Raw genomic sequence first — 115343 nt, 5'->3', positions numbered from 1 at the left:
GCTCTTGCTGCTGCTTCCCATTCTTGTGGTGTTGGTAAGCGGTAGGTAAAGCCTGTGTTGTCAGATAACCAACGCGTGTATGCCTTGGCATCGTTTTGGCTCACACAAACCACTGGAGCGTTATTCGCTTGCTTAAAGCCAGGGCTCTGCCAGTCGGTGTCAGAAACAGTCGTGATCTCGGCATTGACGAAGGTGTCGCAGGTGTTCATCAGTTCTGCGTCTGTCTGGTAGCCAGTGCTTTCGACGAATGCTTTAAAATCTTGAACACGAGTCGGAGTAGCGGCCAATGCGAAAGGTTGTTTGATGGTCACTTGCTTGGCATTGTTTTCACCAAGTAGGTCGCGACCCGATCCAACCACAATCATTTCGGGGCTCTGAATGTCGTTACCCATAGGGTCGGCAAACTTAGTACCGACATTCAGTGAATTCTGTTTGGCTTGTAGTACGGCTCTAAGGTTGTGATCGCGAGCGATTTTTAGCTCTTGGTGGAAAGAAAGATAGCCTTCTTTCTCGATCGTCACCATGTGTTGGCCGGTTGGCAGCATGATTTCAACTGGCGTGCTGCCATAGTTCACGCCGTTAATCGACACCTTATCGTTGTACTGGTTTGAACGAACCACCAAGTTAACCCAAGCGACTTCTTTCTGCTGGTCGTTGGCTTGTTGATCGCTCTGCGTAAAACAGTTTGATGACTGAATACCCAACAGGCGACAAGGCGTGTTTTTATTTGGACGAGTTTCTAGATTTGCAGCAATCACCGCTCGGTAACGGTTATCTTCAGAGAAGCCTGAGGATTTCACCTTGTGCTGCAGAACGTGAATGTTCAGTGAAGCAGACGCCAAGTGCTCTTTCACTGTTTTCGATTCAGTCGCGTTGTCGACAAGGCTGTGTTGGAACTGTTTTACCGCCTTTTGCAGTGCCAAGGTCACTGTTTGATCAGAACACTGCGCCAGTGTCATGTCGTTGCTACAACGGTTAGTGAAGCTGACGGTTTGTTCTTCCGTCTGAGTGATCTCGTTTCTTAGTCGCTCGGCTCTTGCTCTTAGCTTATCTTGATTCAGGTTTGCGATTGAAGCTTCTGCGGCTGCTTTCTCCGCTTGAATCGCTTCTAGCTCCATCATCAAGCCTTGTTGCTTCTGCTCAGAGTCTGAAATTGCAAGCTTGCCCTCTTTGACTACCTTCCAAGCGTCTTGAAAGCGGTTTTGAGCTGGCGAGATATCGAAATCGGGCTCATCAATCATGCGCGTATAGTCTTGCTCTAGGTTTGCTTTCGCCGTCGCGAGTTTTTGTTCTGCTTCCGCAGATTGTTTAGCTAGACGGGTAGTTTGCTGTGCTTGATTGTCGACTTGGTTTTGCTTGTCCGCCAGTTTTTTCTCAACAGCCGTTAGGTCGGCGTGTTTCTCGAAAAGTGAGCTTTCAATATCGGTGACAGATGACGCTATCGCTGGTGGCGTTGCCTCAGCAAAAACAGCTGGCGTCATTAAGCAGGGAGCAAGTGCAAATAATAGAGTAGGAAGACCTTGGCGCATGATGGGCTACTTCAATCGTAATTTAGGTTAATCGAATATTCTAAACGAGAACGCCATTTCATCTGCTGCTGTTGTTTACAACGACTTTACAAGGTTATAAAGACCATACAGTTTATAACTATCAACAAAATGGCGAGTGTTCATTCAGCTTTGCGAAATAGGCACGGCTATCTGATATAGAGCTAAGTGTTTATATCGGCTTAGCTCTATATAGAAAGGGTGTTTAGCTTTCTTTGCTAGGAAGAAGCTTAACCCAAATAGTGTCGCTGCCGTTGACGGTAACTGTGCGGTTGTAAGACTCGTAACCTTGTTTTGAAATGGTTACTTGGTGACGACCGCTTGGTAGCGCAACCTCAAGAGGCGTGCTGCCGTACTTGATGCCGTTGATAGTCACTGAATCATTGTATTGATCAGAACGTACCGTCACGTTAGCCCACTGTTTGTCACTCTTTTTAACAACCGCTGCGTTGCTGCCTGTTAAACAGTAGCGCGTTGAAACGTTCAATAGGTTACACGCTGCAACCGCTTCTGGTTTTGCTTGAAGCTGAGCTTGCATCTGCATGAAGTAAGAGTTATTACCAGAGAAGCCGCTCTTGATTGCTTGGCTGTCTTGAACGTGGATGTTCAGTTGAACGCCTTGTAAGTTTTGCTTCGCTAGTGTGCTTTCTGTGAGCTGCTCAAGTAATTGGCTCTTGAACGTTTGTACGGCTTTTTGGTTGGTCAGGTGTTTACCCTGCGCAGTACACTCACCCAGTGTCATTGTTGATGAACATGTGGTGGTGTAGCTGGTTTCAAGAACCGCACTTTCACGCAGTTCCGTTGCAATACGTTTTACGCGAGCTTCAACTTTTGACTCTCTCAAGTTTGCCAGCTCATTATTCAGGCGAGCTTGCTTTTGCTTGATTTGAGAAAGGTGAATTTCACCCTCGTTCATCGCTTGTTGATTGTCTAGTTGAGCAGATTGATTTTCTTTAACCGCAGCCCACGCATCTTGGTAACTTTTCTGGAAAGAGACCAGATCCGTTTCTGGATCTTCAAGTAAGCGACTGTACTGTTTGTCTAGTACAGACTTGGCTCTGTTACGTTTTGCCTTAAGTTCTTCACCTTCGCGCAACAACTTACTGTTTTTGTTTTGTAGTTGTTTTAGGTTCTCAGTCGCGGATACTTTGGTTGCTGAAATACGCTCAATATCTGAGTTTTTCTCTGTTAGCTTTGCATCGATAGCTGAAACGGGATCGACTTGATTCAGTTCTTCAGCGGATACCGATGCAGATACCCAAAGTGGGGATAGCGCGAGTAAAAGCGCTGAAATTCGAAAGTTAGTCATAGGTCCCTGCAACTTGTAGATTGAAATTGGCTCGTTAATAAAGTGTCTACTTCCTAGTTGTGAGTCACTAGTTATTAGCAATTAACACAGTACCCGTCTTTATACCGTTTTATTGCTATCCAATCTACTCAAAAGCCAAGTTTCGGTACTTCGGATACACTTTTTACAGGTTTAAAGCAAAATATTTGAGCTAAATAAGAAAATATTACCGTTATTGTGCGGTGATTACGTTCTCATTTATGAGTCACTTTGACGTGTTGGTATGAGTGGGCGTGAAGCCTCTAAACTCACCGGAACGATTGATTTTACAATGCCCGTAGTTTATACACTCTTGATCATCTTTCCGGAGGCATGATCAAGACGATCGCAGTGATGATCTTTCCTTTGAGGTTAGGAAATGACTCTCATGATCATTTACAAATTCATCTTGTGCAGATTTCAGAGTATTATTCTTACTATGTTGACCTGAGTACTTTGCTGTCATGCCAAAACCTTTACCCTTTCCAAACCTAGACTTGTCTCCGCTAGGCCTTACTGGCCCTCGTCCCGCAGAGATCATTACTTTGCCATCACATATGGATTGCCACGAGCACCATTATTCGCAGGTGGTGATTGGTCTAAAAGGTCAGGCGGAATTTGAAGTCAGCGGTAAGGGCAATCTTGTCGGCCCCGGCCAAGGATGTGTGGTGACCGCAAGCTCTGATCATGCTTTCGGTGGCGTGGTTGGTCAGTCGGATATTCTGGTGCTTAACATGCCTGTACCGAGTGACGACGACCCGCTGATGTTAGAGAAGATTAACCAGCTTGAGTCATCAAACGTCTATTTCCAATTAGACGCGCAAATTCAAAAGCTTATCCATATGTTGGTGCAAGAGATGCAGGCAAGCCCTGATGATCTACTATTAAGCCGTGCCTGTAATGATACGGTGATCGCACTGATGCAAAGGCACATCTCGGCTTTTGAAACCTCAATCAAAGATTCGCGTTTCGATCTTGAAGCGCTGGATCGCTACATTGAGCAACACCTCGCGAATAAGATCTCAGTCGCGCAGCTAGCTGGCAGTGTGTTCTTGGGTGAAAGCCAGTTCCACATGCTATTCAAAGAGCAAATGGGTATTACCCCTCACCAGTATGTATTAGGTAAGCGTATCGACCGCTCTCGTCGCTTGATCGAACAAGGTAATCTGAGCCTTGGTCAGGTTGCAGAACTTGCTGGTTTCTCCGGTCAATCCTCCTTTACTCACACCTTTTCACGCCTTCAAGGCATGTCACCATCCCAATACAAAAAGAAAATTTCTGTTAAATAGTGAAACAAAACGGCATATTATTTTAAAGTTTCATATGTGACGTTGTGTTTGTTTTGTTAATAAAGCGAGTTTTTAGCAAAAAACTCGGAGTTTTTGACAAGTAATCCTTATATACTCTAAATACACTGCAGCCATTGTAGAGATCCCCGGGCTAATTCCGGGTGTGAGATTAAGGAAAACGCATGTTTACAGCTACTGATGTGTTAAAGCCAGAATTCAACGAGCAGCCGCTTGCTGATCTATGGTCGCTTATCTCACCATTATATATGGTGGATGAAACCCAATGGCTAGAGCAACTTCTGCCACTAGCTACCCCTTCTGAGTCTGAAAAGCAGCAAATCACAGAGAAAACGACATCATTGATCGAGGCTATCCGTGCGGATAAGACTTCTATCCAGATGATCGATGCACTGTTGCTTGAATACAGCTTAGATACTCAAGAGGGCATCTTGCTGATGTGTCTGGCGGAAGCCTTGATGCGTATTCCTGATTCAGCAACGGCTGATGCGCTGATTCGCGACAAACTAAGCGTTGCGGATTGGAAGTCTCACCTTAAGAATTCTGATTCGGTGTTTGTTAACGCATCCACTTGGGGCCTAATGCTAACGGGCAAGGTGGTTGGACTTTCATCTAAAGAACAGAGTGCAGGTCAAGCGGTTAACCGTTTAGTAAACAAGCTTTCTGAGCCAGTGATTCGTAAAGCGATGCACCAAGCAATGAAGGTGATGGGTCACCAATTCGTTCTTGGCCGCAGTATTGCTGAAGCGCAAAAGAACGGTAAGTCTATGCGTGATAAAGGTTTTACCTACTCATATGACATGCTAGGTGAAGCGGCGCTGACTACGGCAGACGCAAACAAATACTTCAAAGATTACCTAATGGCGATTGAAGCCGTAGGTCGAGACACATACGTCTCTTCAAAATCGAGCCCAGCACCGTCTGTTTCTATCAAGCTTTCTGCACTTCACCCACGTTATGAAGTGGCGAATGAAGACCGTGTTCTAAATGAACTGTGCGACACGCTAGAGCAACTATTGCGTCGCGCTGTCGAGCTTGATGTTGCGATTACGATTGATGCTGAAGAAGCGGATCGCCTAGAGCTATCTCTTAAACTATTCGAAAAACTGTACCGCACTGACCTTGTGAAAGGTTGGGGTAAATTTGGTCTGGTTATTCAAGCTTACTCAAAACGTGCGCTTCCGGTTCTAGTATGGCTAAACCGCCTAGCGAAAGAGCAGGGTGATTTAATCCCGCTTCGCTTGGTGAAAGGCGCGTACTGGGACAGCGAGATCAAATGGTCACAACAGGCTGGTTTCACTGATTACCCAGTTTACACACGTAAAGAAGCGACAGACGTAGCTTACCTTGCTTGTGCGCGTTACCTATTGAGCCCAAGTGTTCGTGGCAATATCTTCCCGCAGTTTGCGAGCCACAATGCTCACACCGTTTCTGCAATTGCAGTGATGACTGACCATAAAGACTTTGAATTCCAACGCTTACACGGCATGGGTGATTCTCTTTACAACCATGCGATGGAAGCTTACCAGCAGTCGGTACGTATTTACGCGCCAGTTGGTAGCCACAAAGATCTACTGCCATACCTAGTACGTCGCTTACTCGAGAACGGCGCAAACAGCTCGTTTGTACACCGTTTGGTTGATGCTCGCTGCCCAGTGGCAGAGCTAACACAGCATCCAGTCGATATGCTTCTGGCGTTCGATACGCTGAACAACACTAAGATTCCTCTGCCTCCAGCGGTATTCCCTGAGCGTAAGAACTCTTACGGTGTGAACATTGATATCGAAAGTGAAGCGCATCAATTTGAAGAGCAGGTTAAGTCTTTCCTTAACAATCAATGGACTGCAGGACCTGTGATCAACGGCGAATCTCTTGCTGAAAGCATGATCAAGGTAGATCAGAACGTTGAACAAGTCACGGCACCTTACGATCGTCGTATTAATGTCGGTCAGGTGGCTTTCGCTAACCTTGATCATGTTTCCGCAGCGATCACTGGCGCAGACGCGGCATTCGCTGATTGGAACGCAACTTCGGTTGAAACCAAAGCGGCTGCGCTTGAGAAGCTGGCTGATCTGATGGAAGACAACCTTGCTGAGTTGGTGGCGATTTGTCATCAAGAAGCGGGTAAGACGATTCACGATAGTGTTGATGAAGTGCGTGAAGCGGTCGACTTCTGTCGTTACTACGCAAAACAAGCGGACAACCTACAAGGTTTCGAACTAAAAGGTTTTGACGGTCAAACTCGAATCGCTTCACGACAAGGTCGTGGTGTGTTCGTTTGTATCAGCCCTTGGAACTTCCCTCTCGCTATCTTCCTTGGCCAAATTACAGCGGCACTAGTCGCGGGTAACACGGTTGTAGCGAAACCTGCTGAGCAAACAAGTTTGATTGCAGCTCGCGCGGTGGAACTGATGAACGAAGCGGGTTTCCCTGCTGGCACCATTCAGTTGCTTCCAGGTCGTGGTGCTGAGATCGGCAGTGCGCTAACCAGCCACGATGCAATTGCGGGCGTTGCCTTTACGGGTTCAACACCAACAGCGCAACGTATCAACGTGTCACTGGCAAGTCGCAATGCTAAACCTGTTCCGTTTATCGCGGAAACCGGTGGCCAAAATGCAATGATCGTCGACAGTACCGCACTGCCTGAGCAGGTGGTTCGTGACGTGATTCGTTCTGCATTCGCTTCTGCAGGTCAACGTTGTTCTGCACTGCGTGTGCTTTACATCCAAGAAGACATTGCAGACCGCGTAATTGCATTGATTCACGGTGCAATGGACGAGCTAAGTGTTGGTATTCCACATCTACACAAAACCGATGTTGGTCCTGTTATCGATGAAAATGCGAAACAGAAGTTGATGACGCACTTAGAAAACATGACCAATACCCAGAAGAAGGTGGCTCAACTTTCTCTAGGTACGGATTGTGAATATGGTGACTTTGTTCCACCAAGTGCTTTTGAAATTGATGACATCAGCTGTTTGAAAGAAGAACAGTTTGGCCCAGTGCTGCACATTGTTCGCTTCAAGGCGAGTGAGTTAGCACAAGTCGTAGACCAAATTAACCAAACCGGTTTTGGCTTAACCATGGGTATCCACAGCCGTAACGAAACAACTTACCGTTGGATCGAAAAACACGTTCGTGTGGGTAACTGCTACATCAACCGTGACCAAGTAGGCGCTGTTGTTGGTGTTCAACCATTTGGTGGTCAAGGCTTGTCGGGTACAGGCCCTAAAGCGGGTGGTCCTCACTACCTATATCGCTTTACTGATGTTCAGTTTTCTCAATCACAAGACAAGGCATAAGGAGCAGTATCATGGTTCATCAAGTGACAGGTTTTTCTGATGCTTTGCTAGCGTGGGAACAATGGAATCTTACCGACTTTGATCATAAGAGTGCTCAGGTACTTTCATTCAAATCAGAGATCGAAAGTCAGTCTGCACCTTTAGCAGCAGTGGCGACTTATCATCTAGAGCAAGCGTCTGCACTGCTTTCTGAACATCACCTAATGGCGGGTCCTACGGGCGAAACCAATGAGCTGTATGCTGCAGGTCGTGGTGTGGCTTTGGTAATTGTTGATGATTGCGAAGAGAAAGTGCCCGCACTGCAAACCGCAACGGCAATGATTACTGCTGCACTATTGGCAGGTAACAGCGTTCAATTGTGCAGTGATGACGTGCAGTTCAATACCTTAATTGCTGACGCCGCGAAACAAGCGAATCTGCCAACTAACTTGGTACAGGTTGCCTCGTATGACGCTGCTCAACAGCTGCTGTCTTGCGATGTACGAAGTGCGGGTTATGTGGGTAATTCACAAACGGCTCAAGCTATCAATTTACAACTTGCTAAGCGTGACGGTGCAATCGTCGGTTTAGTAGCTGAAACGGATCTAACGGCAATGAATGTTGCTAATGATCCACACCTATCGCTGCGCTTCATTACCGAGCGTACGCGAACTATAAATATAACAGCCGTGGGCGGTAACGCGACCTTGCTCGAACTTGGAAGCGAAGCTCACTAACCTTCAGTAATAATGGCTCTAAACACTTTTGGGTTTGTCCATTTTGGTTTTCTCCATCTTTGGATTTAATTCATAGTGCTTTGGAGCCTGAATACCTAACTCAATGCACTTGCTTGCCTTTACGGTGAGTGCTTTGCATTGAATTAGGCATGGAAGGCTTTCTACAAAATGAGGACTATCAAATGATAGAAAACAGTTTTGCAATAACGACGACGTTCATTGCGTATCTAATTATGATGCTGGCAATCGGTGTTATTGCTTACAAACGTACATCTAACTCAACTGACTACTTCCTAGGTGGTCGTTCGTTAGGTCCATGGCCTGCTGCACTTTCTGCTGGTGCATCAGACATGAGTGGTTGGTTGCTACTTGGCCTACCAGGTTACGCTTACGCTGCTGGCTTTGAAGCATTCTGGCTTGCTGGTGGCCTGCTTGTTGGTACTTGGGCTAACTGGTTAATCAGTGCTAAGCGTCTGCGTACTTACAGTATTACAACTGAATCACTGACGTTGCCTGAGTTCCTATCTCGTCGCTTCAATGATAACTCTAAGCTGATCCAAACAATTTCTGCTTTCTTTATCCTTTTATTCTTCCTTTTCTACACAAGTTCAGGCTTGGTAGCGGGTGGTAAATTGTTTGAAACGGTATTTGGCCTAGATTACACAACAGCGGTAATTATCGGTACAGTATGTGTGGTTTCGTACACCCTGTTTGGTGGTTTCCTTGCAGTATCTTGGACTGACTTGGTTCAAGGTCTGTTGATGTCGGCTGCGCTATTGATTGTACCAATCGCAGCAATGAACGGTGGCCTTGGCCAACTATCTACTGACCTACACAACATCAACCCAGAGCTTCTAACGCTATGGAATGATGCGAAAGGTGAGCCACTTTCTGCTATCGCGATCATCTCGCTAGCGGCATGGGGTCTAGGTTACTTCGGTCAGCCACACATCCTTGCTCGTTTCAAAGCAACACGTAGCAACAAAGACCTAACAACAGCGCGTCGTATCGCGGTGGTATGGTCTGCACTGTCTATGGTTGGTGCAATGCTAGTGGGTCTTGTAGGTCTAATCTACGTGACTAATTCTGGTGCTCCTAAGCTAGACGATGGCGAGAAGATCTTCATGCTTCTTGTGAACGCGATGTTCCACCCAGTAATCGCAGGTATCCTACTTGCTGCAATCCTAGCGGCAATCATGAGTACTGCGGATTCACAGCTATTAGTATCTTCATCTGCACTAGCAGAAGATCTGTACAAGCAAGTACTTAAGAAAGATGCGACGTCTGAAGAGATCGTTCGTGTAGGCCGTTTCGCGGTAATCCTAATCTCTCTCATTGCACTTGTGTTAGCGATGACGCCAGACAGTTCAGTACTTGGCCTTGTGTCTTACGCATGGGCAGGTTTCGGTGCGGCATTTGGTCCAGCTATCGTATTGAGCCTGTACTGGTCTCGTATGAACCGTAACGGCGCTCTAGCGGGCATCGTGGTTGGTGGTGTGACTATCGTACTTTGGAAACAGTTCACGGGCGGTTGGTTCGATGTTTACGAAATCGTACCGGGAATCATCCTATCGACTATCTCTATCGTTATCGTGAGCCTAATCACTGGCGAGCCAGAAGACGAAGTTAAGAAGCAACACGCTGAGTTCGAGAAGAACCTTGTTGAGCTAGACTAATTTACATTGTAAACATACCAATGAATTAGCAAAAGAGTTGAACAAAGAACAATAGAGTCACTTCGGTGGCTCTATTTTTTTGACCACTCCCTAATGCTTTTGACCTCTTCTTGGTCGATATTCAAAGACTCTAAAAACTCTTGGTGAGCGGTTGGCTCCATCTTCTCAAACTGCTTGTGCCAGTTCTTCATGTCTTCTTCGTTGAACCCTGCGTTCTCCATCACACGTACCCAGCGGTCTTTGGTAAGCCGCTTCTGCTCTAACAATTCTGGTTGCTCCAATAGCATCACAATCGCTTTTTGTTGTTGGCGAAGGTTTTGAATCTCTTTTTCCAACGCGTTGAACTGATTGACTAAGGTCTGTTCTTGTTTCCCATCGTCTTTGCGATCAAGCAGCGCTGTGATCTCTTGGATAGATAGGCCAAACGATCGGTAAGAGATAATACTCTCTAAACGAGCCTGTTCTTTGTCGCCATACCAACGATAACCATTGTCTGAACGGCTGTGAGGCAGAAGCAACCCTGCACGCTCATAATAGAGAATGGTGGTGCGAGAGATGTTGTAGGCCTTGGCAATTTGAGTGACAGTGAGCATGTTCAACCTCATTGGTGGAGAGAGCTTTGATTCATAAGAATGTCAGATAGCCGAATATTCTAATCGCGCTTGTTTGGAGTGTATAGAACACATTCCAATACGCCTGACAGCGTGAATCTCAAGTCAAACTTCTAAGTCTTAGAGATTTCCGTTTTCGAAGGGATACATTACAGTTGCTAGAGTAAAGCAGTAAACGAACAGGAAGAGAGAAGTGCCCCAAGCGATCCCGAACATTGGCTTTAATCATGAAAAAACGGCGCAGGCAGAGTTGGAGCTGATCCCACTGTCTCGACTCTATTCTGATGGCAATATCGACCACGATCCTCAATTGCCACATCGTGTTAGCTTCTTCTTGATTCTGTTTATTGAGCAAGGCTCAGGGACTCACATGGTCGACTTCCAAGACTATCCTTTCAGCCAAGGGAGCGTGTTGTTCATTCAAAGAGAGCAAGTACACGCCTTTGATTTTAGTAATAAGCCGCAAGGAACGGCGGTTATTTTTACTCAAACGTTCTTAGACAGCGTTCACGCGAATATGAAGCTGCCGAACTACACACCAACCCATTTGAACAAGGCGCACTCGGCATTATTATCACTAGACGAACTTCATCAAGATCGCACCCAGAGCCTACTACAACAAATTACGCTGGAACTGAATCAACCAGAACCCGATCCCTTGATTGTGATGTATTTGTTCTCGGCATTGGCGTTGATTCTTCATCGTCTGCGACCAGAAGTGAAGCAAGATGCCTTGAGCTTGCAGCAGAACATTAAGTTTGCCCGTTACTTCGAATTGCTTCAAAACAACTACCTGCGTGTTCGTGATGCAAACTGGTACGCCAATCAAATTAGCACCACCTACAAGACACTGAATCAGGTGTGCAAGGTTGCAACTGGGCTAACAGCAAAGCAGATCATCGATTCTTTCACTGTATTAGAGATGAAGCGCCAGCTGGTGGTGAGCAACATTACCTCACAAAAGATGGCATTGGATTTTGGGTTTGAAGACGCGAGTAATTTCGTCAAATACTTTAAAAATCATACCCAAATGACACCGAGTGAGTTTCAAAAGAAATATTCAAAGCCGTCACTCTCTGAGTAGTGAGTGAGTCGACACCAATCATCTAGGGTTCGATATCTACCATTTTTCCGCCTAAATACACTCTGCCGTGAGTCGCTCTCGTTGACTAATATAGTTTCCAAGCAAACGAGAGGACTTAAAAATGAAAACAATAACTAAATCTACATTACTAGCGGCAAGCGTACTTAGCGCTGCTACTTTCGCAACCACTGCGACTGCTCAAGAGCTTTCTATTCAAGAGAAAGGCGTTGCGGTGATTTCAAGCATTGAAACAGGCGATGCGAAAGCAGTGAGTTACATCAACCCTGAAAAATACATTCAACATAACCTAGCGGTCGGCGATGGCTTAGCGGGCTTTGGTGAAGTGCTACACATGCTGCCAGAAGGTTCAGCGAAAGCACAAGTTAAGCGCTCATTTCAAGACGGTGATTTCGTCGTAACGCATACTGAATACAACTTTTTCGGCCCTAAAGTCGGCTTCGATGTGTTCCGTTTTGAAGATGGATTGATCGTCGAACACTGGGATAACCTACAAGACATTGCCAAGCCAAACGCAAGTGGACGTACTCAATTAGATGGCACGACTAAAGTCGTAGACCTTGAGAAAACGGGTCAAAATAAACAGCTAGTCAGTGGTTTCGTCAAAGACATTTTGATTAGCGGCGATATGTCGAAGATTAATCAATATATCGACAACGAAGACAACGCTTACTTACAGCACAACCCAGGCGTGGCCGATGGTCTAAGCGGTTTGGGCGAGGCATTGGGTGCGCTAGCTGAAGCGGGTATGCCAATGGTTTATACCGCCAACCACAAGATCTTAGGTCAAGGTAACTTTGTACTGTCGATCAGCGAAGGCCAGTTCATGAATAATCACGTTGCTTTTTATGATCTATTCCGTGTTGATGACGGAAAAATCGTAGAGCACTGGGACACCATTGAAACCATTCCTGCTCGTTCAGAGTGGAAAAATGACAATGGTAAATTTGGCTTTTAAGTTTGAGTTAAATTGAACCAGAAATGACGTTATAAAGCGGTGCTTTCATTGTGGAGGTGCCGTTTTTTTGCTGGTGGATCGAGCTGAAGAGGTGTCTTTATGGGGTTTTACAATGTAAATCGACAGCGAAGGATCTTGAGCGAGAAATGAAAGATCTGCCTTGTTGATGGCGTTTGATGTCAAAAAATAAAATAGAAAAGTGGCTATTTTTTGAACTTGGCGCTCACTTTTGTCATTAGCTCGGTGAATTGTGGAACCGAATTGGACATGATGTGTCAATTGTCAGTAACCACTAAAGACCTATAGGACAAAGGTATGCCTGATCTCTATTGCAAAGGATGTAAAAAAACAACACTACATAAGTCTATAATGAAACGTTGTGAATCAGAGCCCGAGACAGCGTCTGGCCGTATGATGCAATGGACGTCAAAGCTATTTAGTGGAAACCTGTACTACGATATGGAAACTCAGCACTTCTGCCGCACGTGCAATTGCCGTTGCGAAACAGGAAGTACTGTTCCCCAAGTTGGCTTAGCCTAACTCATAGTAAGTGCTTACTAACTTGATTCAAAAAACCTCCGTGTTAGGAGGTTTTTGCGTTTCTATGCGGCTTTGAGTGTTAGCTCAGCGTCAATGGCGTCGCCATCAATCTTCACTTCCCATCCATAGTTTGAGTATTCACTTGCTAGTGCTTGAGCAACATCTTTTGATACCGTTACGTGTGTCCATGAACCAATACCGTAAGGCTTATATGCGAGTTCTTGCGTTTTCATAATAGAGTCATCCTTTCTCTTTGATAATTCTATTATTCACTTTGCCATATATCCTTTCTTTCGTTTCTGGCTCAACTTATTTGTTTATCGGGTCATTTCTATAATAATTTGTTAATAACCAGAGTTTGATTTATAAGGGTTGTTATCGATTTGTATGAATTTATATTTGGCGTGAATATCACTTGTGCATTTAGTTTTTAAATGTGTGAGCGGGGTTTTCTTCGATTGCTCTTAGTATGGAATATACTGAGCCGAATTTAGAATGTTTAAGGAATGTTATGTCTCAGCATCAACTCGATCGTATCGATAAAGAGATACTAAGAATTCTGCACATGAAAGGGCGTTTACCCGTGGTTGAGTTGGCCAAGCAGGTTAACCTAACGACGTCTCCTTGCTCTGATAGACTCAAGCGACTGGAAAAAGAGGGCTACATAACGGGCTACCATGCTGAGCTGTGTTCAGAAAAGTTGGGACTCGATGTTCAAGTCTTTATCCACATTCGTCTCGATCAGACCAGCTTTTCGATTTTTGATAAGTTTGCCCAAGCCGTTGAGATGATGCCCGAGGTGGAAGAGTGTTATTCGCTGTCGGGAGACTTCGACACCATGATTAAGGTTCGAGTGAAGGACATGAAGGCATACCAAGCGTTTATGGCCACCAAGTTGGGTACGCTGCCTGGCGTGATTCAGACCCGCAGTGAAGTGGTCATTGAGGAACACAAGAAGGGCTTTGGTGTTAACCCTGAGTTGTTGGCTACCTTAAAATAGGGCACAGGTTTACTTCAAACGTGTTTGTTTAGATATAAAAAATGGAAGCTAATGAGCTTCCATTTTTTGTGAGTGCCAGGAAAGGCAATCAGATAAGTTGGTTGTCGGTAAACCGATTACAGGGTAATTGCCGCAGAGATTAAGCCAATCACACCACCGAATACACCACCCCAAACCACAAGCCAGCCAAGGTGCTTCTTGATCATGGTTTGAACCATCTCTTTCACAAGCTTTGGTGTCAGTTCATTCAAGCGCTGATCGATGATCGCTTCAATGTTCTCTTTGATTTCGTCCATCATCGCTGGAGATTCTAGCTCTTCTTTGATGGCATTTTTTACCGAATCGCTCTTGCTGATTTCAATCACAGACTCTTGCATCTTCTCAACAAACGGCGCTTTCATTGGCTCTAGCGCTTCAGTACCGCCAAACATTGCCAACATGCCACCAAATTGAGAGTTCTCGATGACGTGGACCAGTGAATCGAATGCAGGGTTAAAGTCGATCTTCTTAATCACAGGCTCTAGGTTCAGTGATTGACCGCCAGACATCTCGCTGCTTAGGAAGCGGTCGATGTTACTTTCAGTAAAGAACTGTTCCATCATCAGTTGCTTGATGGCTGCTTTGAACTCTTCAAATCGTGCTGGAATAACGCCTGAACCGTATAAGCCGGGTACTTTCTCGAACAACATGTGAATCGCAAGCCAGTTGGTGATGGCACCAGAAAATGCGAATAGGCCTGCATAAAGCAAGTATTGGTTTGCTGTCGCATAGCCGCCAGCAAGCAGCGCTAACGCGATAACGTTAGTTAAGACACTTTTGTTCATGGTTGATCTCTAGAAAGAATACTGCGCGCATTTTAAGAAAAAAACGCCAAGAAAAAAACAAAAGGATCGATGAAGTTTACGTAACAGGTGGGAAAGATTGCTGATCTAGGGGCATAAGAAAGGCTAGCCTCCCCCCGAAGTCTAGCCTTATTCCAGAACGCGCAAGCGAGGCGTTTTTGGTGTTAACGTCATTATATAATTACGACATAACATTCTGCTACGTGTAATTTACCGTTAATTAACAAATTGGTGTGAATTACGCCGCACTTTTAAAATAGCATAAAAATTAAGCGTTCGTTGCCTGCTCAAGATCATCCGCAATGAAGCCACCAGTTTGATGATTCCACAATTGAGCGTAGATACCATTCTGGTTAATCAGCTCTTGGTGCGTTCCTTCTTCGACGATATTGCCTTCATCAAGCACGATCAGGCGATCCATCGCAGCAATGGTCGACAGACGGTGAGCAATCGCGATCACCGTTTTGCCTTCCATTAGCTCAATCAAGCTCTCTTGGATTGCCGCTTCTACCTCTGAATCGAGTGCAGACGTCGCTTCATCCAGAACCAATAGTGGCGCATTTTTCAAAAGAACACGCGAGATAGCGACACGCTGACGCTGACCACCAGAAAGCTTAACGCCTCTTTCACCTACTTGAGCATCGTAACCAACGTTGCCAAACGGGTCGGTTAGGGTTTCGATAAACTCATGCGCGTGCGCCTGCTTAGTGGCTGCGTAAACTTCTTCATCGGATGCTTCAGGTCGACCGTAAAGAATGTTGTCTTTGATCGAACGGTGCAACAGTGAAGTATCTTGGGTCACCATACCGATGTTGCTGCGCAGCGAGTCTTGCGTCACTGTTGAGATCTCTTGATCATCAATCAAGATGCGACCGCTTTCTACATCATGGAATCGCAGCAGCAGGTTAACCAAGGTTGATTTACCCGCACCTGAACGGCCCACTAAGCCCACTTTTTCACCCGGCTTAATGTTGAGGTTAAGGTTGTTGATCACGCCCTTGTTCTCGCCGTAGTTAAAGCTAACGTTGTCGAAGTTGATGCCGCCTTGTGGAACCTTAAGTGGCTCAGCGTCTTTCTTGTCTTCGATAGCGATTGGCTTAGATAGCGTTTTAATGCCATCAATTACAGTACCTAGGTTTTCAAACAGACCACCGATTTCCCACATGATCCATTTCGACATACCGTTAATACGCAGAGCCAAACTCACTGCAATCGCAATTGCACCCACGGTGATTGCGCTATCTAGCCATAGGTAGATAGAGATACCAGCAATACTGAACACCAATAGATAGTTAGCGAACTCAACGCAGATGTTGAAGCCGGTTACCAAGCGCATTTGACGGTGCACTGTATCAAGGAAGCCTTCCATGCCTTCTTCGGCATATTCGGTTTCTCTTTTACTGTGTGAGAACAATTTCACTGTCGCGATGTTGGTGTAGCTATCGACAATACGACCTGTCATTAACGAGCGCGCATCGGCTTGTTCTGATGATACGTCTTTCAGCTTTGGTACGAAGTGCAGCTGGATACCGATATAAACGAACAACCAAATCAACATTGGAGCCATTAAGCGCCAATCCGATTCGGCTAGCATGAATAGCATCGCCGTGAAGTAAACCGTCACGTAAACAAACACATCAACCATTTTGGTCACGGTTTCACGCACCGCGAGCGATGTTTGCATCACTTTAGTTGCAACACGTCCGGCAAAATCATCCTGATAGAACGACAAGCTCTGCTTCAAAAGATAGCGGTGCGCCAACCAACGAATCGACATTGGGTAGTTGCCCAACAAGGTTTGGTGAAGCAAGAGCGAGTAAACACTGATCAAGATCGGCATCACGACCAATAACAGAACACCCAGCCCCATTAGTGTGGATTGGTTATCGGCTAAGAAGGTTTCTGGGTTGCTGGTTGATAGCCAATCAACCAGTTGGCCCATGTAACCGAACAACGCGACTTCGATGATCGCGATAGTCATGCTCATTAGGCCGAGCAAGATTAACGGCTTTTCAAAACCTCGAGTGTAATGGCGGCAAAATGCCAGTATTCCAGTAGGAGGTTGTATCGGCTCTCCCTTTGGAAAGGCTTCAGTAAAGCCTTCAAATTTTTTGTACATAGATTTCCCTTTATAAACGAATGCATCTATTAGCAACTGCATCGTCTGTGTAGCTTTGTTTTTATAGGTTCGGTTTGAAATTTGCCGTCTTAGCTTGAAATTATATAAGCGCCAATTCGTTCTTATAAGCATTAAGCCATTCGATGGATTTTGGTTTAAGCGTTTGGTTGAAAAACTTGGCTCACGAGTTCGTTTAACACTAATACGTTGTTTAAGCGATGTCGCAGGAAAGGTCCAAATCGTGTCTTTCATGACGCGTATTTTAGATTGAATCGGACAGGAAAAGTTAAGCTTATTTCAAACGTAATTGATTGTTATGCAACGGTGATAATCCTAACGCTAAATGGATTAAATTGTAACCTAAACCCGCAGCAAGCTAGAGAATGAAGCTCGGATATTTATTCAGCAAATTCTGTAACTCATATGCAAACTGTTGGTTCTTTCTGATGTGCTGTTATCTTGCAGTAAAAATTACCGAATAAACTGAGTTTTGCAGGAATTGTTTGGGATAAATATTCAAATCATTATTCTTTTCAGTGAATCTTGTCGTAACAAGTTGTTTACAATTCTGAGGTAAATAAAAGATAGGGACGGTTGAGATGTTAAACCTACACAAAAAATCACTTCACATTACTAATGTTCAAAACGCCAATTGCGTTGTTATGGTGCCGCCAAAAGAATTTAAATTTAACGAAGAAACGGCACAAGATAATGAGTTTCAGAACAGAGTTAATCTGACCGAAGCTGAAGTAAAATTAGAAACCATGGCCGAATTTAAGGCGATGGTCGCTTCGTTGCGTAAAGAAGGTGTGCAAGTTGTAGAGTTTGATTACCCAGAACTTGGTGTGGAAACTCCAGATGCGGTCTTCCCTAATAACTGGTTTAGCACCTGCGGTGACGGAAGCTTATTTACGTTCCCTATGGCGTGTGAAAACCGTCAAAATGAAGTTAAGCCAAATGCTCTTATTGAAGCACTTGAAGCGTCTGGTCGCATTGTTAACCACAGTGAGTCTCTAGAATCTTATATTGCACAAGGTTCTTATCTAGAGAGCACGGGTGTGATGGTGATCGACCATATCAATAAGACTATCTACGCGGCGCTTTCTCAGCGTTGTGACCGTGAAGTGTTAGAAGATTATGCGAAGCGCATTGGTTATTCTCGCGTGGTGTCATTCCAAACTGCACTGCCGTCTGGTCAGCCGATCTACCACACCAATGTGATGATGGCGATTGGTGATAACTTCTGCGTGATCTGTGATGAAGTGATCCCAGAATTTGAACGCCGTTTTGTGGTGAAGTCGCTTGCTAAAGATAAGCAGGTTATCTCGATCTCAATCGATCAGATGAACCGATTCTGTGGCAACATCCTACAGTTGGAAACCGTGAATGGTGACAAGGTGATTGCGATGTCTCAATCGGCTTACGATGCGTTTTCTCCAGCTCAGTTAGCTCAGCTTTCGACACACGGTAAGCTGCTACCATTTAACGTGAAAACGATTGAAGATATTGGTGGTGGTTCGGTGCGATGCATGTTGGGTGAAGTATTCTTACCAACACGAGTCAATCGTCTGTAACAAGCATTCACTTTCAGATATGAATTTTTGAATACCACTCTTATCTCAGAGTGGTATTTTTGTTTTTATCTATCACAAATAATCGAACAAGAGCTCGATACAGGAGCAAATGTGTGAAAGCTAACGTAAATAAGCTATGAAGCGCTCTTGAAAGCCCTGTGTTGGATGAACTGAGTTGAGAGTGCAACCACTTCCTTAGAGTACACAAGCGCAGTGTGGTTGAGCTTGAGGGCGCAGGTGTCTGTTGCGCCTCGCAGGTTCGCGTCTTCAAGCGTAACTGTGCCATCACCTGGGTTTCTGCCCAATACAATGCGACCTACACCAGCGTCGTAGGTGCCGGTAATCACACCAATCGGCACATCAATATCATAATCACCCAAGCCATCACTTAAGATCATCTTGCTCGAACCAAATATAAATCCGAGGCCATGATTCGACAGCGTTTTAGCGATAGTCGCGCCATTGTGTGGAGTCCCCGCGGTAATGATGCAGGTGTCGGCAAAGTCGGGCTGGTAAAACTTAAAGTAGTGGCGGATCAGCAAGCCACCGAGCGAGTGACCAAAGAAGTAGACCTCATCGTGCTCATCAAAGCGTGCATTCACGAAGCGGTTGAGGCGTTTAGCGGCTGAAGGGAAACGCAGTGAGTTGTAAGCGAACTTGTGGGTTTGAAAGCCACGTTTTTTGAAGTTTCTATCCAGATATTGCATGATCAACGCAGGCATATATAGACCATGAATTAAAACTATATGTTTGTTTTTATTATTCATTTTTGTCCTCCGTCTGATGGTGTCTCCAGTATATTTAGTCGCAAATCTAAACTCAATAAAACTTGCGGCTAATGGGACACAACAGACAGAGTATTCACTGTAGAAAGAATATACGTTATAGATAAAGAATGAGTTATTCCGATCTCACTCCACCATATACATCTATGGTTAAGCCACCTTCTTTGGCATAGGTGTTGGGCGTTAGGCCAATGGTTTTCTTAAGGTATCGAATCAGGTGTGGTTGGTCGCTAAATCCAAACTGATAGGCGACATCGATCCAATCAATGTCATCAAAATTTCGCTTATAAAGGTATTCCAACATCGCTTCGAGTTTGTTCATCGATTGGCACTGTTTCAATGTTAGTCCGGTCACTTTGTTGAAGCTTCGCTCTAAGGTGCGCTGCGAGCAAAACAGTTTGTCGCCAAGCTCTGCAATGGGTGTTGTACCAAGCATCTCTAACACCTTGCGGGTGAGTTCGCTGTGTCTGTCTGTTTTAGCTGACGTTAACCAAGGTAGCAGCAATTCATCCAGCTGCTGACAACAGGCTTCAAAGTCGGTTTGAGCGAGGTTAATGAGCGACATGGCATCGGCATTTGGATTGCTTAATAAACTAACGAGATCGATAGGGTTAACGCGATCTAGGCTCGGGTGTGGGCAGTCTGGAATATTCAATGCGTACAAAGCTCCGACATGGAACTTGATGCCCAAATGAATAAACGGCTTTGAGTGATCTAGCTCAATCGCTTTATGGTGTGGCAGCAGTAAATGACAGCCAATGCTTTGATCAACCTGTTGCTCTATCGTGTAGTGATAAGGCTGGTCGCTTGGAGACAGAATCAAATGCGCTGAAGGGTCAGGGTTGAGCTTAGGAAATTGATGGGTTTGGGCGTTGGGTGTCTTCTCGATCAACCAATAGCAATCAATGTACTGAGCAACAACGGAGGATTTTGGAGACTGTAACCAATTGATCATTCGACATTCTATTTGAGGTTAGCGTTGTAATAACTATATGTGTCTATCGCTGAGGAAGATAGTTTTGTCTTTGCAATCGATAGCCACCAAAAGCTGATCCCATAACCGCTGGATGTATAGAGTCACGGATATGGGCTTAATTTAATTGGCTTCGCTTGGGCTGTGAGTAATTTGTTAAAGTAGAACCCTAATCAAAATCGAACTGTAGGATTCGGTTTTTCGATGATAACCCAGCACGAGCAATCGCTTTCTGCGCGCCAATATTGCTACCTTCTGTTGAACACATCGCTTCCAAACCTTGGCTGTTGGCGTGCTGTGTTAGAAAGTTCAGCACACGTTTTGCTAAGCCTTTACCACGTTCTGCTTGTGCGACAATCATGCCCAAGTCTGCAAACTGCGTTTGGTGCTCATCGAACTTGCGGCACTCTCCAGTTGCAAGAACGCTTTCATTTTCCCAGTAACCCCACAGCTCTTGGCGAGCAATTAAATTGCTGTAGTAGCCAGTTAGCCACTCTTTCGGTGCTCCAATCGTTGATGAAGCAAATTCCACAAGCTTATCGAGTTGCTCTTTCGTCGCGAGCGTCATTTCAATGTCTTCAATACGGCCTGAATGACGGCTAGCATCGCTTTCTTGGTTCTGGCGGTACATCATCGCATTCACTTTGAATGACTCAGTATTGTCCATACACAGCGACAAGTATTGTGGCTCTGCGGTGCTGACGAATGCACCTTTCACTTCACCAATCACAGAGCTGTTGTTTTCGATGGTTAAGGTGAACAAATCAGCAATGTTCGCGCTGGCTGTTGGTGCTAGGTAAAACTGAAGTAAGTAACCTTCACCATTTAACACGCAGTAACCCACAAGTATGTCGTTTTCGTAAAAGCCGTAGTGGTCTGACATTGGTACAAAACCAAAGTGCCACATGCCATCAAGTGGCGCTGTTGACTCAGCAAAGTAAGCCGTTTTAAGTTCGCTTAAGTCACTAAGTGTTGAGATTTTCTTGATGTCTAACATCGCTTGAATTCCTGCTGTTTTGATTCGGTAGAGTGCGTGGTCGTCATCTTGTTCTCAGGTACGTCAATTGACGATGAGATAATTGATTAGCTGAGCCACGTTTCAATAACAGCAATTGTAGGCGACGGCTTGAGGCCGGTATTGAATAAAAACGACAGTTTTGAAAGGTGTGTGGGTGTTAACAGAAGAGCTGATGTTAATTGAAAGAGGGCAAGATATTTTGCCCTCTGCTGAACTTATTGATTGGGACGTTGAATAGGGTGCATTACTTTCCTGAGTCTTCAGCTTTGATGAGTTTAGAATCGACAGTTTCACTCTTTAACTCAGGATCAACTAATACCTTAATCACGCCTTTTTGTAGGATCAGGTTATTAGGGTAGGTGATGATGTTGCCCGAACTGTGTCGAAGAATAACGTGGAACATGGTGATATCGATGATCACACCGCTGATGTCTTCGTCTTTCTCCGCGACTCTTACTCTGTCGCCAATGCGATAAGGGAATACGAAAAATATTAGTACGCTGGCTGTGAGGTTACTTAGAATCGACCATTGCGCGAATAAAGCGACACCCAGCACCGCAAATATGGATGATAAGAACAGCGAAATATCACCAAAACCCAAGTTAAGAACAATCGTAAACACAGCGATGAAAAGTAGAAAAAGAACGATATTGAAACTCTTAATCACGAACTGCTTTCGCTTCAATTCGACGCGCTTATTTTCCGCTAATGTTTCTATCCAGTTTTTCCCCAAGCGTTTTATCACCCAATACACAGTGATAAGAAGTAAACCTAAACCCACTTGTTTAAGCCACATATTGGATTGCAAAAACTCAACCATTAAATAAACCTCAATTTTTTCAAAATAATGACCTCTGCCGCTATGACCACGAGCAGCCCAACGCAAAATAGTGGGAATGCTATTGGGTTATCTGTTCCGGGTATTCCTGCAATATTGACACCCAGCAAACCGGTGAAAAACCCAGCAGGGAGGAAAATACCTGCAATGATAGAAAATAGGTACGTATTTCTATTCATTTTTTCAGCTTGTTGCTGACTTAGGCTCGCTAAAAATACATTAATTTGTTCGATGTAAAACTCAACAGACTCATTAATTCTCAGGATGGTATCAAGGCTGTTCTTTATATGACTGTTGTGCTTACTCAATGGTGCAGGCAGGTCACTCATTAAATCCTCAAAAACGTATTTCTGTGGCTTCAAATAACGCCTTAGTCTAAGTAGCCTTGAATGCAGAGCGTTAATGGATCTTATGTCGATATTGGATGTAGATTCTAACTCGTCAATTAATAGTTCGACGGGTACTAGGAAGGTTGAAATACTGTGGTTGATTCCACGTATCATGCCCAGTAATACATCAGGTAATGATGTCGGGCCTTGATTTTGTTTGAGATCAGATATCAGATTACTGACCGCTTTTGAAGGAACTTTACGTGTCGATATTAAAGTGCCTTTGTACCATAAGATGCGTAGGCTAAGCATGTCGTCAGGGTTAGCACCTTCGTTTAGATTAATACCTCGCAGAATCATCAAAAAACAGTCGTGGCCAAACTGTTCGAACCGAGGACGGGTGTCATCGGTGAGTAATGAATCGATGATGGCATTTGGAACCGTATTACTGTGGAGCCATTCTCTCAAACCGTCAGCATCTCTTTGGCAGTGATACCAAGTTGATTGCTCGAATGAGGCTGGGCTGGTGGTGTGTTCATGTGCCACACCCTCAGAAAATTGCCAGCTTGAAATTATGAAAGCGTCCATTCGTTGTCCTTAATGATATGACGTAACCATCGAGATTAGAGCACTATTAAGGTGCTATGTAGAGCCCTATTTTTTGGGAGCGAGAGCCGAGATAACGAGTGCTTCGGGCTCTCTAATAAATGTAGCTTATTGTTTAGAGGTTATAAATTAGCACTCTGGTGTCACGTTAGCGATGGAAAAAAAAAGAAAAGACCGAGGTCTTTTCTTTTTTAGAGGGATATAGAGATGAGCTTATTTAGGCAAGTTGCATTTTTCGACTACTCACTCAAGTAAGATCATTATCGACACGCAGCGAAGATATCTTGGTTCTCTCGGTATTCTTGGGTTTGAACGTCCATTAGGCCGAGCAAAGAGTCGAACAGGTTATCGTGTGAGAAGCTCTGTTCTTTTCCTGCTTTACGCAAGCACGTGTCACTGATGCCTTTCTCAGCGGCAAAGCCATCCGACATCCAAAAGATCAGTGGAACGTGGGTTTGTTCCTTTGGTGCTAGCGAGTAAGGCATGCCGTGTAAGTAGACGCCATTCTCTCCCAATGACTCGCCGTGATCGGACACATACATCAATGCCACGTTGTATTTGTCGGTGAGTTTCTCAAGCTTTTGCATCGCCTGTGATAGGAAGAAATCCGTGTACAAGATGGTGTTGTCGTAGGTGTTAACCACTTCCTCTTTGGTACAGTTTTCAATATCGGCGCGACCGCAGTCTGGTGTGAACTTCATATGTTCTTCTGGATAGCGTTCAAAGTAAGTAGGGCCATGAGATCCGGCAATATGATAGAAAATGATGCTATCTTGGCTGAGATCTTGAGTATCTTGCTCGAAGTTCTCCAGCATCGCTGTGTCGTAGCACACATCGTTATTACATAACGGGTCGCTGTCTTTAGCGACGAGCGTCATCTCTTTGATTCGGTGTGCAACCGCCTTGTCTCCACCATCATGTTCTCGCCAGATAGAGTGAATGCCCGCGCGGTTCATGATGTCGACCACGTTATCTTGATTGTAAGCCTTGTCTCGGTCGTAGTTGCTGCGATTCATGTTCGAGAACATACACGGCACAGAAACTGCAGTGGCTGTGCCACACGACTGAACATCAGAGAAAAATATCGGGTTGTAAGGCTGGGTGTAAGCGTTCGTTTCTCTCTCATAGCCATGATATTGGTAGTTATACACGCGCGCGGTTTCACCCAGCACAAACACCAGTAAGGTCGGTTTGGTTGCCGCTTTGGCTTGTGGTGTTTGTTTCGCATCTAACCCTAGTTCTTGGTAGGGGATGGGTTCTTTGATATAGGTGTTATTGATGTATTTGACTGCGGATGACACATATTCGGTTGGGATGATCATCTTTTTGATGTGAGAGTTATTGCGACCAATCGAGACATAATCTTTGTAAAACAGCCCAGCAATAATCGCGATAACAATCAATGAAGAGAGCAATCCAATCGACTTCCAGACAAAGAAATCTTTCCATGACTCTCGCTTAAGTTTGGTAAACAGTAGGATGAGTGACGGGACAATCCCCATCGCGAATAACCATAAGATTGAGTGGGTACTTACATAGCTTGCTGCTTCGCCACTATTAGTTTCGAATACGTTCTCTATCATCCCATAGTCGACATAGATGCCGTAATTGAACATGCTGTAGCTGACGAGTGTTGAGGTGATGAGCAAGAAGATAAAAAATGGCTTGGAGAATATCGGCCAGTTGAAGACTTGGAAGATAAAATTGAAGGCAGCAAGGAAGAAGATAGGGATGGATATAAGAAACGCAACGCTTTCAGACTTAGATGCCTGAACAATACTAAACAGCTCTTGGGAGAGAGGGATGTTGATGACAAGCAGATAATACACAGCCAACACAAAGGGCAGCTTGTTTATCGACATGTTTAAGCTTGGTAGATTCATAGGTTTGTTTTCCTGCGTCTCTTATCCCTTTATTTTAGTCTCGCTACCAAGAAAGCTCTAATATCAACGCATAAAGCTCAATTGGACGGTGATGAGCGATAACTGGTTAAAGTGAAATGACGCGATAGGTGTGTAGAAACAAAAAATTCACTTTACTGAGTGACCTTCATGACAAGGTGGAACAGCAAAGTGAATTAGTATGTTCAGCTTATTCTATGTGGTTCAATCACATTAGAAGTTGTATGAACCACCGAAGCTAATGCTGTTGAATGCAAGCGTATGGTCATCGCTTTTGAATGAGCCGTTACTTCCAATTGAGTAGTCATCTACGCTTACCGCATCTGCTTGCGAGATTAGGCGTAGTGTTAGGTGTTCAACCGGCGTGTATTCAACACCAACACCAAAGTGGAAGCCTGTACCGCTATCATCGTCGTATCCTGCACCGCTATTCGCATTGAGGTCGACAGAGCTTAAACCAGCCAATACGAATGGGCGGATTGTGTTGTCGAATGTGTAACCTAGGTTTGCTGACACAGAAATAGACGTTGGTGAAAGCTTGTCAGTGCTGTTTTTGTAGTTTGCGTAATCTGTGTAGCCAAGTTCCACGCCAACGATACGGTTGAATTGGTAACCGCCGTATAGGTTGTAACCCATGCCGCTAGAATCTAAGCTCGGCGCGCCATCTGTATCTGAATCTTGGTAGACGCTAAGGCCACCACCAATGTATGCGCCGCCGTCAGTGCCTGCTGCTAAAGCTGGAAGAGAAACCGCGCTGATCAAGCCCAGTGCTAATGCTGATTTCGTAATCTTGTTCATTTTTCTTACTCACTCTTTAATGTCATGTCAGTATCAATTATTTTTGTTTTGCGGCCTTTCGACCGTTGATGACCATTATTCCGTAGTCTTTTATGTATTACTGTATGGCTTTGTAAGCTGAATCATTACATAGTAGAAAACATACACATCAGATTGCGTAAGTAATCAGGCTGCCCAAAACAAGGAGTCAACATGCTAACGAAACAAAAGACAGGCTTGGTGGTTGTGGATGTTCAGGGCAAGCTCGCACGCCTTGTTGATGAGAGCGAGACACTGATTGCTAACTGTGGAAAGCTGATTGAAGGAGCGAAGCTCTTAGGTCTTCCTGTTGTTAGCTTGGAGCAGAACCCAGAGAAGTTGGGGGCAACCGTTAGTGAGCTGAATGACCTATTGAGTGACGCTAAGCCGATACCGAAATCCACGTTCAACGCGTGTAACGAGCCTAAGTTTGTTGAGGCAGTGCAAGCCAAGGATGTGGATACGTGGTTAGTGTGTGGCATTGAGGCTCATATTTGTGTCTATCAAACTGCAATGGGGTTGTTGGAACTTGGCTACAAGGTTCAGGTCGTTGGTGACTGCATTAGTTCACGAACAGCATTGAACAAGAAACTGGCCATCAGCCGATTGCGTGACGCTGGTGTCCAAATTACGGGATTAGAAATGAGCCTGTACGAGCTAGTGAAAGATTGCCGCGCACCAGAATTTAAGTCCATTCTGTCCTTGATTCGTTAACTTGGGTTTCGTTAACGTTCAATTCGTTATTTTCCCCCTTTGAAGAGGTCTATTTGAACAATCTAATCGTATTTACCGGTGGGCCGGGATCGGGCAAAACCTCGGTCATCGACGCTTTGAAAAGCAAGGGCTATCGCTGCGCACCAGAAGTCGGGCGTAAAGTCATTCAGCACCAAGTTGAGCAACAAGGTAGCGCCTTACCATGGTTAGATAAAGTGGCTTTTCGTGATGAGATGGTGCGAGAAGAGTTAGCTAATTACCAAGAATTTGAGGCAAGTGAGCAACTCGTTTTCTTTGATAGAAGCATCGTGGATTCATACGGTTACAGCCTGTTAGAAACGCTGCCTATTCCAGAATCCTTGCTGAATAGCTGTAATGAGCTCGAATACAATGCCAAGGTATTTATCTTCCCGCCATGGGATTCGATTTTCATCAATGATCAAGAGCGCAAGCAAGATTTTAAAGAGGCGGTCGCCACCTATGAAAAGATGGTGGCAGCCTATACCCAGTTTGGTTATCAACTGGTGGAAGTGCCTAAATTATCTGTTGAGGAGCGAGTCGAGTTCATTTTAACTTCAATTGACTCAGACGAGTGACTTCCGACAAAATCACAATTACAAAAACCCCGAAGTATCGACTCGATTGAGTGAATAGTGCGGGGCTTTTTAATTCAGATTCTATTTTGATTTAGCTGCGACAAGCTTGGTTTCGGTAACGTTTAGTCACCGAGAGGCTGTCGGTCACCGCCGCCTCGGTAAGAATCGAGTGCAACCTTCAAGCGACGCAGTTTATCGCGCGAACGGTTCTTGTGATTGACCGCCATGCCCATCGAAAGCACATCCACCAACGCCAACATTGCGTAGCGAGATGCTGATGGCTTGTAGATGAAGTCGGTTTCCATGTGTTTGATTGGCAAAACAATATTCGCAATCTTTGCCAGTGGCGTGTCTTGTGGGGTAATCGCGATGATCTTAAGCCCGTATTGTTTCGCTAGCTCGGCGGTTTCGGTGATCACTGGCGTAAAGCCTGTCGCGGAAATCATCACCATCACATCGTTGGCATCTGCCGTGGCAGCAACCATGCGCGACATTAAGCCATCGTTGTACGACACAACCGGATAACCCAATCGGAACAGTCGGTGTTGCAGCTCTTGAGAGGCAATGGTTGAGCCGCCACCCATGCCGATCGCAATGATCTGTCTGGCGTTGTGCAGCCAACTCACCGCGGTTTCAACGTCTTGCTCCTTGAACAAGGTGCGGTTGATGTCTAGGCTCTGCTTGATTGATTCGTAGATACCTTGATAACCCGTTTGGTTTACCGGTTCAAGAATAAAGCGTTGGCCGACGGTCAGGGTTTGAGCAAGCTTGATTTTCATATCACGCACGTTGTTACAGCCGATCGCCTTAGCAAAACGGGTTATCGTGGCTTCACTGACTTGAGCACCTTCAGCAAGCTCTGTGATGCTGGCATTGGCTGCAAAATCAATGTCGTCCATGATCAGCTTGGCGACTTTTTTCTCTGCATCACGAAGAGCGGGAAAACGCTCGGTTATCTGTGAAATGATATCTACTTCTAAACTCAAGAATCCTGATCCTTTGTTGATGGGGCTAAGCCTTAGCCCCGTTAGTATATCTGAATGCTTCGCTGATTCTAGCTTATTGAAAAATAGAGCTAGAAGCAGGTCTCAACCCAGTGGCTTACCTGATGATCGTCATCGCTGATGGCAATGTAGCGCCATTTGTCGAAGGTTAAGCATGGGTGTGAGGTTGAAAACGCAATCATGTCGCCCACTTCAATCTCAGCAGAACCGTCCGTTTCAACAAAGGTGTGCTGATCCATTACAGCGGTAGCAGTTAAGCCTTTCACTGAGATAGCTTCACCATTACGATAGCCACGCTCAGCAATAGGTAACCCAGCATCAAAGGCCACATCACGCTTACCTAGCCCAATCACCAGTTTGGTTGGCTCCGGACGAGAGATAACATACGCCCACACTTCAAGTGCCGATTCTAAGTCACCGCCCAGTTCACACGCGTAACCTTGGTTTACCTGCGCACGTTGCAACACCTTGCTTTGGGCATCGAGGTAGATCCCTGTATCGTGAATGGCATAACAACCTGGGCGGATAATCGCTAAATAATCCGTTAGGTTCGCCAAGCATTCTGCCACCACGTCATACCAAGCCGAGCCTGCGCCTGTGATGATAGGCTGGCCTGTAATTAAGCCATCTGATGCAAGGCTTTCGACCGAAGTGAGCGCTTGGTTTAAGAAGGTACGAATGTCTTGCTCGGCATTGTCGCCATGAATCACACCCTCGTATACCTCAATACCCGCTAGCGAAAGCGCAGGCGTATCTTGGATAGTTTGCGCCAGCTCTAGAACTTCTTGAGGTGAACGACAACCACAACGGCCACCCGGAACACCAAACTCGATTAGAACTTTTAGCTTCTGCTTTTTGTTGGAGAAATATTGGTTGAGTTGCTGCACGTTGACTGACGAATCCACACAGCAATAGAAATCAACGTCGAACTCACTAATAAGCTGTTCGATGATCGCCATGTTGGTTTTACCCACCAATTGGTTAGCCATGATGATTCTTTCTGCACCTGCCATTGCTGCAATTTCTGCTTGTGCAGGTGTCGCAACCGTAATTCCCCAAGCGCCATTTTCTAGCTGTTGACGGAAGAAATCAGGTGTCATCGATGTTTTGCCGTGTGGCGACAATTTAACCTGATGATGATCGGCGAATGATTGCATCCAATTCAGGTTATTGGTCAACGCTGATTGTTTGATAATTGCTACCGGAAGCGAAATGTCTTCATCAACCAATCGATAAATACCGTTCTCAGATTGTGATGTTGCTCTCCCTTTTTGGCCTTTTTCAGTCAAGATGAAACTATCTTTTTGATACTTTATAACATCTTTTTGTGCAGGGTTATGTTTCATTGCTGATTCCTAACATGATTTAAGTAGTTGTTATTTAATGTTTAAATATATATGTGATGCAGTTTGTGATAGAAACTATCACACAAATTAAAATATTATGTGTGTTTTGTCACTGAAAATAATCGGCTGGATTTCTAATATAGCTCCATCAACAAAGTGGATTGAGAGAGTGAGAAATGTTGTTCGATACGATAATTAAAAATGTAGAGGTGTTTGATGGCACCGGCGAACAATCGTTTTGTGCCGATGTAGCAATCCGAGATGGAAAAATCGCTGAAATTGGCAAAATCGATCATGAAGATTGTAGCCAGTTGGTTGAGGGAGCAGGCTTAGCATTGGCTCCTGGATTCATCGATGTACACACACACGACGATACCAATGTAATTCGTTACCCAGACTGTCTACCTAAGATTAGCCAAGGCGTGACAACCGTGATTGTTGGCAACTGTGGCATCAGCGCATCGCCAACGGTTTTGGCGGGCGATCCACCTGACCCAATGAATCTTTTGGGCGCGCAGGCTGATTTCAAATACCCAACCTTTGCCGCGTATGCACAAGCCGTAGAGCAAGCGCAACCAGCGGTGAACGTAGCAGCGTTAGTTGGTCACACCACACTGCGTAACCAAGTGATGGACGACCTACAACGCACCGCAAGCGAAGAAGAAATTGCAGCAATGCAAACCAACCTTGATTTAGCGATGGAGCAGGGTGCATTGGGTTTGAGTTCGGGTTTGGCTTACGCCAGCGCGAAACAAGCCAACGCCAATGAAGTAATGCAGTTAGCGAAAGTGCTGTCTAGCCATGGCGGCATCTATACCACGCATATGCGTACCGAGTTCGAAGAGATCTTAAGCGCGATGGAAGAAGCGTTTGAGACTGGGCTGTACGCGAAAGTACCTGTTGTTATCTCTCACCTTAAATGTGCAGGTGCTGGTAACTGGGGTAGAACCGTTGAAGTACTTGATTTGATGGACAAGGTTTCAGAGCACCAAGATGTGTCTTGCGACTGCTACCCATACTCAGCGAGCTCCTCGACATTAGATTTGAAACAGGTGACAGACGATTTCGACATCTTCATCACTTGGTCTAAAGCAAAGCCAGAACATGCAGGTAAAACGCTTAAGCAGATTGCTGACGAGATGAACCTACCGCTGATGGACGCAGCAAAAGCGCTTCAACCAGCAGGTGCAGTTTATCACTGTATGGATGAGAACGACGTAAAGCGCGTATTGAAATACAAGCTGACCATGGTTGGTTCTGATGGTTTACCCAATGACCCGCATCCGCATCCAAGATTGTGGGGCACCTTCCCGAAAGTGTTGGGTCACTACTGCCGAGATGAAAAACTGTTCGCGCTGCCAGAAGCGATTCACAAAATGACCGGAATGTCTGCGAAGCGCTACAACCTCGCGGGAAGAGGTGAGATTCGCCAAGACGCATTTGCCGATTTAGTTTTATTTGATCCAAAGAATATTAAAGACACAGCAACATTTGAAAATCCTATTTCAGTTGCTGAGGGAATCGAAAGTGTATTTGTAAATGGTGAGTTAACTTACCAAAAAGGAAAAGTAAAAAATAATCGTTCAGGCGTTTTTATTTACCGTAATTAGAATTTAATTATTTTATTAAATATACAGTGATAAAAACGACGAATTAATTTAAATATATTGGAATAGAAACTGTTTTATCTATAAACCCAATATTATCTATAAAGAAGTGGAGTTAAAAAATGACTATTAAACGTTACGGTGTTGAAGGCGGTACAGGTACAGGCGGACAACATTTACCATTTGTACGCGCAACTGAAGCGGGTGGTTTCCTGTACGTTTCTGGCCAGACACCGATGACAGATGGTGAAGTGGTAGAGGGTGGCATTGTTGACCAGTCTCGCCTAGCGATCCAAAACTGTGTCGATATCATGACTGAAGCGGGCTACGGCCTAGAAGACGTAATGCACGTAAAGGTTGTGCTAACGGATTCTCGTTACTTCCAATCTTTTAATAAGGTATTCAAAGAGTTCTTCGGTGCTAACCCACCGGCTCGTATCTGCATGGTTTGCGACCTAGTTGTAGACGTGAAGGTTGAAGTAGATGTGACTTGCTACCGCGCTGATCGCGTTTAGTAATAACCTAATCACAATTACCTACTTAGAGAGTATTAGGGGTTAGTCATCCCTGTTATTATCCTTTAATACTCTCACCCTACATTTATAAAAATTACTTTAATTAAAATAGATAAAATCAATAAAGTAATTATATGAAATATAAAAATGAATGAATCATAAATAAAGTTCAAGAATGAACTCAATATTTCACTGAGAGGTGTCAAATGAACAGCACACTTTTTCTTACAGGCTTCGGCGTGTACGTATGTTTTTTAATTTGGTTAGGCTGGTTTGTCTCGCGTAATCAAAAATCTGGCGAAGATTTCTTATTAGGCGGCCGTGGCCTGCCATTATTTTTAGTACTTGGTACAACAGTTGCGACTATGGTCGGCACGGGTTCAAGTATGGGCGCGGTTGGCTTTGGCTACGCAAATGGTTGGGCAGGTGCTCTGTACGGAATTGGCGGTGCTGTAGGCATCCTATTGCTTGCACTTTGGTTTGCTCCGGTTCGTAAACTGAACTTCATGACTATGAGTGAAGAGCTGGCTTATTACGTTGGCGCTAACCGAATCGTAAAAAACGTGGTTGGCCTACTTATCTTTATCGCGTCAATCGGTTGGTTAGGTGCGCACATTCTAGGTGGTGGCATGTATCTAGCGTGGATTGCAGACATCGACCTTAACCTTGCGAAAATCATTATTGCTGCAGCATTTACTATCTACGTCGTTATCGGTGGTTACACAGCGGTTGTATGGACCGATACGATTCAAGCAATCATCCTTTTTGCTGGCTTCATCCTAATGGCTGTAATGTCTGTTGATCACATCGGTGGCATGGACAACCTTTACGCTGCGATGGACCCTGCTGCTACAAGCTTTTTAGCAATCGATAAACTGGGCATTCTGCCTGCTGTTTCTCTGGCTGTGGTTATCGGTGTGGGCGTACTTGCAACACCTTCATTCCGTCAGCGTATCTACTCTGGTAAAGATGTTTCAACTATCCGTCGCTCATTCGTTGCTTCTGGTGTGTTGTACCTTTTCTTCTCAATTATTCCAGCAATCATTGGTATGGCTGCACACGCAATCGACCCATCATTGGATAACCCGAACTATTCGTTCCCTTACGTAGCTGCAACGGTTCTTCCAGTTGGCGTAGGTATGATTGTTCTTATCGCAGGTCTATCTGCAACCATGTCGAGCGCAAGCTCAGATGCGATTGCCGGTGTATCTATCCTACTGCGTGACGTGTACGTGATGTTCACAGGCCGCGTACCAAACAAAGAATCAATGTTGAACTACTCTCGTCTAGCTTTGGTTGTGGTGATTGGCTTCGCACTACTGTTCGCACTGACGTCAAACGACATCATTGGCTACATCACTAAGATGATTTCAACGGTTATGTCGGGCATGTTTGTGTGCGGTATGTTGGGTAAATTCTGGAAACGCTACAACTGGCAAGGTGCGCTTGCAACGCTAGCGGGTGCTTCTGTGGCTTCATTCGTAGTAATGCTAAACGCTGACTACACAGCCTTCTGGGGCAACCCAGTAATCCCATCATGTCTGTTTGCTCTAACGGCAGGTGTGGTTGTGAGCCTAGTGACTCCGGCTAACCAAGTAACACCTGAAATGGCAAAAGCGATTCTTGATGACGAGCGTGCTCTGATGGAGATGGAAATGTCTGAGACTGGCGTACTTGAAGAAGAAGCGGCACCTCAACGTCCTGCAAATCAAACAAGCTAAACCTAGTCTCCACAACTGGTTTGCTTAATTCAGGCCCTGCTTAGTGGCAGGGCCTTTTTCCCCATATATCTCTCTATTTTAGGATCGGCTATGCCTGCATCTTCTAACTTCAATATTGCTTTTTTTGGCGAATGTATGGTCGAAATCAGCGGCTCTCCATTAACCAAAAAGTTTGGCGGTGACACACTTAACACCGCACTTTACCTTTCTCGCTTAACTCAACATCAAAACCTCTCTGTGCACTATGCGACAGGCCTTGGCAGTGATGAGCTGTCTCAAAATATGATTGATAGCTGGCAGCTAGAAGGTATTCAAACCAATTTCGTAGAACGCATTGCGAACAAGCTTCCTGGACTCTACATGGTTGAAACCGACGAGACAGGCGAGCGACACTTTCACTACTGGCGCAACGACGCGGCAGTCAAATCTTACTTTCAAGCTGACGACCTGAATAAGCTTGAAATCGCCCTGACAGAGAAACAAGTCGATGCGGTTTATATCAGCGGTATCAGTATCGCGATTTTAGATGACGCCTCACGTGAGCGCTTATTCAAAGCCATTAGCGTGTTCTCAAATCAAGACGGCAAGGTGATTTTTGACAATAACTATCGCCCACAGCTTTGGACAACAGCTCAAGCACAACATTGGTATGCGAAGTTACTGCCATTGGTAGACATCGCACTGATTACCGAAGACGACGATCTGCTGGTTTGGGGTAATTCTGAGAGCGTTCAACAACGCTGCCTTCGCTTGGGTTGCCAAGAGATCGTCATCAAACGTGGCAGTGAGCCATGCAAGATTGTTCAAGTTGAACAAGGCGATGTTGTTGAGAGCTATGTATCCGCGACTCGTGTTTCTAACGTGGTAGACACCTGCGCTGCTGGTGACTCCTTTGCCGCGGGGTATCTAGCTGCGCGCCTTACAGGTGAGAGCACCACCGATGCAGCAGAACTAGGTCACCAACTAGCTTCTACCGTTATTCAATACTCTGGCGCGATCATCCCGGTAAGCGCTATGAATCACTTAATTAAAAAATAGAAAAATAAAGCGAATTTATTATGTCTCAAGAAATGATCAACACACTTAAGCAATTCAAAGTCATTCCTGTTATTCAAATCAACAAGGTGGAACATGCGATTCCACTAGCAAAAGTATTAGTCGAAAACGGCCTGCCAGTAGCAGAAGTGACGTTCCGTACCGAAGCGGCAGCAGATTCGATTCGTGCGATGCGTGATGCTTACCCAGAGATGTGTATCGGCGCGGGTACAGTACTGACACCAGAGCAGATCGACCTTGCAAAAGAAGCGGGCAGTGAGTTCATCGTTGCACCTGGCCTGAACTCAAACACGGTTAAGCGTTGCCAAGAGATCGGTATGCCAATCGTTCCTGGCGTAAACAACCCAAGCCAAGTAGAGCAAGCGTTGGAGCTAGGCCTTAACTTCTTGAAGTTCTTCCCTGCTGAAGCGTCTGGCGGCATCAACATGGTGAAATCTTTGCTAGCGCCTTACGTTGATGTGTCGCTAATGCCGACTGGCGGTATCGGCAAACACAACGTCAATGATTACCTAGCGATCGATCGCGTAGTCTGTTGCGGTGGCACGTGGATGGTTTCTCCAAAGGTGATCGAGAACGAACAGTGGGATGAGATCGCGGTGTTGGTTCGTGAAGCGGTTGAGTTGGTTAGCTAGTCATCAGTTTGTGAGCTCATTCGTTTTTAACAGGCGATAGGCTTTGAGTTTACGATAAACAACAGCAGTGGCTGAAGCTTCTGTTTTGTGAATCGCCTCCGATAAACAAAACAGAACGTCCGTTATATAGGAAAACTAATAATGAAAAAAACTATATTGTCTCTATTGATTTCAGGTTCAGTAGTGTCCCCAATGGCGTTAGCAATGGCTCCGAATACCGATCTAAATTTAATGCCGTATCCTCAGACAGTCGAGCTGCAAGCTGGGCAAGTTAAGGTCGACGGTAACTTCAAGGTTTACATCAAAGGCTTTAACTCTGATCGCGTTGAGTACACGGCGAAACGCTTTATCGATCGCCTAGAGCGCCAAACGGGTGTGCCGATTTTAAACTGGCAGGTTGATAGTGCAGACGAAGCGAACCTGATCATTGATATCGACGCGGCACCAAAGTCTGAAGTACAGAACATCGACTCTGTAGAGTCCTACAAGATTACCACTCAGGGTGAGCAAATCACGCTGAGCGCACCAAGCCCTTATGGCGCTATTCACGGCATCGAAACCCTTTTACAGCTCGTTGAAACTTCGGCGACTGGCTACCACATTCCTGCCGTTACAATCGTCGATGAACCTCGCTTCCGTTGGCGTGGTGTTTCCTACGATACCTCGCGTCACTTCATTGAATTCGACGTGCTGATTCGTCAGTTAGATGCGATGGCATCGGCGAAGATGAACGTGTTCCATTGGCACTTCTGGGACGACCAAGGTATTCGTATTCAAACGGAATCTTGGCCGCGTCTGTGGTCTGAAACTGCCGATGGTAATTACTACACCAAAGATCAAGTTCGTTACCTAGTCGAGTATGCTCGTAACCTTGGTATTCGTGTGATACCTGAAGTCTCCTTGCCGGGTCACTCTTCTGCTGTGGCGCACGCTTACCCACGCTTGATGTCGGGTGGTGAAGGTCAAAGCTACGAACAAGAACGTGGTTGGGGCGTATTTGAGCCATTGATGGATCCACTGAACCCTGAGCTATATGACATGTTGGGCGATGTGTTCGACGAAGTGACAGAACTATTCCCAGATGAGTATTTCCACATTGGCGGTGATGAACCGAACTACGCACAGTGGAAAAACAGCGAGAAGCATCAGCAATTTATCGAAGAGAACAATATCGACGGCGAACGCGGCTTGCAGTCTTATCTCAATGTAAAAGTTGAGAAGATGCTGGAAGAGCGCGGTAAGAAAATGACCGGTTGGGATGAGATTTGGCATAAAGATCTGCCAACTTCTATCGTGATTCAAAGCTGGCAAGGACACGACAGCATTGGTCGTGCAGCGAAAGAGGGCTACCCAGGTATTCTGTCTACGGGTTACTACCTAGACCAACCTCAGCCAACCAGTTACCACTATCGTAATGATCCAATGCCAAGTGGTATCACGGTTGATGATAAGCTGCACAGTGGTGAGAAGTTTGTGACTTACCAGTGGCAAAAGCCTCGTTCTAAAGGCAGCCCACGTAAGGGAACACTGACTATCATTGAAGCGAAAGACGGCACTTTCCGCGCGTTCAGTGATTACAACGGCAAGTCTCGTGAAGAGATCTACATCCTTAATTATGTGCCGGGTAAAACCTTTGTCGGCCACTTCGATAACTTCATGTCGTACACCGAGTTCAACTTGAACTTGAATCCAAATGGGTTTGCGGAAGGCAGCTATCAGTTAATTGGTAACGTGCGCTGGCCAACCACTGGTGAAGTGATTGCGAGCAGCGATGTAGAAGGTAGTGTGATTCCTGAGCCAAATGGTGGCTACCCTGCAGAGTTAACCGACAAAGAAAAAGAGCTGATTTTAGGCGGCGAGATCACCATGTGGCTAGAGAACAAAGACAGCCTCACGGTCGAAAACTACTTGTGGCCACGTAGCTATGCAATTGCAGAGCGTTTCTGGTCGGATGCAGAACTGACAGACGAACGCAGTATGTATAAGCGTATGAAAGCGATGGATACATGGTCGGAAATTTCGGTGGGGTTACGTCACCACGCCGATGCTGACATGTTGTTGAAGCGCATTGCAAAAGGCCAAGATATTCACGACCTGCGCGTGCTAGCTAAATACACCGAGCCAGCTCAATACTATGCTCGTAACTGGGAAAAGTGGAACTCAACAGAACCTAAGGGCACCTTGTACAGCCAATACGAGCGCCTAAACCGCTTTGTTGATGCTCTGCCAGTAGAAAGCTACGCGGTGTATGAGATGCAAGACTTGGTCAATGAAGTGGCGACAGGCAATCAGCAGGCGCTAGAGCAACTTGCAGAGCATTATCAGCAAGCCAAATCGGCTGCGCTGGCTGCGGAAACTATCTTTGCTGGTAACGTATCGTCGGTAGAGACTGTGGTGGTAGCTGAGAAAACTGTTGAAGTTGCAGACTTGGCGCTAACCTTGATTACTAAAGCGCAAGCAGGCGAGAAGGTAAGAGAAGCCGATGTGAAAGCCTACCAAGCGATACTGTCTGATTCTGCGAAAATCTACGATGAATCGATCATCGCGATTGTTCGCCCAACAGAACTGTTGTTGAAGCAGTTAGCTGAGTAAGTCGTTAACGGATTAGCGAATAAGTCACACGCCAATCAGTGAATCAAAGCCGCCCTCTGTGGGCGGTTTTTTAGTTCTAGCGCTTCAATAGAATGTGGCGTTCAAGGTCTATGTAAGTAATTACTCACTATCGATATTCTGTAGTGTTAACGTAAATGTCATGCCTTGGTCTGAGTTGTTCTTCGCTATTAATGTGCCTTGCATATCACGCACGTTGTTTGCCGTGATAGCTAACCCGAGCCCCAAGCCTTCGCCCATCTTCTTGTTGGTATGGAAGGGTTCAAAAATGGTTTCGAGTTGGTCTTCTGACACACCACAACCGTTATCTTGAACCTTGATGACTACGCGTTGTTGCTCGGTATGAGCACTGATAACAATGGTCGCTGGTTTCTGATTCTGCGTGGCATCGACAGCGTTTCTAAGCAGGTTACCAAGCACTTGACGAAGTCGCGCCTCTTCTCCCATTACCATCGAAATATTGGAAGCGACACGCACGCGGATATCGACGTTTTCCAATTCGGCTTGATGAATACGCAAGGTTTCTTGCAGTGCGTCTGTCAGTGAAACTGGGTAAGGCTTTTCCAATCTTTGGAAGGCGAACGACTTCAATTGGCTGGTCATGTTAGCCATTCTGTCGATTAGGCTCATGACTAAGTCCATATTCGCTTTCAGCATCTTAGTCTCGCCTCGTTCCATCAGTAACTGGTTACTTGAAAGTAGCGTTTTTAGGCCTGTAAGCGGCTGATTGAGTTCATGAGTAATCGCACTCGACATGCGTCCCAACGCGGCGAGCTTGCTTGATTCCACCAACTCTTGCTGCGCATCTTTGAGGTCTTGCGTTCGCTCCTCTACCCGCAGTTGAAGTGTCTTATTGGCTTCCTGAACTGCGATCTCTGCTTTCTTACGTTTACTGATATCAATCACGGTACACAGGTAATAGGTCGTGGCATGCCAAGGAAAGGCGCTAATAGAGAACAATACTGGGAAATAGCTGCCATCGCTGCGTCTTGCCATGGTTTCGACGCTGGTGATCTCGGCCAGTTCTTGGTGTTGATCTAGATTTTTTAGCAGCTGTAGCGTGGTTGAGTTTGGGTTGCCCGCTTCAAATAACTGCCACGCCTTAATGTTGTTGATCATCGAATCGGACAGGCAGAAGTAGTTCTTCGCCATCAGGTTAATGTCGTGGATATGACCGTGCTTATCGATCAGTACCAGCCCTACGTGGGTCTTGTTTATCATTCCTGATAGGCGCTTTTCCGACTCTTCGATGAGCTTTTGGATTCGCAGGTTGCTGAGTTTTTTCTGGCGTCTTTGATAAAGAATCACTAGCAATAGCATGACGAAAAGACAGGCCACCGCTACGCTCCAACTTATCCAACTCGTCGTTTGGTTGAGGCTGGTTAGTGGCGTTAGGTAGGTTAATCGCCAGTTGAGGTCGTCTAACTTGATCGACTGAATCAGATAGTCTTTACCTTGCAGTCGCCACACACGAATGTGGGTTTGGTCATACAGCTCGCGCTTGGTGGCTGTTGGCTGAGAATTGAAGGTGTCATTGAACCAATCGGCACTCAGTTTGTTGTCACTGGAGAGAAAGAACTGATCACGAGGGTTCTGGAACAGTATCGCTTCACCATCGGCAAACCATTGATCGGTTAACAATGACAAATCGATTTGTACCGCAACAATACCGACCACATCTGACGCTCGATAAACCGGTGCGGCAATAAAGTAATCGGGTGTCACGCCTTTATTTTTGGTCACCACCGAAATCGCACCACCTTGCTGGTGGATCTTAGAGACAATCGTGTTGGCGTTCTTTTTACTCAGTTTGCTTCTTTCAACACTCGATACCAACAAGTCCCCTTCGCCAGAAAGCAGATACCAACCCTTGGTGTTAGCCGCTTTGTCCAATTGAATCAGCTGTTTCTTGATGCGTTTTTCAAGGCGGTCTTCACCATCGATAAAACGCACCGTGGTTTCATCATTGGTGACCAGGTAGGGCAGATAATAGAAACGCTTAAGAGTTCGCCTTGCTTCGGCAATGTAACCAAGGAAGCGCTGTTCGGCATAGCGTTGGGCTTGTTCGAGTTTCCACTGGCTGATGCCATTTTTGGTGGTGACCTGCACTAAACCAATCAATGAACAGGCACATAGGAATAACCAATATCGATTGTTGTTAATCATGCTTGATTAAATCCTTTTAAAATTAGTAAGTTGCCTATCTAAATTAATGAGATGCGAAGCTTCACTGTTTTTTTCTTGGAAGGTGGAGCGTGGGACAAATCGAAGCTAACAAACATTATTAAACTGTTAAAGGAGTGTTATTCAAAGTGGGAGCTAGCTCCTTTTCGTCTGCTTCTTTTTTACATACCGTGGGCGACATTATTCAGATGTAAGCGGCGGAACCAAACTATGCAGCGTATAGCTTTGATTGAAGATGACGCGATTGTGCGTCAAGCAACCAGCCAGTGGTTACAATTAGCGGGCTTCGATGTCACTGCATTTGAAGTGGGGCAAGATGCGTTAGATGCTGTAGAGCTAGGTGATTTTCAGACCATTATCACCGATGTTCGCTTGCCTGATATTGATGGTGTTGAACTGTTAGGGCGTTTTAAAAACCTTGTGCCAGATGTGCCCGTTATCTTGATCACGGGTCATGGCGATGTCGACATGGCGGTAAAGGCGTTACAGCAAGGCGCGTATGACTTTATTGAAAAGCCATTCGACCCAGAGCGTCTGTCTCAAACGGTATCGGAAGCGGTCGATAAACATCAAAGCGGTCAAGACAGAATCAGCCGCCAAAGTTACCTAGATAACTTGAAGGGCATTGAACAGGTGTTGATTGGTCGAAGTAAGGTGATGTGCGAACTGCGCGAGCAAATCCAGAAAGTCGCTTCCATAGACACCAACGTGATCATTTACGGAGAAACCGGCTGCGGTAAGGAGCTGGTCGCCTCTTGCTTACATGAATTCAGCCAACGCAAAACCCATCCTTTTGTGCCGCTTAACTGTGGCGCGATTCCAGAAAATCTGTTTGAAAGCGAGCTGTTTGGTCACGAAGCCGGAGCCTTTACAGGAGCAGCTAAGCGACGCATCGGTAAGCTTGAGTTTGCCGACAAAGGCACCGTGTTCCTTGATGAAATAGAGAGTATGCCGCTGTCGATGCAGGTCAAAGTGCTGCGCACCTTACAAGATAACGTTGTAGAACGCGTGGGTGGTAATCAGCAACAGAACGTTGATCTGCGAGTGGTCTCCGCCTCGAAAAGCGATCTGCTTAATCATCCCGATTTTCGCCAAGACCTTTTCTATCGTTTGAACGTCGCGCAACTGCATTTGCCTCCGCTTAGTGAGCGAGAAGACGATGCTTTGATTCTTTTCGAACACTTTACTCAAGAAGCGAACAGTGAAACTCGAATCGCCAGCGAGGCGGATCGCTATGCCTTGTTGTCTTATGCGTGGCCGGGCAATGTGCGTGAACTGCGTAATGTCGCGATTCGCTTTGCACTGGATGAAAGCCTGACTGTTGGCGATATTTTGGCGTGTCGTCCTAACTCAGTAACAGAGTCAACGACATCAGGGATCCCGTTGGCGGTTCAGGTTCAGAGCTTCGAACGAAAAGTGATTCATGATGCGTTAGTCCGTTATCAAGGGCGAATCAATGATGTGATGCAAGACTTGGATTTACCTCGTCGAACATTGAATCAAAAGATGGTGCGTTATGCTTTAAACCGAAGCGATTATGTCGATTCGTAAATGATGACAAGATTTGAAGTGCGCTCTGAATCAATGAGCAAAAAATGGCTCACCTCATATTTGTCACTTTATAAATATTGATCACATAAATATGACGCAGTGTGACCTCACTACCTTTAAATAGATGTTAATCACTGCTTTGGATAAGCAAAAAATGGCTCATTCATTCGCAGTCAAATAAGCAATAAATAGCTCATATTAAGTGGGCTTTAAAATAAAGATCAATTAAAACAGTAACTTAAAAATTGGCATTGCGCTTGCTATCTAGCGATTGTTGTTAACAAAAATATAACGTGAATAACTCTACATGGAGAGTAACAATGAAATACAACAAGCTAGTTAAAACTTTAGCAATCGCAATGGCTTCTATCGGCCTTATCAGCAACGCCTCGGCTCAAGAAGAGCGCAGCTACATTTTAGCGACGGCTTCAACAGGCGGCACTTACTACCCTGTGGGTGTAGCGTTGGCGACATTGAGTAAAGTTAAGCTTGCGCCAAAGCAGCACTTCTCTTTGGCGGCGATCAGCTCAGCGGGATCGGGTGAGAACGTAAAACTGCTCAATGAAAACGAAGCACAGTTTGCCATTTTACAGGGTTTGTACGGTGCTTGGGCTTGGCAAGGTTTAGGGCCATACGAGAAGTCGGGCAGCCAAACTCAGCTGCGTTCAGTCTCTATGCTATGGCAAAACGTTGAACACTTTATTGTGCGTTCTGATCTGACAGAAACGGGCACCATGAGTGATCTAGAAAATCTAAACGGCAAAAAATTCTCTATCGGTAAGAAGAACTCAGGTACAGAGAATTCAGGACGCCAGATCATGCAGGGCCTATCGGTTAACCCAGAACAATTTAAACTCGCCTTTATGGGTTACGGTGGCAGTGCCAGTGCACTACAAAACGGCACGATTGATGGCATGAACACACCTGCTGGCGTGCCTGTTGGTGCGGTAACTCAAGCCTTTGCAGCCTTGGGTGAAGACATTCAAATCTTGTCTTTTACCGATGCGCAGATTAAACAAGCAAATGGCGATTACAACATCTGGACCAAGTACGAGATCCCAGCGAACACTTACCCAGGTGTTGATAAGCCAATCACCACTATCGCTCAACCTAACTTCCTAGCGGTTCGTGAAGACATCTCTGAAGAAGATGTTTATCAGCTGACCAAAGCTATCTATGAAAACCTGCCTTTCCTACAAGGTATCCACAAAGCAACCAAAGCAATGGCACTCGAGAAAGGGATCGCAGGTCTGCCTGTTCCACTTCACCCGGGCGCTGCACGTTACTACCAAGAAGTGGGCATCGATATCCCTTCTGAGTTGATCGTTAACTAACGGCTTTCGCCGAATGACGGTTTACGTTAGTTAAACAAAGACACCCTTCGTACTTAATTGCTTGGTGCACGTTCGCTCAAGAATGTGTGCGTGCACCTGCTTACTTTATGGATTTTCTCTTCGTGTTTGCTGCGGAGAGCAGGAGTTTTCTATGAGCGATTCGCTGCAGCAGGAACTGAAAAAATTTGAACTGCCGACCCGAACGGATTTTCCGTGGGTGGGCAAAGCGATAACAACCATGGGAGTGATTCTCTCCCTATTACATATTTGGTTTAATACCTTATCGACCTTGCCAGAGCTTTGGATCTCGGCGACCCACTTCGCCGGTTTTGCGATCATTTGTGCGCTTTGGTATCCCGCCCATATCTCACTGAAAAAGAGCAAAATTGCTCTGGCGGTCGATATCGGAATTGCCTTGGCGGCTTTGGCTTGTCTTATCTACATTCCCTTTGCAGAAGATGCTTTGTATGAGCGAGGGGTTAAGTTCATCGCCAGTGATTGGTTCTTCTCTATCTTGGCGATTACCATCGTTATTGAACTGATTCGTCGTACCATGGGTTGGTTTATTCCGGTGCTTATCTTGGTGTGTTTGAGCTATGTAGTGCTGTGGGGGCAATGGACAAGTGGTATCTTTCACTTTCCGGGTTTGAGCCTTGAAACACTGCTTTATCGAAGCTTTTATTCATCAGAAGGGATGTTCGGTTCGATCTCTAGAATCAGCTGGACCTTCGTGTTTATGTTCATCCTATTTGGCGCATTCTTAGTGCGTTCGGGTGTCGGTGATTACATCATTGATGTGTCTCGCGCAGCGGCTGGCAAAGTGATTGGTGGCCCGGGCTTTATCGCCGTAATTGGCTCAGGCTTAATGGGCTCAGTATCGGGTTCGAGCGTGGCTAACACGGTTTCGACGGGCGTTATCAGTATTCCCTTAATGCAAAAGGCAGGCTTCCCTTCGCGTTTCGCAGCAGGTGTTGAAGCGGCTGCATCGACGGGCGGGCAGTTGATGCCACCAGTGATGGGTGCGGGGGCGTTTATCATGGCGTCTTACACGCAGATCCCTTATGTCGACATCATTGCGGTTTCCTTCTTACCTGCGCTTATCTACTTTTTGTCTGTGGCATTTTTCGTGCGTATTGAAGCAAAACGCAGTGGCGTGCAAAAAGTCACTTCTGGCTGTGAACCTCTATTGAAGGTCTTGTTGTCGGGCTGGCATAACCTGATCCCATTAGCGGTGTTGGTGACTCTGTTGGTGAAGGGTTTTACGCCGACTTACGCAGCGGGTATCTCGATTCTGTCTGTCGTCGTGGCTTCATGGTTCTCTAAAAATCACAAAATGGGTCCAAAGGCGATCATTGAAGCGCTTTCTCAAGGCGCAAAAAACATGGCGACCACGGCGGTGTTGTTGGTAGGCATTGGATTAGTTATCAACGTGATCAGCACGACCGGAATTGGTAACACCTTCTCATTGATGATCAACAGTTGGGCGAACGGCGACTTGTTGGTGATGATAGCCTTAATCGCGCTGGCATCTTTGATTCTGGGCATGGGCTTACCAGTGACCGCGGCTTACATCGTGTTGGGTACTCTGTCGGCTCCAGCTTTGTACAAACTGATTGCTGAAAGCCAGTTGCTCGACTTGCTGGTTTCGGGTCAGCTACCTGAACAGGCGAAAGCCATCTTTATGTTGGCGGCGCCAGAAAAATTAGATTTACTCAATGCGCCAATGGCTCTCGAAACAGCCAAAGAGATGATTGCGTTAGTCCCTGCTGACTTTGTCGAAACCCTACTTGAGCAGAGCTTGGGCTTGGAAGCGATCAGTCTTGCACTGCTTTCTGCACACTTGATCATTTTCTGGTTATCGCAAGACAGCAACGTAACCCCGCCGGTTTGCTTAACGGCGTTTGCGGCTGCGACCATTGCTAAAACCCCACCAATGAGAACTGGTTTAATGGCGTGGAAGATCGCCAAAGGCCTGTACTTAGTGCCATTGTTGATTGCCTACACCAACTTAGTAAGTTGGGATGTGACCTCCGTTTTGGTCACGGGTGGTTTTGCTATTATTGGTACTTACGCGTTTGTTGCTGCGATTGAAGGCTATCTAGAAAATAAAATTAATCTGCTGACTCGTGCTGTGTTAATCGTGCTGGGTGTGGCATTGGTTTGGCCTGACATTTCCGTCGTGATTCGCCTAGTGTGCGTTGCACTTTTCATTGGTCTCTTTATTCACACGGCTCGTCAATACGATGCTAATCAAGTGAAAAAGGAATCGGAAGATGAGCAAGAATCGTTGCCTCAAACCGAACCTGACACTGTCGCGTCTTCCCTATAATTAAAAGGATTGAATGTAGGAATATTATGAACTCAACATACGACTATATTATCGTTGGTGGTGGCATTGTTGGCGTGTCGACGGCATGGCAATTACAGCAAACTCACCCTGATAAAAGTATCCTTTTAGTCGAAAAGGAGCGTGGCTTCGCGCAGCACCAAACGGGCCATAACAGTGGTGTGATTCACGCTGGCGTTTACTACGCTCCGGGCAGTTTAAAGGCGGATTTTTGTAAGCGTGGCGTAGAGCGCACCATCGCCTTTTGCAGCCAACACGATATCCCTGTCGAAAACTGTGGCAAGCTGTTGGTCGCGACCAATGAGCAGGAAGTGGAGCGCATGAACGCGCTCTATCAACGTTGTCATGATAACGACATTGATGTCGACCTCTTGGATCAAGCGCAACTCAAACTTGCAGAGCCGAACATCACGGGCTTGGGCGCGATTTATGTCAAAACCACCAGTATCGTCGACTACAAAAAAGTCACCGAAGTGATGGCTCAAGAGTTTGTTGAAGCGGGTGGCAAACTTAGCCTTGGTACTGAAGTGATTATGGCTGACGAGCAGGAAGATGAGGTGCAGTTAACGTGCAAAGTCGATGGTCAAACTCTACAACTGAACAGCCGATTCTTGATCACTTGTTCTGGTTTGATGGCCGATAGAATGACCAGCATGCTTGGCATTGAAACCGACTTCCAAATCGTCCCATATCGCGGTGAATATTATCAGTTGGATGCTAAACACAACCAAGTGGTGAATCACCTTATCTATCCGATCCCTGACCCAGAACTGCCTTTCTTGGGCGTGCATTTAACACGCATGATTGATGGCTCCGTAACAGTAGGGCCAAATGCAGTTCAAGGCTGGAAGCGAGAAGGGTATGGCAAGCTTAATTTTAGTTTCAAGGACACTTGGCAGATGCTGAGCTTTGCGGGCTTTTGGAAAGTGACTGCGAATAATCTGAAAACCGGTTTGATCGAGTTTAAGAACTCGTGGTGGAAACCGGGTTACCTAAAATTAGTTAACAAATATTGCCCGAGCATTACGGTGTCAGATTTCAAACCTTACCCAGCCGGTATTCGTGCCCAAGCGGTACTCAACGATGGCACCTTGGTTCATGATTTTCTGTTTGCCGAAAGTCCAAGAAGCTTGCACGTGTGCAATGCGCCATCGCCAGCAGCGACTTCGGCAATACCGATTGGTGAGTATATTTGCACTAAGGTGATGAAAAAGACGGCTTGATGATAACGGAAGTTCATTGATTGAACTTTCCTCCGAAGATAATAAGAAATCCGCGAGCTCAATCCTATTTAGGATCGAACTCGCGGATTTTTAGTTTTCGCTGTGTTTGTGCGGATTAACGTTAGTCAGTCAACTAACTTTACAGCCAATCTGGCACGAAGTTAGCGACGATAGTGACATCGTTAAAGTTACGGTAGCCGCGCACCATGATGTTGAATTCACCCGCTGGTTTGTTCAATACACACTGTTCGTTGCTGCTGTTCTGGTATGGACGGCAATCGTAGCTCGCTTTTGATACGGTGCCATTGTGTTTCACGTAAAGGTCTGCATCGCCACTTCGAGGACCTGTCAATGTTACTGTTAACTGACCTGCACTTTCCGTGGTAAAGGTGAAGTATTGTTCTTCACCGTATCCTGCAGTAAGTCCTTCAACAGGCACGTCATTTTGCAGCTCTTTAGGGCCTGCAACTGGCGAATCAAGGCTGGTTTCGACAAGGTAAGCAATGGCTAGTTTGGCGAATTTAGTCGCGTGTGTTGCGGTTGGATCTGAATTTTCCAAAGTATCGTGCTGAGTATGAATGTGTGGGTTGTAGTCGTTGAACATGCTCTCGAATGGCATGGCGGCTGGGTAGCCAACATTGTGCCAAGAGGCGTGGTCAGAACACGCATAACCACAATCATCGAAACCGTAACTGATGTCGCTAGCGTAAGTGTCGATCAGCTCGCTCAAGTAGGCGGTTAAGTTACTGTCGGTATAGTCTGTGATGAAGGTGATATCGTGTGCTGAACCGTTGTAGTTGGTCATGTCTAATTGCAGTACAGACACAACGTTTGCTTGCTCGTCTCGTAACGCGTTGGCGACATCTTGTGAACCGCGCAGCCCCACCTCTTCTGCAGCATAGCCATAGAACTTGATGGTTTTGTCTGGCTGAATACCGCTCGCTATCATCAGGCGAAGCGACTCTGTTACCGTCGCAATGCCCGAAGCATCATCATCGGCTCCCGGTGAGATGGTGCCTTCGCTTGTCCAAGATCCAACGGTCGAATCAAGGTGTCCACCAACAACGACGATCTCTTCAGGATATTTAGCGCCGAGTAGCGTCACTTCAACAGATTTTTGCGGATATTCGGCATGTGTGATTTGGCGTGCAGACGCATACGGCACATCTTTAATTTCTGTTTCCCAACGTTCCAAAAGCCAATCTGAAGCAGCGACACCAGTAGAAGTGGTATAAAAACGGTTGGTGAAGTTGGTTAGATTTTCGATGGTCGTGACCATGTTGTTTGGCTCAACCTGAGCGAGTAGGTCATTCACCGTGTCTTGATGGCTGATCTCCGGTTTTTCGAAGGTACTCATGGTCAGTGGCATCGCTGCGGCTTTGAGTGCGCTAGCTTTGTCTTCGTGCACCATGTAGCCACCACAACGGTGGGTTTCTTCGTGCATGTGGCTGGATAGTTTCGCGAGCTCTTTCGGGTTGATTTTCGCGACGATGGAATGTTTGTTTCCAGTCACGCTTGGATAAACCGTTGCACCATGCTGAGTCATTATATGCTGTGCGTCAGCATCGGTGGTGATCCAAACCTCTTCGTTCGCTGGTGGTGTGATGCCTAGGGATGCGTAAGCCGAAGTACTGTTGATTAAGGCTAGAGAACCTCCGAGTACAGCTAAAGCTAGCATGCTTTTTTGAATAGCCATTTGTCGTCCTTTTTATGGTGAGTATTGTTATCTTGATGGGTATGATTTTTGTGAAATGTGTAGATGTTTCATGCGATAAACAGACAATAGAGAAAAGGGCCCCTTACGGAGCCCTGAATTTGCTATTGATTACTGTGCTTTAATGAAACGGTAGTGCTTGGTTTCTGAACAGATATCGCTTGAGGTACACACTTGGTACTCCACATCTACTGTGCCGTTGTGACGGAACTTGTCGACGTATGAGTTGAAGTCTGTCGCACCAACATTCTTGCCGTTACGCTTAATCACGAAGTAGTCATTGGTGTCGTAATCCCATGCCAGCTTAACGCGAGCCTTGCCGTTCGGGTTTTTGTTACCAAACTTCAGTTTTAGTGGGAAGCCTTCCGCTGAATCACCTTCAATCGTGATCGACTTGCTTGTTGATGTCGCAACACCTGCATCGTCAGTCACGGTTAGGGTAACTACATAGTCGCCAGCTTCAGCATAGGTATAACGAGTCACTTCACCTGTTTGCGTGTTGCCATCGCCTAGGTTCCATTGGTAAGAGACGATCTGACCATCGCTGTCCGAACTTGTGCTGCGCAGCTCGACTTCTTTGCCTACAACCGTATGTTCGAAAGAAGAAACTGGCGGTACGTTAGCGTTGCCTGATTCGTATGATGCTTTTAGGTTTGCACCTGCGTAATCTGAGTAGCCTAGAATGTTCACTGTGTAGCGACCTGAGGTTGGGTTCTCAATCACACACACTTCGTCTGTCACGCTTTCACTCTTACAGATGTTCTCTTGAGGGCTTGGTGCGTAATCTAGGCCGACATACATATCTGGGTCACCCGTAGAAACAGCAAGATCAATCGTCAGCTTGTCTTGGCCTTCTGGTACTTCGATATCGAAGTAAGTTTTCGAACCTGTTTCACCAGCAACAGCGGCTTCAACACCATTCTCAAGGCGCTGATATTCCGGTTCTGGCGGAAGTGGTGGTTCGCCACAAGGGGATACACCTACTAAGTTGAACGCAGAAACAACATCATCGGCACTGTAGCCAAGATCGGTTGCTGAGTTCTTCACGCCACAAGCACCTTGCCAGAAATCACTGTTTTCAGACCAGTAGATTTGGTTGGCTAACACGAACAGTTCGAACGCTTTCTTGGTGTCCCAACCTTGAGTGGTTGCTAGGTGGTAGAACGCTTTGTTGAATACGCCTGAGCTGTAGTGCACGTTCAAGCCATCGTAGTATTCAGATGCGTTGTTGATTGAAGAGCCATCCCGTGATGGATCGTCCATGTAACGCAGCGCGCCTTCGCCTTTGAAGATATTGCGGCCGACCATCCAGTCGTTGGTGCCCTTCATGTAGTATTCAGCCGCTTCACCAGCCATGTCAGAGAAAGCCTCGTTCATGCCGCCCGATTGGTTTGCGTAGATCAAACCTGAGTTTTGCTCTGTGAAACCGTGGCTCACTTCGTGCGCTGATACATCTAGGCTTACAAGTGGGTAGAAGAAGCTTTCACCATCGCCAAAGGTCATTGCCTTGCCGTCCCAAAATGCATTCTCGTAGTTGTTACCGTAGTGAACACGCATCATGAGTTTGAAAGAGAGTGGCGCTGTGTCGAACCAGTTTTTATACATGTCGAACACAATGTTACCGAAGTAGTGCGCATCGTTCAGTGGGGAGAATGCGCCGTTCACGGCTTTGTGTTCGTTACGAGGACATTCATAGCTATAAGTGGTATCGCCATCTGTCGCGCCATTTAGGTCAACGGTAACGACATTTTCCGACTCCATAACACACTCTGTGCCATTTTCTTGAACATCAAGGTAGTGATAGTCGGTACCGTATTCGTACATGCCTGTTTTTTCGTTACCACCAGGGCCTGTACCGATCTGAGCGTGGGCAATACCTTCCCAGCGGTCGATAACTTCGCCTGTGTGTGCGTCTAGCATGGTGAACGGTCGAGTCGGTTGCTCACTGCCTTCTACTAGGTAAGAGACAACGTATACTAGTCGTGTTTTATCTACGCTTTGTTGCCCGATGCCTTGCTTCACTGAACCTTGATAGATAAATAGCTGATGTTGGACATTGTCTAGAGATTTGCTGGTTAAGCCTTGAGTCTTAAGATCTTTACTCGCCAGTTTAATTGCTTGAGCACTATTGATGGAGGGTTTAACAAAAGAACGCTCTAGGGTTGTTGTCTCAAGGTAGCGGCCTTGAACGGATTTAAGTGCACCACCTTGAACACTTTGGGTTGCATTTAGGTAGTGCCCCCATACTGGCGTTCCCCAGATGTTTTGCTGGATCTTCACTTTGTAGATGCCACGCTTTTTCAGGTTTACTTCTTTAACCATCTTGAAGCTAGAAGCATTGCTAACCCCTAACTGGGTGTTCAACCCAGAAAAGTTAGTAAAGTTGATCGGTTGATCAATCTGAACTGATTCATTTGCATGCACTGACAAAGACATAGCACTGGCTATAGCAACGGCAACTAAACGCTTTCTTATTTTCATTGTTATTTTCTCTTTCCATGTAAAATCAAAGAAAACGTAACAAAATTCTCACGGCGAATTTACATCATTCGATCTGATTAATTAGTAGCATGGCAATGATCTCTTTTATTCATGAAACTTATATTTATCGTATTTACAGATAGTTATCGTTTCTGTTTATTTTTGAACGCACTCATAGGTTTTATTTATAAAATCATGACACTTTTATTAAGTGTTAATTGTTCTTGGAAATTAAGATTTTTGTGCAAATTGATCTGTGCCTCAATTAACGAGTTTCGGGTTGATAGAAGGAACAACGATTTGGGAGTGTCAGTTTGAGCGAGAGGCTATTAAGCGAATTTAAGGGATATTTTGATGATAAATCGAAGATTTTCTGGCTTATTTTTCGAATTGTTAGTTATAACAAGGCAGGGTAATTCAGAAGTTCTTTGGCACAGAGCACAAAACCGGTTGGATGAAAAAAGCCAGCGACGAGGTCACTGGCTTAGATGAACTTAGTTTGTACAGGCGACGATTTAAGGCGCGTAACTTAAGTATGCAACGATAGCGAATTACTGCTTCTTACCGCCAACTTGAACGTAGTCGATACCGATAATACGGTTGATGATACCCAGAACAGAGCTTGTGTCAGAGTTTGTAGAGCGAATAGTTTCAACCGTAGCGCCTTCAGGTACCAATTCCATTGCACGATCTTGTGTGTTACCAGGAACTTGGAAACCTACGATGTTGAAGCTCTCAGCGTGCGCTGTGTAAACTTCTTCGTTGTGGCTGATACCTGAACAACCTGCTAGAGAAACAATGCCTAAAACAACTAATAACTTTTTCATAAAAATACCCTAAGAATGATTGGAACCTAGATGGCAAGGCACAAAGGCAGTGGCATGATTATCTAGATTTAATAAGTTCATGGGAGACAGCATCTCCCGACCGATGTTGAACATTATTCCAGAGGTGTTTTGTCGTTACTGTATGGGTTTGTCAGCTGAATCATTACATAGCTGAATGGTTATGGTGAATACTGCACCCTTTAAGGCATGGCTCTGACCCACTTCCACGGTTGCGTTGTGTTGAGCACAGATCTTCTCGACGATAGACAACCCTAAACCATGGCCACTCTTGGCTTTGTTACGCGCTTTATCGCCAACGTAAAACGGTTCAAACAAGCGAGCCTGATGCTCTTGAGTCACACCATCACCATCATCATGTACAGCTATCTGCAGTTGCTCTTGATGCGCGCTGGCTTCAATTAACACTTGAGAGCGTGCGAATTTCATGGCGTTGCGTACGAGGTTATCTAGAGCGCGGTTCAGCAGTATTTCATCCGCAAGAATCTCGGATGGTTGTTCTGGCAGTGATAGGTTGATGTCGAGCTCAGTATCTTTGTTCCAGCGTGTCATCGCGTGATCGAGAAAGTCATTTATCTCGACAGGTTGCTGCAAATTTTCAAGGTCGCAGCTATCTAATTTGGCGTAACACAATAGTTCGTCGACCATCTTCTCCATCTCTTCCGTATCTTCCACAATGCTTTCTACAGTCTCTTGCTGAGATTCGTTGAGCGGTGTGTCTTTAAGCATTTCAGCTTGCCATTGGATACGGAATATTGGCGTGCGCAGCTCATGGGCGACCGCATTGGTGAGCGAGCGATTACTGTCAATCAGTCGGTGAATGCGGTCAGCCATGAGGTTGAAAGACTTATTGAGTGAGCCAATTGCAATGCCGCTTGAGGTTTCGGCTCGCGAGGAGAGATCCCCTTCAGCAAAGGCTAGCGTCGCCGACTCAAGCTTCTTAACTCGGCGGAATATGATAAATAGGTGGCATACGCCGTATAAGATAAAGCTTGCTAGGAAAAACAACCAGATGAGGTCATCTTCCAATTCTATTTTTTGCCTAACGAACGCTTCACTGTTGGGTAGGTAATGATAGGTATTGTCACTGCTTGCTAAGCGAAACCAAAGGTCACGCTCACCATCGTGAAAGATGAAGGTATTTGGGTTGGTCGAGAAGAACTCTGAGACAGGGCTTGGTATTTCATCTTTTGGGTTGTACGTAATCAGTTTATTTCGAGTGGTTTCGACAAACTGATTCATGGCTTGTTGAGCCGCTTCAAGCCCCTGATTTTTTGCGATGTTTTCTATGAGTTGCTGGTGGGCTGTTGCTTCATAATCTTGCAGAACATATTCGTAGTCAGTATTGAGCTGATAGACACAGATTTCGTAAGCGACAATGCCGCCCATGAAGCAAACTAACAGCCCTAATAGGGACTCCAAAAAGATACGTCGCATAATCGCTCTCTTTCATTACGCTCGTACTGAGCGAAGTTAATGCCAGGCGGTTGAAACAAACAAGTAACCTTTACCGCGAATGGTCTGAATTTTCTCTGCTGGTGTGTGGTCGTCGCCCAAAATCTTCCTCAGACGTACAACCTTGTTGTCAATCGTCCGGTCTATTCCGTCGTACTCAATCCCGCGCAATGTTTGCGTCAAGTAGTCACGAGATAACGGCGTATCTGGGTTGCTTGCCAATAACCAAAGTAGGTCAAACTCACTGTCAGTGAGTGATAAAACCGCACCTGAAAGTTCACACTTCTTATAAGTGTTTTTCAGAACGAGTTGATCGAACTGAAGGGTGTCTGAGTCATCGACTGAAGCGGTATTGTTGTCTTGGCGGCGTAATAGCGAACGAACTCTGGCCAGCAGAACTCTTGGTTTGATTGGCTTAGTGACATAGTCATCAGCCCCTGTCTCTAAACCAGCGACGTGATCAAAGTCGTCATCGCTAGCAGTGAGCATCAAGATTTTACCTTTATAGTGCGCACGCGTCTGTCGGCAGATTGTAAGTCCATCAGTTACAGGAAGCATCAAATCCAGCAGTACGATGTCAGGTTGCTCCGCGAGGATGGTGTGTGCGGCATCACTGCCATCGTCCAACACCGTGACATCAAAATCTTGCGCGACGAAGTAGTCCTGCAACATTTTCTGAAGTTTCAAATCGTCTTCCACGATGATCATTTTAGGTTTTGTCATTCCATTATCAGCCTTGTCGTGCGTTTCACTTATTGAGATTAGGTGAGCGAGTCTTCGTCGTGATGAACCATTACGATTATGCGCTGTTGCATATAAGTTCACATGCTTCGCCAAATACCTAAAGCGAATGATTAAACACTTTATAAGTTAGTTCAATGATGAATTGGCATTTATAGGAAAATAAAAAACATTGTTCAAATAGGTTCGACATTCTCATACATTCCCACGACAGATAAATTCAGCGCTAAATAATAGAATTTTCCCATCAAACATTTTGGGAATGACGCATGAATAACTATAGAAAAACGTTACTGGCACTGCCTTTGATTATTTTAGCTGGCTGTAACTCAAGTTCGAACTCAGGTTCAAGTTCTGGTAACGCAGCGACTAAAGCACAAGTGAAACCTAAGGCGGATTACGTATTTTCGTCAGTGAAATTAGGCAAGTTGTATCAAGAACGAGAAGAGCTTCAAGAGTCTATGAAACTGACCTATGACGGTGTGCAGTATGACCAAATTCAATTTGCTGAAGACATCAGTGAGAAGCAAAAAGTAGTTAGGCTTGCGAGCCGTTTAGGTCAAAGTGTTGACCTGTACTTTCCTGATGCAGGGTTTGATAGCTGTGGTATCTACACAGAGAGCAAGGGTTTGGATGTGTTTGATTGCAGCGCGGCGCTACGCTCTGTTTCTAATGAGACGACGTTAATTCAAACAACAACGAATAATGCAAAAAAGGTCGAGCTTGAGTACCAAAATGAGTTGTCGCAATACGTGACGAGCTTGGGTTCGACGATTCTGAGTAAGACCAAAAAGGGTAATAAGGTCACCATCACCACTTCATTTGCTTTCAATGCCTTTTACCGAGATGTGCTCAAAGAGACTGGCGCTGTTGAGCGAATTCAATCGACTTTGGGTGCATCCACCTATTCTCAGCTTTTTGATATCGTAAAGTTGTACCCGGGAAGTGAGATGACGTTGAAATTCACCAATCATATCGGTGGCAGCGCTGATGACGAGATCAATATGTACACCGGGCGCATGATCCACCACAACAAGATGACGACAATCGTCACTGCTACGGGGTCGGTGTTCTCGGGTGGCACGGATCTGTTCGCTGCCGGTAACCCACGAGTTTTGCAACGCGCTGACACCACCAAAGCTATTGAGCTGAATAAACAGGTGGGTGTGCATAGTTGGGCAGAGGGCGATAAAACGGCTAAAGAATTCCCATACACCAATGAGAGTCATCGCCAACAAGCGACCTATTTTAATAAGGTGATGGGAGACAAAGGGATCGATTTCTACATCTTCACTTTAGATTGTGCCCCCGCTTCTGGTGAGCACTGGATGACGAAAGCCGACTCGGATAAGTATGGTTTTATTACCCGTATTGAGTAAGCCAAGTTAACTTAGTCGCGTTATATTCAAAGCTCCGCAAAGGTTGATAAAAGGCTGGTAATGGTTTGGCCATTATCAGCCTTTTTTGTTTCTGTTTGTCTGCACTCCATGCTGTGCTGCTGTCGAGATATTAGGCTACTGATTTTAGGAAACGAGTGCCGTGAATAGACTCAATAACTCGAGTCGCTGCTATAGTGAAGTGAGATTAGACTGCGATATTTTCACGGTGACTAAATTCTGCATTTTTTAGCGAGGTAACAAAGAATTCCCGCAGATATTGAATTTAGAAAGCGTAATCAAGGCACTTTTTGTCCGATAGAATTTAATATCCGCAAACCTTACAAGCCGTAACTTTTCATTTGGCTGTAGTAAGGAGCAATGTGAATGACTTATAAGGACGATCATTTATGCAGTTACTGGCTGGCACTCTGACACACTACGCGAACCCTCAAGCAAGCCCTAAATTGGAGTACTCAAATGAGCAACTTGAAATTTTGAGTGTTGCGAGTTCTGAGCAGGCAATTAAGGATATTTCACAATGGCCTGGCTATGCCGTTACTCCTTTACATGAGCTGAATGCGATTTCTGCTGAGATCGGTGTAAACAAATTCTGGTACAAAGATGAATCTCAACGTTTTGGTCTAAAAAGCTTTAAAGCTCTGGGCGGTGCGTATGCTGTTGCCCGTCAGCTTCAGATTGAGATCGCCAATCGCTATGGAAAGAATCCGACCATCAGTGAGTTGTTAAACGGGGAATGGAAATCAGAAGTTGCTGAGATCGTTGTCAGTTGTGCGACAGACGGAAATCATGGGCGTTCGGTAGCGTGGGGCGCACAAATGTTTGGTTGTGGCTGTGTTATCTACATTCATCGCGATGTGTCGGAAGGCCGTAAGCAAGCGATGGAAGCATTTGGTGCAGAAGTGGTTCGTATTACAGGTAACTACGATGAATCGGTTCGTTTGGCTGATTCAGAAGCGCGAGCGAAAAACCGCGTGATTGTATCGGATACTTCTTACGAAGGTTACATGGAAATCCCGAAAGACGTTGCTCTGGGCTACACCGTGATGCTGGCTGAAATTGTCGAGCAACTTGATGGTGAAATCCCAACTCATGTTTTCGTGCAGGGTGGAGTCGGTGGTTTGGCATCTGCCGTCTGCGGTTACTTCTGGGATTTGTGGGGTGTTGATCGTCCACGCTTTGTAATTGTCGAACCTGAACAGGCTAACTGTTTGCAGAAGAGCGCTCAAGCGGGTAAACCAATTGTGGTTACGGGCGATCTAGAGACGCTGATGGCGGGACTTGCCTGTGGTGAGGTTTCGAGCTTGGCATGGACGATTCTCCAAAATGGCGCTGATGATTTTATGACGCTGAGTGAAGAGGCGATCCCGCAAGCGATGCGCATGTTGGCGAGTGGCGAGAAAACGGAAGTGGCAATAGAAGGTGGCGAATCTGCAGTTCCAGGGTTTGCCGCAGCGATCATCGCTAAACAAGAACCGAATTTCGCTGAAAAACTGAATTTAACTCAAGACAGCCGAGTGCTAGTAATTGGTACTGAAGGGGCAACTGACCCGGACCTCTACCAACAAATCATCGACAACAAAATCTAATAACGAAAATCTCATAGTTAGTAGTTAATAGTTAATAGTTAGCAGTCAAGAGCTAATCGCGAACAACGAATAATAAAGTAAGCCCCAAAGTTGGCGGTATGTAAGGTTTCTTCATACCGTCTTTTTTTCTCTCTTTTTGACTTCATCTCATGACACGCCTTGCTTTCTAATCACGCTGTTCATCAATCGGAATGGTCAGCCCGACCTTGACGTTATCCATCACCACATTGGTTTGAAAGCTTTTGATATTGGCATTATCGAAGAAGGCTTCACGAGTGAAATTGTCGTACCCCTCCATATCTGCAGCCGTGACGATTAAGATAAAATCAGAGCTACCTGTGACGTAATAACATTGCTGAACAGAACGGTTTGAACTCATCTCTTTTTTGAAGTTATGCATCAAATCCACACGCTCACGTTCAAGTGTTACCTGAACGATAAACGTCATTCCGTGACCGACTGCTTTGGGATTAATCACCGATACATCAGCCTGAATCACACCTTGTGCTCTCATGCGTTTTAAACGGCGCTGAACGGCAGCGGGAGAGAGCCCGACTTTTTCTGCAATCTTGTCTGATGTTGCTCTATTTGAGTCTTGTACGATGTTGAGGATCTTCTTGTCGAAACTGTCGACCACCAATGCAGGCTGTTGTGTCATACCCATACTTCCCAGTATCAATTTGTAAATTAATTGTTTCTTTTGAACCAGTGTGTGATCGAGTTAAAGGTATTTGGCTCCAACAATTAATCACAGAGGATTGAGAACAAAAAATCACTATAACGCAATAAAAATGCGGAATTCCCGCACAATAAGGTATTCGTTTAATGATAATCCTTAAAGTTATCGGTGCATTATTAACCTTGTGAACGAAATGTAAAGTTCAAATTTACAGAGTTTGAAGTTTATATGATACATGTTGTTAACATTTGTTGAGTATTGATATTGACAGCTCAAGGAGTCGGAAAGTATGAAATCTGCAACCGCTACTTTACAGTTTGAATTAGAGAAATTGGCACCAGCAGGACGCGTCGGTGTGATTGCGTTAGCGACAGATTTCAATATTGAGCGTGATTTAAACACCTTGTTTCCAGACGATGTGCAGTCGTTCACCAGCCGAGTTCGAAACTATAATCCATTGACGATAGAGAACCTGCGGAAGATGGAGCCAGGAATCGCTGCTTGCGCTGATACCATCCTTCCGGGCACCGAATTGGATGTTGTGATTTACGCTTGTACCTCTGGCACCGTAGCGATTGGCAGCGAACGAATTACCCAGCTTATTCATCAATCTTGCCCAAATGCAGCAGTAACGAATCCGGTGACTGCGGCCTTAGCGGCGTTTGAAAGCTTCCAAGCTAAGCGTATCTCAGTATTAACGCCTTATACCGAAGCTGTGAATCAAGACGTCGCAGCATTTTTTGAATCGCAAGGCATTGAAGTGTTGAGCATTGCTGGTTTTGGCTTTGAAGATGACACCGCGATGACGTTCATTGACCCAATGGACATTAAACATGCCGCACTACAAGTGTGCGATCCTGAAGCGGATCTTCTGTTTATCTCTTGCACGGCACTGCGTGCAGCATCGGTGCTTGAATCCATTGAAGCGGAGCTAGATAAACCCGTTGTCAGCAGCAATCAAGTGTTGGCTTGGCACTCGCTTCAATTGATGAACTACCCCTCGCCCATAAAAGGTTTCGGTGCGCTGTTAGAGCACCATCTTGAACCACCCTCAGATAATTGCCGAAGGTCGCAGTCGTTGTAACGACCTTTGATTAAAGCTGCTCGCTCTGCGTTTTGCATTCAGCAGTCAAGCTAACTAAAAATTTTACGTTAATACAAAGAATTACACTTTGGGACTACTACTATGCCGTCTACTTTCTCGATCAAACCAGACCAACTGTCTTCGCAGCTTATTCAAAGCATGACTGAGTGGCGTCAACATTTACACCGTTTTCCTGAGTGTGGTTTTGATGTGAATCTGACCTCCGATTTTATCGCTGACAAGTTACACAGCTTTGGTATCGAGGTGGTGCGTAACATTGGTAAAACAGGATTAGTTGGGATACTTCGTTCAGGATCGAGTGAAGCGAGCATTGGTCTGAGAGCTGATATGGATGCGCTACACATTCATGAACAAAACAACTTCGCACACTGCTCACAACACGATGGAAAAATGCACGCTTGTGGGCACGATGGACACTCCGCAATGCTGCTCGGCGCTGCAAGCTATTTGGCCGAGAACCTAACCTTCGATGGTACTGTGTATTTCATTTTTCAACCCGATGAAGAACACGGTTGTGGCGCGCAAGCGATGATTGATGATGGCTTATTTGAGCGATTCTCGATTGATGAAGTGTATGGAGTTCATAACTTCCCCGGTTTAGCGGAGGGTGAGTTGATGGTTCGCCCCGGATCATTAATGGCCAGTGAAAGTAGCTTTGAGATCACCATCAATGGTGTGGGTGGACATGCTGCTCTGCCGCATCAAGGGGTCGATCCTCTCGTTGTTGGCTCGCAAGTTATTCTTGGTCTGCAAACCATCGTGTCTCGCAATCTCAGTGCGATTCACGACACCGCTGTAGTCTCTGCCACCGAATTTATTACCGATGGCACGGTTAACGTCATTCCTACTCAAGTGGTTATCAAGGGTGACTGCCGCTGCTTTACTGAATCTTCTCTCGATCGAATCAAGCAGAGCATGGAGCGAATTGTGGCGGGCATTTGTCAGGCAGCAGGCGCGACTTACGAATTTGAGTTTATTAATACCTTCTACCCAACCATCAACAGCGAGCAACAAACCCAGTATTCGGTTACCGCCGCGCAGAAAGTGCTTGGCGTAGAGAACGTTAATGACGCCTGTGACCCGCTGACTATTTCGGAAGATTTCTCAAGCATGCTTCGCGTTAAACCGGGCTGTTATGTGTTGTTGGGTAACGGCACGGAATCGGTCGGTGGCTGCGCATTGCATAACCCTGAATACGACTTTAACGACGGCATCTTAAAGCTCGGTGCGAGCTACTGGATTCAGTTGGTGATCGATCGTTTAGCACGATCAATTTAGAAACGACTCAATGAGAAGCAATTCAATTTGAAACAACTCAATGAGAAGTAACAAGTAGAGACACAGATTCAGCAGTGACGCATTTGGCACTGCAAGATGGCTGACTTTAAACGGAGTTTATTGTCGACACAGCCAAAACTGAAGCGCGTGAAGTGACCAAAGTCATCAACGTGTAATTAGGATAATAAAAGGAAAGACAGGATGAAACGATTAGGCGCAGCACTGCTAAGTTTGAGCATGGTTTTTGGCGTTCATGCCGAAACATGGAAGTTTGCTTCAGAAGAGGACAAAACAGACGTTCAAGATATCTATGCGCAAAAATTTGCGGAAGTGATTAAGAAGGAATCTGATGGCGACATCCGTGTTCGCATCTATTACTACGGTCAACTGGGTACAGAGAACGACATCGTAGAACTGGCTGCTAAAGGCACGATTCAGTTCGTGTCTGTAGGCGCGGGTCATTTAGGGTCTTATGTTCCTGAAGTACAAGCGGTGAGCTTGCCGTATGTACTGGGCACCAATGAAGAAATCACGCATAAGGTCTTAACGGAAAGCCCAACCATCTACAACAAGCTGGCACCTAAGTTTGAGAGCGTAAACCTCAAGCTGTTGTCGATGATGTCTGAAGGCGAAATGGTATGGGGCGGAAATAAACCAATCCGTACTCCTGAAGATTTTGCGAACCAGAAAATCCGTACTTTCACCTCAACCATCCCTGTTGAAACCTACAAAGCGTTTGGCGCAACACCTACTCCTCTTTCTTGGGGTGAAGTGTACGGTTCACTGCAACTTAAGACTATCGATAGCATGGTTAACCCTATCTACTTCATCTACAACGCGAAGTGGCATGAGGTTCAAGACTACTTGATGTTCCCAGGTCAGCAACCTTATGTGAGTACCGTTTCGACCAACAGTAAGTGGTACAACGATTTGTCTGAAGAGAAACAAGCCATGGTCGACAAAGCAATCAAAGCAGCAGACCAAGCCGCATACGACTATCAGATTCGCATCAACAAAGAGAACATGGACAAGATCTTGAAAGAGCGTCCAAACATGCAAGTGGTTGTGTTAACGGATGAAGAGCGCGAGCGTTTTAAAACGTTAAGCCAGAAACTGCACACGACATACTACGACGTAGTGGCGAATGCCTACCCAGCAGGTCAGCAAAGCGAAGCTCGTGAGGGTGCGAAAACCATTCTTGAAGAGATCCTAGATGAAGTGAAGGCTGCTTCAGCAACGCAATAGAAAGCGTTAGTAAGGATGATGGCTATCCGTTGATACGTGTCAGCGGATAGCTTATCCCAACCTTCTCCAAATAGTGGCAATGGACTCGTGTCACTGAACGAAGTATGGAGCACTGCCTGCTATGAAAGAACTGCTACATAAAATAAGTGTCGCGACAGAAAAGCTAGAGCGCTTTCTGATCATGACTGCCATTCTCGCGATGATGATCAACTCTACTGCGAATGCGATTGGTCGTTACGCCTTCAATAAAAGCCTATTTTTCTCGGAAGAGCTCAATCAGTTTCTGATTGTCTCTGTTACTTTCGTCGGCTTCGCTTATGCGGTGCGCCAAGGACGAAATATTCGTATGACCGCGGTCTACGATTCATTGAGCACTAAAGCTCAGAAAGTTCTCACAACCATCATTGCGTTATTAACCGCAATGCTGATGTTTTATCTCACCTACCACGCGTTCTTTTACGTTAAAGAGCTGAAAGACATCAATCGGTTAAGTCCAGCCTTACAGTTTCCTGTGTATTGGGTATACGCGATCATTCCAATTGGCTTTTTCATTGCCGGATTGCAATACAGCATGAGTTTCTTGATGAACTTATTGCACAAAGAGATCTACGTGTCATTTGACGTGATTGAAAATAGAAACACAAAAGTAGGTGAGTTCGAATGAGCGATGTTGCACAGTTTTTCTCGGACATTATTGCCGGCGAATTAGATATTTATGTCATCACATTTACTCTTGTCTCTGTGATGGTGATTCTGCTGTTTTTGAGCTTCCCAATGATTGTGCCGTTAGCGGTTGGGGCTTTGATTGGCTTGATTCATTTCTCTCAGGTTGAGCCGGGAGTACTGATTCAACAGATGGTTACGGGCATCTCGCCGAACGCTCTGATTGCGGTGCCGATGTTCATCTTGGCTGCGGATATCATGACGCGTGGACACACGGCTTATAACTTACTTGGCCTGATTCAAGCGTTTGTTGGACACCTGCGTGGTGGTTTGCCGATTACTACGTGTATCAGCTGTACCTTGTTTGGTTCTGTTTCCGGTTCGACCCAAGCGACCGTGGTGTCGGTTGGGCAAATCATGCGTCCGAAACTACTGCAAGCAGGCTACAAAGACAGCTTTGTGATGGCGCTGATCATCAATGCCAGTGACATCGCGTTTCTTATTCCACCGAGCATCGGCTTGATTCTTTACGGCACCTTAGCCAACGCCAGTGTAGGGGAGTTGTTTATTGCTGGTATTGGTCCGGGCTTAGTGCTCGCTAGCCTGTTCTCGTTATACAGCTATGCCTACAGTGTGAAACACAGCTACACCATCTCTTTGGTTGAAAAGGCCAACACTGCCGAGCGTATTGAAGCGCTCAAGAAAGCGATTCTTCCTCTCGGCTTCCCTGCTTTGATTATCGGTGGTATCTATTCTGGCGTGGTCACGCCGACGGAAGCGGCTTCATTTGCTGTGTTATATGCAATCATCGTTGAGTGCATTTTCTATCGCAAACTTGGCGTAAAAGACATCTGCGATGCGGCGCTAAATACCGGTTTGATTACTGCCGTTGTCTTTGTGCTGGTGGGTGTTGGACAGGCGTTTTCTTGGTACATCTCGTTTGAACAAATTCCTCAGGAGTTGCTCGCTCCTCTTAATCTAGAAGATGCCTCACCTGAATACATTCTGTTTGTTATCGCACTGACTTTCTTTGTCGGCTGTATGTTTGTGGATTCGTTAGTGGTTTTGCTGATCTTGACGCCAATTTTTATGCCGATAGTTGATGCCGCAGGTATTGATCCAATCTTGGTCGGTGTGATGGTAACGCTACAAATGGCCATTGGGTCGGCAACACCTCCATTCGGTTGTGACATCTTTACTGCGATAGCGATTTTTGAGCGACCTTACATGGAGGTCATCCGCGGGACGCTACCGTTTTTCCTTATTTTGATATTGATGTCTGCTTTGCTGATTTTTTTCCCAAGTATTGCACTGTTACCAAGAGATATTTTATTCAATTAATTCGTCGAGTTACCCTTATTCAATCAAGGATAGAGATATGAGTATATTGCCGTTAACACCTCCACAGAGAGGGTTTGAATCAGCAGAACTAGAGCAACGTACTGTCGAGTTGCAACAACGTCTACGCTCTCAAAACATCGATGCTGTGTTTTTTACTACCGAACCTGAGTTTCGCTATTTCAGTGGCTTTAAATCGCAGTTCTGGGAAAGCCCAACTCGACCTTGGTTTTTGGTGGTGCCTGCGGTTGGCAAGCCTATCGCTGTTGTGCCAGAGATTGGTATCGCTGGTTTCGACGATACATGGATTGAAGACGTGCGCAGTTGGCCGTCACCAAGACCAGAAGACGACGGTATCTCTTTGCTCGCAGCTACGTTGTCAGAAGTCTCCAAGGGCTCTCGCCGAATCGGTTCGATGATCGGCCCTGAAACACATCTGCGTATGCCTGCTACCAACTATGCGTTGTTACAACGGAAGCTGAGCCAACACAACGTGGTTGATGTGTCACTGATGATTAGAGACTTGCGCAGTGTTAAGTCTCAAGCCGAGATTGATAAAGTACGCTTCGCCTGCCAAGTGACGGCGGCAGGCTTTGAATATCTTCGTCATCATCTCATGATAGGGATGACAGAACGACAGGCGTGTAAAGCTATGCATTTGGAAATGCTACGCTTGGGTGCCGATGCTTGCCCCTATCTGATCTCGGCATCCGGGCAAGGTGGTTATGACAACATCATCATGGGGCCAACCGACCGTGTACTCGGAGACGGTGACGTGTTGATCATTGATACGGGAGCTAATTTTGATGGCTACTTCAGCGACTTTGACCGTAATTATGCCTTTAGTCACGCAGCACCTGACACCATCGCAGCTTATGATGCTGTTTATCAATCGACAGAAGCGGGGCTCGCGATTGCTGAACCGGGACGCACCACTGGTGACGTGTGGCAAGCTATGTGGTCGGTACTCGAAAAGAACGGTGCACTCGGCAACGATGTGGGGAGAATGGGGCACGGCTTAGGCATGCAGCTAACCGAGTGGCCATCACATGTGCCGAACGGAGATGTAGTCTTAAAACCGGGTATGGTATTAACACTTGAACCCGGTATGGCATTTGCGAAAAACCGCATGATGGTGCATGAAGAGAACATCGTGATTACCGAATCTGGCTGCGAAATGTTGCATCAAAGAGCATGGCAATCGATGCCGATTATAGGTAAATAAACCACAGTTAGTTACTTTGTTTATTCTCTTAATCACCCCAAATAAAGGTCGCTACTTAAATAGCGACCTTTACCTTTCAACTTCATTCTCAAAATGAGAATAACGAAGTTTTTATATATAAATTATTGTTAAATAAAAGATTAATTCCAGGCACTATCTTTGCTTTGTATCTCTTTACACGTTTAAGGCTAGTGAAGAGGGAACATAATGAGAAATTGGAATTCAATCATACTGCCTAGTTGCTTGATGCCGTGTGTTGCGTTGGCGTTGACCACTGCGGACTTAACATTTGAGTCTGGGGCGGATGCGTCAAACTATTCGGCAAAAGGTAAACCTAATAATACGTATTCGATAGCGGATTCACTCCCACAAGATGTTTTAACTAACGTTTATTCGATGCTGCCTGAAGGTAGTACGGTCAATAGTGCATTCATTGCTCCTGAGCGTTATTCAAGTATTGATATTGACGATGAACTAAATGGCGCGGAATACGCCACTGTATCTTTGACGTTCCTCAACGAAGGGGCGGGCTATCGAAATACACTCGGTTATTTCGTTTTTGATACCGACAACCCACCTGCAACTAAAGATGACATCAACGCACACGTTGTGGTGTTTCCTAATACATCCGTTGCTGATGTTGGGGAAATGCAAGAAGGGGATACCATCGATCTCAATGTCCAACTCACCGCGGGTCAAACATTGGCCTTCTTTATCATTTCGAATGGTTGGGGCTGGGAAGGATCTTATAACAACATTCCTTGGCTTGGTGGTTGGGGAACGCCTTTCTACAGCTATCCTGCTTTGAACCCAGAGGCGACCGCTGAAAATAGAAGACACAATGTTGCTTTCCTTGATACCGAGAATGAGTTCTTGGTGCTTGGTTTTGAAGATATCTACCGACCTAGCGGAGACAATGATTTCAACGACTTGATCTTCACGGTTGATGTTACTCCGTTTTCTGCGGTTGATGGGGTTAACGAAGATGGTACAACAGACTCGAAATATGAGGTGCTTGTTCAAGAGAACAATGAAGACGTGACAGTTACAACGGTTTACCCAAGCTCGAATAGCTACGCAACGATTGCTTTTGAGGATAACTGGCCACTAAAAGGTGACTACGACTTCAATGATGTGGTTTGGCGTTATCAAGTAACGGAGCAGCTTAACGGTCAACGAGAACTCAAAAACTTGACCGTAGATTATACGCTTCAAGCGATGGGTGCAGGCTACTCGAATGGTTATGCAGTGAAGTTGCCGAATGTTTTGCCTGCGAATGTAGCGTCTACCACACTGACTCGTAACGGCGTCGCTGTAGGTCACACGATTCTGCAGACGGGAGAGAGTGAAACGATATTGATGGTGTCAGAAAATCTAAGAGAAGATTTGGAAAACTTAGGTGAACTTACAGAAAGCTGTGTTTTCTACAGAACCCAAAGTGCATGTTCTGGGGTACAAAATGCTGAAGTGCTTAACTATCAATTGTATGTGGAATTTACCACGCCAGTTTCTCGAGACGACATCGGCTACCCACCTTATGACTCGTTCATTTTTGCTGCTGACGGTACGTACCATGGTGATTTTGTCGCAAGCCCGCCGGGTATGACGTGGCAAACTCACTTAAAAGAGTTTTCTGGTACCAGTGATATGAATAATGCTTTGTTTAACAGTCATGATGATAGCTCTTCGGGCTCTGAATCGTTCAAAACCAGCAATAACATGCCATGGGTTATTAATATTCGAGACGAATGGGATCACCCTGTAGAACTGGTTGATATCAGTGATGCGTATACGTCATTCCCTACATGGGTAACCAGCAGCGGTGAAACCTATGGTGAATGGTACAAAGCATCGACCACCAACAAAGTTATATCAGCGACGGACGAGTAGGAGAGCACCATGAATAAGATAAGCAAATTAATCACCATGACATCCTTCTCACTCGTAATCAGCGCTTGTGGCGGCGGTGGAGGAGGAGGCGGTGGTAATACGAGTCCATCACCTGCGCAGACTCCAGCTGCGACACCGTCTCCAACGCCAGCTCAATTGCCTGCGTCTGCAGTCCAACCTGCCGCGATCAGTACGTCTGAGATTGTGGCGCCTGTTGGTTTCTCATTTGATATCGGTGAGAAGATCAGTTTGTCGATGGACTACACGAGAACGACGGCAGGGGCTCTTCATTTGTACTCTGAGTCAGCATTTGTCATGAGTAACGGTGATGTTGTCGCTGACCCTTTGTCGAGAATCACCACGGTGTACCCCACTCAAATCGATGTTGTGGAATTAGAGGTGAATGGGAACTGGGAGCAAATTTACGCTCGTTGGGTGCCGATGAGCAGCAGTGAGCAAGAGCAAAGTTGGGTGATCTCACTGGATCAATCGAGTAATAGTTACCACTTGGCATTTTAGTTGAACTAACCACGCTTTGTTGCCTCGATATTAGTGATAAAAATGAGAGCACCTAATTTGATAAAGGTGCTCTCGTCGTATCTGATTTTCATTCCTGCTCTCGATCAATCTCGCCATCGATTCTCCCTTCTTAACCACAAATAACGATGCTTATTCTTTGCATATCACCCATTTCGATCCAGAAGATAAGTGGTTAAATTTCGTTCTTGTTGAGCGAAAACATTTGACCATTAACTATCACACCTCAAATCTTTAATTGATTTCATTAGTGCCCTAAATGATGTTTAACTGATTGTTTTTAATCGTCTTGTTGGGTTTTGAATGCTGTATTGTTACGAGTTTGTTTTAAATAATCGTTTGAACCCTAACTAAATTTCTGTCATTTTATATTTAACTGAACGTTCAATAAAAAATAAAAGGACTAAGAAATGCCGAAGGTTGGGATGCCTGACATACGTAAACCACAGCTTGTTCAAGCGACCATGACGGTGATTGATCGAGTCGGTTTGCATGCCGCGAGTATTGCGTTGATCAGCAAAGAAGCGGGAGTCTCTACCGGCATCATTAATCACTATTTTGGTGGCAAGCATGGCCTGCTCGAAGAGACCATGCGCGAAATCCTTCGCCAACTGTCCAATACCATTACCACCGCGCTCAAAGCACTCCCTGCTGACGCTCACCAGCAGAGGATTAATGCCATCATCGACGGTAACTTTGAAGGTTACCAAGCAGAAAATAAGGTGGCTAAGACGTGGTTGGCATTTTGGTCGTATTCGATGCATGACCAAAAGCTAAAAAGACTCCAGCGCGTGAATGAAAGACGTTTGCTCTCGCATTTACGCCTTGAATTGAAAGGTATTTTGAGTCATGAACCGGCAGATCTCGTTGCTCACGGAATCGCGTCTCTGATTGATGGTTTATGGCTGAGAGGCACGTTAAACCCAGATGGTATCGATGCTCAGAGGGCGCGCGCCATCATCAACGATTACCTTGATAAACAACTGACGTTCTACTCGTGCAGTATCAAATAGAACGCAGTATTAGAATTAGAACAGCACAAGAACGACCAATACTTACACCCAACATTTAAACTAGACCAGTAGAGTCTAATAACAATAATTAAGTCAGAATCTCAAATGGAAATGAACTCGTTATACATTGATGGCGTAGCGGTCAAAGCTACGTCTGGTGAAACCTTTGATAGCATCAACCCAGCAAACGGCGAACCTATCGCCACGCTAGGGCAAGCCTCTGCAGCGGATGTGGATAGTGCTATTGAATCAGCGAAGCGTGGCTTTGCGGTATGGTCAGCAATGACAGCGGTAGAGCGTAGTCGCATACTTTTGAAGGCCGTTGAAATCCTTAGGGCTCGAAACAATGACCTTGCGAACCTTGAGGTTGTTGATACGGGCAAGCCGTTGCAAGAAGCAATTGAAGTGGATGTGGCGTCTGGCGCTGATGTTATTGAATACTTTGCTGGTCTTGCTCCAACTCTACAAGGCGACCAACAACCGCTGAGCGAATCTCAATTTTTCTACACTCGCCGCGAGCCGCTAGGCATCTGTGCTGGCATTGGCGCGTGGAACTACCCTATCCAAATCGCGATGTGGAAATCGGCTCCAGCACTTGCTGCGGGCAACTCGATGATTTTCAAACCTTCAGAAGAAACGCCGCTAACCGCTCTCAAACTTGCGGAGATCTTTACCGAAGCCGGTCTTCCTGATGGCGTGTTCAACGTGGTTCAGGGTGACTACCGTGTGGGTCAAATGCTAACGGCGCACCCAGACATCGCTAAAGTCTCTTTCACGGGTGAAACAGGTACGGGTAAAGCCGTGATGGCGGACAGTGCGAAAACGTTGAAATCGGTCACTATGGAGCTAGGTGGCAAATCACCAATGATCGTGTTTGATGACGCGAAATTGGATGATGCAGTCTCCGCTTCGATGGTCGCGAACTTCTACACCCAAGGCGAAGTGTGTACCAATGGTACTCGTGTTTATGTGCACGAAAACATCTACGACGCATTCATCGACCAACTTAAAACGCGCACTGAGAAGCTGATCATTGGTAACCCAATGGACATGGAAACTCAGATCGGTGCATTGATTTCTAAAGAACACCTTTCAAAAGTCCTTGAAGCGATTGAGCTAGCTAAACAGTCGGGTGCAACTCTGCTGACGGGCGGCTATCAAGTGACAGACAACGGCCTCGAAAACGGCAACTTTGTTATCCCAACCGTGTTTGTGGATTGCGAAGACCACATGCCTCACGTTCAACAAGAGATCTTTGGCCCAGTGATGTCGGTAATGAAGTTTACGGACGAAGACGATGTGATTCGCCGTGCTAACGATACTAAATACGGACTTGCTGCTGGCGTATTCACGCAAAACCTCTCTCGTGCTCACCGCGTTATTCATCAAATGCAGGCAGGTATTTGCTGGGTGAACACGTGGGGTGATTCACCGGCAGAAATGCCTGTTGGTGGCTACAAACTTTCGGGTATTGGTCGTGAAAATGGACCAGAGACTCTACTTCACTATACGCAGACTAAGAGCATTCTTATCGAACTTGGCGACTACGCCAGCCCTTATGCCTAACGCGTAACACTCAATTTAATGGGCTAGCTTAAAGTAGCTAGCCCCACTGACTCATCTCAGGGAATAGATAACATGGAGCAACGCTACGATTATATTATCGTCGGCGCGGGTTCGGCCGGCTGTGTGTTAGCGGATAGGCTAACGGAAAGCGGTGAACATAGCGTTTTATTACTGGAAGCTGGTGGTACGGATAAGAGCATTTTTATCCAGATGCCGACCGCGCTTTCTTACCCAATGAATACTGAAAAGTACGCTTGGCAATTTGAAACAGAGAAAGAACCGGGCCTTGACGGGCGTGAACTGCATTGTCCACGCGGCAAGGTGTTGGGTGGCAGCTCATCGATCAACGGTATGGTTTACGTTCGTGGCCACGCTTGTGACTTTGACCAATGGGAAGAAGAGGGCGCAGCCGGTTGGAATTACCAAGCTTGCTTGCCTTACTTCCGCCGCGCTGAATCATGGAATAAAGGTGGTGACGAATATCGTGGCGACAGTGGCCCAGTCGGCACTTGCAACGGTAACGATATGGAGCTCAACCCGCTTTACCAAGCGTTCATCGATGCAGGTAAAGATGCCGGTTACCCAGAAACACAAGATTACAACGGCTACCAGCAAGAAGGCTTCGGTACCATGCACATGACGGTAGACAAGGGTGTTAGAGCCTCAACCTCTAACGCTTATCTACGTCGTGCATTGAAGCGTTCAAACCTTACCTTGAAAAAAGGCATCGTGGCGCGTCGTTTCTTGCTTGAAGCACAAAACTCAACAGGCCAATCAGGCTTGAAAGCCGTTGGTGTTGAGTTTGAAAAGTCAGGCAATACCCAAGTGGCGGTAGCGAACAAAGAAGTGATCTCTTCTGCGGGTTCTATTGGCTCGGTTCAACTGCTTCAATTATCTGGTATCGGCCCGAAATCGGTGCTTGAAAAAGCGGGCGTTGAACTGAAACACGAGTTGAATGGCGTAGGTGAAAACCTTCAAGACCACCTAGAAGTGTACTTCCAATACCACTGTAACGAACCTATCACGCTTAACAGCAAGCTTGGCTTGGTGAGCAAGGGCATGATTGGTGCGGAATGGATTCTGACTCGTAAAGGCTTGGGTGCAACCAATCATTTTGAATCGTGTGCGTTTATTCGTTCTCGCAAAGGATTGAAGTGGCCAAATATTCAATACCACTTCCTACCAGCAGCAATGCGTTACGACGGCCAAGCGGCCTTTGATGGCCACGGTTTCCAAGTACACGTTGGACCTAATAAGCCAGAGAGTCGCGGCACGGTTGCGATCACTTCGGCAGATCCGCATGCCAAACCAGAGATCATTTTCAATTACATTTCGACCGAGCAAGACCGCCAAGATTGGCGTGATTGTATTCGTCTGACTCGCGAAATTCTGTCGCAACCAGCGATGGATTTTTACCGTGGTGAAGAGATTCAGCCGGGCCTGGACATAACTTCCGATGAAGCGATTGATGAATGGGTTAAGCAGAACGTTGAAAGTGCTTATCACCCTTCTTGTGGCTGTAAAATGGGTTCAGATGACGACCCAATGGCGGTGCTTGATGAAGAGTGTCGTGTTCGTGGCATTGATAATCTGCGTGTCGTCGACTCGTCTGTTTTCCCTACCATTCCCAACGGAAACTTGAACGCGCCAACCATCATGGTTGCTGAACGCGCATCTGATCTGATTTTGGGTAAACCGATGCTTAAAGAACAAGACGTTCCAGTGTGGATTGCGCCGGAATGGGAAGAAAAGCAAAGAATCAATAAGCCAGTAAGAGAAGCTTAAGCCTCTGTTACTGCTTAAAAATAACAAAAATAGTAACACCAATCATAAGTCAAAAGTCAGCAGAACTGCCGCTATCCGTTTGAGATAGAGCAGAAAAAGGAAAGATCAAAAGGAACCATTATGACGACTCTAAATATTCAGAACGTGGCGACAAAAACGTTAACAACACTCGCTATCAGTTCATTTGCATTTGCGGCTAACGCTTCTGTTGAGCCACAGCAATGTGAAAACGTTCGCTTTGCTGATGTCGGTTGGACAGACATCACCGCAACGACGGCAGTCACTTCTGAGCTACTGAAAGGTCTTGGCTACAAAACCAAAACAGACCTGCTTTCAGTACCCGTAACTTACTCTTCTATGGCCAATGGCGACATTGATGTATTCCTAGGTAACTGGATGCCAACTATGGAAGGCGATATTGCTAAATATCGTGAAGCGGGCACCGTTGAAACTGTTCGTGCCAACCTTGAAGGTGCGAAATACACGCTCGCTGTACCCAAGTACGTGTACGACGCCGGTGTGAAAAGCTTCGCAGACCTAGCAAAGCATGCTGACAAATTTAAAGACCGTATCTACGGCATTGAGCCTGGTAACGATGGCAACCGCCTAATCCAATCGATGATCGACTCTGACGCTTTCGGTCTAAAAGATTTCAGCCTAGTTGAATCAAGCGAAGCAGGCATGGTGTCGCAAGTATCACGCGCAGCACGTCGTAGCCAATGGATTGTTTACCTTGGCTGGGCACCACACCCAATGAACAGCAACGTTGAGATGGAATACCTATCTGGTGGTGACGACTTCTTCGGTCCGAACTACGGTGGCGCAAATGTTTACACCAATGTTCGTTCAAACTACCTGTCTGAGTGTTCAAACGTCGGTCAGCTTCTACAGAACCTAGAGTTCACTCTAGAGATGGAAAACCAGTTGATGGAAGAGATTCTGAACCAGAATGTGAAGCCTGAAAAAGCGGCGCAACAATGGTTGAACAGCAATCCACAACAAGTGGAAGCTTGGTTAGACAACGTAAAAACGCATAAAGGTGAATCAGCGACTCAAGCGGTTACTGAATACCTAAAACAAGTTAAAGCTTAGTTCTACTTATCTCAACAGCTACATAAATAATAAAGGTGGGCTGACCAATTTATCGATTGGTTTGAAGTAGCCCACCCATAATAAAAGGCAATATTGTGAATTTTATTACGGAAAACAAAATCCCTGTCGGACAATGGATGGAAGCTGGTGTTGATTGGTTAACAATCAACGCAGCAGGCTTTTTTGACGCTATTTCTATCTTTTTAGAAACCGTTATTCTGTTTTTAGTCGATGTATTTAAATGGATGCCGCCTGCGCTCCCTATCGTGATTACCGCTGCGATTGCTTGGTATTTACACCGTAAATTGTCGTTGGTGATCTTCGTTGTCGCGGCGCTACTGACCATCCTCAACCTTGGCTACTGGCAAGAAATGCTGGAAACCTTTGTTCTCGTCTTTGCGGCGACAACGATTTCCGTATTAATTGGCGTACCGGTTGGCATCATGGCTGCGCACCGCCCTTGGCTGTATACCTTACTGCGCCCAATCCTCGATTTAATGCAGACGGTACCAACGTTTGTCTACCTTATCCCGACCTTGGTTCTATTCGGCTTAGGCATCGTTCCGGGCTTAATCTCGACCATTATTTTTGCTATCGCCGCGCCAATACGCTTGACGTACTTGGGCGTGACCAAAGTACCTGAAGAGTTGATTGAAGCAGGTAAAGCCTTTGGTGCTAGCCGTATGAAGCTGCTACTCAAAGTGGAATTACCTGCGGCTCTGCCAAGCATTATGGCAGGTGTTACTCAGTGCATCATGTTGTCGCTTTCGATGGTGGTTATCGCCGCTCTTGTCGGTGCTGACGGGCTTGGTAAACCTGTTGTTCGTGCATTGAACACAGTGAACATCTCACAAGGTTTTGAAGCCGGGCTGGCGATTGTATTGGTCGCTATCATTCTTGATCGCTTGTGCAAAACACCTAATCAGAAGGAGGCTTAATCATGTCTAGCTCTCAGGAAAAAAAGAGAATGGACGCGATTACCATTAAAAACCTTGATGTTGTTTTTGGTGATAAGTCGAAGCAAGCGCTCGAGCTACTCAACCAAGGGAAAACTCGCCAAGAGATCATTGATGAAACAGGCCAAGTCGTGGGCGTAGATGATGTCTCTCTAACGGTTGAAGAAGGCGAGATCTGTGTGTTGATGGGCTTATCGGGCTCGGGTAAATCTTCGTTGCTTCGTGCCGTAAATGGTTTGAATGAGATCAGCCGTGGTTCATTGGCAATCAAAGACGGCGATAAGCTGGTTGATTTAGGCGAACAGTGCGACGAAGCAACACTGCGTCATTTACGTACTCACCGCGTTTCTATGGTGTTTCAAAAATTCGCCTTAATGCCTTGGTTAACCGTGTTAGATAACGTGGCGTTTGGCCTTGAAATGCAAGGTGTCGTCAAAGATGTTCGTCGTGCTAAGGCGCGTGAACAGCTTGAAATGGTTGGTCTAGCTGAATGGGAAACGAAATTCCCGCATGAGCTGTCTGGCGGCATGCAGCAACGTGTCGGTTTAGCGCGTGCCTTTGCCATGGACACTGACATTCTATTGATGGATGAACCGTTCTCGGCGCTTGACCCATTGATTCGTGCTCAGCTTCAAGATGAACTGATTACACTGCAAAGCAAACTTAACAAAACGATTCTGTTCGTGAGCCACGATCTTGATGAAGCGCTGAAGATTGGTAACAACATCGCGATCATGGAGTCTGGCAAACTGATCCAACACGGTAAGCCGGAAGAGATCGTACTGACGCCGAAAACGGAATATGTGAAGGACTTTGTTGCTCACACCAACCCGTTGAATGTACTTAAAGGGCGTTCTTTGATGCAGCCTCTTGATTCACTGACTCAAGAGAATGAAAGCTGGAAGATCTGCGATTCTAAAGATCTCTGGATTGAACAGAGTGAAGGTGCTTTATCGGTAAAAGGTGAACCGACGTTGGCACTTGTTGAGTGGAGTGAGTCTGACGACTTAACGGCTATCAACGCGTCGAGTGTCGTAGTGGTAAGTCCTGAAATTGGTATGCGTGATGCGATCAAGCTCAAGCAGATCAGTAACCATCCGATTTTGCTGGTTGAAGACAATCAATTGGTTGGGATCTTGGATAACAGCGAGTTCTACAACGCGCTGACCGGTAATTTTCAACTAAACAGTGCTGCTTAATCTTTTGAACTAAAATAGTCAGATGTCGAAACATTAAATAGGTAGTGAGGCCATCACAATCTCGCTACCTATTTGACTGCTCCGCTTTTTTATTTGTTAACGACTTCTGGCTTTTTGTTACCTTGTTAGCCGATATAAGAGCGAAAATCGTGACTCATTGAGCAAAAGTGTAGCCCTGCGCAAATTCAGAGGCATAGAAAAGATTGAGAATAGTATGAACATCAGTACAATGCGGAAAAATTAATGACGTAATTTATCAATTTATAGTGTAATTCGAGCGGTCCTGACTCCGATTTCATGAGAGCTCTTCGCTTCGACGCTGTAAAACCACTCACAGTATATTAGTACAAAGGTCTGCATCTTGGACAAACATGACGAAATCCTGGTCGCTATTCGACAAATTATTCGCGCTATCGATTTACACTCGAAAAAGCTGAGTAAAGAGTATGGTTTGACTGGCCCTCAATTAATTCTAATGAGAGCAATCCAAGAAATGGGTAATGTGACGATCAAAGAATTGTCGAATCATACCAATGTAAGCCAAGCCACAACCACGACGATCATCGATCGCCTAGAGTTGAATGGTTACGTACAACGTATCCGTAGTGTTGCTGACCGTCGTAAAGTGCATGCAAACTTGACGGAAAAAGGCCAAGAGCTGCTAAACAATGCGCCACCGCCGCTGCAAGATAACTTCGTTAAAAAATTCCAAAACCTAGAACCGTGGGAGCAAAGCCTACTGCTTTCTTCGATGCAACGCGTGTCGTCAATGATGAATGCGGAAGACATCGACGCTGCACCAGTTCTACAGCTTGAAGGCATTGCCAACGTTGCTAAGAGCTAGTTAGCTAGTTGGATTAATTGTTTAAAAACAATGTATTAAAATAATATTTAATGGTCGCTTTAAGCGGCCATTTTTGATCCTGCAATTCCCCATTTCTTTGATTATATCAGGCTGATTTGTCTTCTCTTTATCCTTTTCTGCTTCCCACTTTTTCAAATTTACTATCTCTTATTTATTCAATATCTAGCCACTTCTTTCAGACAGCATTGACGATTATCTGACAAAATAAGTATAGACCGACCGGTTTGTTTTGTATTATTGTGTGCATCTCTTAACCACGAGGTGATGTATGAAACATGAATTGACGGCTACACAAATGACAGCGACGTTGAAGAGTATGCAGGAAGCTTTTGCAGATGATCCGATGCCCACTGTGGCGGTGAGAATTGAACAGTTGCTTGCGCTGAAATCTGCTCTGATCGATTACACAGACCGTTTGTGTACAGCAGTAAGTGAGGACTATGGTCACCGCAGCCGACAAGATACTTTGATGGCCGACATACTTCCTTGTTTAGGAAATATCGATCACACCATCGAGTGTTTGCCACATTGGTCAACATCTTCGATTCGCCACTCAGGGCCTTTGCTTTCAACTTCTCGCGTTGAAGTGGTTTATCAGCCTAAAGGTGTTGTGGGGATCATTGCCCCATGGAATTTCCCTATCATGTTATCCATCGGCCCGCTTATTTCAGCCTTGGCCGCGGGTAATCGCGCCATGATCAAAATGAGTGAATTTACGCCAGCAACCAATCATGTTTTAAGACAGTTATTGGATGAAGTCTTCAATGCCGATGAGGTGTGCTTGGTTGAAGGCGAGGTTGACATTGCCGCGGCGTTTTCCGCGTTGCCGTTTGATCATCTTCTGTTTACGGGTTCAACCCAAGTGGGTCGTCAAGTGATGAAATCAGCAGCTGACACGTTAACTCCCGTCACTCTTGAACTAGGTGGCAAGTCGCCAGTTATCGTGGCAGAAGACATGCCGATCGATATTGCGGTAGAGCGAATCATTTACGGCAAGAGCCTTAATAACGGCCAAGTGTGTGTCGCACCTGACTACGTATTGCTGCCGGAAGACAAACTCGAAGGTTTTATTGAGGAATACAAAAAACAATACCAACTGCTGTTTGATGAAGGGGTTTATTCCGAGAATTTGACGTCTCTAATCAACCCTCGCCAATGCGACCGCATAGTGGGTTTGTTGAATGAAGAACAACAAGCGGGAACTCGAACCGTGGCCTGCCATGACGACGCGATGGACTTAGATTGCCAACGATTGGTAACGCATCTGATTGTTGAACCAAGCTTGTCATCCAAGGTGATGAACGAAGAGATTTTCGGCCCGCTATTACCGCTGATTACGTATCGAAATATCGAAGACGCGATCCAAATCATCAATAGTAAACCAAGGCCTTTGGCGCTGTATCTGATGAGCTTTGATTTGAGTTTACAGTCTCAGGTTAAGCACCAAGTTCATTCCGGTGGAATGTGTATCAATGACTGTGTTTTCCACTTGGCGGTAGACGACGCGCCGTTTGGTGGCATTGGTGAATCAGGGCAGGGTAATTATCACGGTAAAGAAGGGTTTATCACTTTCTCCCATGCCAAAACAGTCTTGGAAACGGGCTTAGATCATCGAGTTAAGCATCTGTTTGCAAAAGAAGAAAACGAATTAAAAACAGCAGTGATGAGCATGCTTGGTCAGTAAATCACTGTTGATATGACACTGTTTATTTTGAGAGGTTATTTTTATGTTAGAACGATTTTTTGAACGAACCATGAAAGCGTATTTGATGGTTACTGGTTTCTTAACGGCTACGGCTTTCGCTACTTTTCTTGCGCCTGATTGGAGCATGCAGACCCTGTTCTCTTACAACGATACGATGTTGGACAGTAGTACGTATTTGATGGGGACATATCAGCACTGGGGTGTGATGGTTGGCTGTATTGGTGTGTTGCTGATGTTCTCGGCCAAGTACAAATCGCTGCGCACTTCGACCATGATTTACAGCGCATTTGAGAAGTCGATGTTTGTTGGGATCTTCTTATACAACGTCTGCATTAATGACTATGAGTGGTTTTATGGTTGGAGTGGTGTGTTTGCGCTCGATGCGTTTGTGACCGTCTACTCTTTGGTTTATCTCTACTACTATCTCAATCGAGACAAAACAAAGGTACCCGCTCACTTGCGTTAACCTCTGTCGTTCAGCTCGATGAATCTAATATTCCTAAGCCCGCATTTGCGGGCTTTTTTCGTTTTCGACAAATGATCCTCAACGATCTTAATTGACATATCTTTGACATTAACACTCTAGACCGACCGGTTTGTATTGGTTATTGTTTAGTCATCAAACATAAACGAGGTAAACACCATGACTACCAATAACTTTAACTTTCAACTGAAAACCATTGTTCATGCTCAAGAGAACGGCATCGAAAATATCCCTTCTCTGTTTGCTCGCTTAGGCGCAAAAAGAGTCGTGCTTTTTTCTGACAAAGGTTTGGAGTCTCTGGGCTTTGTTGAGCAATTCTCAGCGTTGTTTGCAAACCAGACTGTGAATCAAGAAGCAAATCAACAAACGACTCAGCTCGTTGGTGTGTATACCGATATTGCGCCAGACGCGACTTGCGACAACATCAACGCAGCGATTGAGTTTGCTAATAACTTGAATGCAGACGCTATTTTGTCTGTCGGTGGAGGCAGCGTGATTGATGCTTCTAAGGGCGTGAAATACGCACTTCATAAGCAGATTGATGATATCCGTACCGTAATTGCAGGCGGTGGCTTTATGGAAGTTTGGCCAAACAATGAAGACATTCGAGTGCCTCACATTGCCGTACCGACAACGGCGGGGACTGGCGCGGAAGCCTCTCCGATTGCGGTTTTTTACAACGAGCATGAAAACATCAAGGCAAGTTTAGTGGCGTCTGGTTTAGAAGCTGACATCGCGATTCTTGATCCTACAGTTACGACCAAATTACCTGCTCACCTTACTCGCTCCACTGCGATGGATGCACTTACACATGCGGTTGAAGCGATTGTTTCGCCAATGAGCAATTCTTTTACCGATGCTTACGGTATCCAAGCTGCAAAACTGATTGTTGAAAACTTACCCGTGGCACTTGAGGAACCTGAAAATCTCACAGCACGCGGCAATCTTCTTCAAGCGAGCACTATGGCGATCTCTGCGTTCTACTCTTCGTTGGGCGGAATCCCAATCCACAACTGTGCTCATGCATTTGGTGCGATTAGCCATATTCCTCATGGCGATGCCAACACGGTATTGATGCCGGTTGTGATTGAAGCCCTGCCGGAATTCTATATGCCGAACGCAATTAAATTGGCTCAAGCATTCTCGCTAGAGAGCACTGGAACGGACGAGATGATTTACCAACGAGTGTTGGATTTCTTACACAACTTCCAAACCCAAGTTGGTGCGATGAAGCGTTTCAGTAGCTGGGAATTTGATGACCAAGAGAAGCGCAATATTGCTCAAGCGATTGAGAAAGATATCTGCTTCCAGTTCTACCCAATCTCAAAACAAACGATTGAACAGATTATAGAAAAATCAATTTAGTCGTCTGATTAAGCATCCCAAAATTCACTGTAAATCGAGGAAAAGTTATGAAGATTGAAAACGTATTGCTATCGAGCTTGTGCATCATCGCGCCGTTTCTACTTTTCACCTAATTCAAGCGACAGGGACGTTGTGACCTTTATTCCTGAGGAGGAAATAAATGTTCAATAAACGTTTAACTACCGCGATTCTGACTGGTGTTTTGGCGGTTCTGTTTTTTGCCAAGGCAAGTGTTGGCAGCGAAAGCTCTGTGGCCTTATCTGAACAGCACCGAGATGTCGTTCAGGTGTTGGATGAGGCCTATGAAGGACACTCTGAAGCACAACTTACTCTCGCTTATCGGTATTTGAGCGGTGATGGTGTTGAGCAGAATGACGAGAAAGCGGCGGAGTGGTTTGAAACCGCAGCCAGTGCCGGTAGCCCTGAAGCTCAAACACAGCTTGGCCTAATGTACTTCTCTGGAAGTGGCGTTCAGGTTAGCCAAGCGGAAGCTGTCACCTGGATCGGTTTGGCAGCTGCTCAAGATTATGACCCTGCGCTCGACTTATTACATTGGATGTCCCAAGCCGCGCACTAATTCAGATTCTAACCAAAGTTAATCACAGAAAAGCTAATCACAGCTATTGGAGACGTCTTATGCAGACATTCAAGAAATCCCTAGTATTCACCGCGATGGCCGCTGCAAGTAGCGCTGCCCTCGCCGCCGAATCAGACAAGCCGAACATCGTTGTTATTGTCGGTGATGATGTTGGCTTTGCTGATACCCAGCCTTATGGTTCAGAAGTCGAAACACCGAACTTGATGGCGCTTGCTGAAGAGGGGGTTAAATTCACCAACTTTCATGCATCACCGACCTCATCAGTCACTCGCTCAATGATGTTAACTGGAGCGAACAGCCACGAGGTTGGGCTAGGTACCTTTGATTATGCTGTCTATCCGGGCGCGATTGGTAAGCCGGGCTATGAAGGTTACCTGACCAAGAAGGGCGTAACCGTGGCTACGTTGCTCAAAGAAAATGGCTACAACACGTATTTATCGGGCAAATGGCATTTAGGTCATGATGATGGTTTTTTACCAGACGACAGAGGTTTTTCGGAAAGTTACGGTATTTTAGCGGGTGGTTCGAATCACTTTAACCGCGACATGATGTTCCCAGCCAAAAATGCAGCGACAGCAGATGCGCTGCAAAAAGGTGACATTCCCGGCGTTGAAGTTGAGCCTACCTACAGAAACGGTGAAGTGGTTGAGGACAAATACAAAGGTGAGTACTCAGACCAAGTTTACACCAATGAACTCATCAAGATGATCGATGGCAAGAAAGACGACGGTAAGCCTTTCTTTGCTTATCTTCCTTTCACTGCGATACACCTTCCGCTGCAAGCACCAGAATCAGCGTATCAAGACAAGGTTGATTACTACGTCGAGCATGGTTGGGATTCGATCCGTGAAGATCGCTTTGAACGCATGAAGGAGATGGGCGTTATTCCTAAAGATGCCGATATCTCAAGTCGCAATTCATTAAGTCGTCCTTGGGACTCTTTGTCTGAGAAAGAACAAGAGTGGTATGGCAAGAAGATGGCGGTGGCAATGGGCATGATGGAGATGCAAGACCAACAAGTCGGTCAGGTTGTTGATTACCTAAAAGAGATTGGGGAATACGACAATACTTACATTATGTATCTGGCAGACAACGGCCCTGAAGCGACCGATATCACCGGTGAAAACACCAGTGATTTGATTCGAACATGGACGGCACATCACTTTGACAACTCGACGGAAAATTTGGGGAAAGTCAACTCCAGTGTTTCATTAGGTCCTGAGTGGGCGAGTGCGTCTACCGGTGGTTTGTCTTGGTATAAAGCGTACACGGCAGAAGGCGGTATTCGAGTGCCCTTTATTGTTAAGCCTGCGAAAGCGCTCTTAGAGGGCGATCAAGCACTGCAACCTGGTACCCAAACCGATGACTTGTCACAAGTAAAAGACATCGCTGCCACCATTCTTGAAATCGCCGATGTAGAACATCCAGGAACAGAATATCAAGGTCGTGAAGTGGCGCCGATGAGTGGTGTGAGCTTGTTGCCTTACTTTAAGGGAGAAACTACAGAGGTGCACAGTGCCGATAATACGATTCCATTTGAGTTGTTCGGTAGTGGCATTTTGCTCAAAGGGGATTACAAGATCATCCGAATTTCTACAGGCATGGGCGGTGACAGTGAATGGCACCTGTACAACACCAAAAAAGACCCGGCTGAGCAGCATGATTTAAGAAACCAAATGCCAGACTTGTTCCTAGAGATGGTTGCTGAGTATCAAGAGTACGAAAAAGCTCAAAACATTGTGCCAGTTGATGAAGCGTGGAACCCGTTCGAGAACGTGAAATAGAGGAAACAAACCACTCGGCTAACCTAATACCATCAGGCTTGGTTGGCCGATGAGCACCGTGTAAAGGAATTACGAATTGTTTTGGCTAATACAATAACTTTTACATCGAGGAATTCTTCATGACGACCTTATCACTATCAAACCTGAGTTCGGTTCCGCAATTTAACGGCAAGGCGCACAGCAAGCTTCAAGCGTTGGCAAAACCCATTGGTGCGGTCTGTAATATCAGCTGCACTTACTGTTATTACTTAGATAAACAGCAGTTGCTTGAATACCCAAAAGGATCTCAATATGTGATGGATGAAGCGCGGCTAGAGCTCTATATCAAGCAGTATATTGAGGGGCAGAATACGCCGGAGATTATCTTTTCTTGGCATGGTGGTGAGCCAACTCTGCTCGGCATTGAGTACTTTGAAAGGGTCGTAGCGTTACAGAAAAAATACTGTCCTAACCACAGCAAGATCAGCAACGACCTTCAAACCAATGGCACCTTGTTGAATGATGATTGGTGTGAGTTCTTCAAGAACAATGATTTTATCATCGGTGTGAGTATTGATGGCCCCGAGCATCTACATAATCATTACCGCACAAATCGCGCAGGCAAAGGCACTTTTTCTCAAACCATGCGTGGAATCGGTTATTTAAAAAAACATCACGTTGAGTTTGCGACCTTAACCTGTGTGAATGATGTGACGGGTAAATACCCGTTAGAGGTTTATCGTTTTCTGCGTGACGAAGTGGGTTCAAAGCAGCTGCAGTTCATCCCTGTGGTGGACAAGCGTGAGGCTCACTCCAACAATAAATGGTTGAGCAACCAACAAGCGATCATTCCTGTCTCTGGTGAAGTTGAGCCTTGGAGCGTCGGTTCTACGCAGTGGGGACAGTTTCTTTCGACGGTTTTTGATGAGTGGTTCGAACGCGATTTTGGCCGAGTGCTTGTGCCTTACTTTGAAAACTTCGTTGGTGTGTGGATGGGAAGAGACAGTACCATGTGCACGCTGAGTGAGATCTGTGGAAAAGGGTTAGCGGTTGAACCTAATGGCGATGTGTACTCATGCGACCATTACGTCTTTCCTGAGTTTCAGTTGGGCAATATTCATGAGAAGCCCCTATCGACGCTGGCATTTTCACCCGCTCAGCAAACCTTTGGATTCGCGAAGCAAAAGTCGTTACCCAAACAGTGCCAAACTTGTGAGTTTAAATTTGCTTGTCATGGTGAGTGCCCCAAGAACCGAATTATCAACAGTCGTGATGGTGAGGCTGGGCTAAATTACCTATGTGAAGGGTGGTTGAAGTTCTTTCGGCATATCGATCCGGTGCTCAATGCTTTGTTAAAAGCCAATAACATAGCGTCGCGGATGGGATAAGTGAACCAATGACGTGATAAGCAAAATCTTAGGTAGAAAAAGAATAAATCTAGGTAGAAAACGAACAAGCCTGAAAACAAAAGGCTCGCTATATCAAGCGAGCCTCTTAACGTGTAGGAACGGGTTAATCTTTTGAATTCATCGCAAGCAATGTTTCTTCCATGGCATTGTCCAGGATCGAACGGTTGCGCTGCATCGCTGCCATTAGCGTTGAGCCTAGCCATAAGCCATAAAGCGTGCGAGATAGTGATTCAGGATCTGCGATATTGAAATCACCCGCTTCATTGCCTTCTTCGAATAGCTTAGCCATACGTAGAATGATCTTCTCTGCACCCTCAGCCATGGTCGATTGTAACGGGTTAGCAGAGCCTGACACTTCACCCGCTAGCTTGACCACAAGACACTGGATATTGAAGTCTTCAGTCAATTTCGATGCACACCAAAACTCGAAATAGGTTTTAACGCGGTCACGACGAGACAGAGTTTCATCACTCAGAAAGTCATCAAGCTTAACTAGGTGCTCATCAAAGTAGTCGGCTAGAAGGATCTCACCAAAGTGCTCTTTGGATTTGAAGTAGTGGTAAAACGAACCTTTAGTCCCTTCGGCTTGGTTGATGATTTTCATCAGGCCAACGCCAGCAAATCCGTGTTCATTAATAAGGCTAAACCCTGCATCGAGCATAGCTTGTCGCATGTCTTTCATTGGTCTTACTCTTTATGCCGAGAATGATGATTAGTGTAGCGAGATGCATACCAACCGTCCAGTCTAGAGCGTTAGGAGGTAGTCTATAATTGACTCGTTTCGTCGAAGTGACTTTATCTTCTGTTAAGCCTTCTAAGCAGCAAAACTTTTTTCAAAATAAGCGCGTTCTAATAACAGGAAATAACATGCTTAAATCGCCCGTTTGGGGCCTTAAAATGGCTAAATTGGGGTGTTTTAACTTGCTGTTTTTATTGGTTTTTAATTTGGTGTTTTCTGAAGATCACAATGGTAGTCTTAGCTTAATTTCTTTAGGGGGCTAAATGGACACCAATAACAGCACTTATCATCAACACAGTTTTGCTCATCAAGATCTGTCTGAAATGACATTTACCGCATGCACTTTTATCCGATGCGACTTCAGGCGTTCAAACTTACGTGATGCAACGTTTATCAATTGTAAGTTCATAGAGCAAGGAGACATCGAGGGCTGCCACTTCGATGTTGCAGATTTGCGTGATGCAAGTTTTCAGAATTGTCAGCTCGCCATGGCCAATTTCAGTAACGCCAATTGCTATGGGATAGAGCTGCGTGAGTGTGATTTGAAGGGCGCCAACTTTATGCGAACAAATTTTGCTAACCAGGTGAGCAATCGCATGTATTTTTGCTCGGCGTATATTACGGGTTGTAACCTGTCTTACGCCAACTTTGAACAGGCCTGCTTAGAAAAGTGTGAGTTGTTTGAAAATCGCTGGATAGGCACTTACCTTGCTGGTGCATCACTGAAAGAATCGGATCTCAGCCGCGGTGTATTCTCGGAAGATGTATGGGGACAGTTCAGCATGCAAGGCGCAAACTTGTGCCATGCTGAATTAGACGGTTTAGACCCTCGTAAGGTCGATACATCTGGAATTAAAATTGTGGCTTGGCAGCAAGAGCAACTGCTTGAAATTATGGGCATTGTTGTGATGCCCGATTAATAGAGTGGGTGGATCTAGGAAAGCGAATAGTGAACAGTGTTGTTTTGTATGACTAACGCTTGTTACACTATGGCCTCGCGGCTGCACATGTTTATATTCAGTTCAATCCAGAGAAAAATTATGACTATAGAAAATGTGCTTCCTGAAGATTACGCAGAAATGCTTAAGGTTTGGGAAAATTCAGTCCGAGCAACTCATGACTTTATTACAGAAGAAGATATTGAGTTTTTTAAACCTATCATCATGGAACATGCATTCCCTGCGGTTTCTTTGAAATGCGTTAAAAATGAAAGTGGTTCGATTATTGGTTTCGTGGGTGTCCATGATGCAAAAGTCGAGATGCTTTTTGTTTTGAATGAAGTTCGAGGACAAGGAGTAGGTACGGTGTTGTTGCAACATGCGATTGAGCAGTTGGCAGCTACCAAAGTTGACGTCAATGAGCAAAACCCACAAGCGGTAGGTTTTTATCAGCACATGGGGTTCAAAATTGAATCACGCTCTCCACTTGATGACATGGGAAAACCATTTCCAATTCTGCATATGACGCTGTAAGCCTCGGTTGTCGTATCACTCGGTTGTAATCAACCACAGTCGCTAGAAGAAAAGCCCAAAGCTAATAACTTTGGGCTTTTCCGTAATTGGTAGCCAGCATTTTATAATGAAATTAAAAAAGACAATGCTTGGCAAATATCTGGGATTAATGCATACCTGAACGCATCTTATCGGCCATCGCAAAGAACACAAACAATACAAAGCATACAAGCGCGACACATAGTGAGGCGATGATGGTTGTGGCATCTTTGGAAATCAGTGGCACGACGATAGAAGCTAACGCTACCAACATAACAAGGACATGAACGATTCGTCCGGGAATTGGATTTTTATGACAGAATGAAGCCCATAGGTAACGCATTTTTAACACCAGTATAAAATTAGTGGGTTTATTCTATTTCTCTAGTGAGTGTTTTGTAAATAACTTTTTCACTACAGGTGACTGTAAACATGATCTAAGTCTTTATATTATAAAACTGATTAAATAACATAAAGTTATCTCTCATTGATAGAATTGGTATTATCTATATGATTATTCATAGTATTCCGTATCTTTTTGAATGATAAGTCAAAAATTGTTCGATTTTTGGTTTCTTGACTGAGGATCTCATTTATTGAGTTTTCTATTAAGAGACTTTTTGCGTATTATCATTCATGTTTTCAATGTCAATTGGGTTGGCATTTGATTTGAATCTGTAATTCGTTTTACTTTATTTATCGGAGCGATTTTTCTGAATTGGGATCACTGTAATCTTGTCTAAGATTCTGTTTGATATACTCAATATTCACTCGATAAAGATGATGGAGATGACATGTCGAAAACCGCGAAGATCATTAATGAAGATAAGCTGGTAAAAAAAGCAGTTGAAGTCGGTTTTAAGATGGCAAAACTACAAGGTTTTGATTTGCCGAATTCATCTCAACCGATCAAGGTTAAAGCGGTGTACTTGTTTCTTGTTGAAGTAAATCAGATCACGCCGTTACCAGAAAGTAAGCTTGATGGGGCAAACATTAAAAAGCGTCTGGCGCTATGGATACATAAAGCATTGCCTGACAATGATCCCTTGAAGTAAACCTTTTCCAAGCTGATATTCCTGGACTCGTTTCCTCTGAGTTCATTATTCATCGATATGTTAGATAAGAAACCTAGCGAGCTCTCGCTAGGTTTTTTGTTTTTGAGGCCGATATTTTAATAGTGGATAACGAGTCACTGCCATTCGAAGCGTTGCTATCTACTCGATAGAATGTTCAACACTGAGAGTGTTGGTGATTTATGCCGCTTGATTGGCAATCTGAGCACATAATTTACTAATGACTCTAACCTTCTTTTGACGCTTATTCGGTTAAAGACATTTTCTTAAGATCTCCATCGATCAAATACATTAGAACTCAAAGTATTATTTAATTCATGCTGACCGCCACTAAATGTGAATCATGTCACTAATTTTTGTTTTTTAAAGTTAAGGTATTGATCTTAGTAGGGAGTAAATGCTCATAATAAAAAGGAATTTAATTAGAGCTCAAAGGAATTTCTCGGTATGATTACATCAGCGCCTTGGGTGTTGTGTCCAGAAGTGATAGAAAAAACGAGTGAAGAATGGAGTTTTCGCGAGCCCAAAGCTTCGGATGGCAACGGCATTTATCGACTGATTTCAGAATGTCCGCCACTAGACACCAACTCGTCATATTGCAATTTTTTGCAATCCACTCACTTTAGTAAAACTTGTATTTTGGTTGAGAACAAAGGTGAGCTTGCGGGTTTTATCTCGAGTTATCAAAAACCGAGTGAGCCTAATGTTCTCTTTATTTGGCAAGTTGCAGTTGCCCCTCGATTTAGAGGTCACTCTTTAGCTTACAAGATGTTGAACAGCTTACTTCGTCGAGAGTGGCTGAAGAGTATAGAAGCTATTGAAACAACCATTACTAAGTCAAATCAAGCGTCTTGGGCACTCTTTAAAAAGCTAGACGCAAAAAATAGTAGCACTGGAAAAGTGACCACTTTCTTAGATGAAAATGTTCATTTTAAAGGGCTGCACGATACTGAGTATTTGTATCGAATACCCCTTAAATAATCATTAACTTATAGGAATCAAATAACGGCCTTATCATGGATATTTTTAAAAAGCAGGAATCTAACGTACGTTCATACTCGAATAGTTTTCCAGTCACTTTTGCTAAATCAAAAGGCTGCTGGCTTGAAACAAAACAAGGTGATCGTTACCTCGATTTTCTTGCTGGAGCAGGATCTCTCAATTACGGTCATAACAATCCAATACTTAAGCAAGCTTTACTTGAGTATATTGAAATGGATGGAATTACACATGGCTTGGATATGCATTCAAAAGCCAAAGCTGAATTCCTAGAAGCTCTTAGTCGCTTTATTTTGGAACCTCGAGCATTAGATTACAAAGTTCAATTTACCGGCCCGACAGGAACAAATGCGGTTGAGGCAGCGATTAAGTTGGCGAAAAAAGTAAAAAGTCGAAGCAGTATTGTTGCATTTACCAATGGTTTTCATGGTTGTACGGCGGGTGCATTGGCTGCTACAGGCAACCAACACCACAGGCAAGGTGCGGGCTCAAATCTCAACAACGTTACGCGTTTGCCATTTGAAGGTTACGCTGGAATCGATGGTTTAAAATTATTTGAAACGATGTTAACCGATAATTCCGCTGGTATGGATAAACCTGCTGCCGTTTTATTGGAAACGGTTCAGGGTGAAGGTGGGTTAAATGTCGCTTCAAATGAGTGGCTACAGAAGTTAAGCAAAATCTGTAAAGCCCACGATATCCTACTTATTGTGGATGATATTCAAGCCGGTTGTGGTCGAACAGGAACGTTTTTTAGCTTTGAACCTTCAGGTATAAAACCAGATATCGTTACGCTATCTAAGTCGATAAGTGGTTATGGCTTACCGATGGCTGTGGTTTTATTAAAGCCTGAACTAGACAAGTGGGAGCCGGGAGAACACAACGGCACCTTCCGTGGTAACAACCATGCGTTCATTACTGCTGCTAAAGCGTTAGAAATGTATTGGTCAAATGATGATTTTGAAAATCATATTCAACGTAGCTCAAGCATGGTCGATGATGTCATTCAACGCAATCTCAAGCGTTTCCCTGAGCTATTTGTTCAACGCAAGGGACGCGGAATGATGATTGGCATTGAATGTAAAGTTGGGAACACAGCTGATGAGATTGCAAAAGTGTGTTTTGACAAGGGCATGGTAATTGAGACCGCAGGTCCAAACGATGAAATCTTGAAGTTCTTTTGTCCATTAACCATTTCAGAATCGGAATTGATGCAAGGTTTAACTATTTTCGAAGACTCAGTTGAAGTGGTAGCAACCAAGCATTTCAAGAAAGCATCGTAATAGGGAGAGTAAAATGATTGTTAGAACACTTGATGAATGTCGTAATAGTGAAAGACGTATTGTATCGGATAACTGGGAAAGCACTCGCATGTTATTGAAAGATGACAATATGGGATTTTCTTTTCATATCACAACAATTTACGAAGCGACAGAAACACATATCCATTACCAAAACCACTTGGAGTCTGTGTTTTGTATGAGTGGTGAAGGGGAGATTGAAGTCGTTGGTGGTAAAACTTACCCAATCAAACCCGGTACGTTGTACATCCTAGATAAGAATGATGAGCATTATTTACGCGCATATAAAAACAAAGAAATGACAATGGCTTGTGTGTTTAACCCACCAATTACTGGCGCTGAAGTACACGATGAAAACGGCGTTTATCCACTCGTTGATTAACCCATATATTCAGGGGTGATATCTCACCCCGCTCCCTATTATTTAGTCTTTAATCTCTTCAAGAACAAAAGGTCTTTTATGACGTTTACCGTAGAAAAAATCGGCGGTACATCAATGACAGCATTTGATGCTGTGCTCGACAATATTATTCTCCGCCCTCAAAATCCTTATAACCGAATCTTTGTTGTGTCCGCTTACAGCGGTATGACGGATGCATTGTTGGAATGTAAAAAAACAGGTAAGCCTGGTGTCTATCAATTGATAGCGATGCGTGACGATTCGTGGAAGGATGCTCTATCTTATATTGAACGCCGCATGCTATTGACCAATGAGCATATTTTTGCAGATCCAATGAATCGTATGAGAGCAGATAAGTTCATCCGGTCTCGTATTTCAGAAGCCAAAAACTGTATTACTAACATTCTTGAAACGTGCCAATACGGACAGTTTTCACTGAGACATTATTTACCACAGATTAGAGAGTTTCTTTCTTCAATTGGAGAGTCACATAGTGCATACAACACGGCTCTTAAATTAAAAAACATTGGTATAAATTCGACCTTTGTTGACCTTTCTGGTTGGGACAACAAAACCCCTCAAAGTTTGGACGATACGATTAGAGAGGCTTTCTCTGACATTGATGTTACTGAGGAGCTTCCCATAGTAACTGGTTATGCGTATTGCAAAGAAGGTTTGATGCATACTTATGATCGTGGTTACAGTGAGATGACGTTTAGTCGTATCGCTACTATTACTGAGGCATCATTGGCGATCATCCATAAGGAGTATCACTTTAGTTCGGCTGACCCAAAAGTCGTTGGTGTAGGTTCGGTTAAACCGATTGGGGCAACTAATTATGATGTTGCCGATCAACTGGCTAACCTTGGTATGGAAGCTATTCACTCTAATGCGGCTGCTGGGTTACGAGAAAGTGGCATAGAACTGCAAATCAAAAACACCTTCGAGCCAGAACATGAGGGAACACTGATTTCTTCTGATTACCGACCAGACACGAATCACATTGAGATCATTGCCGGAAAACAGAAGGTATATGCGTTACATGTTTTTGACCAGGGAATGGTCGGTAAGGCGGACAATGTTAGTTATGAGTTAATGGAGATTATCGCAGATGCTAGAGTGAACCTTATTGGTAAAGAGATGAACGCCAATTCTATTACCTATTATCTAGGTGGTAGCACCGAGAGTTTAAACAAGGTGTCTTATAAGGCTGAGAAACGTTACCCTCAGGCATCTATTTCAGGTCGAATGGTCGCTATAATCTCAGCGATCGGTTCTCAAATTGATACCAATAAAACGCTCGCTAATGGTGTATTGGCTTTGATGAACCATAGTGTTACGCCTATTGCATTACATTCGTCTATGAGAAACGTAAATGTGCAATTTGTTGTGAGTGATGACAAGTATCAACAAGCGATTTGCGCGTTGCATGAAGAATTCTTTGACCAAGATAAAAGAACCGAGACATCGGTGAATGCAGCATAAAATTTAACAGTGGAGGGCTCACCCTCCACTGTTAAATTTTCATGGAAAAGCAAAACATCAACTGCAAATTAACGATCGCCTGTATCTATTTTGATCACACAGATGCGGTAAACGTTACTTGATTTTCGTGTTGATACTGTACTTTCTTGAATTAATCGGTGATTTATTAAGTATTCGGTTATCGGCTATTTCACCTTTCACCTTTCACCTTTCACCTTTCACCTTTCACATAGCAACATCAGATATGAGTATTACTACTCTTGATACTTATCGAGCTTGTTATAAAGCGTTTTGATGCTGATTCCCAAGTCTTGTGCTGTTTCCTTTTTGTTGCCTTCATTTTCTTCGAGCGTATTGATAATCGCCGCTTTCTCAATCTTCTCGAGAGAAACACCCGCCGGAATCATATCCTCAACGGTAGTCCCTGTTTCTAAAGGAGGAGTATCAAAAATTAGGTGTTCATCTTTAATCGTCTCATCTGCCAATATAAAAGCTCTTTCAATACAGTGTTTTAATTCCCTGACATTCCCTGGCCATGCATGGGCTGATATTTTTTGAAGCGCTGATGTGAAAATGGTCTTCGCAGTGGTTTCATTTGCGTTGCGATGAGCAATAAAATGTTTTGCTAAGCCGACGATGTCGTCGCCTCTTTCACGCAATGGAGGGACATGTATGGGGAAGTGAGCCAACCTGAAATAGAGATCCTCTCTCAAAAACTGTTCTTCAATAGCGACTTGTGGATCTCGGTTTGTCGCTGCAATGACTCGAGTATTAGCGATACTCGTTGCATTACTGCCTACAGGGCGATATTCACCTGTTTCTAAAACTCGTAGTAATTTGACCTGGTGTTCAAGTGGCATTTCGGTGATTTCGTCGAGAAACAATGTGCCACCTTCTGCTTGCCTAAACACCCCTTGGTGTGTGCGATTCGCCCCTGTAAAAGCGCCTTTTTCATGACCAAATAATTCACTATCAACTAACTCAGGGCTGATAGCACCGCAGTTGATCGCAATAAAAGGTTGGTTTTTACGATCACTGGCAAGGTGAATCGTTTGTGCGACTAATTCTTTACCTGCCCCACTTTCGCCGACAATCAAAACATTGGTGTCAGTCTTCGCGACTCTTCTTAAAGTTCGATACAGCTTATGCATGGGCTTAGAAGAACCGACTAACATACCGAACTGGTCTAAATCGCTGGTGGACACTTTACGCCCTTCTTCCTGCTTCTGGAGGAAGTATTGACTGAAGTCTGCAAGGGTATCTTCCAATATTTGCATGTCGACGGGCTTTCTATAATGGAAGATTGCGCCATGGTTCATCATCATGTCTAAATTTTTGTTTGGCGTACCTGTACTGATAATAATCAAGTCCATTTCGTCCAATCCAGTTGCACTCGATAAGGACTTAAAATCATCGTTAGTAAATCGAGAGACTTCAACAATAGCAGTATCTGGTTGCAGTTGTTGTAGCTTGTCAATCCAATGAACATCCATAGTACTTTGAATTATTTCAAAGCTTGATAATTCATCTAGAGAGTTTATTTTAGACCGCAATAATTCATCTTTTAACTCTATAAACAGTGTCGGTAATGACATGATTTAACTCTCTTTTTGTACGACAGAAAACGACCTTGATAATAACATGATGTCCTTCAAATACGAATCTATCATTTACTATACGCCACCTTTTAAATGTAGTTACAATATTACTGATAGTAGAAGTGGCTAATTAATAGTATTGATATTAATTATTCTAGGATCTCCATTGATGATAATTTTTACAAAATACTCGTGTAATTAATACACTTCCGATTATTTTACCAATGGTAAATTTTCAAAATTAAAGTGTAAATCCTTTATTTTCAGTCAGTTAAAAAGTTGGCATGCTGGTTGCAATTGTACAAGTGTCAGTTAACTAGAGGAGATAATTAATGAGAAATACTGCAAGTAAAATATTATTAGCTACTTTGATTGCAACTTCTTCATCAACTGTTTTTGCTAATAGCATGTGGGAAAAAGAAACTTTCGATGCGTGGATTGATGGAAAAGCAGAAACGACTTTATTACTGAATACTAATTTAAACTCATTTGACATCAACACCTACGTTAAAAATCGAGTGGTTACTTTAACTGGCTCGGTTAAAAATGAAACAGAGAAAGATTTGGCAGAAGAGTTAGTGCTAAGCCTAGATGACGTTAAGTCTGTAAAAAACGAACTTACAGTGATTGATGAAGACAAAGAAAAAACACCCGCAGCCGTACAAGCTTTGACTGATGCTCACATAAAGACACTGGTAATCACTCGTTTATTAATGAATACCAATGTTAGTGGTAGCGATATTCAAGTTAAAACCGAAAACAGTGTGGTTATCTTGAAAGGTTCAGTTTCATCAAGCAGTGAACACGACTTAGCTTTATCTATAGCAAATAATACCCCGAATGTAGAGAAAGTGGTGGATAAATTAAATATTATTTAACCTCTCTACAATTGGTAATTTATTAAAAATTGGGGAATAACGATGATTCGCTGGTCGCTAATATTTTTTATTGTCGCAATTATTGCCGCCCTATTGGGATTTAGTGGTATCGCTGGGGCTGCTGCGACAGTAGCAAAGATCATATTTTATATATTTGCAATATCACTACTGGTTTCAGTGGTAATTATGTTGCTGAATAAAAACAAACATTAGGAGTTTATATGAACATCAAATCGAACGCTTACCGTTTTTTAACTATTGTGGGTATTACATTTGCACTTGCGGCATGTAGTGATGAAGGTCCGATGGAACAAGCCGGGGAAAATGTAGATGAGGTTGTAGAGGATACTCAAAACGCAATAGAAGATAGCTGTGAAAATATTAAAGAGCATTTAGATGCGAAAGATGAAGATTGCTAGAACTGTCATCTAGAGTGCAATGAGATGCCAAAATCCTCATAAAAATAAACCAATGAAGTAGGAATTAGACATGAAAAATATATTTGATGTGCTCAAAGACAGTCATGAAAAGCAACGACTTTTGATGGATGCGTTACTCCAAACTTCGGGAGACACACAAGCTAGGCAAGAACTCTATGTTAACCTTAAGGATGAGTTAACCAAGCATGCGATTGCAGAAGAGCGCCATTTTTATGCACCTTTGATCGAGAGTGATCAATCCATTGACATGACTAGACATGGAATCGCTGAACATCATGGAATCGACAAAATACTCGCTCAACTCGATGATACAGAGATGTCTTCACCAGCTTGGCTTGTTTTAATGAAAACATTAAGAGATAAGGTTGAACATCATTTAGAAGAAGAAGAGCAGCGTTTTTTTCAAACCGCAGGTCGAGTCTTAGATACTGAACAAAAAGAAACATTAGCTCGTAAATATGAAAAAGAGGTTGCTTGAATCACGAAGTAATCAAATTCTTTAAATAAGTATAAAACTGCTTTGTTATCAAGCTAAGGGCTCATTCTTGAGCCCTTCTTTTATTTAATTTAGAGATAGATAAATTTACGGATAAATATATTTAAATTCACGGATAAATTAAGGCGTAACATGTTTATTATTAAATATTATATGCTTCTTGCTATAGCTTGTTTTTTTGCTGCTGCTCTTATACCACAGCTAATAATCCGTGGTGTTTTTGCCTGGTGTAGTTTGTCGATGTTCATCGTTAGTGTTGCCTACATCTTCGATATGCCGTCAATATTTAGGAAGACTAGCGATGGGAAAATAGTGTGGTGGATTAGATGGATCTTCATTCCATTCTTCTTAGGTGTTCGACTGTACAATGCATGGGCAATTAAAAGAGATAAAGTTGAACCAATACAGAAGGTTGGAAAAGGTTTATATGTATCTCGTCGTTTGTTCCCTTCAGATTTATCGTTCTTAGAATCTCAAAACATCCATTGTATTGTAGATGTTACAGCTGAGTTTTCTGGTTTAGAAAGTGCAATGACCGGTGATCAATTTCGCTATTTAAACACCCCGGTTCTTGATCATAAAGTCCCTAAAATGCATAAGCTTAAACATGCTATAAATTGGATCGATACCCAAATCAATCAATCTAGATCGGTTGTTGTGCATTGTGCTCTCGGTCGAGGACGTTCTGTCTTTGTCGTAGCTGCCTATCTTTTAGCAAAAAATCCGTCACTTACTGTAGAGCAGGTCTTGAAAAGTATTAACGACGTGCGAAGTACAGCCCAATTGAACCATCTACAACTGAAAACACTTCAAGCAATCAGTGATAAAGGTTTGCTCACTCTTGGCCATAAAGCTTGCCTTATTGCCAACCCTGTTGCAGGTGGTGGTAAATGGTTGGCGAATGAACAACAGGTTATTCGTGAACTTACGAGAAAGTACAGTTTAGATATTTTTCTTACTAGCCAAGAAGTATCAGCAGAAATATTAGCTAAGCAGGCCAAAGACCGGAATACTGCGCATATTATCGTTGCAGGTGGCGATGGGACGGTTAGTGAAGTCGCAAGGCAAGTTAGGAAGACTGATACACAACTCGGGATTATACCTTTGGGTACCGCGAACGCTCTATGTCATATGCTTTATGGATTGACCTCGAAAATATCGCCTGTTGAAAAAGCGTGTGAGGCTATTTTATCTGGCAACTCAAAAAGAATCGATCTGGCGTTCTGTAATCAACAACCAATATTACTGCTTCTTGGTATTGGATTTGAAGAACAGATGATCGATTACGCACATCGAGAACAAAAAAATGAAAAAGGGCAATTCGCGTATTTGACTGGGTTCTTCAATGCAGTAATCACCGACGATAATCAACATTTTCAAATTTCAATCGATGACCAACCATCACAAAGTATGAAACTACAAAGTTTGGTCGTGGCGAACTCTTCCCCTTTTAGTACTGTGCTTGCTCAAGGGGGACAGCCTCCTAGGCCGGATGATGGGAAGCTGCATATTACCTATTTGGAAAACACAAATTCACTTAGTAAACGAGCTATCGCTCTATCTGATCTGTTGTTATCGAGTCTCGGAGCGAAAGAACAAGCTAGTTACTTTACTTATGCTTCGGCACAGCTCGTTAAAATTGATTCTGACCGACCTATTTCATACGTGATTGATGGAGAGACGTATTCGGCTGATTCACTGGAGATAAGTATTGATAAGCAAGCCTTAACGGTTTGTATTGAATAATCCGCATATTGAATAAGAAGGAGACACCATGGAAATGAATCTCTCTTTTAACTTAGAGAAGTTTCAGCATCTGATAGAGGGTAAGTTAGAGCATTGGTTAGTTGAAGCAATTAAACTTATCCCTAACCTGATTGTTGCTTTTGTTACGTTTCTTATTTTTATCTTTGTTGCCAACATAAGCGGTAAGTTGTTTAAAAGATTGAGCAATAGAGTTGTCGACTCTCAAGAAGTCATTAACTTACTGGCTTCTATTGTTAAGGTTACCATTGTTACTATTGGATTTTTTGTCGCGTTAGATTTTGTTGGGCTCCAAGGTACGGTTACATCGTTGCTTGCCGGTGCCGGTATTCTAGGTTTAGCTATCGGTTTTGCTTTTCAAGATATGACTGAGAACCTCATTTCAGGTATTACAATGAGTATTCGTAAACCTTTTAAAATTGGCGATGTTGTTGGTTCCAACGATGTCATGGGTACCATAGTCAAAATAAACTTACGAAATACACTGGTTGAAACGTTCTCTGGTCAACACGTCATGATTCCCAATAAGATGGTTTTCCGAAATATTTTGACGAACTACAGTCGAAAAGGACGAAGAAGGGTCGAGATCCCTGTGGGGATTTCCTACGCAGACTGTCCCAAAAGAGCCGCTGAGGTGATAACCAAAGCGATAAACCAAAAGTCTTATGTTAGTCGGAAAGAAGATACGACGGTTTACGCTTCAAGCTTTTCTGATAGTAGCGTTAACTTATTGGTTTGGTTTTGGATTGAGTACCCAGGAGGTTTCGGTTATATGGACGCAAAGCACGACGGTATTATAGCGGTTAAAGAGTCATTATCAGAGGCTGGAATGACAATACCGTTTCCGATTAGAACACTTGATTTTGATCCCAAAGGCGGTAAAAGTCTGTCTAGAATGATGACTGGGGCTGTCGATGACGCTTCCTAGAATAACATAGCGGTCCCTCTCGTAAAAAAGCGTCAAGGCAATATGCCTCGACGCTTTTTATTTTGAGTGATGTCAGAATTAGATCAGAATTAAACCTAGATTATTCCCACTGTTTAATGATTGTGTTGTAGGCTTTGATTCTCTTCTCAAGTTAATTAATCGTATCTATTTTAGATGGGTTATATCTGTTACAAATGCTTTGCTATCTCATCATTTTCAACTTGCAACGCCGCAACCCAATAGGAGAAAAAAGCAGACATATGTTGATTGTTAAACTTTCTAATAGTGTTTTTGAGGTAAGAAATTAGGCTTAAATTACTCTGGTACATATCGTTATAACTAACAATTAACGCAGGGGGCTGACTCAATATGTCATTGTCATTAACTTCATTGTTAATGCAGAACTTGGTGTTTACTTCGTTTATTAATGAACGTTCAACTTTTATAAATCGATTTGCAGCTCTTGCAATGTTCCCATGTGCTTTCTGTTCAATTAGGTCAACACATGAGAAGTAGTGATCTTTCAATGTACATAGTATTTTTTCTATGCCTTTATAGTGAATTACCTCAAGAGGATCATTGTCCTTTTTAAACAACATATCATTACTCCTTTTTATCTCAGTAGTATTTATAATTTCAGTTGATTTATAATAATTAAAATAAGCCTTTTCTTTGATTCTGATTTCCAACTATCATTCGCTAATAACTAATTCTGACGCATGTTGTGTATTTGGTCTCGACATGATTCCATTTCATTTTTTACCACTTTTAATCTTCTTCTCCCTTCTAAATCAGGGTTAGTTTCTAGCAGTGATTCAATGTCGGAAATGATCTTTGTCTCGACACCTTCTAGGTGCTTTAAATAGAGCTCTTGATTGTTTTTACCTTTTGTATCTTCCGCTTCAATACAGCGCTCTCTGGCATTTATCGTATAACTAGCGGGTATCTGTTCTTGATGTATTTTTGAGTAGTAAGTTAAAGATTGTAACTTTAACTCTGCACATTTCTTTACCGTGTAGATATCAAAAAGATTTTTTGCCATCTTTTCACTTCTTATGTTGGATATCGCTTTTTCGTAAATAATATTTCCACTTTTTATCAGGTTAACAATAGATAATATACTTTGGTTTCTCATGAATCCTCATTTGGTTCTAAGCTGTATTTGGTTTATTGCATTTTTTATGCCAATTAATAACCCTATATTCAGCTTGTTTCGTCTAAGGTTTTACTTTGTTTTTGTAAAAAATACATTAATAGATGTTTTCTAGTGAAATTATTACATTGATTAATGCCATTTATTAATGATATGGGAGCTTATCTTCAATTATTCTGGTACTTGTGAAAGTTGGCACGATGCTAGCATTGATTATTAAAGTAGCTAGAGATTAATAGTATTAATATTATTCTCTGGCTTATGATAATCAAATAAGGAGAAAACTTATGCCAAAGTCAAACGCTAAAAATTCAGAAGCCAAACAACAAATTGAAGAAACTTATGAAAAAGCTGAAGAGGCCGCAGTAGAAGTTATCGAAAATGTGAAAGAGGCGGTCCATGAAACTCTCGAGGCCAGCTCTGAAAGTGTGAAGAACACGTCTGAGAAAGCGGAAAACATCATTAAAGAGCGTCCATTATTGAGTGTTGGCTGTGCGTTTCTCGCTGGTTGGGCTGTCTCGAAGTTAATCAAATAGCCATATATCAACATCGCAATTGAGAGAGCACCGTTATGCAGGTAAATAGTCAAAATGATCCAGTAAACTCTGCCAATGATAAATCGAGCGATCGTAAGGTGGATGATCTTAAACGTTCTGCTTCTGAGTTAAATGGATTGTGGAAAGACTTAGCTATATTACAGACACATACCCAGCAATGGTCTCAATCGACCTTAGAGCTTTTCTTATTGGAGTTTCGCAATAGTGTTGATGCATTTAAAAAGCGTCTTGTGTTTCAGCTCCTCTTTGTTGCGTTGTTACCGCTGTTTCTTTTTAGTATCGCCGTCGGTGCTGGAGTAGTGATCTACTACTTCACTTTGAATCTGTTAGCGGGTTACGGCGCGTTTATATTCACACTCGGTTTGATTCTAATATGCTTGGTACTTCGTTCTAGTTACTTAAAGCAATTTATAGGTTTTGAATGTACGAAAGAGCAATTGAAGGAGGGGTTACATGTCAGCACTCAAGAATCGACAAAGACAGATTCAAATGAAAAGACTTGAGGGGAGAAGTAGAGCTCGTCAAGTTGCACTTTGTATGGGACTTATTCGTCACAAAGGAAAAGAGTTTGTTCACAAGTACCCCTTGTATGCTCTTGGCATCACAGGCCTTGGTGTTGTAATTTTGAATCGAACTCATCGTTTTAAATCGTCTGTTTTTGGTTATAAACAGCTATCGCTAATACTTAATTTACTTAAGTAACCATCATTTTTAATTCAAGTTAGTGTTGGCTGACGGTATCGAGTGCCTGATTCAAATTGACGAAGCCTCAAAAACAAAACCTCCTACTCATAGGAATAAAATGACATCAAAAAAATACAGTATTCTTAGACAACGAAGTGTGTTGCAAACTAGTTTTATGCTCCTTGCTGTTCTCATGATGTCTATTTTTACATTACATATCGCCAAGCCATTTTTGTTGCCAATCATCTTTGGTGCTTTTATTTCTTTGCTATGTAGCCCTCTAGTTAACTACCTTACTCGCTTCGGTATCCCTCGAGTCATTAACGTAATGGCTGTACTTATTGGTTTTATTGGCTTTGTTGTGATTAGTTTGAATATGTTGAGTGAGCCCGCTCAGCAATGGTGGTCAAAATTACCAATGTTGGTTGAGAATGTATCTAATGAAGTGAGTGAGGTTACTCAAAACAGTCGCTTAACTGACGCCACCGGGTTCTCCATGAGTAGTACTGTTACCAATGATGGGCTTACCAATAACACGGCTTTTTCCATTATAGAATCAGTGCTTACGACAACACCAACCATTGTTACTCAGTTGTTGGTTGCGTTTCTTATGGCGTATTTCATGATGAATTACGGTCGAAAAATTTATTCTCAAAGCTTATCTCTTTTTGAATGCTTTTCAGAAAAGCGTAGGGCTGTTGAATTGGTTAAAGTTGTTCAAAAGGATTTGTCTCGTTACATAGGCGCCATCACCATCATTAATGTTTGCTTAGGATTCACTGTTGGCTTTGCTTTTTATATGATGGGATTGCAAGACCCTTTCCTTTGGGGCGCTTTTGCAGGCTTAATGAATTTTATCCCCTATCTTGGCCCGATGGTTTCAGTTACGTGCTTTGCTTTAGTCTCTTTTATACAGTTTGAGTCGTTTAGCTACGCATTGACGGTCGCTGCGATCTTCCTGGCGATTAATTTGATAGAAAGCCAATTGGTTACTCCTACATTACTGGGGAAAAGGTTTAGTCTCAATCCGCTGATTTTATTTGTATGGCTTGTATTTTGGGGTTGGCTATGGGGCTCTATGGGAATGCTAGTAGGGGTCCCATTACTTGTCTGTGTGAATGTATTTTTTGAACAGTTAAGACATCCAAGGTTGAATGCTCATAAAGGTCAGTAGAGCAGAAGTAAGCCTTGATAACCACTCAGCGTTTATTGCTGAAAGCGCCAAACACTAACTCACTATTACCGATTTTCCAATCAACCACGTTGTCTACTGATACAGCAGAGCCTTTCAGGTTACTCCCTTGCTAATGCTGGCCTGGTAATACGATCGCATAGTCAGCGTAGCTAGAGTTATATATGAAAATAGAGCAGAAGGTCGCTGTGGCTTTGTTTGCTCCGAGAGCAGTTAGCTATCGTCTTTGCTCAGTATTCAGATGTCGAATCAACTTAGCTGGCGTACCACCGTATAGACAGTCTGGCGGTACGTCGCTGTTGACCACAGAGTTAGCCGCGATAACAGAGCGAGCACCAATAGTGACATCTTGGTTGATGACTGAGTTTCCGCCAATCCATACATCGTCTTCAACGATAATTGGAAAGCAGAAGGTTTCCCATTTACGACGACTTAGATAGTCTAGAGAGTGAGAAGCGGTGTAAAACTGAACGCTTGGCCCCACCAAAACATTGTTACCAATTTTGATGTTCGCGCCATCAAGCATTACCACGTTCATATTGATGAAGGTATCGTCACCAATCTCGATGGTTTTACCAAACTCACAGTGGAAAGGAGGACGCACAACACTGCTGCCGATTTTGCCAAATAGATTTGCTTGAAGGCTCGGCTGTTGAGCGTCGTCGGAACATTGATTGAAATCTGTCAGAGCTTTACTTGCATGAGTGCGCATTTGGTCAATCTCATGATCGGCACCGTCAAAAACTTCGCCAGACAGCATTTTTTCGAGTTCTGTTTTCATTGTTTATATCTTCCGAATCAATATCGGTATTAGCATACGGATATACAGACATAAAAAAAGAGAAAAGCCTCAGCCTTTCTCTTCCTATTTTTTGCTTTAAGCACGAATGCTAAGTGGGCCCAGCTATTCAGCAAAAGGCGTGCTTTGCCAAATTAGATTTGCTCAACGAAACCCATTAGGTGCTTTTTCACTTCGTCTGAAGCAAAAGCGCTCTCTACAGAGTACTTGTAGATTTCAGCGTAATCTTCTTTTGTTAGGCCGAATGTTTCACAAACACGCTTCACTTCGTTAGTCATGGTTGTGTTCGACACAGTACGGTTGTCTGTGTTGATCGTTACAACGATGCCGTCTTTCTTGAATTCAGCAATTGGGTGGTCGCTGAATTGGTGAATACATTTAGTTTGAACGTTACTTGTTGGGCAAGTTTCAAGTGCAACCTGCTTCTCTTTAACGATGTTGTACGCATCTTCGTTGCCTTGGATGTGAACACCATGACCGATACGCTCAGCGTCTAGCATAGTGACTGCATCGTAAACGTTTTGACCATGCCATTGCTCACCAGCGTGAACTGTCACACGGTAGCCTTGTTCGATCGCGTATTGCGTGTATTCAGGGAATTCTGCGCAGAAGCCTGGCTTTTCACCGCCTGCGATATCAAACGCAACAACACCTTTACCAAGGTAAGGTTTACCTGCATCGATCACGTCTTTGATAGAGTCTTTAGGGAACATACGCAGTACAGACATGATGTAGTTGCCCTTGATGTCGTATTTCTCTTCAGCACGCTTCATGCCTTTTACTGCGCTTGCAATGATCGTATCAAGAGACAGACCTTTGTTTACGTGCAGGATTGGCGCAAAGCGAACTTCTAGGTACTTAACGTTTTCTAGTGCTGCGTCTTCGTAAAGCTCAAAAGAGATACGTTCAATTGCTTCTTCAGTCTGCATGACTTGCAGTGGCAGGCTGAAACAAGCTAGGTACTCATCTAGGTTTTTGCAATCTTCTGGCACAGTTAGAGATTGAACAACCGCATCGCGATCTTCAGGTAGTTCGATATTGTACTGTTTTGCTAGGTCAATAATCGTATCTGGGCGAACACTTCCGTCTAGGTGGCAGTGTAAATCAATCTTTGGTAGTGCTAGAAAATCCATGAGTATTCCTTAATTCTATTATTCTTTGAGCGTGTTAACTCACATGCGTTAAATTTACCAAGACCATGATATGATTTAAAGTGACAATTAATCATCATTAACCTGAATTTAGGGAATATCATGGTAGATGTTAAAAGCTTACTTAAATGCGATATGAATTTGCTGCTTTGCTTACACGTTCTGATTGAAGAACGAAGCGTGAGTAAAACGGCAGAACGACTCTTTTTGAGCCAGTCTGCGGTAAGTAAACAGCTCACCAAACTCAGAGCTTTGTTTGATGATCCGCTGTTTGAACGCGAATCCAAGGGGCTATTCCCAACCCCCAAAGCACTCGCGTTAGCACCTAAGATCCACCAAATCTTACTGCAGATCGAAAAGCTGACCGTTCCCGAGGTTTTCGATCCTAAAGACAGTGAACGTACCTTCACTATAGACCTTGTCGAAACTGCCTACACGGCGATTTATCCGCACTTTATGCCGACAGCGCTTGCCGATGCGCCTCACATTACCATCAACAGTTCAACGTGGAGCAGCGACAGCTTTAAACGCTTATTAAAGCGCGAAGTAGATTTTGGCATTGGTATATTCGAATTGGATGAACGTGCCTCTACCCACGTGCAATGTATCCCTGATGAGTTGGATTATGTTGAGCTGTGTTTGGATTATTCAGTGTGCTTGATGCGTAATGACCATCCGGCCTTGCAAGAAGAGTGGAACCTCGACACCTTCTTGAAGTATCGACACATACAGTTGGTGACGGGTGGAGCAGGCGACTGGCTATTGATGGAAGTATTGAACTCCAAGCAGCTTGAAATCAACAAAGCCGCTAACGTGTCTGACATCACCAGTGCCATCAAGCTGTGTAAGCAGAGCGATCTGTTGATGTGTTATCCGTATAACTCGGTACGAGATTACATTGATAGCGGCGAGTTGGTGATGAAGCCTGTCCCGGTCGATTTGGTGCCTGGAGGCTTGTTCTTATTGTGGCACAAATATTTCGATTCAGAGCCGAGCCACAAATGGTTACGTGATTTGATCATCGAACAGACTCGATAGCTGAGATGTTTCAGCTATATAAGCCCTTGAAATAAAGAACAAACGTAATTATTTGATAAAAAGTTTCACTTTATTTCGTCTTTTGGGATTAAGCTTCGTCTTATTCTGGGTGCTATTTTTATTTGTAAGATGAGATATGACAATTCCACCGTTATCACAACAGATTATTGGAGATGCATGTGAGTGGGCGATCATGCACGGCGTTGCGTTCCGCCAGTCAGATAATACCGCTAGGCATTGCCCTTTCAGTATTGCGCCAATGACAATGGAACGTGAGGTTTATGAACACTTGCGCCGAGTGACTCCGCTTATCACTAAGCTGATCAGCAACGTGTCGGAAGATCATGATTTTCTGCAGTCCTCATTGAGTGATATGGCGCAAGCCGATCCCTTTTTCGGTCGCTTGATGGCACTTCATCAACAAGCTCATGGCAGTGCGGATGAACGCTTGAACCCCGCTCGTCAGCCATTGCTATTGATGCGAACCGATTTTATGGACGATCGACAACATGGCGCAAAAGTCATTGAATTCAATGGTATTGCAGCAGGCATGGGGCCGTTTGGTCAGCGAGCAACAGAATTTCACTCGTTCATGCAAAACCAATGGCCAGAAACGTACAAGAACTGGCTGGAAGACCCGTCGGCAACACCTGCAGAGAACCAAGGTTTAACCCAGCTAGCTTATGGGATTGCAACGACCGCAAGACAAGTTAAAGCGGACTTCAATGAGCAAGGCAAACCAGTTTTCTTGATGGTGGTACAGAAGAACGAAGACAACGTGTATGACCAACATCTACTTGAAGTCGAGCTACAAAAGCAGGGTGTTCGCACGGTTCGCCGTACCTTCGAACAATTGAGCTGCCAGCTTTCAACGGGCGATAACCAACGTCTGCTGCTGCAAGATATCGGCGCAGTCGATGTTGTGTATCTAAGAGCGGGTTATCAGTATTCAGACTACTGGGCGCCCGAGCTTAATGAATCAGTTTGTTGCCACACGCTCAGTCAGACGCGTTTGTTCATCGAACAACACCATGTCGCTGTGAATGCCACCTTCAGCCAACAGCTAGCAACCAGTAAAACCATGCAAATGCTGCTGACCATGATGCCAGCGTCAGAATACGCTCGTTGGGGTTTAACGCTAGAAGAAGCCGAATTGGTGAAGAGCGTTTTAGCTGACATGAAGCCAATCACCAGTCCGTCGATTGAATGGTTTAACACGCAAGCGAATAAGCAAGAATGGGTGTTGAAAAACCAAGGTGAGGGCGGTGGCCACTGTGTGTTCGGTGATGATATCAGCGAACAACTGAGCCAACTTAAACCAGAAGAGTACGACGCATGGGCACTGATGCAACGCTTGTATCCACACGAACGTGACGTACCGACTATTGCAGTGCGTGATACTCAGCAAACACTCGTTACAGACTTAGTCAGCGAAGTCGGCTTATTCACTGCTTACTATCAAGGTAAGCCAGTAACTGAACTGGACGGTTATGCGGGCTACTTAATCCGCAGTAAACCAGCAAGCGAAAACGAAGGCGGGATCCACAGCGGCAAAGGCATTCTAGATTCGTTGGTGTTGATTGATTAACTCCTGATTTCGACAAATATCAGTAAAAGAAAGGCCAACGTGAGAACGTTGGCCTTTTTGTTGGTCGTGATTTTGTGGTTTGAGCGAATGCTTGGTCGCGTTATGCTGGAACCTTAAAGCACGAATCTTGATTGCTATATTGTGGAACGAAACACAATTTATCTGCCGACATTTTTAACCCGTTCTGCATTTGTATATGTGTCACAGCCCAGATTACGCAGCCGTGAGGCAAATTGAATAGTGAGCGAGTTTGTGTGAATAACACACCGTCATCATAGGCAGGTGTAATATTGGTAGCCTTGCCTTGCCACGATTTACGTGTGGTTTTTACATCAATATTTGGCACGATCAGTGAGAGCATTTCCGGCTCAACGTCTTTTACGACTTTCAAGCAAATTCGACATCCATCGTAGTATTGTTCTACCCAGATCTTATGCGGAATAGAATGGTCATCCCAATCCAGTTGTAAGATATGTTCCATGATTCTGTCCTTTGTATCTAAGAAGGAAAGGCAGTGATCAACACTGCCTGAATTGGTACAAATATTATTCGTAACTTAAACCATGTCCGAACGGGTAGAGCGTGTCAGCTTGGTCATACCCAGGATAGTCTGAGTCTTGGTTCTGAATGGCTTGCGCGCTATTAGCCAAAGCAAATGGCAGTTTTCCTTGAGGCGCAAAGTTACCTGAAAGTACTTCCATGAGGTTGCTATCTGACACTCCAAATGTGGCTATCACTGCACCGGCTTGTTTGAGATTACTTTGATCGTCCAGTACGAATGGTTGTCTAAAGTTGATGGACAATACGGTGTTTTCAGCCCCAACTTCGTTCATAACGGCCTTGATGTCACTCAAGCTTGGTTCGATATGCCAAGACGCAGCTGTCGCCATTTCGCTGAACGCAAGAATATCGAGTTCATCTGGGTTAGCACCGCCAAAGATAAGATCAGGATCTGAACCTTCGTTGGATACGCGAACACGAATAACCGCATAGTCCGTATCGGCTGGTACTGGTGGACGTGTTTCTCCCGCTTCGTAATCACCAGAAGTCACGGTAAAGTTGTACTTGTCGTCCCCAGCAATATCTTCATCCATTCCCATTACATACAGAGCAACAGGAGTCTGTGCGGTTGATTCAGCTAAAGGTAGAGTCTTATTGGTGTTCTGCAGTAAGACGACAGACTTTTTCTGAGCGTAATTAGCACGTTCTTGGTACTTCTCATTACCTAAGATTTCTTGGGCTTTCTTCTCGTCAACGTAAGTGTTTTCGAAAAGGCCGAGTTTGAATTGTTCTTCAAGTAAACGCGTTACGGATAGGTCGACACGCTCTTCGGTGATGAGATCTTTTTCTACCAGCTTCACTATGACTTCTTTATCGTGGAAGCCTGAAAGCACATCAACGCCGGCCTCGACTGCCATTGCAACTTGTTCATCAATCGTTTTGTGCTCCACGCCCCACGCGCGTTCTCCAATAATTCCGGTATCTGAGTTCACGTTACCTGTGTAGCCTAATTCGTCTCTCAGCAGGTCGGTGACAATCCCTTTTGAAAACGACATGCCCACATCGTTTGGCATCCACTTTTGATCTACAGGGATGCCGTAGTAAGGCATTATTGAAGAAGCACCAGCCTCAATCGCAGCAATAAACGGCTTTAGGTGGTAATCAAAATTGTTCTTTGGATAGACTTGGTTCTTACCAAAGTCATAGTGTGGGTCACCGCCGTTTTCTTGTGGACCGCCGCCAGGGAAGTGTTTGATGGTTAGCGCGATACTGTCTTGGTTAACTTCACCGCCATCCTGCAACCCTTTGATCAGTGAACGCATAATATCAGACGCTAAATCCGCATCCTCGGTAAAGGTCTCATGCACTCGGTACCAACGAGGTTCTGTTGCCAAATCCATCATGTATCCGTACATACTGCGCAGGCCAATTGAAGACCACTCGTCATTCATGATGCCAGCAAACTCAGCAATCAAATCCATGTCGCGAGTTGCTGCTAACCCCGCCTCTTTAGGCCAAGCTGAAAACGCCCCTGAAGAAACGTTGATCCCTGCTTTTGCTGATGGATCAATATGATTACGAGCATTGGATTTGAATAGAGCGGGGATACCCATTCGAGTCTGTTCACGCAGTTCTTGAACACTATTCATGAACTGGGCTGCTTCTGTAGGGCTTATCTGACAACCTGAGCGGCCTGAATCGCAATCAGGCGCATTGGTAGGTGTTTCGACTACGCTGTTACGAAAGATAAAGCGGGTCATTTGGGCATCGGCAATCATGTCTTGGCCAGTACTACTAACAAGTCCACCTTCGGCTGAATTTAAGGTATCAATGAGCATCATGCCGGCCTTCTCATCTAGCGTCATTCGGCTGACCAAATCTGCTGCTCGTTCTTCTGGAGATAAACGCCAGTCTTCAAAAGGCTCAAGTGTTCCATTGCCGTTAGAATCACGGAACTGGTAACCCCCAATGTTCAGTACATCATGAACGCGAGAGTGAACGTGTGGTTGCTGGTGGCTATTGTCGCTATCAGATGAGTTGCATCCTGCAAGAAGCAACGCGATCGCTATAGGTGTCAGGGTAAGACGCTTCATGGTCACGGTCCTATTGTTTGTATAATAATAAGTTCATGACCAATTTTAATAATTAACTGATTATTGGTTAACCAAAATAAATCAAACTAAAGATTTGGATCACCATATAAATTTAATTGGTGATTTAATTCAATTTAGCATTGGAAATATATTGACGACTTTTAAATAACGTAAACTTATTTAGGCTTATTGTTTTTAATGTCAATTATTATCCATTTTATTTTGTGGTGTATTACTTCCATATTTTAAATCGATATTTAAAATTATGTTGCCTATTTTGTATTTAACAACCTGCGTTGATGTAAACGGTAGATTGTGACTAAATTGGTGACAATAAAGGTGACTTCGACAAAAGACCCGCCAATCGAGCCAATCCAAATATTATGGCTAGCCCAACAGAAAGAATTGAATAATATTAAGGATCTCAGCGTGATACCTTGCTGAGAGAAGAGTGCCCATGTTGCGACAGAAGAGCCCACGACGGTGATGAATTCAAAGAAATGATTCATGTTGGGTAAAGTCATGCACCACATCAAGCCAATAAAGAACCACATCACTTTACGTGATTGAGTTTTTATTGATACGTAACTTCGAATGGCATTGATTATTACGCCAATGGCGGCAACCATAGCACCCATTAATATGAAATGGACACTCATGACAAGACAAAAGATCATCATCTGGTAGCGAAAATGCATATCATCTTTTTGCCAAAATGCCATCACACCGATACAGAAAGCGAGACCTCCGACTCCCTGTGTTATCCAGTCTTCCATATTTAGCCTTTATTTTTCACATGATATAGAAAGCGATTAAATATTAATTTTGAATGAATAATACTTAACCATAAAATAACCCTCCAAAAGGAGGGCTAGATATAACATTAAAGTGCTATTACATTAGGTTTAATTGACTAACTTAACGGCTTCACGAGTTAAATGAGCCAGTTCTTCCCAATTGCCTTCTTCGATCAGCTTCTTATCTACCATCCAAGTACCGCCACATGCGAGCACGCGAGGTATCGCTAGGTAGTCTTTAATGTTGCTTGGGTTAATTCCACCGGTCGGCATGATCTCAATATCTGTATAAGGAGCAAGAAGTGATTTAACCATGTTGATGCCACCCGATGCTTCAGCAGGGAAGAACTTTAATGTGGTTAAGCCCATTTCAAGCGCTGCTTCTACTGTACTTGGGTTGTTGACTCCAGGAATGATATCAGTGCCAATCTCTTGGCAGGCTCTTACCGTGTTTGGGTTAAAGCCAGGAGAGACGACGAACGTTGCGCCAGCTTCTTTGGCTGCGATAGCCTGCTCTCTGTTTAATACGGTTCCTGCGCCGATCAACATATCTGGTTGTGATTCACGAAGTAGACGAATCGCTTCAACAGCAGCTTCAGAACGGAAGGTAATTTCTGCCGCAGGTAAACCATTCTCAGCTAACACTTTACCCAGAGGGATGATGTCTTCAGCGTTGTCGATAGCGATCACAGGGATAACTTTCAGTGTTTTCAGTTGTTGTTTGATGTTAGACATTGGTATTCCTTAAATGGCTGTGACGGCCGCTTGAGTAAGTTCTTTGGCAATAATGGCACCGCGATGTTGGATAACGACGCCTGCCATGGTATTGCCGCGCTGGCATGACTTAATTAAGTCTTCGCCCGCAAGATAAGCAGATAAAAATCCGCCATTAAATGAGTCCCCTGCTGAGGTTGTATCAACAACGTTTTCAACAGGGTGAGTAGGCACCGCTCGTGGAGCCGAAGCCGTACCTAAATCTTGCTCTCTGTTACCTTGACTTGTGTCATCTTGACTTGGGACATCTTGAATAAGACAGCCATCAGCACCCAGTTTGACGATGCATCGCTTAACACCTAGCGCTGTTAGACGTTCGATGGTTTGTTCTGGTGAAGTATCTCCCCAAATCAACTGTTCATCATCGAACGTTACTAGAGCTAAATCTGTCAGCGTATACATGGCTTGGTAGCTATTCTTAACGGTTTGGTTTTCGTCCTGTGGCCAAAGTGCAGGGCGGAAGTTACTGTCGAAGGCGATCTCAACGCCTTGAGTCTTCAATTCAACCAAGATGTTCAATAACTGGATACGATCTTGCTCGGGTAGAATCGCTAATGTGATGCCACTGAGAAAGACCATATCGACGTTGCGCAGTGCCTGCTTTATCTGGCTGAAATCTGGATGTTGCAGCAGGTAGCGTGCGGCTGATTGATTACGCCAGTACAGAAAGGTACGTTCACCTGCTTCATCAAGCTGAATCAGGTATAGGCCTGGAGTTCGCTGGCTATCTTGCAGAACGAGGTCAGTCGACACTCCTTCATGTTGCCAGCGCTCTAACATTCCCTTGCTAATCGGGTCTGAGCCTAAAGCCGTAACGTAGGACACTTTGATGTCATCTTGATTGAGGTTCGCCTCGCAGCCGCGGCTTAGGTAGACCGCAGCATTGAGTGTGTCTCCGCCAAACGTTTGATGCATTGAGCCGAACGGTTTGCCGTTCAGCTCGATCATGCACTCACCAATAATGGCGATATGTTTCATGGGTTACGCCCTCTCTTCGAAGTAGCGTTTTGCGTTGCCAAAGCAGATGTCTTCGACCATTGGGCCAAGCAGTGACATGTCGTTTGGTACCTCACCGTTTTCAGCCCAGCGACCAAGCATGTCACACAAAATTCGGCGGAAGTATTCGTGGCGTGTGTACGACAAGAAGCTACGAGAGTCAGTTAGCATTCCAACAAACTGGCTAAGCAAGCCAAGCTGAGATAACTGCTCCATTTGGCGCTGCATGCCGTCTTTTTGGTCGTTGAACCACCAACCAGAACCAAACTGCACTTTGCCCGCGATGCCGCCACCTTGGAAGTTACCAATCATGGTTGCCATCATTTCGTTGTCGCGAGGGTTTAAGCAGTAAAGGATAGTGCGAGGCAGTTCATTGCTTTGATCCATCTCGTCCAACAGATGAGCTAGCTCGAAGGCAAACGTCTTATCGCTGATCGAATCAAACCCTGCATCTGCGCCTAACAGTTGGAACATACGCGTGTTGTTATTGCGTTGAGCACCAATGTGAAGCTGCATTACCCAACCCATTGCTGCGTATCGCTTGCCCAACCATACTTGAACGGCTGTTGAGAATTGTGCACATTCTAGATCGGTGAGCGTTTCGCCGTTGAGGCGTCGAGTTAACAGCGCATCCAGATCGGATTCTGATGGAATAGGTGCGTAGCGAACCACTTCGATACCATGGTCTGCTGCACGGCAACCATGATCGTTGAAATGCGCTAGGCGGCTGTCTAAAGCATTCAATAGATGATGGAAGCGCGTGATCTCAACGTCAGCAACCATGCTTAACTTTTGCAGATAATCAGCAAAGCCATCGAGTTCAATTTTGAACGCTTTATCTGGGCGCCAACTTGGCAGAACCTTCACATCGAAGGTGTTGTCTTCGGCGATCGCTTTATGGTGTTCAAGCGAATCAATAGGGTCATCAGTCGTACCAGCCATGACAACATTCATTTGCTGCATGATGCCACGAGCACTAAATTCCGGTGTCGCTAATAGTTCATTACCTTCATGCCAAATTTGATCTGCGGTTTCTGGACCAAAGAGAGTGCCAGTAATACCAAATGGGCGACGAAGTTCTAAGTGAGTCCAGTGGTAAAGTGGGTTACCCAAGGTTTGAGGGACGGTTTTAGCCCATGCCATGAACTTGTGATAATCACTCGCGCCTCCGGTGATCAGACGTTCGTCGATCCCTGCTGAACGCATGCCACGCCATTTATAGTGGTCACCTTCAAGCCAGATCTTAGACATGTTTTCAAACTGACGATCTTGAGCGACCTCTGCTGGATTCAGGTGGCAGTGATAGTCATAAATAGGTTGGTGGCTTGCGTGTTCGTGGTACAAACGTCGCGCAGTTTCATTCGACAGTAAAAAGTCTTCACATAAGAAATTCTTCATTGTTTGTACTCCTTATAATGCAGCCACGGTAGCAACGGCACCGTGTTCAATGAGTGATTGGTACGCTGAACTTACCGCATCGATGACTTGCGGGTTTTGGCCTAGCTCGGCAGGGAAAATCGCTTCAACAGCAAGTAACGCCGGAACCACTGATACATTGAGTCCATGCTGGTCACAGATCTGGCGAAGTGTATCGGCCATTGGATCGCGAACATCGATCTCATTACCTTGCTCATCAACGCCCGATACATAACGCATCCAGCCAGCGATGGCCGTTGCAAGCCATGAGAAGTCTGAGCCTTGCTCTAAATGGAATCGCAAGCTGCCACCCATACGCTGAGGGATCTTCTGGCTACCATCCATCGCTATCTGCCATGTCTTATGTTTCAAGCTTGGGTTAGTGAAGCGGTTGATGAGCAAGGTTGCGTAACCTTCTAAATCAGTCCCTTCAGGTATGGTTAACGAAGGTGCTTGGGATTTCATCATCATGTCAAAAGCGGCTTTGCGGTAGCCTGCATCTGTCATGGTGTCGGAAATATGGGCGTAGCCACCAAGGTATCCAAGGTAAGCAAGGAAAGAGTGACTGCCATTGAGCATGCGCAGTTTCATCTCTTCGTAAGGCACCACATCTTCTACGAACTCTGCACCGACAACATTCCAGTCTGGGCGGCCTGCCACAAAGTTATCTTCAATCACCCATTGGCGGAAGGGTTCACAGGCGATGCCACATGGGTCTTCACAACCAAGTAGGCCTGCAATTTCTGTCAGTGTTTCTTCGGTTGCTGCGGGTACGATGCGGTCAACCATGGTACATGGAAAGGTGACATGGGTTTCAATCCAATCACGCAGTTCAGGGTCAAGCAGTTGAGCGAATTCAATGATCGCTGCTTTTGCAACATGACCGTTCTCTTGCACGTTATCGCAAGACATGACCGTGAATGGTGGTAAGCCACGTTCGCGGCGAATTTTTAGGGCTTGGACAATGTAACCAAGCGCCGATTTTGGCTGCGTTGGATTCTCTAGATCAGCGATGACTAGGGCATTGCTTCTATCAAGCTTGCCGGTTGCAGGATCTGCACAGTAGCCTTTCTCTGTGATGGTCATCGATACGATAGCCACTTGAGGTTCGGCCATTTTTTCTAAAACAGTTTCAATGCCGTCTAGGTTTGGGTGCAGTGATTCAGTCACTGAACCGATTAATTTTACATCAGTAGATTCCGCGCCTTTTTCAGCAACCGTGTAAAGGTGGTCTTGCGCGCGAAGTGATTTAATTAGGTCTTCGCCGCCGAATAGGTTTATCTCACAAATGCCCCAATCAGTGTTGGTTTTGCTGAGCATTTCATTGGTGAATAGCGCTTGGTGAGCTCGGTGAAATGCACCAAAACCTAGGTGCACAATACGGCTTTGGAGTGCTGAACGGTCGTAGTCAGGTCGTAATACAGTGTTTGGCAGCGTAGAGTTAGCAACAGTCTTCATTATTTATTTCCTTCTCCCGCCAGCGAACCAGCGGGATTTTATTATTTGATAATACGAGTGAGTGTTTAGCAGTCTAAAAATGTATCTGTGACGAAATTACGAACCGTAACCCAGTACCAATTCAGGTAGGAACAAGCTCAGTTCAGGGATAAAAGTAACGGCCATTAGGGCAGCGATAAGCGCCGCATAGAATGGCAGCAATGGTTTGATGACCTTGTCGATGGCAATGTTAGCAACCGAACAACCGATGAATAGCGCACTACCTACTGGCGGCGTACAGATACCGATAGCAAGGTTGAAGGTCATCATGATGCCGAAGTGCACAGGGTCGATGCCTAGGTCTAGCGCGATTGGTAGGAAGATTGGTGTGAAAATCAGTACCGCTGGTGTCATATCCATGAAGATACCCACAATCAGCAGAATCACGTTGATAATCAATAGGATCATTAGCGGGTTATCAGAAACCGCCAGTAATGCATCAGCAATCATGTAAGGCACATCGGCGTTCGCCATTGCCCAAGACATCCCCATTGATGCGCCAACAAGTAATAGAACGATAGAAGTTGTTACTGCAGACTCAAGGATGATCTTTGGAATATCACGCCATTTTACTTCACGGTAGATAAGCACGGCTAAAACAAACGTGTATACCACAGCAATTGCAGAAGCTTCAGTCGCAGTAAAGATACCGCCAATGATGCCACCCATGATGATGCCGATTAGCGCTAAAGAAGGTGCCGCTTTTAAGAAGGTGTCCCATACCACAGACATTGAAGGGCGTTCTGCAAGTGGGTAGCCACGACGTTTTGCAATGATACCCGCCACAATCATGATGCTGAGTCCCATGATGATACCTGGGATGTAGCCCGCTAAGAACAGTGCAGCGATTGAAGTACCACCTGAAACCAAAGAGAAAACGATCAAGGTATTACTTGGTGGAATCAAAAGACCAGTAGGACACGAAGTGATGTTTACCGCAGCAGAGAAGTTTTCGTCGTAGCCATCTTTCTTTTGCAGAGGAGACATGGTGCCACCTACTGCAGCCGCCGATGCTACCGCTGATCCTGAGATCGAACCAAACATCATGTTTGCCATTACGTTTACGTGTGCCAATGAACCCGGTAGACGACCACCCAACACTTTCGCGAAGTTGATCAGACGCAGCGCGATGCCGCCTTGGTTCATGATGTTGCCCGCCAAAATGAAGAACGGGATTGCCAGTAGCGCAAAGTTATCAAGGCCTGCGGCCATACGTTGAGCAACCACGGCGATTGCTGGCTCGAGCGGTAAACTCATTAGAATTGTTGCTAATGACGATAAGCCAATCGCAAATGAGACCGGTACACCGATTGTAAGCAGTACAGCGAAACTACCGAATAAGGTCAGTATTACTTGCCATTCCATTGTGAAATCCTTCTATCAATCAAGTTGTGAGTCGGTGATCAAATCGTCACCTGACATTAATTGTTTAACGCGTTCGTAGGTAAATACGGCGGAGTAAAAAATCATCAACGCGCCGCTAATTGGTAAGCAGAAGTAGATGTAACCCATCTCTAAACCGAGTGCGGGAGTCAGTTGCCCCATAGCAAGCGTTTTAGCTGCAAGCTGACTTCCACCGTGTACTAGAACGATATAAGAGAAGGTTGCAATGGCGATTTGGATAACGATTTCGTTGATTAATTTGCGCTTGCCAGTCAGCTTCATTGTTAATAGGTCAATGGCAAGGTGGCGTTTCAGACCTGTTGTGTAAGCAGCACCAATTAGGGCTACCCACATAAAGAGGTAACGAGCGAGCTCGTCGGTAACAGTACTTGGTTTGCCAATAACATAGCGGGATAGAACCTGCCATATCACACAAAGCACTAAGAAAGACGATAGAGACACTGTAAAGGCGGCCAACCCTTTATTTATGTAACTGACCAATTTATTCATGTTTATTTCCTTTCAACAAAATTGCGCATCTCATAACAATTGGTTTACCAATGTAAGAAATTATTTCTATGTAGGGTAGGGATGTTCAAAAATCTGGTCGAATCATAAGCTATTCATTCTTTGGTTGGCGTGAGCAACTTCACAAATGATTTTGGTTGACCAATTTGTGGGTTTTTATTGTGATATTGGTCAATCAATTCAATTTTCAGCTTTGACGGTTGGTTTTTTGATCGCCAATATGGCCTCAGAACAATAAATACCCTACACATTGGATAACCAATCCACGGAGAATAAGAATGATGATGACGCGTAAAACTCTGATTAGTGCGGTTGTTGGTGCTACTTTCGCTTTCGGCGCAACAGCTTCTGCTTATGCAGCAACAACATTAAAACTGAGCCATAACCACCCACGCGACCATGCAGTGCATGAAGCGATGACGTTTATGGCAAAAGAAGTACGAGAAATGACAGATGGTGAAGTGCGTATTCGTATTTACCCTGATGCTCAACTGGGTACACAACGCGAATCTATGGAGCTAATGCAGAACGGCGCTTTAGATATGGTGAAAAGTAATGCTGCTGAATTAGAAGCTTTTTCTCCTGCTTATTCATCATTCAACATGCCTTACTTATTCCGCGATCAAGCGCACTACTACAGCGTGACTGATGGTGAAGTAGGCCGTGACATTCTGAACTCTTCTCGTGATAGCGGCTTTATTGGTGTGACTTACTACGACGCTGGAGCGCGCAGCTTCTACACTAATAAGCCAATTAACACGCCAGAAGACCTGAAAGGTTTGAAAGTTCGTGTTCAACCAAGTCCATCAGCAATTGCTATGGTGAAAGCGCTAGGGGGTAACCCAACGCCATTAGCTTACGGTGAGTTGTATACAGCATTGCAACAAGGCGTAGTGGATGCGGCGGAAAATAACATTCCTTCTTTCAGTTTGAGCCGTCATAGCGAAGTGTCTAAATACTTCAGTTTAGATGAGCATACGATGGTTCCGGATGTGTTGGTTATCTCAACGAAAACATACGACAAACTGACTACAGAACAACAAGATGCATTGATGAAAGCGGCAAGTGATTCATCGGAATTGATGAAGAAACTGTGGGCTGAATCGGAAGCAAAAGAGCGTGCTAAAGCTGAGGAAATGGGCGTAACGTTTGTTGAGCCAGACAAAGCTGCGTTCGCACTAGCGGTTCAACCTATGTACGACGCGCTAGATAAAGCGGACCCAGAATTGAGCGCATTGATTGACCGTATTCAGGCTGTTGAATAACGAGCAAATATAGAAAAAAGAGTAATACAAA

At 44.7% G+C, this 115343-nt stretch carries 102 protein-coding genes (1 of these 102 cut by a window edge); 64 read left to right on the top strand and 38 right to left on the bottom strand.

The genetic code is table 11. The annotated features are described in order from the left end of the window. Both L0992_21040 and L0992_21035 read right to left on the bottom strand, forming a co-directional pair. Positions 1 to 1529 carry the 5' portion of an SUMF1/EgtB/PvdO family nonheme iron enzyme gene (locus L0992_21040; GenBank protein ID XGB68889.1) on the bottom strand. 301 nt of this gene lie to the left of the window's left edge, so only the first 1529 of its 1830 coding nucleotides appear in the window; it begins with the start codon at positions 1527 to 1529; the stop codon falls past the left edge of the window. 223 nt (positions 1530 to 1752) lie between these two features. Continuing rightward, a complete protein-coding gene (locus L0992_21035; GenBank protein XGB68888.1) occupies positions 1753 to 2856 on the bottom strand; it encodes a PEGA domain-containing protein in 1104 nt (367 codons plus the stop codon). Positions 2857 to 3338: 482 nt separating this feature from the next. Between L0992_21035 and L0992_21030 the strand changes: the two genes are divergently transcribed. The 4 genes from L0992_21030 (at position 3339) to putP (ending at position 9875) form a co-directional block, all read left to right on the top strand. After that, positions 3339 to 4163, top strand: coding sequence for an AraC family transcriptional regulator (locus tag L0992_21030; GenBank protein XGB68887.1), 825 nt, complete (start codon positions 3339 to 3341; stop codon positions 4161 to 4163). 182 nt (positions 4164 to 4345) lie between these two features. Continuing rightward, the gene (putA, locus tag L0992_21025) at positions 4346 to 7483 is read left to right on the top strand and encodes a bifunctional proline dehydrogenase/L-glutamate gamma-semialdehyde dehydrogenase PutA (protein ID XGB68886.1); all 3138 of its coding nucleotides are present in this window, start codon (positions 4346 to 4348) and stop codon (positions 7481 to 7483) included. Between the two features lie 11 nt (positions 7484 to 7494). Beyond that, positions 7495 to 8199, top strand: a complete 705-nt coding sequence (locus L0992_21020; protein ID XGB68885.1) for a 1-pyrroline-5-carboxylate dehydrogenase — start codon at positions 7495 to 7497, stop codon at positions 8197 to 8199. A 149-nt stretch (positions 8200 to 8348) separates the two neighbouring features. Next, positions 8349 to 9875, top strand: coding sequence for a sodium/proline symporter PutP (gene putP, locus L0992_21015; GenBank protein ID XGB68884.1), 1527 nt, complete (start codon positions 8349 to 8351; stop codon positions 9873 to 9875). Between the two features lie 71 nt (positions 9876 to 9946). On the opposite strand, the gene L0992_21010 is transcribed toward putP, so the two are convergent. After that, positions 9947 to 10468, bottom strand: coding sequence for a MerR family transcriptional regulator (locus L0992_21010; protein ID XGB68883.1), 522 nt, complete (start codon positions 10466 to 10468; stop codon positions 9947 to 9949). A 211-nt stretch (positions 10469 to 10679) separates the two neighbouring features. Here L0992_21010 and L0992_21005 point away from each other — a divergent pair, with 211 nt between their 5' ends. The 3 genes from L0992_21005 to L0992_20995 all read left to right on the top strand — a co-directional run bounded on the left by L0992_21005 (position 10680) and on the right by L0992_20995 (position 13086). Further along, positions 10680 to 11570: a helix-turn-helix transcriptional regulator gene (locus L0992_21005; GenBank protein ID XGB68882.1), complete on the top strand. Its 891-nt coding sequence runs from the start codon at positions 10680 to 10682 to the stop codon at positions 11568 to 11570. A 121-nt stretch (positions 11571 to 11691) separates the two neighbouring features. Then, positions 11692 to 12546, top strand: a complete 855-nt coding sequence (locus L0992_21000; protein XGB68881.1) for a hypothetical protein — start codon at positions 11692 to 11694, stop codon at positions 12544 to 12546. A gap of 315 nt (positions 12547 to 12861) precedes the next feature. Beyond that, the gene (locus L0992_20995; GenBank protein XGB68880.1) at positions 12862 to 13086 is read left to right on the top strand and encodes a hypothetical protein; all 225 of its coding nucleotides are present in this window, start codon (positions 12862 to 12864) and stop codon (positions 13084 to 13086) included. A 62-nt stretch (positions 13087 to 13148) separates the two neighbouring features. Here the strand turns inward: L0992_20995 and L0992_20990 are convergent, their stop codons facing one another. Further along, positions 13149 to 13319, bottom strand: coding sequence for a hypothetical protein (locus L0992_20990; protein XGB68879.1), 171 nt, complete (start codon positions 13317 to 13319; stop codon positions 13149 to 13151). A gap of 278 nt (positions 13320 to 13597) precedes the next feature. Between L0992_20990 and L0992_20985 the strand changes: the two genes are divergently transcribed. Beyond that, positions 13598 to 14086: an Lrp/AsnC ligand binding domain-containing protein gene (locus tag L0992_20985; protein ID XGB68878.1), complete on the top strand. Its 489-nt coding sequence runs from the start codon at positions 13598 to 13600 to the stop codon at positions 14084 to 14086. Between the two features lie 116 nt (positions 14087 to 14202). Here L0992_20985 and L0992_20980 read toward each other — a convergent pair whose 3' ends face one another. Together L0992_20980 and L0992_20975 are read right to left on the bottom strand one after the other, a co-directional pair. Further along, positions 14203 to 14910, bottom strand: coding sequence for a DUF445 domain-containing protein (locus L0992_20980; protein XGB68877.1), 708 nt, complete (start codon positions 14908 to 14910; stop codon positions 14203 to 14205). Between the two features lie 286 nt (positions 14911 to 15196). Continuing rightward, positions 15197 to 17047 carry an ABC transporter ATP-binding protein/permease gene (locus tag L0992_20975; protein ID XGB68876.1) on the bottom strand — a complete coding sequence of 617 codons (1851 nt, stop codon included), beginning with the start codon at positions 17045 to 17047 and terminating at the stop codon, positions 15197 to 15199. A 599-nt stretch (positions 17048 to 17646) separates the two neighbouring features. Between L0992_20975 and L0992_20970 the strand changes: the two genes are divergently transcribed. Further along, positions 17647 to 18621 carry an arginine deiminase-related protein gene (locus L0992_20970; protein XGB68875.1) on the top strand — a complete coding sequence of 325 codons (975 nt, stop codon included), beginning with the start codon at positions 17647 to 17649 and terminating at the stop codon, positions 18619 to 18621. 134 nt (positions 18622 to 18755) lie between these two features. Here L0992_20970 and L0992_20965 read toward each other — a convergent pair whose 3' ends face one another. The 7 genes from L0992_20965 to L0992_20935 all read right to left on the bottom strand — a co-directional run bounded on the left by L0992_20965 (position 18756) and on the right by L0992_20935 (position 25869). Further along, positions 18756 to 19388: an acetyltransferase gene (locus tag L0992_20965; protein XGB68874.1), complete on the bottom strand. Its 633-nt coding sequence runs from the start codon at positions 19386 to 19388 to the stop codon at positions 18756 to 18758. 133 nt (positions 19389 to 19521) lie between these two features. Beyond that, positions 19522 to 20361, bottom strand: coding sequence for an AraC family transcriptional regulator (locus tag L0992_20960; protein ID XGB68873.1), 840 nt, complete (start codon positions 20359 to 20361; stop codon positions 19522 to 19524). A gap of 187 nt (positions 20362 to 20548) precedes the next feature. Beyond that, positions 20549 to 21376: a GNAT family N-acetyltransferase gene (locus L0992_20955; protein XGB68872.1), complete on the bottom strand. Its 828-nt coding sequence runs from the start codon at positions 21374 to 21376 to the stop codon at positions 20549 to 20551. A gap of 265 nt (positions 21377 to 21641) precedes the next feature. Next, positions 21642 to 22217, bottom strand: a complete 576-nt coding sequence (locus L0992_20950) for a mechanosensitive ion channel family protein (GenBank protein XGB68871.1) — start codon at positions 22215 to 22217, stop codon at positions 21642 to 21644. Further along, positions 22217 to 23152: a zinc transporter ZntB gene (locus L0992_20945; GenBank protein XGB68870.1), complete on the bottom strand. Its 936-nt coding sequence runs from the start codon at positions 23150 to 23152 to the stop codon at positions 22217 to 22219. The genes L0992_20950 and L0992_20945 overlap by 1 nt, the downstream gene beginning before the upstream one ends. A gap of 278 nt (positions 23153 to 23430) precedes the next feature. Beyond that, the gene (locus tag L0992_20940; protein XGB68869.1) at positions 23431 to 25053 is read right to left on the bottom strand and encodes a phosphoethanolamine--lipid A transferase; all 1623 of its coding nucleotides are present in this window, start codon (positions 25051 to 25053) and stop codon (positions 23431 to 23433) included. Between the two features lie 231 nt (positions 25054 to 25284). Then, positions 25285 to 25869 (bottom strand): porin family protein, encoded by a 585-nt coding sequence (locus tag L0992_20935; GenBank protein ID XGB68868.1) that lies wholly within the window; start codon positions 25867 to 25869, stop codon positions 25285 to 25287. 192 nt (positions 25870 to 26061) lie between these two features. Between L0992_20935 and L0992_20930 the strand changes: the two genes are divergently transcribed. Together L0992_20930 and L0992_20925 are read left to right on the top strand one after the other, a co-directional pair. Beyond that, the gene (locus L0992_20930; protein ID XGB68867.1) at positions 26062 to 26601 is read left to right on the top strand and encodes a hydrolase; all 540 of its coding nucleotides are present in this window, start codon (positions 26062 to 26064) and stop codon (positions 26599 to 26601) included. Between the two features lie 53 nt (positions 26602 to 26654). Beyond that, a complete protein-coding gene (locus tag L0992_20925) occupies positions 26655 to 27197 on the top strand; it encodes an AAA family ATPase (GenBank protein XGB68866.1) in 543 nt (180 codons plus the stop codon). 122 nt (positions 27198 to 27319) lie between these two features. Here L0992_20925 and L0992_20920 read toward each other — a convergent pair whose 3' ends face one another. Further along, positions 27320 to 28183 (bottom strand): MurR/RpiR family transcriptional regulator, encoded by an 864-nt coding sequence (locus L0992_20920; protein ID XGB68865.1) that lies wholly within the window; start codon positions 28181 to 28183, stop codon positions 27320 to 27322. An 89-nt stretch (positions 28184 to 28272) separates the two neighbouring features. Continuing rightward, a complete protein-coding gene (locus L0992_20915) occupies positions 28273 to 29547 on the bottom strand; it encodes an amino acid deaminase (GenBank protein ID XGB68864.1) in 1275 nt (424 codons plus the stop codon). 176 nt (positions 29548 to 29723) lie between these two features. Here L0992_20915 and L0992_20910 point away from each other — a divergent pair, with 176 nt between their 5' ends. The 6 genes from L0992_20910 (at position 29724) to L0992_20885 (ending at position 37670) form a co-directional block, all read left to right on the top strand. Continuing rightward, positions 29724 to 31157, top strand: a complete 1434-nt coding sequence (locus L0992_20910; protein XGB68863.1) for a D-aminoacylase — start codon at positions 29724 to 29726, stop codon at positions 31155 to 31157. A 119-nt stretch (positions 31158 to 31276) separates the two neighbouring features. Continuing rightward, complete coding sequence (locus L0992_20905) at positions 31277 to 31669, top strand: RidA family protein (GenBank protein ID XGB68862.1); 393 nt, start codon at positions 31277 to 31279, stop codon at positions 31667 to 31669. A 206-nt stretch (positions 31670 to 31875) separates the two neighbouring features. Next, entirely contained in the window at positions 31876 to 33390 is a 1515-nt protein-coding gene (locus L0992_20900; GenBank protein XGB68861.1) for a sodium:solute symporter family protein, read from the top strand. 90 nt (positions 33391 to 33480) lie between these two features. Further along, entirely contained in the window at positions 33481 to 34428 is a 948-nt protein-coding gene (locus L0992_20895; GenBank protein ID XGB68860.1) for a sugar kinase, read from the top strand. A gap of 20 nt (positions 34429 to 34448) precedes the next feature. After that, positions 34449 to 35078, top strand: a complete 630-nt coding sequence (locus L0992_20890) for a bifunctional 4-hydroxy-2-oxoglutarate aldolase/2-dehydro-3-deoxy-phosphogluconate aldolase (protein ID XGB68859.1) — start codon at positions 34449 to 34451, stop codon at positions 35076 to 35078. Positions 35079 to 35219: 141 nt separating this feature from the next. Then, positions 35220 to 37670 carry a beta-N-acetylhexosaminidase gene (locus L0992_20885; GenBank protein ID XGB68858.1) on the top strand — a complete coding sequence of 817 codons (2451 nt, stop codon included), beginning with the start codon at positions 35220 to 35222 and terminating at the stop codon, positions 37668 to 37670. A 120-nt stretch (positions 37671 to 37790) separates the two neighbouring features. Here the strand turns inward: L0992_20885 and L0992_20880 are convergent, their stop codons facing one another. Next, positions 37791 to 39854: an ATP-binding protein gene (locus L0992_20880; GenBank protein ID XGB68857.1), complete on the bottom strand. Its 2064-nt coding sequence runs from the start codon at positions 39852 to 39854 to the stop codon at positions 37791 to 37793. A 228-nt stretch (positions 39855 to 40082) separates the two neighbouring features. Here L0992_20880 and L0992_20875 point away from each other — a divergent pair, with 228 nt between their 5' ends. From L0992_20875 to lhgO, 4 genes are all read left to right on the top strand, one after another. Beyond that, the gene (locus L0992_20875; GenBank protein ID XGB68856.1) at positions 40083 to 41423 is read left to right on the top strand and encodes a sigma-54 dependent transcriptional regulator; all 1341 of its coding nucleotides are present in this window, start codon (positions 40083 to 40085) and stop codon (positions 41421 to 41423) included. 320 nt (positions 41424 to 41743) lie between these two features. Further along, positions 41744 to 42757 (top strand): TAXI family TRAP transporter solute-binding subunit, encoded by a 1014-nt coding sequence (locus L0992_20870; protein ID XGB68855.1) that lies wholly within the window; start codon positions 41744 to 41746, stop codon positions 42755 to 42757. A gap of 151 nt (positions 42758 to 42908) precedes the next feature. Further along, positions 42909 to 45086, top strand: coding sequence for a TRAP transporter permease (locus L0992_20865; GenBank protein XGB68854.1), 2178 nt, complete (start codon positions 42909 to 42911; stop codon positions 45084 to 45086). Positions 45087 to 45112: 26 nt separating this feature from the next. After that, positions 45113 to 46327: an L-2-hydroxyglutarate oxidase gene (gene lhgO / locus L0992_20860; protein XGB68853.1), complete on the top strand. Its 1215-nt coding sequence runs from the start codon at positions 45113 to 45115 to the stop codon at positions 46325 to 46327. A 139-nt stretch (positions 46328 to 46466) separates the two neighbouring features. Here lhgO and L0992_20855 read toward each other — a convergent pair whose 3' ends face one another. From L0992_20855 to L0992_20835, 5 genes are all read right to left on the bottom strand, one after another. Further along, positions 46467 to 48023, bottom strand: coding sequence for a M28 family metallopeptidase (locus tag L0992_20855; GenBank protein ID XGB68852.1), 1557 nt, complete (start codon positions 48021 to 48023; stop codon positions 46467 to 46469). Positions 48024 to 48152: 129 nt separating this feature from the next. Next, a complete protein-coding gene (locus tag L0992_20850) occupies positions 48153 to 50522 on the bottom strand; it encodes a M4 family metallopeptidase (protein XGB68851.1) in 2370 nt (789 codons plus the stop codon). 551 nt (positions 50523 to 51073) lie between these two features. Beyond that, positions 51074 to 51349: a hypothetical protein gene (locus L0992_20845; protein XGB68850.1), complete on the bottom strand. Its 276-nt coding sequence runs from the start codon at positions 51347 to 51349 to the stop codon at positions 51074 to 51076. A 135-nt stretch (positions 51350 to 51484) separates the two neighbouring features. After that, a complete protein-coding gene (locus tag L0992_20840; GenBank protein ID XGB68849.1) occupies positions 51485 to 52804 on the bottom strand; it encodes an ATP-binding protein in 1320 nt (439 codons plus the stop codon). Between the two features lie 36 nt (positions 52805 to 52840). Next, complete coding sequence (locus L0992_20835) at positions 52841 to 53545, bottom strand: response regulator (protein ID XGB68848.1); 705 nt, start codon at positions 53543 to 53545, stop codon at positions 52841 to 52843. A gap of 287 nt (positions 53546 to 53832) precedes the next feature. On the opposite strand from L0992_20835, the gene L0992_20830 reads away from it, so the two are divergent. After that, positions 53833 to 54942, top strand: a complete 1110-nt coding sequence (locus L0992_20830) for an alpha/beta hydrolase (GenBank protein XGB68847.1) — start codon at positions 53833 to 53835, stop codon at positions 54940 to 54942. Positions 54943 to 55349: 407 nt separating this feature from the next. After that, positions 55350 to 56549 carry a diaminopropionate ammonia-lyase gene (locus L0992_20825; GenBank protein XGB68846.1) on the top strand — a complete coding sequence of 400 codons (1200 nt, stop codon included), beginning with the start codon at positions 55350 to 55352 and terminating at the stop codon, positions 56547 to 56549. Positions 56550 to 56715: 166 nt separating this feature from the next. Here L0992_20825 and L0992_20820 read toward each other — a convergent pair whose 3' ends face one another. Then, positions 56716 to 57207 carry an Lrp/AsnC family transcriptional regulator gene (locus tag L0992_20820; protein ID XGB68845.1) on the bottom strand — a complete coding sequence of 164 codons (492 nt, stop codon included), beginning with the start codon at positions 57205 to 57207 and terminating at the stop codon, positions 56716 to 56718. Between the two features lie 310 nt (positions 57208 to 57517). Between L0992_20820 and L0992_20815 the strand changes: the two genes are divergently transcribed. From L0992_20815 to L0992_20715, 21 genes are all read left to right on the top strand, one after another. Next, positions 57518 to 58312 (top strand): Asp/Glu racemase, encoded by a 795-nt coding sequence (locus tag L0992_20815; GenBank protein ID XGB68844.1) that lies wholly within the window; start codon positions 57518 to 57520, stop codon positions 58310 to 58312. A 102-nt stretch (positions 58313 to 58414) separates the two neighbouring features. Further along, complete coding sequence (locus tag L0992_20810; GenBank protein XGB68843.1) at positions 58415 to 59611, top strand: M20 family metallopeptidase; 1197 nt, start codon at positions 58415 to 58417, stop codon at positions 59609 to 59611. Between the two features lie 201 nt (positions 59612 to 59812). Continuing rightward, positions 59813 to 60856, top strand: a complete 1044-nt coding sequence (gene dctP / locus L0992_20805) for a TRAP transporter substrate-binding protein DctP (GenBank protein XGB68842.1) — start codon at positions 59813 to 59815, stop codon at positions 60854 to 60856. Between the two features lie 121 nt (positions 60857 to 60977). Continuing rightward, positions 60978 to 61520, top strand: coding sequence for a TRAP transporter small permease (locus tag L0992_20800; GenBank protein XGB68841.1), 543 nt, complete (start codon positions 60978 to 60980; stop codon positions 61518 to 61520). Then, positions 61517 to 62860, top strand: a complete 1344-nt coding sequence (locus L0992_20795) for a TRAP transporter large permease (GenBank protein ID XGB68840.1) — start codon at positions 61517 to 61519, stop codon at positions 62858 to 62860. The genes L0992_20800 and L0992_20795 overlap by 4 nt, the downstream gene beginning before the upstream one ends. A gap of 37 nt (positions 62861 to 62897) precedes the next feature. After that, complete coding sequence (locus L0992_20790) at positions 62898 to 64082, top strand: Xaa-Pro peptidase family protein (protein XGB68839.1); 1185 nt, start codon at positions 62898 to 62900, stop codon at positions 64080 to 64082. A gap of 207 nt (positions 64083 to 64289) precedes the next feature. Further along, positions 64290 to 65972 (top strand): LruC domain-containing protein, encoded by a 1683-nt coding sequence (locus L0992_20785; GenBank protein XGB68838.1) that lies wholly within the window; start codon positions 64290 to 64292, stop codon positions 65970 to 65972. Between the two features lie 9 nt (positions 65973 to 65981). Beyond that, on the top strand, positions 65982 to 66491 hold the full coding sequence (locus L0992_20780; protein XGB68837.1) for a hypothetical protein: 510 nt from the start codon (positions 65982 to 65984) through the stop codon (positions 66489 to 66491). A 428-nt stretch (positions 66492 to 66919) separates the two neighbouring features. Beyond that, the gene (gene betI / locus L0992_20775) at positions 66920 to 67522 is read left to right on the top strand and encodes a transcriptional regulator BetI (GenBank protein ID XGB68836.1); all 603 of its coding nucleotides are present in this window, start codon (positions 66920 to 66922) and stop codon (positions 67520 to 67522) included. A 105-nt stretch (positions 67523 to 67627) separates the two neighbouring features. After that, positions 67628 to 69088, top strand: a complete 1461-nt coding sequence (gene betB, locus L0992_20770) for a betaine-aldehyde dehydrogenase (GenBank protein ID XGB68835.1) — start codon at positions 67628 to 67630, stop codon at positions 69086 to 69088. 72 nt (positions 69089 to 69160) lie between these two features. Beyond that, complete coding sequence (gene betA, locus L0992_20765) at positions 69161 to 70873, top strand: choline dehydrogenase (protein XGB68834.1); 1713 nt, start codon at positions 69161 to 69163, stop codon at positions 70871 to 70873. 120 nt (positions 70874 to 70993) lie between these two features. Next, entirely contained in the window at positions 70994 to 71965 is a 972-nt protein-coding gene (locus L0992_20760) for a choline ABC transporter substrate-binding protein (GenBank protein ID XGB68833.1), read from the top strand. Between the two features lie 95 nt (positions 71966 to 72060). Next, positions 72061 to 72903, top strand: a complete 843-nt coding sequence (choW, locus tag L0992_20755; GenBank protein XGB68832.1) for a choline ABC transporter permease subunit — start codon at positions 72061 to 72063, stop codon at positions 72901 to 72903. Positions 72904 to 72905: 2 nt separating this feature from the next. Beyond that, the gene (choV, locus tag L0992_20750; protein ID XGB68831.1) at positions 72906 to 74120 is read left to right on the top strand and encodes a choline ABC transporter ATP-binding protein; all 1215 of its coding nucleotides are present in this window, start codon (positions 72906 to 72908) and stop codon (positions 74118 to 74120) included. A gap of 361 nt (positions 74121 to 74481) precedes the next feature. Continuing rightward, positions 74482 to 74964, top strand: coding sequence for a MarR family transcriptional regulator (locus tag L0992_20745; GenBank protein ID XGB68830.1), 483 nt, complete (start codon positions 74482 to 74484; stop codon positions 74962 to 74964). 289 nt (positions 74965 to 75253) lie between these two features. Beyond that, positions 75254 to 76669 carry a coniferyl aldehyde dehydrogenase gene (locus L0992_20740; protein XGB68829.1) on the top strand — a complete coding sequence of 472 codons (1416 nt, stop codon included), beginning with the start codon at positions 75254 to 75256 and terminating at the stop codon, positions 76667 to 76669. A 43-nt stretch (positions 76670 to 76712) separates the two neighbouring features. Then, positions 76713 to 77156 (top strand): hypothetical protein, encoded by a 444-nt coding sequence (locus tag L0992_20735; protein ID XGB68828.1) that lies wholly within the window; start codon positions 76713 to 76715, stop codon positions 77154 to 77156. Positions 77157 to 77333: 177 nt separating this feature from the next. Continuing rightward, complete coding sequence (locus tag L0992_20730) at positions 77334 to 78539, top strand: iron-containing alcohol dehydrogenase (protein XGB68827.1); 1206 nt, start codon at positions 77334 to 77336, stop codon at positions 78537 to 78539. A 160-nt stretch (positions 78540 to 78699) separates the two neighbouring features. Beyond that, positions 78700 to 79116: a sel1 repeat family protein gene (locus L0992_20725; protein ID XGB68826.1), complete on the top strand. Its 417-nt coding sequence runs from the start codon at positions 78700 to 78702 to the stop codon at positions 79114 to 79116. Positions 79117 to 79175: 59 nt separating this feature from the next. Beyond that, positions 79176 to 80921, top strand: coding sequence for an arylsulfatase (locus tag L0992_20720; GenBank protein XGB68825.1), 1746 nt, complete (start codon positions 79176 to 79178; stop codon positions 80919 to 80921). Positions 80922 to 81040: 119 nt separating this feature from the next. Continuing rightward, on the top strand, positions 81041 to 82288 hold the full coding sequence (locus L0992_20715) for an anaerobic sulfatase maturase (GenBank protein ID XGB68824.1): 1248 nt from the start codon (positions 81041 to 81043) through the stop codon (positions 82286 to 82288). 124 nt (positions 82289 to 82412) lie between these two features. Here L0992_20715 and L0992_20710 read toward each other — a convergent pair whose 3' ends face one another. Then, positions 82413 to 82991: a TetR/AcrR family transcriptional regulator gene (locus L0992_20710; protein XGB68823.1), complete on the bottom strand. Its 579-nt coding sequence runs from the start codon at positions 82989 to 82991 to the stop codon at positions 82413 to 82415. Between the two features lie 320 nt (positions 82992 to 83311). Here L0992_20710 and L0992_20705 point away from each other — a divergent pair, with 320 nt between their 5' ends. Continuing rightward, on the top strand, positions 83312 to 83968 hold the full coding sequence (locus tag L0992_20705; protein XGB68822.1) for a QnrS family quinolone resistance pentapeptide repeat protein: 657 nt from the start codon (positions 83312 to 83314) through the stop codon (positions 83966 to 83968). A 120-nt stretch (positions 83969 to 84088) separates the two neighbouring features. Next, on the top strand, positions 84089 to 84520 hold the full coding sequence (locus tag L0992_20700) for a GNAT family N-acetyltransferase (GenBank protein XGB68821.1): 432 nt from the start codon (positions 84089 to 84091) through the stop codon (positions 84518 to 84520). A gap of 145 nt (positions 84521 to 84665) precedes the next feature. On the opposite strand, the gene L0992_20695 is transcribed toward L0992_20700, so the two are convergent. Further along, positions 84666 to 84881, bottom strand: a complete 216-nt coding sequence (locus L0992_20695; protein XGB68820.1) for a hypothetical protein — start codon at positions 84879 to 84881, stop codon at positions 84666 to 84668. 451 nt (positions 84882 to 85332) lie between these two features. Between L0992_20695 and L0992_20690 the strand changes: the two genes are divergently transcribed. From L0992_20690 to L0992_20670, 5 genes are all read left to right on the top strand, one after another. Further along, on the top strand, positions 85333 to 85593 hold the full coding sequence (locus L0992_20690; protein ID XGB68819.1) for a DUF5062 family protein: 261 nt from the start codon (positions 85333 to 85335) through the stop codon (positions 85591 to 85593). Between the two features lie 465 nt (positions 85594 to 86058). Next, the gene (gene ectA, locus L0992_20685) at positions 86059 to 86592 is read left to right on the top strand and encodes a diaminobutyrate acetyltransferase (GenBank protein ID XGB68818.1); all 534 of its coding nucleotides are present in this window, start codon (positions 86059 to 86061) and stop codon (positions 86590 to 86592) included. Positions 86593 to 86627: 35 nt separating this feature from the next. Further along, entirely contained in the window at positions 86628 to 87893 is a 1266-nt protein-coding gene (gene ectB, locus L0992_20680) for a diaminobutyrate--2-oxoglutarate transaminase (protein ID XGB68817.1), read from the top strand. 13 nt (positions 87894 to 87906) lie between these two features. Further along, complete coding sequence (locus L0992_20675) at positions 87907 to 88293, top strand: ectoine synthase (protein XGB68816.1); 387 nt, start codon at positions 87907 to 87909, stop codon at positions 88291 to 88293. Between the two features lie 78 nt (positions 88294 to 88371). After that, a complete protein-coding gene (locus L0992_20670) occupies positions 88372 to 89796 on the top strand; it encodes an aspartate kinase (protein XGB68815.1) in 1425 nt (474 codons plus the stop codon). Between the two features lie 254 nt (positions 89797 to 90050). Here the strand turns inward: L0992_20670 and L0992_20665 are convergent, their stop codons facing one another. Next, positions 90051 to 91391, bottom strand: coding sequence for a sigma-54 dependent transcriptional regulator (locus L0992_20665; protein ID XGB68814.1), 1341 nt, complete (start codon positions 91389 to 91391; stop codon positions 90051 to 90053). Between the two features lie 335 nt (positions 91392 to 91726). Here L0992_20665 and L0992_20660 point away from each other — a divergent pair, with 335 nt between their 5' ends. From L0992_20660 to L0992_20635, 6 genes are all read left to right on the top strand, one after another. After that, on the top strand, positions 91727 to 92272 hold the full coding sequence (locus tag L0992_20660) for a BON domain-containing protein (GenBank protein XGB68813.1): 546 nt from the start codon (positions 91727 to 91729) through the stop codon (positions 92270 to 92272). 42 nt (positions 92273 to 92314) lie between these two features. Beyond that, the gene (locus tag L0992_20655) at positions 92315 to 92485 is read left to right on the top strand and encodes a DUF1328 domain-containing protein (GenBank protein XGB68812.1); all 171 of its coding nucleotides are present in this window, start codon (positions 92315 to 92317) and stop codon (positions 92483 to 92485) included. Positions 92486 to 92493: 8 nt separating this feature from the next. Beyond that, the gene (locus L0992_20650; GenBank protein XGB68811.1) at positions 92494 to 92691 is read left to right on the top strand and encodes a hypothetical protein; all 198 of its coding nucleotides are present in this window, start codon (positions 92494 to 92496) and stop codon (positions 92689 to 92691) included. A 70-nt stretch (positions 92692 to 92761) separates the two neighbouring features. Next, entirely contained in the window at positions 92762 to 93190 is a 429-nt protein-coding gene (locus L0992_20645) for a hemerythrin domain-containing protein (protein ID XGB68810.1), read from the top strand. A gap of 150 nt (positions 93191 to 93340) precedes the next feature. Continuing rightward, positions 93341 to 94954, top strand: coding sequence for a dual specificity protein phosphatase family protein (locus L0992_20640; GenBank protein XGB68809.1), 1614 nt, complete (start codon positions 93341 to 93343; stop codon positions 94952 to 94954). 28 nt (positions 94955 to 94982) lie between these two features. Next, positions 94983 to 95900 (top strand): mechanosensitive ion channel family protein, encoded by a 918-nt coding sequence (locus L0992_20635; GenBank protein ID XGB68808.1) that lies wholly within the window; start codon positions 94983 to 94985, stop codon positions 95898 to 95900. A gap of 188 nt (positions 95901 to 96088) precedes the next feature. Here the strand turns inward: L0992_20635 and L0992_20630 are convergent, their stop codons facing one another. Continuing rightward, positions 96089 to 96499, bottom strand: a complete 411-nt coding sequence (locus tag L0992_20630) for a hypothetical protein (protein XGB68807.1) — start codon at positions 96497 to 96499, stop codon at positions 96089 to 96091. Positions 96500 to 96606: 107 nt separating this feature from the next. Continuing rightward, positions 96607 to 97035: a DUF2383 domain-containing protein gene (locus L0992_20625; protein XGB68806.1), complete on the bottom strand. Its 429-nt coding sequence runs from the start codon at positions 97033 to 97035 to the stop codon at positions 96607 to 96609. A gap of 305 nt (positions 97036 to 97340) precedes the next feature. Here L0992_20625 and L0992_20620 point away from each other — a divergent pair, with 305 nt between their 5' ends. From L0992_20620 to L0992_20605, 4 genes are all read left to right on the top strand, one after another. Next, positions 97341 to 97589: a hypothetical protein gene (locus tag L0992_20620; GenBank protein XGB68805.1), complete on the top strand. Its 249-nt coding sequence runs from the start codon at positions 97341 to 97343 to the stop codon at positions 97587 to 97589. 35 nt (positions 97590 to 97624) lie between these two features. Then, positions 97625 to 98113, top strand: a complete 489-nt coding sequence (locus L0992_20615) for a hypothetical protein (GenBank protein ID XGB68804.1) — start codon at positions 97625 to 97627, stop codon at positions 98111 to 98113. After that, on the top strand, positions 98100 to 98312 hold the full coding sequence (locus tag L0992_20610) for a hypothetical protein (protein XGB68803.1): 213 nt from the start codon (positions 98100 to 98102) through the stop codon (positions 98310 to 98312). Before L0992_20615 ends, L0992_20610 begins: the two co-directional genes overlap by 14 nt. A gap of 100 nt (positions 98313 to 98412) precedes the next feature. Beyond that, complete coding sequence (locus L0992_20605) at positions 98413 to 99468, top strand: AI-2E family transporter (GenBank protein ID XGB68802.1); 1056 nt, start codon at positions 98413 to 98415, stop codon at positions 99466 to 99468. Positions 99469 to 99703: 235 nt separating this feature from the next. On the opposite strand, the gene L0992_20600 is transcribed toward L0992_20605, so the two are convergent. Both L0992_20600 and L0992_20595 read right to left on the bottom strand, forming a co-directional pair. Continuing rightward, a complete protein-coding gene (locus L0992_20600) occupies positions 99704 to 100267 on the bottom strand; it encodes a sugar O-acetyltransferase (protein ID XGB68801.1) in 564 nt (187 codons plus the stop codon). A 152-nt stretch (positions 100268 to 100419) separates the two neighbouring features. Further along, positions 100420 to 101418: an adenosine deaminase gene (locus L0992_20595; protein XGB68800.1), complete on the bottom strand. Its 999-nt coding sequence runs from the start codon at positions 101416 to 101418 to the stop codon at positions 100420 to 100422. A 120-nt stretch (positions 101419 to 101538) separates the two neighbouring features. Between L0992_20595 and L0992_20590 the strand changes: the two genes are divergently transcribed. Then, entirely contained in the window at positions 101539 to 102474 is a 936-nt protein-coding gene (locus L0992_20590; GenBank protein ID XGB68799.1) for a LysR substrate-binding domain-containing protein, read from the top strand. A 136-nt stretch (positions 102475 to 102610) separates the two neighbouring features. Beyond that, positions 102611 to 104062, top strand: coding sequence for a glutathione synthetase (locus L0992_20585; GenBank protein ID XGB68798.1), 1452 nt, complete (start codon positions 102611 to 102613; stop codon positions 104060 to 104062). A gap of 100 nt (positions 104063 to 104162) precedes the next feature. Here the strand turns inward: L0992_20585 and L0992_20580 are convergent, their stop codons facing one another. From L0992_20580 to L0992_20540, 9 genes are all read right to left on the bottom strand, one after another. Then, positions 104163 to 104543: a hypothetical protein gene (locus L0992_20580; GenBank protein ID XGB68797.1), complete on the bottom strand. Its 381-nt coding sequence runs from the start codon at positions 104541 to 104543 to the stop codon at positions 104163 to 104165. Positions 104544 to 104607: 64 nt separating this feature from the next. Next, positions 104608 to 106656, bottom strand: coding sequence for a glycoside hydrolase family 3 C-terminal domain-containing protein (locus L0992_20575; protein XGB68796.1), 2049 nt, complete (start codon positions 106654 to 106656; stop codon positions 104608 to 104610). A 272-nt stretch (positions 106657 to 106928) separates the two neighbouring features. After that, a complete protein-coding gene (locus L0992_20570) occupies positions 106929 to 107432 on the bottom strand; it encodes a YgjV family protein (protein ID XGB68795.1) in 504 nt (167 codons plus the stop codon). 129 nt (positions 107433 to 107561) lie between these two features. Further along, complete coding sequence (locus tag L0992_20565; protein ID XGB68794.1) at positions 107562 to 108188, bottom strand: bifunctional 4-hydroxy-2-oxoglutarate aldolase/2-dehydro-3-deoxy-phosphogluconate aldolase; 627 nt, start codon at positions 108186 to 108188, stop codon at positions 107562 to 107564. Between the two features lie 9 nt (positions 108189 to 108197). Then, positions 108198 to 109205 (bottom strand): sugar kinase, encoded by a 1008-nt coding sequence (locus tag L0992_20560; protein ID XGB68793.1) that lies wholly within the window; start codon positions 109203 to 109205, stop codon positions 108198 to 108200. Positions 109206 to 109208: 3 nt separating this feature from the next. Continuing rightward, on the bottom strand, positions 109209 to 110621 hold the full coding sequence (uxaC, locus tag L0992_20555) for a glucuronate isomerase (protein ID XGB68792.1): 1413 nt from the start codon (positions 110619 to 110621) through the stop codon (positions 109209 to 109211). 12 nt (positions 110622 to 110633) lie between these two features. Further along, complete coding sequence (locus L0992_20550; GenBank protein ID XGB68791.1) at positions 110634 to 112097, bottom strand: fructuronate reductase; 1464 nt, start codon at positions 112095 to 112097, stop codon at positions 110634 to 110636. 96 nt (positions 112098 to 112193) lie between these two features. Then, complete coding sequence (locus L0992_20545; GenBank protein XGB68790.1) at positions 112194 to 113501, bottom strand: TRAP transporter large permease; 1308 nt, start codon at positions 113499 to 113501, stop codon at positions 112194 to 112196. Between the two features lie 15 nt (positions 113502 to 113516). Continuing rightward, positions 113517 to 114029 carry a TRAP transporter small permease gene (locus L0992_20540; GenBank protein ID XGB68789.1) on the bottom strand — a complete coding sequence of 171 codons (513 nt, stop codon included), beginning with the start codon at positions 114027 to 114029 and terminating at the stop codon, positions 113517 to 113519. Positions 114030 to 114328: 299 nt separating this feature from the next. Here L0992_20540 and L0992_20535 point away from each other — a divergent pair, with 299 nt between their 5' ends. Next, positions 114329 to 115312 (top strand): TRAP transporter substrate-binding protein, encoded by a 984-nt coding sequence (locus tag L0992_20535; GenBank protein ID XGB70395.1) that lies wholly within the window; start codon positions 114329 to 114331, stop codon positions 115310 to 115312. Positions 115313 to 115343: the final 31 nt, after the last annotated feature.

This window comes from Vibrio pomeroyi (assembly GCA_041879425.1).
Lineage (GTDB): Bacteria > Pseudomonadota > Gammaproteobacteria > Enterobacterales > Vibrionaceae > Vibrio > Vibrio pomeroyi_A.
Note: the sequence above shows the minus strand (reverse complement) of the source record. Positions and strands in the feature narration are given on the sequence as shown.

Bases quoted from the DNA above. Each gene is read 5' to 3' on its own strand.
- L0992_21035 (XGB68888.1), bottom strand. From the start codon at position 2,856: ATGACTAACTTTCGAATTTCAGCGCTTTTACTCGCGCTATCCCCACTT.
- L0992_21030 (XGB68887.1), top strand. From the start codon at position 3,339: ATGCCAAAACCTTTACCCTTTCCAAACCTAGACTTGTCTCCGCTAGGC.
- putA (XGB68886.1), top strand. From the start codon at position 4,346: ATGTTTACAGCTACTGATGTGTTAAAGCCAGAATTCAACGAGCAGCCG.
- L0992_21020 (XGB68885.1), top strand. From the start codon at position 7,495: ATGGTTCATCAAGTGACAGGTTTTTCTGATGCTTTGCTAGCGTGGGAA.
- putP (XGB68884.1), top strand. From the start codon at position 8,349: ATGGAAGGCTTTCTACAAAATGAGGACTATCAAATGATAGAAAACAGT.
- L0992_21010 (XGB68883.1), bottom strand. From the start codon at position 10,468: ATGCTCACTGTCACTCAAATTGCCAAGGCCTACAACATCTCTCGCACC.
- L0992_21000 (XGB68881.1), top strand. From the start codon at position 11,692: ATGAAAACAATAACTAAATCTACATTACTAGCGGCAAGCGTACTTAGC.
- L0992_20995 (XGB68880.1), top strand. From the start codon at position 12,862: ATGCCTGATCTCTATTGCAAAGGATGTAAAAAAACAACACTACATAAG.
- L0992_20990 (XGB68879.1), bottom strand. From the start codon at position 13,319: ATGAAAACGCAAGAACTCGCATATAAGCCTTACGGTATTGGTTCATGG.
- L0992_20985 (XGB68878.1), top strand. From the start codon at position 13,598: ATGTCTCAGCATCAACTCGATCGTATCGATAAAGAGATACTAAGAATT.
- L0992_20980 (XGB68877.1), bottom strand. From the start codon at position 14,910: ATGAACAAAAGTGTCTTAACTAACGTTATCGCGTTAGCGCTGCTTGCT.
- L0992_20975 (XGB68876.1), bottom strand. From the start codon at position 17,047: ATGTACAAAAAATTTGAAGGCTTTACTGAAGCCTTTCCAAAGGGAGAG.
- L0992_20970 (XGB68875.1), top strand. From the start codon at position 17,647: ATGTTAAACCTACACAAAAAATCACTTCACATTACTAATGTTCAAAAC.
- L0992_20965 (XGB68874.1), bottom strand. From the start codon at position 19,388: ATGAATAATAAAAACAAACATATAGTTTTAATTCATGGTCTATATATG.
- L0992_20960 (XGB68873.1), bottom strand. From the start codon at position 20,361: ATGATCAATTGGTTACAGTCTCCAAAATCCTCCGTTGTTGCTCAGTAC.
- L0992_20955 (XGB68872.1), bottom strand. From the start codon at position 21,376: ATGTTAGACATCAAGAAAATCTCAACACTTAGTGACTTAAGCGAACTT.
- L0992_20950 (XGB68871.1), bottom strand. From the start codon at position 22,217: ATGGTTGAGTTTTTGCAATCCAATATGTGGCTTAAACAAGTGGGTTTA.
- L0992_20945 (XGB68870.1), bottom strand. From the start codon at position 23,152: ATGGACGCTTTCATAATTTCAAGCTGGCAATTTTCTGAGGGTGTGGCA.
- L0992_20940 (XGB68869.1), bottom strand. From the start codon at position 25,053: ATGAATCTACCAAGCTTAAACATGTCGATAAACAAGCTGCCCTTTGTG.
- L0992_20935 (XGB68868.1), bottom strand. From the start codon at position 25,869: ATGAACAAGATTACGAAATCAGCATTAGCACTGGGCTTGATCAGCGCG.
- L0992_20930 (XGB68867.1), top strand. From the start codon at position 26,062: ATGCTAACGAAACAAAAGACAGGCTTGGTGGTTGTGGATGTTCAGGGC.
- L0992_20915 (XGB68864.1), bottom strand. From the start codon at position 29,547: ATGAAACATAACCCTGCACAAAAAGATGTTATAAAGTATCAAAAAGAT.
- L0992_20910 (XGB68863.1), top strand. From the start codon at position 29,724: ATGTTGTTCGATACGATAATTAAAAATGTAGAGGTGTTTGATGGCACC.
- L0992_20905 (XGB68862.1), top strand. From the start codon at position 31,277: ATGACTATTAAACGTTACGGTGTTGAAGGCGGTACAGGTACAGGCGGA.
- L0992_20900 (XGB68861.1), top strand. From the start codon at position 31,876: ATGAACAGCACACTTTTTCTTACAGGCTTCGGCGTGTACGTATGTTTT.
- L0992_20895 (XGB68860.1), top strand. From the start codon at position 33,481: ATGCCTGCATCTTCTAACTTCAATATTGCTTTTTTTGGCGAATGTATG.
- L0992_20890 (XGB68859.1), top strand. From the start codon at position 34,449: ATGTCTCAAGAAATGATCAACACACTTAAGCAATTCAAAGTCATTCCT.
- L0992_20885 (XGB68858.1), top strand. From the start codon at position 35,220: ATGAAAAAAACTATATTGTCTCTATTGATTTCAGGTTCAGTAGTGTCC.
- L0992_20880 (XGB68857.1), bottom strand. From the start codon at position 39,854: ATGATTAACAACAATCGATATTGGTTATTCCTATGTGCCTGTTCATTG.
- L0992_20875 (XGB68856.1), top strand. From the start codon at position 40,083: ATGCAGCGTATAGCTTTGATTGAAGATGACGCGATTGTGCGTCAAGCA.
- L0992_20870 (XGB68855.1), top strand. From the start codon at position 41,744: ATGAAATACAACAAGCTAGTTAAAACTTTAGCAATCGCAATGGCTTCT.
- L0992_20865 (XGB68854.1), top strand. From the start codon at position 42,909: ATGAGCGATTCGCTGCAGCAGGAACTGAAAAAATTTGAACTGCCGACC.
- lhgO (XGB68853.1), top strand. From the start codon at position 45,113: ATGAACTCAACATACGACTATATTATCGTTGGTGGTGGCATTGTTGGC.
- L0992_20855 (XGB68852.1), bottom strand. From the start codon at position 48,023: ATGGCTATTCAAAAAAGCATGCTAGCTTTAGCTGTACTCGGAGGTTCT.
- L0992_20850 (XGB68851.1), bottom strand. From the start codon at position 50,522: ATGAAAATAAGAAAGCGTTTAGTTGCCGTTGCTATAGCCAGTGCTATG.
- L0992_20845 (XGB68850.1), bottom strand. From the start codon at position 51,349: ATGAAAAAGTTATTAGTTGTTTTAGGCATTGTTTCTCTAGCAGGTTGT.
- L0992_20840 (XGB68849.1), bottom strand. From the start codon at position 52,804: ATGCGACGTATCTTTTTGGAGTCCCTATTAGGGCTGTTAGTTTGCTTC.
- L0992_20835 (XGB68848.1), bottom strand. From the start codon at position 53,545: ATGACAAAACCTAAAATGATCATCGTGGAAGACGATTTGAAACTTCAG.
- L0992_20830 (XGB68847.1), top strand. From the start codon at position 53,833: ATGAATAACTATAGAAAAACGTTACTGGCACTGCCTTTGATTATTTTA.
- L0992_20825 (XGB68846.1), top strand. From the start codon at position 55,350: ATGCAGTTACTGGCTGGCACTCTGACACACTACGCGAACCCTCAAGCA.
- L0992_20820 (XGB68845.1), bottom strand. From the start codon at position 57,207: ATGACACAACAGCCTGCATTGGTGGTCGACAGTTTCGACAAGAAGATC.
- L0992_20815 (XGB68844.1), top strand. From the start codon at position 57,518: ATGAAATCTGCAACCGCTACTTTACAGTTTGAATTAGAGAAATTGGCA.
- L0992_20810 (XGB68843.1), top strand. From the start codon at position 58,415: ATGCCGTCTACTTTCTCGATCAAACCAGACCAACTGTCTTCGCAGCTT.
- dctP (XGB68842.1), top strand. From the start codon at position 59,813: ATGAAACGATTAGGCGCAGCACTGCTAAGTTTGAGCATGGTTTTTGGC.
- L0992_20800 (XGB68841.1), top strand. From the start codon at position 60,978: ATGAAAGAACTGCTACATAAAATAAGTGTCGCGACAGAAAAGCTAGAG.
- L0992_20795 (XGB68840.1), top strand. From the start codon at position 61,517: ATGAGCGATGTTGCACAGTTTTTCTCGGACATTATTGCCGGCGAATTA.
- L0992_20790 (XGB68839.1), top strand. From the start codon at position 62,898: ATGAGTATATTGCCGTTAACACCTCCACAGAGAGGGTTTGAATCAGCA.
- L0992_20785 (XGB68838.1), top strand. From the start codon at position 64,290: ATGAGAAATTGGAATTCAATCATACTGCCTAGTTGCTTGATGCCGTGT.
- L0992_20780 (XGB68837.1), top strand. From the start codon at position 65,982: ATGAATAAGATAAGCAAATTAATCACCATGACATCCTTCTCACTCGTA.
- betI (XGB68836.1), top strand. From the start codon at position 66,920: ATGCCGAAGGTTGGGATGCCTGACATACGTAAACCACAGCTTGTTCAA.
- betB (XGB68835.1), top strand. From the start codon at position 67,628: ATGGAAATGAACTCGTTATACATTGATGGCGTAGCGGTCAAAGCTACG.
- betA (XGB68834.1), top strand. From the start codon at position 69,161: ATGGAGCAACGCTACGATTATATTATCGTCGGCGCGGGTTCGGCCGGC.
- L0992_20760 (XGB68833.1), top strand. From the start codon at position 70,994: ATGACGACTCTAAATATTCAGAACGTGGCGACAAAAACGTTAACAACA.
- choV (XGB68831.1), top strand. From the start codon at position 72,906: ATGTCTAGCTCTCAGGAAAAAAAGAGAATGGACGCGATTACCATTAAA.
- L0992_20740 (XGB68829.1), top strand. From the start codon at position 75,254: ATGAAACATGAATTGACGGCTACACAAATGACAGCGACGTTGAAGAGT.
- L0992_20735 (XGB68828.1), top strand. From the start codon at position 76,713: ATGTTAGAACGATTTTTTGAACGAACCATGAAAGCGTATTTGATGGTT.
- L0992_20730 (XGB68827.1), top strand. From the start codon at position 77,334: ATGACTACCAATAACTTTAACTTTCAACTGAAAACCATTGTTCATGCT.
- L0992_20725 (XGB68826.1), top strand. From the start codon at position 78,700: ATGTTCAATAAACGTTTAACTACCGCGATTCTGACTGGTGTTTTGGCG.
- L0992_20720 (XGB68825.1), top strand. From the start codon at position 79,176: ATGCAGACATTCAAGAAATCCCTAGTATTCACCGCGATGGCCGCTGCA.
- L0992_20715 (XGB68824.1), top strand. From the start codon at position 81,041: ATGACGACCTTATCACTATCAAACCTGAGTTCGGTTCCGCAATTTAAC.
- L0992_20710 (XGB68823.1), bottom strand. From the start codon at position 82,991: ATGAAAGACATGCGACAAGCTATGCTCGATGCAGGGTTTAGCCTTATT.
- L0992_20705 (XGB68822.1), top strand. From the start codon at position 83,312: ATGGACACCAATAACAGCACTTATCATCAACACAGTTTTGCTCATCAA.
- L0992_20700 (XGB68821.1), top strand. From the start codon at position 84,089: ATGACTATAGAAAATGTGCTTCCTGAAGATTACGCAGAAATGCTTAAG.
- L0992_20695 (XGB68820.1), bottom strand. From the start codon at position 84,881: ATGCGTTACCTATGGGCTTCATTCTGTCATAAAAATCCAATTCCCGGA.
- L0992_20690 (XGB68819.1), top strand. From the start codon at position 85,333: ATGTCGAAAACCGCGAAGATCATTAATGAAGATAAGCTGGTAAAAAAA.
- ectA (XGB68818.1), top strand. From the start codon at position 86,059: ATGATTACATCAGCGCCTTGGGTGTTGTGTCCAGAAGTGATAGAAAAA.
- ectB (XGB68817.1), top strand. From the start codon at position 86,628: ATGGATATTTTTAAAAAGCAGGAATCTAACGTACGTTCATACTCGAAT.
- L0992_20675 (XGB68816.1), top strand. From the start codon at position 87,907: ATGATTGTTAGAACACTTGATGAATGTCGTAATAGTGAAAGACGTATT.
- L0992_20670 (XGB68815.1), top strand. From the start codon at position 88,372: ATGACGTTTACCGTAGAAAAAATCGGCGGTACATCAATGACAGCATTT.
- L0992_20665 (XGB68814.1), bottom strand. From the start codon at position 91,391: ATGTCATTACCGACACTGTTTATAGAGTTAAAAGATGAATTATTGCGG.
- L0992_20660 (XGB68813.1), top strand. From the start codon at position 91,727: ATGAGAAATACTGCAAGTAAAATATTATTAGCTACTTTGATTGCAACT.
- L0992_20655 (XGB68812.1), top strand. From the start codon at position 92,315: ATGATTCGCTGGTCGCTAATATTTTTTATTGTCGCAATTATTGCCGCC.
- L0992_20650 (XGB68811.1), top strand. From the start codon at position 92,494: ATGAACATCAAATCGAACGCTTACCGTTTTTTAACTATTGTGGGTATT.
- L0992_20645 (XGB68810.1), top strand. From the start codon at position 92,762: ATGAAAAATATATTTGATGTGCTCAAAGACAGTCATGAAAAGCAACGA.
- L0992_20640 (XGB68809.1), top strand. From the start codon at position 93,341: ATGTTTATTATTAAATATTATATGCTTCTTGCTATAGCTTGTTTTTTT.
- L0992_20635 (XGB68808.1), top strand. From the start codon at position 94,983: ATGGAAATGAATCTCTCTTTTAACTTAGAGAAGTTTCAGCATCTGATA.
- L0992_20630 (XGB68807.1), bottom strand. From the start codon at position 96,499: ATGTTGTTTAAAAAGGACAATGATCCTCTTGAGGTAATTCACTATAAA.
- L0992_20625 (XGB68806.1), bottom strand. From the start codon at position 97,035: ATGAGAAACCAAAGTATATTATCTATTGTTAACCTGATAAAAAGTGGA.
- L0992_20620 (XGB68805.1), top strand. From the start codon at position 97,341: ATGCCAAAGTCAAACGCTAAAAATTCAGAAGCCAAACAACAAATTGAA.
- L0992_20615 (XGB68804.1), top strand. From the start codon at position 97,625: ATGCAGGTAAATAGTCAAAATGATCCAGTAAACTCTGCCAATGATAAA.
- L0992_20610 (XGB68803.1), top strand. From the start codon at position 98,100: ATGAAAAGACTTGAGGGGAGAAGTAGAGCTCGTCAAGTTGCACTTTGT.
- L0992_20605 (XGB68802.1), top strand. From the start codon at position 98,413: ATGACATCAAAAAAATACAGTATTCTTAGACAACGAAGTGTGTTGCAA.
- L0992_20600 (XGB68801.1), bottom strand. From the start codon at position 100,267: ATGAAAACAGAACTCGAAAAAATGCTGTCTGGCGAAGTTTTTGACGGT.
- L0992_20595 (XGB68800.1), bottom strand. From the start codon at position 101,418: ATGGATTTTCTAGCACTACCAAAGATTGATTTACACTGCCACCTAGAC.
- L0992_20590 (XGB68799.1), top strand. From the start codon at position 101,539: ATGGTAGATGTTAAAAGCTTACTTAAATGCGATATGAATTTGCTGCTT.
- L0992_20585 (XGB68798.1), top strand. From the start codon at position 102,611: ATGACAATTCCACCGTTATCACAACAGATTATTGGAGATGCATGTGAG.
- L0992_20580 (XGB68797.1), bottom strand. From the start codon at position 104,543: ATGGAACATATCTTACAACTGGATTGGGATGACCATTCTATTCCGCAT.
- L0992_20575 (XGB68796.1), bottom strand. From the start codon at position 106,656: ATGAAGCGTCTTACCCTGACACCTATAGCGATCGCGTTGCTTCTTGCA.
- L0992_20570 (XGB68795.1), bottom strand. From the start codon at position 107,432: ATGGAAGACTGGATAACACAGGGAGTCGGAGGTCTCGCTTTCTGTATC.
- L0992_20565 (XGB68794.1), bottom strand. From the start codon at position 108,188: ATGTCTAACATCAAACAACAACTGAAAACACTGAAAGTTATCCCTGTG.
- L0992_20560 (XGB68793.1), bottom strand. From the start codon at position 109,205: ATGAAACATATCGCCATTATTGGTGAGTGCATGATCGAGCTGAACGGC.
- uxaC (XGB68792.1), bottom strand. From the start codon at position 110,621: ATGAAGAATTTCTTATGTGAAGACTTTTTACTGTCGAATGAAACTGCG.
- L0992_20550 (XGB68791.1), bottom strand. From the start codon at position 112,097: ATGAAGACTGTTGCTAACTCTACGCTGCCAAACACTGTATTACGACCT.
- L0992_20545 (XGB68790.1), bottom strand. From the start codon at position 113,501: ATGGAATGGCAAGTAATACTGACCTTATTCGGTAGTTTCGCTGTACTG.
- L0992_20540 (XGB68789.1), bottom strand. From the start codon at position 114,029: ATGAATAAATTGGTCAGTTACATAAATAAAGGGTTGGCCGCCTTTACA.
- L0992_20535 (XGB70395.1), top strand. From the start codon at position 114,329: ATGATGACGCGTAAAACTCTGATTAGTGCGGTTGTTGGTGCTACTTTC.